The organism is Streptomyces sp. H51, from assembly GCF_035656535.1.
Lineage (GTDB): Bacteria > Actinomycetota > Actinomycetes > Streptomycetales > Streptomycetaceae > Streptomyces.
This window is the reverse complement of record NZ_JAYMHD010000015.1, coordinates 1-114,530: the sequence shown is the minus strand read 5'-3', so window position 1 is coordinate 114,530 and position 114,530 is coordinate 1. Positions and strand designations below refer to the sequence as shown.

The 114,530-nt window shown below is 72.1% G+C and carries 101 protein-coding genes, 1 tRNA gene and 2 pseudogenes (1 of these 104 running past the window's edge); 62 read left to right on the top strand and 42 right to left on the bottom strand.

Translation table 11 applies throughout. The features are described from left to right. Positions 1-74, bottom strand: the start of a protein-coding gene (locus VKA29_RS03690; protein ID WP_324783688.1) for a TIGR03085 family metal-binding protein. The gene continues 562 nt to the left of window position 1, outside the view; the window shows 74 of its 636 coding nt (coding positions 1-74); it begins with the start codon at positions 72-74; its stop codon lies beyond the left edge, outside the window. Between the two features lie 120 nt (positions 75-194). Here VKA29_RS03690 and hisI point away from each other — a divergent pair, with 120 nt between their 5' ends. From hisI to lgt, 11 genes are all read left to right on the top strand, one after another. Continuing rightward, positions 195-638: a phosphoribosyl-AMP cyclohydrolase gene (gene hisI, locus VKA29_RS03685; protein WP_420718430.1), complete on the top strand. Its 444-nt coding sequence runs from the start codon at positions 195-197 to the stop codon at positions 636-638. A gap of 11 nt (positions 639-649) precedes the next feature. Further along, a complete protein-coding gene (locus VKA29_RS03680; RefSeq protein WP_324783687.1) occupies positions 650-2,146 on the top strand; it encodes an anthranilate synthase component I in 1,497 nt (498 codons plus the stop codon). A 63-nt stretch (positions 2,147-2,209) separates the two neighbouring features. Next, positions 2,210-2,851 (top strand): TIGR02234 family membrane protein, encoded by a 642-nt coding sequence (locus VKA29_RS03675; protein WP_324783686.1) that lies wholly within the window; start codon positions 2,210-2,212, stop codon positions 2,849-2,851. 193 nt (positions 2,852-3,044) lie between these two features. Then, positions 3,045-3,302 carry an HGxxPAAW family protein gene (locus VKA29_RS03670; RefSeq protein ID WP_324783685.1) on the top strand — a complete coding sequence of 86 codons (258 nt, stop codon included), beginning with the start codon at positions 3,045-3,047 and terminating at the stop codon, positions 3,300-3,302. A 269-nt stretch (positions 3,303-3,571) separates the two neighbouring features. Next, a complete protein-coding gene (locus tag VKA29_RS03665; RefSeq protein ID WP_324783684.1) occupies positions 3,572-4,018 on the top strand; it encodes a DUF2752 domain-containing protein in 447 nt (148 codons plus the stop codon). 145 nt (positions 4,019-4,163) lie between these two features. Beyond that, positions 4,164-4,973, top strand: a complete 810-nt coding sequence (trpC, locus tag VKA29_RS03660; RefSeq protein WP_324783683.1) for an indole-3-glycerol phosphate synthase TrpC — start codon at positions 4,164-4,166, stop codon at positions 4,971-4,973. A gap of 22 nt (positions 4,974-4,995) precedes the next feature. Then, positions 4,996-5,214 (top strand): tryptophan biosynthesis modulator TrpM, encoded by a 219-nt coding sequence (gene trpM, locus VKA29_RS36900; protein WP_420718429.1) that lies wholly within the window; start codon positions 4,996-4,998, stop codon positions 5,212-5,214. A 58-nt stretch (positions 5,215-5,272) separates the two neighbouring features. Further along, the gene (gene trpB / locus VKA29_RS03655; RefSeq protein ID WP_324783682.1) at positions 5,273-6,556 is read left to right on the top strand and encodes a tryptophan synthase subunit beta; all 1,284 of its coding nucleotides are present in this window, start codon (positions 5,273-5,275) and stop codon (positions 6,554-6,556) included. Next, complete coding sequence (trpA, locus tag VKA29_RS03650; protein WP_324783681.1) at positions 6,553-7,371, top strand: tryptophan synthase subunit alpha; 819 nt, start codon at positions 6,553-6,555, stop codon at positions 7,369-7,371. The genes trpB and trpA overlap by 4 nt, the downstream gene beginning before the upstream one ends. Before the next feature lie 97 nt (positions 7,372-7,468). Beyond that, positions 7,469-8,248: a DsbA family protein gene (locus tag VKA29_RS03645; protein WP_324783680.1), complete on the top strand. Its 780-nt coding sequence runs from the start codon at positions 7,469-7,471 to the stop codon at positions 8,246-8,248. A gap of 82 nt (positions 8,249-8,330) precedes the next feature. Continuing rightward, complete coding sequence (gene lgt, locus VKA29_RS03640; protein ID WP_324783679.1) at positions 8,331-9,386, top strand: prolipoprotein diacylglyceryl transferase; 1,056 nt, start codon at positions 8,331-8,333, stop codon at positions 9,384-9,386. A gap of 6 nt (positions 9,387-9,392) precedes the next feature. Here lgt and VKA29_RS03635 read toward each other — a convergent pair whose 3' ends face one another. Genes VKA29_RS03635 through VKA29_RS03610 form a run of 6 tightly spaced genes read right to left on the bottom strand, consistent with a single transcriptional unit; the run spans position 9,393 to position 16,401 of the window. Continuing rightward, positions 9,393-10,202 carry an HpcH/HpaI aldolase/citrate lyase family protein gene (locus tag VKA29_RS03635; RefSeq protein ID WP_324783678.1) on the bottom strand — a complete coding sequence of 270 codons (810 nt, stop codon included), beginning with the start codon at positions 10,200-10,202 and terminating at the stop codon, positions 9,393-9,395. Next, positions 10,199-11,422 (bottom strand): CoA transferase, encoded by a 1,224-nt coding sequence (locus VKA29_RS03630; RefSeq protein ID WP_324783677.1) that lies wholly within the window; start codon positions 11,420-11,422, stop codon positions 10,199-10,201. The genes VKA29_RS03635 and VKA29_RS03630 overlap by 4 nt, the downstream gene beginning before the upstream one ends. Continuing rightward, positions 11,419-12,810 (bottom strand): ADP-ribosylglycohydrolase family protein, encoded by a 1,392-nt coding sequence (locus VKA29_RS03625; RefSeq protein ID WP_324783676.1) that lies wholly within the window; start codon positions 12,808-12,810, stop codon positions 11,419-11,421. The genes VKA29_RS03630 and VKA29_RS03625 overlap by 4 nt, the downstream gene beginning before the upstream one ends. Further along, positions 12,798-13,988 carry an ADP-ribosylglycohydrolase family protein gene (locus VKA29_RS03620; protein WP_324783675.1) on the bottom strand — a complete coding sequence of 397 codons (1,191 nt, stop codon included), beginning with the start codon at positions 13,986-13,988 and terminating at the stop codon, positions 12,798-12,800. Before VKA29_RS03620 ends, VKA29_RS03625 begins: the two co-directional genes overlap by 13 nt. Positions 13,989-14,044: 56 nt before the next feature. Further along, positions 14,045-15,385, bottom strand: a complete 1,341-nt coding sequence (locus VKA29_RS03615) for an ADP-ribosylglycohydrolase family protein (protein ID WP_324783674.1) — start codon at positions 15,383-15,385, stop codon at positions 14,045-14,047. Next, positions 15,382-16,401, bottom strand: a complete 1,020-nt coding sequence (locus tag VKA29_RS03610) for an ADP-ribosylglycohydrolase family protein (RefSeq protein WP_324783673.1) — start codon at positions 16,399-16,401, stop codon at positions 15,382-15,384. Before VKA29_RS03610 ends, VKA29_RS03615 begins: the two co-directional genes overlap by 4 nt. A 294-nt stretch (positions 16,402-16,695) precedes the next feature. Here VKA29_RS03610 and VKA29_RS03605 point away from each other — a divergent pair, with 294 nt between their 5' ends. The 3 genes from VKA29_RS03605 (at position 16,696) to VKA29_RS03595 (ending at position 23,843) form a co-directional block, all read left to right on the top strand. Next, positions 16,696-17,427, top strand: a complete 732-nt coding sequence (locus VKA29_RS03605; RefSeq protein ID WP_324783672.1) for a VIT1/CCC1 transporter family protein — start codon at positions 16,696-16,698, stop codon at positions 17,425-17,427. A gap of 448 nt (positions 17,428-17,875) precedes the next feature. Then, complete coding sequence (gene gltB / locus VKA29_RS03600; protein WP_324783671.1) at positions 17,876-22,387, top strand: glutamate synthase large subunit; 4,512 nt, start codon at positions 17,876-17,878, stop codon at positions 22,385-22,387. Further along, complete coding sequence (locus VKA29_RS03595; RefSeq protein WP_324783670.1) at positions 22,380-23,843, top strand: glutamate synthase subunit beta; 1,464 nt, start codon at positions 22,380-22,382, stop codon at positions 23,841-23,843. Before gltB ends, VKA29_RS03595 begins: the two co-directional genes overlap by 8 nt. Positions 23,844-23,944: 101 nt before the next feature. Here VKA29_RS03595 and VKA29_RS03590 read toward each other — a convergent pair whose 3' ends face one another. Then, entirely contained in the window at positions 23,945-24,850 is a 906-nt protein-coding gene (locus VKA29_RS03590; RefSeq protein ID WP_324783669.1) for a chitosanase, read from the bottom strand. 272 nt (positions 24,851-25,122) lie between these two features. Between VKA29_RS03590 and VKA29_RS03585 the strand changes: the two genes are divergently transcribed. Further along, entirely contained in the window at positions 25,123-25,734 is a 612-nt protein-coding gene (locus tag VKA29_RS03585) for a TetR/AcrR family transcriptional regulator (protein WP_324783668.1), read from the top strand. Positions 25,735-25,989: 255 nt separating this feature from the next. Then, the gene (locus tag VKA29_RS03580; RefSeq protein WP_324783667.1) at positions 25,990-26,766 is read left to right on the top strand and encodes an SDR family oxidoreductase; all 777 of its coding nucleotides are present in this window, start codon (positions 25,990-25,992) and stop codon (positions 26,764-26,766) included. Between the two features lie 245 nt (positions 26,767-27,011). Here VKA29_RS03580 and VKA29_RS03575 read toward each other — a convergent pair whose 3' ends face one another. After that, on the bottom strand, positions 27,012-27,893 hold the full coding sequence (locus VKA29_RS03575; RefSeq protein ID WP_324783666.1) for a hypothetical protein: 882 nt from the start codon (positions 27,891-27,893) through the stop codon (positions 27,012-27,014). Positions 27,894-28,027: 134 nt separating this feature from the next. Between VKA29_RS03575 and VKA29_RS03570 the strand changes: the two genes are divergently transcribed. Beyond that, on the top strand, positions 28,028-28,381 hold the full coding sequence (locus VKA29_RS03570) for a chorismate mutase (RefSeq protein WP_324783665.1): 354 nt from the start codon (positions 28,028-28,030) through the stop codon (positions 28,379-28,381). Positions 28,382-28,658: 277 nt separating this feature from the next. Further along, positions 28,659-31,154 carry an aminopeptidase N gene (gene pepN, locus VKA29_RS03565; RefSeq protein WP_324783664.1) on the top strand — a complete coding sequence of 832 codons (2,496 nt, stop codon included), beginning with the start codon at positions 28,659-28,661 and terminating at the stop codon, positions 31,152-31,154. A gap of 67 nt (positions 31,155-31,221) precedes the next feature. On the opposite strand, the gene VKA29_RS03560 is transcribed toward pepN, so the two are convergent. Further along, positions 31,222-33,027 carry a bifunctional metallophosphatase/5'-nucleotidase gene (locus VKA29_RS03560; protein ID WP_324783663.1) on the bottom strand — a complete coding sequence of 602 codons (1,806 nt, stop codon included), beginning with the start codon at positions 33,025-33,027 and terminating at the stop codon, positions 31,222-31,224. A gap of 151 nt (positions 33,028-33,178) precedes the next feature. On the opposite strand from VKA29_RS03560, the gene VKA29_RS03555 reads away from it, so the two are divergent. Both VKA29_RS03555 and pyk read left to right on the top strand, forming a co-directional pair. After that, positions 33,179-33,892 carry an SIMPL domain-containing protein gene (locus tag VKA29_RS03555; RefSeq protein WP_324783662.1) on the top strand — a complete coding sequence of 238 codons (714 nt, stop codon included), beginning with the start codon at positions 33,179-33,181 and terminating at the stop codon, positions 33,890-33,892. A gap of 121 nt (positions 33,893-34,013) precedes the next feature. Next, positions 34,014-35,450, top strand: a complete 1,437-nt coding sequence (pyk, locus tag VKA29_RS03550) for a pyruvate kinase (protein WP_324783661.1) — start codon at positions 34,014-34,016, stop codon at positions 35,448-35,450. Positions 35,451-35,459: 9 nt separating this feature from the next. Here the strand turns inward: pyk and VKA29_RS03545 are convergent, their stop codons facing one another. Together VKA29_RS03545 and VKA29_RS03540 are read right to left on the bottom strand one after the other, a co-directional pair. Next, positions 35,460-36,218, bottom strand: a complete 759-nt coding sequence (locus VKA29_RS03545; RefSeq protein ID WP_324783660.1) for a transcriptional regulator — start codon at positions 36,216-36,218, stop codon at positions 35,460-35,462. Between the two features lie 105 nt (positions 36,219-36,323). After that, positions 36,324-36,396 (bottom strand) — tRNA-Leu (locus VKA29_RS03540). Positions 36,397-36,497: 101 nt separating this feature from the next. Between VKA29_RS03540 and VKA29_RS03535 the strand changes: the two genes are divergently transcribed. Then, positions 36,498-37,154 (top strand): ANTAR domain-containing response regulator, encoded by a 657-nt coding sequence (locus tag VKA29_RS03535; protein WP_324783659.1) that lies wholly within the window; start codon positions 36,498-36,500, stop codon positions 37,152-37,154. A 97-nt stretch (positions 37,155-37,251) separates the two neighbouring features. Here the strand turns inward: VKA29_RS03535 and VKA29_RS03530 are convergent, their stop codons facing one another. The 7 genes from VKA29_RS03530 to VKA29_RS03500 all read right to left on the bottom strand — a co-directional run bounded on the left by VKA29_RS03530 (position 37,252) and on the right by VKA29_RS03500 (position 46,312). Then, positions 37,252-37,968, bottom strand: a complete 717-nt coding sequence (locus tag VKA29_RS03530; protein ID WP_324783658.1) for an ABC transporter ATP-binding protein — start codon at positions 37,966-37,968, stop codon at positions 37,252-37,254. Continuing rightward, on the bottom strand, positions 37,965-38,804 hold the full coding sequence (locus VKA29_RS03525; RefSeq protein ID WP_420718428.1) for an ABC transporter ATP-binding protein: 840 nt from the start codon (positions 38,802-38,804) through the stop codon (positions 37,965-37,967). The genes VKA29_RS03530 and VKA29_RS03525 overlap by 4 nt, the downstream gene beginning before the upstream one ends. 5 nt (positions 38,805-38,809) lie before the next feature. Then, a complete protein-coding gene (locus VKA29_RS03520; RefSeq protein ID WP_324783657.1) occupies positions 38,810-40,621 on the bottom strand; it encodes a branched-chain amino acid ABC transporter permease in 1,812 nt (603 codons plus the stop codon). Positions 40,622-40,625: 4 nt separating this feature from the next. Continuing rightward, positions 40,626-41,555, bottom strand: a complete 930-nt coding sequence (locus VKA29_RS03515) for a branched-chain amino acid ABC transporter permease (RefSeq protein ID WP_324783656.1) — start codon at positions 41,553-41,555, stop codon at positions 40,626-40,628. Between the two features lie 151 nt (positions 41,556-41,706). Further along, complete coding sequence (locus tag VKA29_RS03510; RefSeq protein ID WP_324783873.1) at positions 41,707-42,933, bottom strand: branched-chain amino acid ABC transporter substrate-binding protein; 1,227 nt, start codon at positions 42,931-42,933, stop codon at positions 41,707-41,709. A 590-nt stretch (positions 42,934-43,523) separates the two neighbouring features. Further along, complete coding sequence (locus VKA29_RS03505) at positions 43,524-43,982, bottom strand: hotdog fold thioesterase (RefSeq protein ID WP_324783655.1); 459 nt, start codon at positions 43,980-43,982, stop codon at positions 43,524-43,526. A gap of 50 nt (positions 43,983-44,032) precedes the next feature. Then, entirely contained in the window at positions 44,033-46,312 is a 2,280-nt protein-coding gene (locus VKA29_RS03500) for an FdhF/YdeP family oxidoreductase (protein WP_324783654.1), read from the bottom strand. Positions 46,313-46,454: 142 nt separating this feature from the next. Here VKA29_RS03500 and polA point away from each other — a divergent pair, with 142 nt between their 5' ends. Together polA and VKA29_RS03490 are read left to right on the top strand one after the other, a co-directional pair. After that, a complete protein-coding gene (gene polA / locus VKA29_RS03495; RefSeq protein ID WP_324783653.1) occupies positions 46,455-49,181 on the top strand; it encodes a DNA polymerase I in 2,727 nt (908 codons plus the stop codon). Between the two features lie 188 nt (positions 49,182-49,369). Next, positions 49,370-49,720 (top strand): hypothetical protein, encoded by a 351-nt coding sequence (locus tag VKA29_RS03490; protein ID WP_324783652.1) that lies wholly within the window; start codon positions 49,370-49,372, stop codon positions 49,718-49,720. Here VKA29_RS03490 and VKA29_RS03485 read toward each other — a convergent pair. Further along, positions 49,686-50,555 (bottom strand): DUF4184 family protein, encoded by an 870-nt coding sequence (locus tag VKA29_RS03485; protein ID WP_324783651.1) that lies wholly within the window; start codon positions 50,553-50,555, stop codon positions 49,686-49,688. The two genes, VKA29_RS03490 and VKA29_RS03485, sit on opposite strands and share 35 nt — an antisense overlap. 336 nt (positions 50,556-50,891) lie before the next feature. Here VKA29_RS03485 and VKA29_RS03480 point away from each other — a divergent pair, with 336 nt between their 5' ends. The 3 genes from VKA29_RS03480 to VKA29_RS03470 all read left to right on the top strand — a co-directional run bounded on the left by VKA29_RS03480 (position 50,892) and on the right by VKA29_RS03470 (position 53,946). Continuing rightward, entirely contained in the window at positions 50,892-52,622 is a 1,731-nt protein-coding gene (locus tag VKA29_RS03480; RefSeq protein WP_324783650.1) for a lytic transglycosylase domain-containing protein, read from the top strand. A 175-nt stretch (positions 52,623-52,797) separates the two neighbouring features. Then, a complete protein-coding gene (locus VKA29_RS03475) occupies positions 52,798-52,932 on the top strand; it encodes an SPW_0924 family protein (RefSeq protein ID WP_107472664.1) in 135 nt (44 codons plus the stop codon). A 21-nt stretch (positions 52,933-52,953) separates the two neighbouring features. Further along, positions 52,954-53,946, top strand: coding sequence for a DUF3068 domain-containing protein (locus VKA29_RS03470; RefSeq protein ID WP_324783649.1), 993 nt, complete (start codon positions 52,954-52,956; stop codon positions 53,944-53,946). Positions 53,947-54,348: 402 nt separating this feature from the next. Here VKA29_RS03470 and hrpB read toward each other — a convergent pair whose 3' ends face one another. Then, positions 54,349-56,847 (bottom strand): ATP-dependent helicase HrpB, encoded by a 2,499-nt coding sequence (gene hrpB / locus VKA29_RS03465; protein ID WP_324783648.1) that lies wholly within the window; start codon positions 56,845-56,847, stop codon positions 54,349-54,351. Between the two features lie 12 nt (positions 56,848-56,859). Then, positions 56,860-57,711, bottom strand: coding sequence for a class I SAM-dependent methyltransferase (locus VKA29_RS03460; protein WP_324783647.1), 852 nt, complete (start codon positions 57,709-57,711; stop codon positions 56,860-56,862). A 394-nt stretch (positions 57,712-58,105) separates the two neighbouring features. On the opposite strand from VKA29_RS03460, the gene rpsA reads away from it, so the two are divergent. The 4 genes from rpsA to VKA29_RS03440 all read left to right on the top strand — a co-directional run bounded on the left by rpsA (position 58,106) and on the right by VKA29_RS03440 (position 61,825). Next, entirely contained in the window at positions 58,106-59,599 is a 1,494-nt protein-coding gene (gene rpsA / locus VKA29_RS03455) for a 30S ribosomal protein S1 (RefSeq protein ID WP_324783646.1), read from the top strand. Between the two features lie 190 nt (positions 59,600-59,789). Then, positions 59,790-60,728: a PAC2 family protein gene (locus tag VKA29_RS03450; RefSeq protein WP_324783645.1), complete on the top strand. Its 939-nt coding sequence runs from the start codon at positions 59,790-59,792 to the stop codon at positions 60,726-60,728. Positions 60,729-60,774: 46 nt separating this feature from the next. Then, positions 60,775-61,392 carry a dephospho-CoA kinase gene (gene coaE / locus VKA29_RS03445; RefSeq protein WP_324783644.1) on the top strand — a complete coding sequence of 206 codons (618 nt, stop codon included), beginning with the start codon at positions 60,775-60,777 and terminating at the stop codon, positions 61,390-61,392. 49 nt (positions 61,393-61,441) lie between these two features. After that, positions 61,442-61,825 carry a tetratricopeptide repeat protein gene (locus VKA29_RS03440; protein ID WP_324783643.1) on the top strand — a complete coding sequence of 128 codons (384 nt, stop codon included), beginning with the start codon at positions 61,442-61,444 and terminating at the stop codon, positions 61,823-61,825. 22 nt (positions 61,826-61,847) lie between these two features. Here VKA29_RS03440 and VKA29_RS03435 read toward each other — a convergent pair whose 3' ends face one another. After that, positions 61,848-62,114, bottom strand: a complete 267-nt coding sequence (locus tag VKA29_RS03435; RefSeq protein WP_324783642.1) for a DUF6343 family protein — start codon at positions 62,112-62,114, stop codon at positions 61,848-61,850. 217 nt (positions 62,115-62,331) lie between these two features. Between VKA29_RS03435 and VKA29_RS03430 the strand changes: the two genes are divergently transcribed. After that, on the top strand, positions 62,332-62,793 hold the full coding sequence (locus VKA29_RS03430; protein ID WP_324783641.1) for a DoxX family protein: 462 nt from the start codon (positions 62,332-62,334) through the stop codon (positions 62,791-62,793). Positions 62,794-62,813: 20 nt separating this feature from the next. On the opposite strand, the gene VKA29_RS03425 is transcribed toward VKA29_RS03430, so the two are convergent. Beyond that, a complete protein-coding gene (locus VKA29_RS03425) occupies positions 62,814-63,404 on the bottom strand; it encodes an RNA-binding S4 domain-containing protein (protein ID WP_324783872.1) in 591 nt (196 codons plus the stop codon). A 79-nt stretch (positions 63,405-63,483) separates the two neighbouring features. Further along, entirely contained in the window at positions 63,484-64,941 is a 1,458-nt protein-coding gene (locus tag VKA29_RS03420) for an MFS transporter (protein ID WP_324783640.1), read from the bottom strand. 186 nt (positions 64,942-65,127) lie between these two features. Here VKA29_RS03420 and VKA29_RS03415 point away from each other — a divergent pair, with 186 nt between their 5' ends. From VKA29_RS03415 to VKA29_RS03405, 3 genes are all read left to right on the top strand, one after another. Beyond that, a complete protein-coding gene (locus VKA29_RS03415; RefSeq protein WP_324783639.1) occupies positions 65,128-66,012 on the top strand; it encodes a helix-turn-helix transcriptional regulator in 885 nt (294 codons plus the stop codon). Continuing rightward, positions 65,990-66,685, top strand: a complete 696-nt coding sequence (locus VKA29_RS03410; protein WP_324783638.1) for a uracil-DNA glycosylase — start codon at positions 65,990-65,992, stop codon at positions 66,683-66,685. The genes VKA29_RS03415 and VKA29_RS03410 overlap by 23 nt, the downstream gene beginning before the upstream one ends. Positions 66,686-66,767: 82 nt before the next feature. Then, positions 66,768-67,802, top strand: coding sequence for an MBL fold metallo-hydrolase (locus VKA29_RS03405; RefSeq protein WP_324783637.1), 1,035 nt, complete (start codon positions 66,768-66,770; stop codon positions 67,800-67,802). 21 nt (positions 67,803-67,823) lie between these two features. Here the strand turns inward: VKA29_RS03405 and VKA29_RS03400 are convergent, their stop codons facing one another. Together VKA29_RS03400 and VKA29_RS03395 are read right to left on the bottom strand one after the other, a co-directional pair. Beyond that, positions 67,824-68,288 carry a GNAT family N-acetyltransferase gene (locus VKA29_RS03400; RefSeq protein ID WP_324783636.1) on the bottom strand — a complete coding sequence of 155 codons (465 nt, stop codon included), beginning with the start codon at positions 68,286-68,288 and terminating at the stop codon, positions 67,824-67,826. Between the two features lie 71 nt (positions 68,289-68,359). Then, on the bottom strand, positions 68,360-68,959 hold the full coding sequence (locus tag VKA29_RS03395; RefSeq protein ID WP_324783635.1) for a gamma carbonic anhydrase family protein: 600 nt from the start codon (positions 68,957-68,959) through the stop codon (positions 68,360-68,362). A gap of 234 nt (positions 68,960-69,193) precedes the next feature. Here VKA29_RS03395 and VKA29_RS03390 point away from each other — a divergent pair, with 234 nt between their 5' ends. The 3 genes from VKA29_RS03390 to VKA29_RS03380 all read left to right on the top strand — a co-directional run bounded on the left by VKA29_RS03390 (position 69,194) and on the right by VKA29_RS03380 (position 72,553). After that, positions 69,194-69,985, top strand: a complete 792-nt coding sequence (locus VKA29_RS03390; protein WP_324783634.1) for a nucleotidyltransferase domain-containing protein — start codon at positions 69,194-69,196, stop codon at positions 69,983-69,985. A 288-nt stretch (positions 69,986-70,273) separates the two neighbouring features. Next, entirely contained in the window at positions 70,274-72,148 is a 1,875-nt protein-coding gene (locus VKA29_RS03385) for an FUSC family protein (protein ID WP_324783633.1), read from the top strand. A 219-nt stretch (positions 72,149-72,367) separates the two neighbouring features. Continuing rightward, positions 72,368-72,553: a hypothetical protein gene (locus VKA29_RS03380; RefSeq protein ID WP_324783632.1), complete on the top strand. Its 186-nt coding sequence runs from the start codon at positions 72,368-72,370 to the stop codon at positions 72,551-72,553. 124 nt (positions 72,554-72,677) lie between these two features. Here the strand turns inward: VKA29_RS03380 and VKA29_RS36895 are convergent. The 3 genes and pseudogenes from VKA29_RS36895 to VKA29_RS03365 form a co-directional block, all read right to left on the bottom strand. Next, a pseudogene (locus VKA29_RS36895) lies at positions 72,678-72,824 on the bottom strand (VOC family protein); the annotation flags it as partial. Between the two features lie 55 nt (positions 72,825-72,879). Further along, a complete protein-coding gene (locus VKA29_RS03370; protein ID WP_324783630.1) occupies positions 72,880-73,320 on the bottom strand; it encodes a hypothetical protein in 441 nt (146 codons plus the stop codon). Then, positions 73,311-73,934: an ATP-binding protein gene (locus tag VKA29_RS03365; protein ID WP_324783629.1), complete on the bottom strand. Its 624-nt coding sequence runs from the start codon at positions 73,932-73,934 to the stop codon at positions 73,311-73,313. The genes VKA29_RS03370 and VKA29_RS03365 overlap by 10 nt, the downstream gene beginning before the upstream one ends. Before the next feature lie 201 nt (positions 73,935-74,135). Here VKA29_RS03365 and VKA29_RS03360 point away from each other — a divergent pair, with 201 nt between their 5' ends. The 3 genes from VKA29_RS03360 to VKA29_RS03350 all read left to right on the top strand — a co-directional run bounded on the left by VKA29_RS03360 (position 74,136) and on the right by VKA29_RS03350 (position 76,160). Beyond that, complete coding sequence (locus tag VKA29_RS03360; RefSeq protein WP_324783628.1) at positions 74,136-74,996, top strand: helix-turn-helix transcriptional regulator; 861 nt, start codon at positions 74,136-74,138, stop codon at positions 74,994-74,996. After that, on the top strand, positions 74,997-75,251 hold the full coding sequence (locus VKA29_RS03355; RefSeq protein WP_324783627.1) for a DUF397 domain-containing protein: 255 nt from the start codon (positions 74,997-74,999) through the stop codon (positions 75,249-75,251). It begins immediately after the preceding gene. 99 nt (positions 75,252-75,350) lie between these two features. Further along, positions 75,351-76,160: an SAM-dependent methyltransferase gene (locus tag VKA29_RS03350; protein ID WP_324783626.1), complete on the top strand. Its 810-nt coding sequence runs from the start codon at positions 75,351-75,353 to the stop codon at positions 76,158-76,160. Between the two features lie 262 nt (positions 76,161-76,422). On the opposite strand, the gene VKA29_RS03345 is transcribed toward VKA29_RS03350, so the two are convergent. After that, a complete protein-coding gene (locus VKA29_RS03345) occupies positions 76,423-77,910 on the bottom strand; it encodes a glutamate synthase subunit beta (protein ID WP_324783625.1) in 1,488 nt (495 codons plus the stop codon). A 163-nt stretch (positions 77,911-78,073) separates the two neighbouring features. After that, positions 78,074-78,553: a DUF1772 domain-containing protein gene (locus VKA29_RS03340; protein ID WP_324783624.1), complete on the bottom strand. Its 480-nt coding sequence runs from the start codon at positions 78,551-78,553 to the stop codon at positions 78,074-78,076. 199 nt (positions 78,554-78,752) lie between these two features. Between VKA29_RS03340 and VKA29_RS03335 the strand changes: the two genes are divergently transcribed. Further along, a complete protein-coding gene (locus tag VKA29_RS03335) occupies positions 78,753-79,394 on the top strand; it encodes a uridine kinase (protein ID WP_324783623.1) in 642 nt (213 codons plus the stop codon). Between the two features lie 124 nt (positions 79,395-79,518). Then, on the top strand, positions 79,519-79,947 hold the full coding sequence (locus VKA29_RS03330; RefSeq protein WP_324783622.1) for a CBS domain-containing protein: 429 nt from the start codon (positions 79,519-79,521) through the stop codon (positions 79,945-79,947). A gap of 10 nt (positions 79,948-79,957) precedes the next feature. On the opposite strand, the gene VKA29_RS03325 is transcribed toward VKA29_RS03330, so the two are convergent. Then, positions 79,958-81,085 (bottom strand): magnesium and cobalt transport protein CorA, encoded by a 1,128-nt coding sequence (locus VKA29_RS03325; RefSeq protein ID WP_324783621.1) that lies wholly within the window; start codon positions 81,083-81,085, stop codon positions 79,958-79,960. A gap of 436 nt (positions 81,086-81,521) precedes the next feature. Here VKA29_RS03325 and VKA29_RS03320 point away from each other — a divergent pair, with 436 nt between their 5' ends. Continuing rightward, positions 81,522-82,316, top strand: a complete 795-nt coding sequence (locus VKA29_RS03320; RefSeq protein WP_324783620.1) for a methyltransferase domain-containing protein — start codon at positions 81,522-81,524, stop codon at positions 82,314-82,316. A 76-nt stretch (positions 82,317-82,392) separates the two neighbouring features. Here VKA29_RS03320 and VKA29_RS03315 read toward each other — a convergent pair whose 3' ends face one another. Together VKA29_RS03315 and VKA29_RS03310 are read right to left on the bottom strand one after the other, a co-directional pair. Further along, positions 82,393-83,349, bottom strand: coding sequence for a sugar kinase (locus VKA29_RS03315; RefSeq protein WP_324783619.1), 957 nt, complete (start codon positions 83,347-83,349; stop codon positions 82,393-82,395). Continuing rightward, the gene (locus tag VKA29_RS03310) at positions 83,346-84,251 is read right to left on the bottom strand and encodes a pseudouridine-5'-phosphate glycosidase (protein WP_324783871.1); all 906 of its coding nucleotides are present in this window, start codon (positions 84,249-84,251) and stop codon (positions 83,346-83,348) included. Before VKA29_RS03310 ends, VKA29_RS03315 begins: the two co-directional genes overlap by 4 nt. Positions 84,252-84,353: 102 nt before the next feature. Between VKA29_RS03310 and VKA29_RS03305 the strand changes: the two genes are divergently transcribed. Then, positions 84,354-84,782 carry a VOC family protein gene (locus VKA29_RS03305; protein ID WP_324783618.1) on the top strand — a complete coding sequence of 143 codons (429 nt, stop codon included), beginning with the start codon at positions 84,354-84,356 and terminating at the stop codon, positions 84,780-84,782. Between the two features lie 19 nt (positions 84,783-84,801). Here the strand turns inward: VKA29_RS03305 and VKA29_RS03300 are convergent, their stop codons facing one another. Then, positions 84,802-85,359, bottom strand: coding sequence for a methylated-DNA--[protein]-cysteine S-methyltransferase (locus VKA29_RS03300; RefSeq protein ID WP_324783617.1), 558 nt, complete (start codon positions 85,357-85,359; stop codon positions 84,802-84,804). A 70-nt stretch (positions 85,360-85,429) separates the two neighbouring features. Further along, entirely contained in the window at positions 85,430-86,305 is an 876-nt protein-coding gene (locus tag VKA29_RS03295) for a glycerophosphodiester phosphodiesterase (protein ID WP_324783616.1), read from the bottom strand. A 288-nt stretch (positions 86,306-86,593) separates the two neighbouring features. On the opposite strand from VKA29_RS03295, the gene VKA29_RS03290 reads away from it, so the two are divergent. From VKA29_RS03290 to aroQ, 6 genes are all read left to right on the top strand, one after another. Next, entirely contained in the window at positions 86,594-87,463 is an 870-nt protein-coding gene (locus tag VKA29_RS03290) for an MHYT domain-containing protein (RefSeq protein WP_324783615.1), read from the top strand. 40 nt (positions 87,464-87,503) lie between these two features. Beyond that, entirely contained in the window at positions 87,504-89,651 is a 2,148-nt protein-coding gene (gene uvrB, locus VKA29_RS03285) for an excinuclease ABC subunit UvrB (protein ID WP_324783614.1), read from the top strand. Between the two features lie 164 nt (positions 89,652-89,815). Next, positions 89,816-90,394 (top strand): TerD family protein, encoded by a 579-nt coding sequence (locus VKA29_RS03280; protein WP_324783613.1) that lies wholly within the window; start codon positions 89,816-89,818, stop codon positions 90,392-90,394. A 57-nt stretch (positions 90,395-90,451) separates the two neighbouring features. Next, positions 90,452-92,458, top strand: a complete 2,007-nt coding sequence (locus VKA29_RS03275) for a TerD family protein (protein ID WP_324783612.1) — start codon at positions 90,452-90,454, stop codon at positions 92,456-92,458. A gap of 261 nt (positions 92,459-92,719) precedes the next feature. Next, the gene (locus VKA29_RS03270; RefSeq protein ID WP_324783611.1) at positions 92,720-93,721 is read left to right on the top strand and encodes a TerC family protein; all 1,002 of its coding nucleotides are present in this window, start codon (positions 92,720-92,722) and stop codon (positions 93,719-93,721) included. Positions 93,722-93,837: 116 nt separating this feature from the next. Next, the gene (aroQ, locus tag VKA29_RS03265) at positions 93,838-94,311 is read left to right on the top strand and encodes a type II 3-dehydroquinate dehydratase (protein ID WP_324783610.1); all 474 of its coding nucleotides are present in this window, start codon (positions 93,838-93,840) and stop codon (positions 94,309-94,311) included. 472 nt (positions 94,312-94,783) lie between these two features. Here the strand turns inward: aroQ and VKA29_RS03260 are convergent, their stop codons facing one another. Beyond that, positions 94,784-95,440 carry an MBL fold metallo-hydrolase gene (locus VKA29_RS03260; RefSeq protein WP_324783609.1) on the bottom strand — a complete coding sequence of 219 codons (657 nt, stop codon included), beginning with the start codon at positions 95,438-95,440 and terminating at the stop codon, positions 94,784-94,786. Positions 95,441-95,510: 70 nt separating this feature from the next. Continuing rightward, complete coding sequence (locus VKA29_RS03255) at positions 95,511-96,197, bottom strand: maleylpyruvate isomerase family mycothiol-dependent enzyme (protein ID WP_324783608.1); 687 nt, start codon at positions 96,195-96,197, stop codon at positions 95,511-95,513. Between the two features lie 224 nt (positions 96,198-96,421). Between VKA29_RS03255 and uvrA the strand changes: the two genes are divergently transcribed. Then, positions 96,422-99,388, top strand: coding sequence for an excinuclease ABC subunit UvrA (gene uvrA, locus VKA29_RS03250; RefSeq protein ID WP_324783607.1), 2,967 nt, complete (start codon positions 96,422-96,424; stop codon positions 99,386-99,388). 217 nt (positions 99,389-99,605) lie between these two features. On the opposite strand, the gene VKA29_RS03245 is transcribed toward uvrA, so the two are convergent. Continuing rightward, positions 99,606-100,517, bottom strand: a complete 912-nt coding sequence (locus VKA29_RS03245; protein WP_324783606.1) for a carbohydrate kinase — start codon at positions 100,515-100,517, stop codon at positions 99,606-99,608. A 197-nt stretch (positions 100,518-100,714) separates the two neighbouring features. On the opposite strand from VKA29_RS03245, the gene VKA29_RS03240 reads away from it, so the two are divergent. Then, positions 100,715-101,140 carry a Rieske (2Fe-2S) protein gene (locus VKA29_RS03240; RefSeq protein WP_324783605.1) on the top strand — a complete coding sequence of 142 codons (426 nt, stop codon included), beginning with the start codon at positions 100,715-100,717 and terminating at the stop codon, positions 101,138-101,140. Positions 101,141-101,173: 33 nt separating this feature from the next. Here VKA29_RS03240 and VKA29_RS03235 read toward each other — a convergent pair whose 3' ends face one another. Continuing rightward, a complete protein-coding gene (locus VKA29_RS03235) occupies positions 101,174-102,127 on the bottom strand; it encodes a hypothetical protein (protein ID WP_324783604.1) in 954 nt (317 codons plus the stop codon). 389 nt (positions 102,128-102,516) lie between these two features. Here VKA29_RS03235 and uvrC point away from each other — a divergent pair, with 389 nt between their 5' ends. The 4 genes from uvrC to whiA are packed head-to-tail and all read left to right on the top strand — an operon-like array spanning position 102,517 to position 107,580. Continuing rightward, the gene (gene uvrC, locus VKA29_RS03230; RefSeq protein ID WP_324783603.1) at positions 102,517-104,583 is read left to right on the top strand and encodes an excinuclease ABC subunit UvrC; all 2,067 of its coding nucleotides are present in this window, start codon (positions 102,517-102,519) and stop codon (positions 104,581-104,583) included. Then, positions 104,580-105,536 carry an RNase adapter RapZ gene (gene rapZ / locus VKA29_RS03225; protein ID WP_324783602.1) on the top strand — a complete coding sequence of 319 codons (957 nt, stop codon included), beginning with the start codon at positions 104,580-104,582 and terminating at the stop codon, positions 105,534-105,536. Before uvrC ends, rapZ begins: the two co-directional genes overlap by 4 nt. After that, the gene (locus VKA29_RS03220; protein ID WP_324783601.1) at positions 105,533-106,600 is read left to right on the top strand and encodes a uridine diphosphate-N-acetylglucosamine-binding protein YvcK; all 1,068 of its coding nucleotides are present in this window, start codon (positions 105,533-105,535) and stop codon (positions 106,598-106,600) included. Before rapZ ends, VKA29_RS03220 begins: the two co-directional genes overlap by 4 nt. Beyond that, positions 106,591-107,580 carry a DNA-binding protein WhiA gene (gene whiA / locus VKA29_RS03215; protein ID WP_324783600.1) on the top strand — a complete coding sequence of 330 codons (990 nt, stop codon included), beginning with the start codon at positions 106,591-106,593 and terminating at the stop codon, positions 107,578-107,580. The genes VKA29_RS03220 and whiA overlap by 10 nt, the downstream gene beginning before the upstream one ends. 159 nt (positions 107,581-107,739) lie before the next feature. Here whiA and VKA29_RS03210 read toward each other — a convergent pair whose 3' ends face one another. Next, positions 107,740-109,080 carry an MFS transporter gene (locus VKA29_RS03210; protein ID WP_324783599.1) on the bottom strand — a complete coding sequence of 447 codons (1,341 nt, stop codon included), beginning with the start codon at positions 109,078-109,080 and terminating at the stop codon, positions 107,740-107,742. Positions 109,081-109,537: 457 nt separating this feature from the next. Between VKA29_RS03210 and gap the strand changes: the two genes are divergently transcribed. From gap to VKA29_RS03180, 6 genes and pseudogenes are all read left to right on the top strand, one after another. Next, a complete protein-coding gene (gene gap / locus VKA29_RS03205) occupies positions 109,538-110,545 on the top strand; it encodes a type I glyceraldehyde-3-phosphate dehydrogenase (RefSeq protein WP_324783598.1) in 1,008 nt (335 codons plus the stop codon). Between the two features lie 188 nt (positions 110,546-110,733). Continuing rightward, positions 110,734-111,945, top strand: a complete 1,212-nt coding sequence (locus VKA29_RS03200; RefSeq protein ID WP_324783597.1) for a phosphoglycerate kinase — start codon at positions 110,734-110,736, stop codon at positions 111,943-111,945. Between the two features lie 6 nt (positions 111,946-111,951). Further along, positions 111,952-112,728 (top strand): triose-phosphate isomerase, encoded by a 777-nt coding sequence (gene tpiA, locus VKA29_RS03195; RefSeq protein ID WP_324783596.1) that lies wholly within the window; start codon positions 111,952-111,954, stop codon positions 112,726-112,728. Positions 112,729-112,842: 114 nt separating this feature from the next. Further along, positions 112,843-113,073, top strand: coding sequence for a preprotein translocase subunit SecG (gene secG, locus VKA29_RS03190; protein WP_324783870.1), 231 nt, complete (start codon positions 112,843-112,845; stop codon positions 113,071-113,073). A 229-nt stretch (positions 113,074-113,302) separates the two neighbouring features. Next, positions 113,303-113,638 (top strand): RNA polymerase-binding protein RbpA, encoded by a 336-nt coding sequence (locus tag VKA29_RS03185; RefSeq protein ID WP_079060169.1) that lies wholly within the window; start codon positions 113,303-113,305, stop codon positions 113,636-113,638. A gap of 314 nt (positions 113,639-113,952) precedes the next feature. Continuing rightward, positions 113,953-114,530, top strand: a pseudogene (locus VKA29_RS03180) (glucose-6-phosphate isomerase); the annotation flags it as partial.

Sequence of the window (114,530 nt, the reverse complement as noted above, 5' to 3'; positions counted from 1 at the left end):
GTCGGAGCCTCCGGGCCCGCGGTTTCCAAGAGGTCGGCGAGCAGGAGCCGTTCACGCTTGGCAAAGGTCGACATGCAGTCAGCCTACGACCGAGTGCCCGACCACGACCCATCGGGAGCGCCCGTTCGCGTCGCGCTGCCCATCACGTGGACGAGGTCCCGGCGTTGTCCGTCCCGCGCGGCACAATGGGCCGCATGACCAGCAAGCCCGCCCGCCGCCCGGCCACCACCCCTGATCGAGGCGCTTCGCGCCACAGTGCTCCATCCGGCAACCTCGACCCGGAGATCGCCGCGCGCCTCCGGCGCAGCGCCGACGGCCTCCTGCCCGCCATCGCCCAGCAGTACGACACCGGAGAGGTGCTGATGCTCGGCTGGATGGACGACGAGGCGCTCCACCGCACCCTGACCACCGGCCGCTGCACGTACTGGTCGCGCAGCCGCCAGGAGTACTGGGTCAAGGGCGACACCTCCGGCCACGTCCAGTGGGTGAAGTCGGTCGCGCTGGACTGCGACGCGGACACCGTGCTGGTCCGGGTCGACCAGGTCGGCGCCGCCTGCCACACCGGCGACCGCACCTGCTTCGACGCCGACGTGCTGCTGAAGGACGCCGCTCCCGGCGTACCGGGCGCGGATCAGTAGGGTCGGCCGTCATGGACCTCGAGACGTTCCGCAAGCTGGCCACCGACCGCCGTGTCATCCCGGTCACCCGCAAGCTCCTCGCCGACGGCGACACCCCGGTCGCGCTCTACCGCAAGCTCGCCGCCGAACGCCCCGGCACCTTCCTGCTGGAGTCCGCCGAGAACGGCCGTTCCTGGTCCCGGTACTCCTTCGTGGGCGTCCGCTCGGCCGCCACCCTCACCGAGCGGGACGGGCGGGCCCACTGGCTCGGCACCCCGCCCGTCGGCGTCCCGGCCGACGGCGACCCGCTGGCCGCCCTGCGCGCCACGATCGAGGCCCTGCACACTCCCCGCCAGGACGGACTCCCGCCCTTCACCGGCGGCATGGTCGGCTACCTCGGCTACGACATCGTGCGCCGCCTGGAGAAGATCGGCCCCGGCGAGCGGGACGACCTGAGACTGCCCGAGCTGACCATGCTGCTCACCAGCGACCTCGCGGTCATGGACCACTGGGAGGGCTCGGTCCTGCTGATCGCCAACGCGATCAACCACAACGACCTCGACACCGGCGTCGACGAGGCGTACGCGGACGCGGTCGCCCGCCTGGACGCCATGGAGGCCGACCTCTCCCGCCCGGTCGCCCAGCCCCCGGCCGTCCTGCCGCCCTCCGAGCTCCCCGAGTACACCGCGCTGTGGGGCGGACCCGACTTCCGGGAGGCGGTCGAGGACATCAAGGAGCGCATCCGCGCGGGCGAGGCCTTCCAGGTCGTCCCCTCGCAGCGGTTCGAGACGCCGTGCACGGCGAGCGCGCTGGACGTGTACCGGGTGCTGCGGGCGACCAACCCCTCGCCGTACATGTACCTGTTCCGCTTCGAGGGCTTCGACGTCGTCGGCTCCTCCCCGGAGGCGCTGGTCAAGGTCGAGGGCGGGCAGGCGATGGTGCACCCCATCGCCGGCACCCGGCCGCGGGGAGCCACCCCGCAGGAGGACCAGGCCCTCGCCGAGGAACTGCTCGCCGACCCCAAGGAGCGCGCCGAGCACCTGATGCTCGTCGACCTCGGACGCAACGACCTGGGCCGGGTCTGCGAGCCGGGCTCGGTCGAGGTCGTCGACTTCATGTCCGTCGAGCGGTACTCGCACGTGATGCACATCGTGTCCACCGTCACCGGCCGGGTCGCGGCCGGCCGCACCGCCTTCGACGTGCTGACGGCCTGCTTCCCGGCGGGCACCCTGTCCGGCGCGCCCAAGCCGCGCGCCATGCAGATCATCGACGAACTCGAACCGTCCCGGCGCGGGCTGTACGGCGGCTGCGTCGGCTACCTCGACTTCGCGGGCGACTCGGACACCGCCATCGCCATCCGCACCGCCCTGCTGCGCGGCGGCACGGCGTACGTCCAGGCCGGAGCCGGCATCGTCGCCGACTCCGACCCGGTCGCGGAGGACGACGAGTGCCGCAACAAGGCGGCCGCCGTCCTGCGCGCGGTGCACACCGCGGGCCGGCTCGGCCGGCCGGGCACGGTCACCGCCTGACGGTCACCGCCTGTCCGGCGCCCGACGGCCCCGGTTGACGCGCCGGGCGCCGGACAGGCGATAGTGGAGTACGTGACTGCCGTACCTCACCCCCGTTCCGAAGCCGCAGGACCCGCCAGGGCCGGCCGCCTGAGTCTCGCGCTGGCCCTGCTGTGCGGCGCCCTCGGCGCCGCCGTGTCCCTGCTGTCCACCCGACAGCGCTGGTCGGAGGGGACCGCGACGGTGGCCGGCGGCTCGTTCCCGCTGACCGCCAGGGGCAGCGACGTCACCGGCGTCCCCGCGGCCCTCGCCATAGTGGGCCTGGCCGCGCTCGTCGCCGTCTTCGCCGTCCGCAGGTCCGGGCGCCTGCTGGTCGCCGCCCTGCTCGCGCTCTCCGGAGCCGGCACGATCGCCGCGGCCCTGCTCGGCGCGTCCGACGGCTCCGCGCTGGACGACAAGGCGGCGCAGGCCGCGGGAGACACCTCGGCCACCGTGGCCGGCCTCAGCCACACCGCCTGGCCGTACGTCGCGGCCGTCGGCGGCGCGCTGATCCTGCTGGCCGGGCTGCTCGCGCTGCGCTACGGCCGACTGTGGCCGGCGATGTCCGGCCGCTACGAGCGAGGCGGCGCCCCCGGGTCCAGCCGCACGGCCCCGGCCGTCGACCCCGACCGGCCCGAGGACCTGTGGAATGCCCTCGACCGCGGCGAGGACCCGACCGGCGCCTAGCCGTACTGACCCGTGGGGACGCGCCCGGCGCCCAGCGGATCCGGCCCGAGCCCGGGATCCGTGGCCGGGTGCGGCGGGTCCCACCGGGCGCCGACGCACCAGGGGCCACCCCCGGCTCCCGCGTGTGCCCGGGTACGGGACAATGTCATCGAGCGTCCGGCTCAGACACATTCACAGCAACGAGGAGCAAGTCATGGCGGGCAGCAGCCACGGTCACACCCCGGCCGCCTGGACCGGTGTCATCATCTCCTTCATCGGTTTCTGCGTAGCGGGCACCTTCATGGTGGCGGCCCAGCCCGTGGGCTTCTGGGCCGGCATGGCCCTCGTGCTCGGCGGCGGCGTGGTGGGCGGCATCATGAAGATGATGGGCATGGGACAGCCCAAGGACGCGCACGAGGCGTTCCAGGCGCGGCTGGAGGCGGGGCGCAGGCCGGCCGACGTCCAGGGCTGAGCCCGGCCGCGGAGCCAACGGCTGCGCGCGGCACCACGCGTGAGGGGCGGCGACGGTACTGCGCGTACCGCGACCGCCCCTCACGCGTGGTGCGGTCCGTCCCCGCGTGGTGCGGTCCCCCGCGCCCGGCGCGGCCTGCTCAGGCGTGGCGCGGCCCACCCGGCCACCGCACGCGACGGTGACCACGCGCGCGTGTCGTCGCGACGGTCACCACGCGCGCGTGTCGTGCGGACACGGCTCACGCGCGCGTGCGGCCCGCAGGGGGCACAATGCACGGTGTGAACGCCGAACGTCCCGGGGCGACGCACCCGCCCGCCCGGACCGCGGCGGCGCGGCTGGCCGTGCCCGCCGGGATCCTCGCGGCCGTCGCCGCGGCCTTCGCCTACGTGGGCGCGGTGGACCCGAACGAACCCGGCCACTACCCCGCCTGCCCGCTGCTGGCCTACACCGGCGTCTACTGCCCGGGCTGCGGGGGCCTGCGCAGCGCGCACGCGCTCGTCCACGGCGACTTCGCGGCGGCGCTGAGGGACAACGCGCCGGCCGTGGTCGGCTGTCTGGGCTTCGCCGTGCTGTGGACCGTATGGGTGGTCCGGGCCGCGCGCGGACGGCCGCTGCGGATCGAGCCCGGGCCGGTGCCCCTGTGGACCGCGGGCGCGTTGCTGCTGGTGTTCACCGTTGTCCGTAACCTGCCGTTCGGTGGCTGGCTGCACCCTTGATCAACTGGGGGGCGTCCAGGTATTGGGACCGGGGTCGGCCGGATGCGGAGGCTGCGCCCCGCTCCGGATACCATCGCAGTGGCCATCGGTTTCCCCCGCAGGTCAACCGCTTGAACAGTCAACCGTCTGGAAGGGGGCCGCTCGCGTGAGTGTGCTCGACGAGATCATCGACGGAGTCCGTGCCGACCTCGCGGAGCGGCAGGCGCGCGTCAGCCTCGACGAGCTCAAGGAGCGCGCGGCGAAGGCGCCCTCGGCCAAGGACGGCGTCGCCGCGCTCAAGGGCGACGGCGTCAAGGTGATCTGCGAGGTCAAGCGCTCCAGCCCGTCCAAGGGCGCGCTGGCCGCGATCGCCGACCCGGCCGGACTCGCCGCCGACTACGAGGCGGGCGGCGCGGCCGTCATCTCCGTCCTCACCGAGCAGCGCCGGTTCGGCGGCTCGCTGGCCGACCTCGAGGCGGTCCGCGCGCGCGTGGACATCCCCGTGCTGCGCAAGGACTTCATCGTCACCTCGTACCAGCTGTGGGAGGCCCGCGCCTACGGGGCCGACCTCGCGCTGCTGATCGTGGCCGCTCTGGACCAGCCGGCGCTGGAGTCGCTGATCGAGCGCGCCGTGTCCATCGGCCTGACCCCGCTGGTCGAGGTGCACGACGAGGACGAGGTCGACCGTGCGGTGGACGCGGGCGCACGGGTGATCGGCGTCAACGCGCGCAACCTGAAGACCCTGGAGGTCGACCGCGGGACGTTCGAGCGCGTCGCGCCCGAGATCCCCGACGGCATCGTCAAGATCGCCGAGTCCGGGGTGCGCGGACCGCACGACCTCATCGCGTACGCCAACGCCGGGGCCGACGCCGTCCTGGTCGGCGAGTCCCTCGTCACCGGCCGCGACCCCAGGGCGGCGGTCTCCGACCTGGTGGCGGCCGGCACGCACCCCGCGCTGCGGCACGGCCGGGGCTGACCTCCCGGTAGGCTGGGCCCCGATGACCCCCGCGATCACCCCGGCCGGCACGGACCGGCACGCCCGCCTCGCGCGCGGCTGCCGCCCGCGCGGCTGCCGCGCGCCCGCGCGCAGGGTGCACGGCCGCAGGGTCAGGTACGTCATCGGGGACGAGCCCGGCCAGGTGAACGGGCGTCGATGGCGGCGGGCCCAGGGGCGCGGGGACCGCGCGACGGCCCATGACCGGCCCGTAGCCGGCTGACGATCCCCGCCCCCACGGCGACCAGTGTCTTTTCACGCACTCACCGTGAGGTTTCCGCATGCCCAGCGAGTTCTTCGTTCCCGACCCCGAGGGGCGGGTCCCCAGCGCCGACGGCTACTTCGGCGCGTTCGGCGGCAAGTTCATCCCGGAGGCGCTCGTCGCCGCCGTGGACGAGGTCGCCGTCGAGTACGACAAGGCCAAGTCCGACCCCGAGTTCGCGCGCGAGCTCGACGACCTCCTCGTCAACTACACCGGCCGTCCCAGCGCCCTGACCGAGGTGCCCCGGTTCGCCGAGCACGCCGGCGGAGCCCGGGTCTTCCTGAAGCGGGAAGACCTCAACCACACCGGCTCCCACAAGATCAACAACGTGCTCGGGCAGGCCCTGCTCACCAAGCGCATGGGCAAGACCCGCGTCATCGCCGAGACCGGCGCCGGGCAGCACGGCGTCGCCACCGCCACCGCCTGCGCCCTGTTCGGCCTCGAGTGCACGATCTACATGGGCGAGATCGACACCCGGCGCCAGGCCCTCAACGTGGCCCGCATGCGCATGCTCGGCGCCGAGGTCGTCGCCGTGAAGTCCGGCAGCCGCACCCTGAAGGACGCCATCAACGAGGCGTTCCGCGACTGGGTCGCCAACGTCGACCGCACCCACTACCTCTTCGGCACCGTCGCCGGCCCGCACCCCTTCCCGGCCATGGTCCGCGACTTCCACCGCGTCATCGGCGTCGAGGCCCGCCGCCAGCTGCTCGAGCGCGCCGGGCGCCTGCCGGACGCCGCCGTCGCCTGCGTCGGCGGCGGCTCCAACGCCATCGGCCTCTTCCACGCCTTCATCCCGGACGCGGGTGTCCGCCTCGTCGGCTGCGAACCCGCGGGACACGGCGTCGACACCGGCGAGCACGCGGCCACCCTCACCGCGGGCGAGCCCGGCATCCTGCACGGCTCCCGGTCCTACGTCCTGCAGGACGAGGAGGGCCAGATCACCGAGCCGTACTCGATCTCGGCCGGCCTGGACTACCCCGGCATCGGACCCGAGCACGCCTACCTCAAGGAAACCGGCCGCGGCGAGTACCGCGCGGTCACCGACGACGCGGCCATGCAGGCGCTGCGGCTGCTGTCGCGCACCGAGGGCATCATCCCCGCCATCGAGAGCGCCCACGCGCTGGCCGGCGCCCTGGAGGTCGGCAGGGAGCTCGGCAAGGACGGGCTGATCGTCGTCAACCTGTCCGGCCGCGGCGACAAGGACATGGACACGGCCGCCAGGTACTTCGGCCTGTACGACACCGACGCGGAGGTCGCCGCCGACGAGGCCGACACCGCGGAGATCGAGGGGGACGCCAAGTGAGCGGGAAGATCCAGCTGCTGACCGACACCCTCGCCGCCGCGAAGGCGGAGGGGCGCGCGGCGCTCATCGCCTACCTCCCGGCCGGGTTCCCGAGCGTGGACGGCGGCATCGAGGCGATCAAGGCCGTCCTGGACGGCGGCGCCGACGTCGTCGAGGTCGGTCTGCCGCACAGCGACCCCGTCCTGGACGGCCCCGTCATCCAGACCGCCGACGACGTCGCCCTGCGCGGCGGCGTCAAGATCGCGCACGTGATGCGCACGGTCAGGGAGGCCCACCGGGCGACCGGCAAGCCGGTGCTCGTGATGACGTACTGGAACCCCGTCGACCGCTACGGCGTCGAGCGCTTCACCGCCGAGCTGGCGGAGGCCGGCGGCGCGGGCTGCATCCTGCCCGACCTGCCGGTGCAGGAGTCCGCCCTGTGGCGGGAGCACGCCGAGAAGCACGGGCTCGCGACGGTCTTCGTGGTGGCGCCCAGCAGCAAGGACGAACGGCTCGCGCGGATCACCGCGGCGGGCAGCGGGTTCCTCTACGCCGCCTCGCTGATGGGCGTCACCGGCACCCGCGAGTCGGTCGGCGCGCAGGCCCAGGAGCTGGTGGAGCGGACCCGGGCCACCGGCACCGGCCTGCCCGTCTGCGTCGGGCTCGGGGTGTCCGACGCCCGTCAGGCCGCGCAGGTCGCCGGCTTCGCCGACGGCGTGATCGTCGGCTCGGCGTTCGTGAAGCTGCTGCTGGACGCGCCGGACGAGGCGGCCGGCCTCGCGGCCGTGCGCGCGCTCGCCGGCGAACTGGCGAAGGGCGTGCGCCGGCAGGCGTGACAGGGGGGACATTCCCGTACGTCCGGCGCTAGTCACTCGAACGGGTGGAGCTGGGACCGGGGAGGCGCTTCGCGCCTCCCCGGTTCGTTCTGGGGGTGTGAGCGAGAAGAACCGAGAGGGAAAGCGCACCGCCCGCGAGCGGCTGGCGGTCGAGCGCGAGAAGCAGAAGGCCGCGGACAAGCGCAGGCGGGCGTTGATCGTGGGTGCGGGCGTCGTCTGCGTCCTGGGCCTCGCGGCGGTGATCGGCGTGATCGCCGCGAACGCCGGCAAGGACCAGGGCAGCGACTCCGCGGGCCCCGTCGTGGCCCCCTCGGGAGCGCAGGGCAAGAACGGCCTCGCGATCCCGGTCGGCAAGGAGAGCGCCCCGTCGACGCTCACGGTCTGGGAGGACTTCCGCTGCCCGGCCTGCAAGGCCTTCGAGTCGGCCTACCGCCCGACGCTGCACGAACTGACCGCCGCCGGCAAGCTCAAGATCGAATACCGCCTGGTCACGCTCATCGACGGCAACCTCGGCGGCACCGGCTCGCGCACCGCGGCCAACGCGGCGGCCTGCGCCCAGGACGCCGGGAAGTTCCCCGCGTACCACGACGTGCTCTACGACAACCAGCCGACCGAGACCGACGACGCCTACGCCAAGGACGCCAAGCTGATCGCGCTGGCGGGCAAGGTCGGCGGCCTCGACACGGCGGCGTTCCGCACCTGCGTGCAGGACGGCACGCACAACAGCTGGGTCGCCCGGTCCCAGCAGGCCTTCCGCTCCGGCGGCTTCAGCGGCACGCCGACCGTCCTGCTCAACGGCAAGAACATCTACCAGGACCGCACCATGACCCCCGCGAAGCTGAAGCAACTGGTGCAGGAGGCAGCCGCCAAGGGGTGAGCGATTCACACCCCCCTGTTATGGAGCCGTAGCCGGGCCGCACACCGCGTGCCCGGCCGGGCACGGTAGCGTCGACCCTGCCATGGAACTTGCCTACATTCCCAGCCCGTCGCGCGGGGTGCTGCACCTCGGCCCCATTCCGCTGCGCGGCTACGCGTTCTGCATCATCATCGGCGTCTTCGTTGCCGTCTGGCTCGGCAACAAGCGCTGGATCGCCCGCGGCGGGCGGGCCGGCACGGTGGCCGACATCGCGGTCTGGGCCGTGCCGTTCGGCCTCGTCGGCGGCCGCCTCTACCACGTGATCACGGACTACGAGCTGTACTTCAGCGACGGCCGTGACTGGGTGGACGCCTTCAAGGTCTGGGAGGGCGGCCTCGGCATCTGGGGCGCGATCGCGCTCGGCGCGCTCGGCGCGTGGATCGGCGCCCGGCGCCGGGGCGTGCCGATGCCCGCGTACGCCGACGCCGTCGCCCCCGGCATCGCGCTCGCCCAGGCGATCGGCCGCTGGGGCAACTGGTTCAACCAGGAGCTCTACGGCAAGGCGACCGACGTTCCGTGGGCGCTGCACATCACGTCGTCCGCGGACGGCCGGGTGCCCGGGTACTACCACCCGACGTTCCTCTACGAGTCCCTGTGGTGCGTCGGCGTGGCCCTGCTGGTCATCTGGGCCGACCGCCGCTTCACGCTGGGACACGGTCGGGCCTTCGCCCTGTACGTCGCCGCGTACTGCGTGGGCCGGGCGTGGATCGAGTACATGCGGGTCGACGACGCCCACCACATCCTGGGCCTGCGGCTGAACGACTGGACCGCGCTGGTGGTGTTCCTGCTGGCGGTGACGTACATCGTCGTGTCGGCGAAGAAGCGGCCCGGCCGGGAAGCGGTCGTGGAACCGGGGGCGGCCGAGGAGGCCGCGGCGGACGGCGCGAACGGCGACGCCGATGCCGACGGCGTCCCGGGCGCGGCCGATGCGGCGGAGACGCCGGACAAGGCGGGAACCCGGTCCGAGTCCAAGCCCGAGTCCAAGCCCGAGCCCGATTCCGGTGCCGGGGACGAGGCGCGGACCGCGGCGGAGGAAGAGACGACGGACGAGACCGGGACCGGGACGAAAGACGCGGCGGAGTCGGCGAAGCAGGGCTGACGGCCGTCAGAACCGGCGGGCCAGTGCCAGCGTCCGCCGGGCCGCCGCCACCACCGCCGCGTCGACGAACCGGCCGTCCGGCAGCGCCTGGGCGCCTTGTTCCGCCTCCGCCGCCTTCACCACCGCTTCCGCCTCCTCCACCTCCCTGCGGGTGGGCAGGTAGGCCCGTTCGATGACCGGCAGCTGCCGGGGATGGACGGCCGCCCGGCCCAGGAAGCCGAGGGCGCGGCCGCGCGCGCAGGACGCGGCCAGGCCCTCCAGGTCGCGGATGTCCTGGTGCACCGACTGCGGCGGTGGCGGCAGCCCCGCCGCCCGGGCGGCCACCACGATCCGGGAGCGGGGCCAGTCGAGACCCGCGTCGTCGCGGACGCCCAGGTCGGCACGGAGATCCGCCTCACCGAGCGAGATGCCGCGCAGCGCGGGGTGGGCCGCGGCGATGGCGTGGGCGCGTTCCACGGCCAGGGCGGTCTCCAGGAGGGCGTACAGGGCCGGAGCCGTCGTCCGCGCCACGCGGACCACCTGTTCGGGCCCCGTCACCTTCGGCAGCCGCAGTCCGGACACCCCGGGCAGCGCCGCCAGAGCCGCCAGGTCCCGGGCCGCCGACGGGCCGTCCAGGGCGTTCACACGGACGTGCACCGGGACCGGCTGCGGCGCGCGCAGCAGGTCGGCGGTGGCGGCACGGGCGTACTCCTTGCGGTCGGGGGCTACCGCGTCCTCCAGGTCGATCACCACCACGTCGGCGCCGGACACCAGGGCCTTGGCGACCACGTGCGGCCGGTCGCCGGGGGCGTACAGCCAGGTCAGCGGGACCGTCATACGGCGCCTTCCGCCCGCAGGGCCGCGACCTCGGCCGGGGTCAGGCCGAGTTCCGCGAGGACCGCCTCGGTGTCCGCGCCGTGCGGCCGGCCCGCCCAGCGGACCGCGCCGGGCGTGGCGGAGAGCCGGAAGAGCACGTTCTGCATGCGCAGCGGCCCCAGTTCGGGATCGTCGACGGTGGTGATCGTGTCGAGGGCCGCGTACTGCGGGTCGGTCATCACCTCCCGCACGTCCTGCACCGGGGCTGCCGCCGCCTCCGCCTTCTCGAAGGCGGCCAGCACGTCGTCACGGGTCTGCCCGGCGATCCAGCCGCCGACCGCCCGGTCCAGGACGTCCGCGTGCCGGGCCCGGCCGTCGCCCGTCGCGAACCACGGCTCGTCGATCAGCTCCGGCCGTCCCACCAGGTGCATGACGCGCTCGGCGACGGACTGGGCGGAGGTGGACACGGCCACCCAGGAGCCGTCGGCGGTGCGGTAGGTGCCGCGCGGGGCGTTGTTCTGGGAGCGGTTGCCGGTGCGGGGCTGGACGTGGCCGAGCTGGTCGTACCAGAGGGGCTGGGGGCCCAGGACGGTCAGGATCGGCTCGATGATCGCCATGTCGACGACCTGGCCCTCGCCGGTGCGCTCCCGCGCGGCCAGCGCCGTCATCACCGCGTACGCCGTCGCCAGGCCGGTGATCGAGTCGGCGAGGCCGAACGGCGGGAGCGTCGGCGGCCGGTCCGGCTCGCCGGTGATCGCGGCGAAGCCGCTCATCGCCTCGGCGAGGGTGCCGAAGCCGGGCCGGTGGGCGTAGGGGCCGAACTGGCCGAAGGCGGTGACCCGGGCGAGCACCAGCCGGGGGTTGACGGCGGACAGCTCCGGCCAGCCGAGGTCCCACTTCTCCAGCGTGCCGGGGCGGAAGTTCTCGACGATCACGTCCGCCCCGGCGGCCAGCCGCAGCAGGGTGGCGCGGCCGCCGGGGCGGGACAGGTCCAGGGTGACGGTGCGCTTGTTGCGGCCCAGCAGCTTCCACCACAGCCCCACGCCGTTCTTCGACGGGCCGTGGCCGCGGGAGGGGTCCGGTCTGTCGGGGTGCTCGACCTTGACGACCTCCGCGCCGAAGTCGCCGAGCATCGTGGCGGCGAGCGGACCGGCGAAGAGGGTGGCGAGGTCGAGGACGCGCAGGCCGGTCAGCGGGGCGTCGGCCCGGGCGTCCCGGGCGGGGGCGACGGGGGCGGTCATGGGCGGGACGCCTCCAGATGCGTGAGGTGGGCGAGGGTGTCGAAGCCGATGCCGTCGAAGCCGGCGACGGTGGTGGCCAGCCGGTTCTTCAGCGGTGCCGTCCAGCGGTCCGGGAGGGCGGCGGGGGCGCCGGCCAGGAGGGCGCTGACCCCGCCCGCCGTGGCGCCGTTCGAGTCGGTGTCCCAACCGCCGGAGACCACGCGGCAGATGGACCCGGTGAAGTCGCCGTCGGCGTGGGTGAGGGCGGCGGCGACGAGCGCCGTGTTGGGCACCGCGTGCACCCAGTGATGGGCGGGGGAGTGGATGGCGTGCAGTTCGTCGACGACCCGGTCGAAGTCCGCGTGCCGCCGCGCCAGCCGGACGGCGTGGCGGACGGCCCGGGCCAGCCGGGAGTCAGGGGGGACCACGGCCAGGCCGGTGCGCAGGCAGGCGTGCACGTCGTCGGCGCCGGTGGCGGCCCGCGCGATCACGGCGGCCGTGAACATCGCCGCGTAGACGCCGTTGGCGGTGTGCGTGAGCGTGGCGTCCCGGTGGGCCTGGGCGGCCGCGGCCGCGGGGTCGCCGGGGTTGGTCCAGCCGTGCACGTCGGCGCGGATCAGGGCCCCGATCCACTCGCGGAAGGGGTTGCGGTGGCGGGCCGTGCGCGGGGGTTCGACGCCGCTGAGGAGATTGCGGTAGGCGACGCGCTCGGCGGTGAAGGCGCGGCCCGCCGGGAGTTCGTCCAGCCAGAGGGACGCCACGTCCGCGGTGCTGAAGCCCCGGCCGTGGCGTTGCAGCAACAGCAGGTTCAGCAGCGGGTAGTCGAGGTCGTCGTCCTCCGGCATGCCGTCGATGTTCTCGGCGAGGGAGGTCGGGGCCGAGCGGCGGTTGAAGGGGAACCGGGCGGCGAGCTCGGCGGGCACTCCCCGGCCGGTGAAGTAGGTGTGCAGCGGCCGGTTGCCGGTGGCTTCGGCCAGTTGCCGGATGCCGTCGAGGGGGAGCTTCTCGACGGGCTTGCCGAGGAGGCAGCCGACGGCCCGCCCGAGCCAGGCCGCCTCGAGCCGGGCGGGGCCGACAGGGGCGGGGCCGAGGCGGGCCGGGGCGACGCGTACGGCGGGGCCGGCGGCGGGCCAGTCCGGGCACAGCGCCTTGATCTGCTCCAGGTCGGTGGGCTCACGGTCCGCCAGGGCGCTGGGCAGTTCGGCCAGTTCGTCGAGCAGGTCCTCGGCGAGCAGGCGGAGGTGACGCGAGGCCGGTTCGGGCGACGCGCCCGCCCGCGGCGGCGCCGGCCGGCCGCCCGCCGCTCTCCAGCGCGCCGCGATCGCGGAGGGCTCGCGGCCGTCCAGCGCCGCCTGACGCAGTTCGTGGCCGATCAGGTCCTCCGGCTGGACCCATGTCAGCCGCAGCATGCCGGGCCCCCGATCCCGGCGAACGCCGCCTCGTGCGCCCGGCGCCTGCCCACGTCCCGCGCGAAGACCTCCCGGGCCACACCGGTGAGCGTCCGCGCCGGTTCCCACAGGTCCAGGCGGCTGGCCTCGGCGACCGCCGCCGCCCAGTCCCGCGGGACCGGGGAGCCCAGCGCCCCGGCCAGCGCGCCCGCCATCGTCGCGATGGAGTCGCAGTCGCGCCCGTAGTTCACCGCGCCCAGGGCCGCCTGCCGGAAGTCGCCGCCGGCGACCACCAGCATGCCGAGCGCGACGGGCAGTTCCTCGATCGCGTGCAGGCGGGAGGGGCGGCGGGCGCCGAGGGAGGGCTGCCGGTAGTCCGGGCCCACGGTGTCGTAGGGGGCCACCGCCTCCCGCAGCGGGGTCAGTGCCGACTCGAAGTCCGAGTGCCGGGCGGCCGCTTCGCAGACCCGCTCGATCGCCGCCCGCGTGCCGTCCTTCGCCAGCGACAGGCAGGCGGCGACGACCGAGTCCGGGCCCGCCCCGGGCGCGCACGCCGCCGCCACCGCCGCGGCGAAGACGCCGGCCGCCTCCCTGCCGTACGACGACTGGTGGGCGCCCGCGACGTCCAGCGCCTCGGCGTAGGCGCCCGCCGGGTTGGCCGCGTTGACCAGGCCGACCGGGGCCATGTACATCGCGGCACCGCAGTTGACGATGTTGCCGACGCCGGCCTCGCGGGGGTCGGCGTGCCCGTAGTGCAGTCGGGCCACCAGCCACTTCTCGGCGAGGAAGATCCGCTGCAACGGCAGCGCCTCCGCCTCCAGCTCCGGGATCCAGCGCGGGTTGGTCATCAGGTCGGGCACCAGGTGGTCCGCGACGGCGTAGGCGTCGAGGTGGTCGCGGACGGTCGCGTAGACCCGTACCAGGGCGTGCGTCATCAACGTGTCGTCGGTGACGTGGCCGTCGCCCTTGTGGTACGGGGCGAGGGGGCGGGCGGTGCGCCAGGCGTCACCGTGCCAGGGGCCGACGATCCCGGCGACGCGGCCGCCGTGGCGCCGGCGGATCTGGTCGGGGGAGTAGCCCTCGACCGGGCCGCCGAGGGCGTCGCCGACCGCCGCGCCGACCAGGGCGCCGGTGATCCTGCCCTCCAGCGATTCCGCCCCTTCGGCCGCGACCGGTGTCACGGGTGGGGTGGGTGACATGTGCGGTGTGGGCGGTGTGGGTGATGGTGTGCATGATGCGGGTGTCATGTCCGGAATCATCTCCCTGGTGGGGCCGGTTGCACGGCTTCCAGGAGCTCGGCGAGTTCCACCAGGTCCGTACCGGTGAGGCGGGGCAGGGCGCAGCCGGACAGGGTGCGGCAGGCGTCCCGCCAGGCGGTGGGGACCGCGGCGCGGCCGCCGAGGGCCCCGGTCAGCGCGCCCGCGAGGGCCGGGGCGGAGTCGGCGACGCGGGACAGGCAGGCGGCGGCCGGTACCGCCTCCGCGATCCGGCCCCGCGCGGCGGTGGCGAGCGCCAGGGCGACCGGGACCGTCTCGGCGGCGGCGATGCCGTAGCTGTAGACGTGGTCGACGATGCGGTGTTCCAGCAGCGGGACCAGGGCGAAGGCGGAGTCGGCGGCGCGGGCGAGGTGGAGCGCGTGGCGGGCGTTGCGGCCGATCTCGGTGCTCTCGGGCAACTGCGCCAGGGCGGCCGTCACGCACGCGTCCACGTCCGCCGCGGCGAGGGCGAGCGCGAGGGCCGCCGCCATCGCCCGCGCGCCGTGCACGCCGTCGCCGTCCTGGGTGTAGCGGGCGTCGAACTCGGCCAGGTCGGCGGCGCGCCGGGGGTCGCCGGGGTGGGCGACGGCGAGGACGCAGGCCCGTACGCAGGCCGCGTCGTCGAAGTGGTGCGGGTTGTCGTGCCCGGTGGCGGGCGGGCGCAGGCCGGCGGCGAGGTTGCCGAGGCCGGCGCGGACGGAGATGCGGGCGCGCAGGGGGAGCACGGCCGACTCGACCTCCGGGGCGCGGTCGGCGGCCGCGGCGACCTCGCTCGCGAGCGCGTTCCAGGTGAGGTCGATCGCGGCCCGGGTACGGCGCTGCCGGCTCAGGTCTCCCAGCGCGTCGTCGTCGCCGGCCCGCAGCAGCGCCTCCGCCGCGAACGCCGCCCACTCGGCGTCGTCGGAGGGGCCGAGCAGGAGGGGCTCCGGGGGCTGGTTCAGGGCGATGGGGACGGGGAGGGTGGTCGTCGCGTTCTGCTCGGCGAAGGTGTCCAGCTCGCGGGTGAGGCGGCGGGTCCACTCCGGCATGCGGGCGGCACGGTGGCGGGCGGCGGGCCAGCCGGCGGCGTCGCCCGCGGCGAGGCCGAGGAGCAGGCCGGCGATGCGGTGTGCCCGCGGCCGCCCGGTGGTGTCCACGGCCTCGGCTGCGCCTTCGGCCGGGTGGGGGTTCCCATCCGCACCACCCGTGCGGCTTTCGTGGTCGGGTGCGGGTGGCCGCGGTGGGGGCTTCTCGCCGTCGGCGGGCGGCGGGTTCTCGGCTTCGGCGGTCGGCGGGGCCGGTGGGGGGTCAAGGGCGGTCGTGGCCGTCGTCGGTTCGGTCCAGGGGGTCGGTGGGGTCATCGGGGCCGCTCCGGTCCGGTGGGTGGGCTGGTCAGGAGGTCGGCGATGTCCAGGACGTGGTGACCCGCCATCGCCGGCAGGCAGCGGCCCCGGGCCGGGCCGATCGCCGCCGCCCACTCGGCGGGGATCGCCGACACGCCGGACGTCGCTCCCGCCAGCGCGCCCGCCACGGCGGCCGTCGTGTCCGCGTCGCGGCCCATGTTGACGGCCGTCAGGACGGCCTGGACGAAGTCGCCGTCGGCCGCCGCGTAGGCGCCGAAGGCGAGGGCGACCGCCTCGGGCGCCAGGTCGGTCCACGGGTAGCCGCCGACCACCACGGCCGAGCGCAGGGCGCGTTCGCCGCGGTGCGCGACGGCCGCCGCCCGGCGCAGGCAACGCGCCGTCCAGGAGTCGTCCGGCACCACGGCCAGCGCGGAGGCGACGACCACGACCGGGGACGCCCCGGCCATCGCGGCCGCCACCCCGGCCGCGACCGCCCGGCCGCCGTGGATGCCCTCGCCCTCGTGGCTGACCGAGCCGTCGACCGCCGCCAGCCGGGCGGCCTCGGCGGGGTGGCCCGCGGCGAACACGCCGAACGGCGCCGCGCGCATCGCGAGCCCGTCGCTCCAGGCGTGACGGTGCTGGGCCGAGACGGGGGCGGCCAGACCGCGGCGGAGGTTCTCCAGCGTGCCGCGCTCGCTGAAGCCGGCGCCCCGGAACGGGCCCTCCTCGCGGTCCGCGATCCACTCGTGCCAGGCCGCCTCCACGTGGGCCGGCGTGAGCGCGGATCCGTGACGGGCCAGCAGGAGACCGGAGAAGATCGTGTACTCGGTGTCGTCCGTCCCGCACGGCGTCTCGGCGACGAAGCCCGTGATGCGGCCCCAGCGGGCACGGATCTCGGAGGGCTTGAGGTTCTCCGCGGGCGCCCCGAGGGCGTCGCCGACGGCGAGCCCGAGCAGCGCGCCGCGTGCCCGTGCGCGGAGACCGGCGGCGTCGTCGGGCGCCGGTACCGGGGGACTGCAGACGGTCGATGCCATACGCGGCCTCTTCTCCGGGGGCTCCTCCGGGCTCGGCGCCGGCCCTGCCCGGCGCGCCGCGCCCTTTGCGGATGTGTGCCACGCGAGCGGGTGCGCGGAGCCGGGCGGACCGCAGCGTCACCCGGTCGACAGGTGAGCGCCGCCCGCCACGGATGAGTATGGAAACGGTAAAACCGCTGGTTAGTGCAGCCTTTCCTTGCTGGCGCGAGCGGAGAGAACCACGTAGCTTCTGAATGTCGAAAAGTAGAACTCGTCCAAAGTTAGCTTTGGCTAAGCTTCCCTGGGGGAAAATTCGTGGCCATCATCGACAACGAGGCCGCGCTGCATGTGGCGCACCGGGACAACCACACCCACCGCGACGTCAACGGCGGCTGGCTGCGCCCCGCCGTCTTCGGCGCGATGGACGGACTGGTCTCCAACCTGGCCCTGATCACCGGCGTGGCCGGCGGCTCCGTGGGCCCGCGCACCATCGTCCTGACCGGCCTCGCCGGCCTCGCCGCCGGCGCCTTCTCGATGGCCGCCGGCGAGTACACCTCCGTCGCCTCGCAGCGCGAGCTGGTCGAGGCCGAGCTGGAGGTGGAGCGCAGGGAGCTGCGCAAGCACCCGCAGGCCGAGGAACTCGAACTCGCGGCGCTCTACGAGGCCCGGGGTGTGCAGCCGGAACTGGCCCGGGAGGTCGCCCGGCAGCTCTCCCACGACCCCGAGCAGGCGCTGGAGATACACGCCCGCGAGGAGCTCGGCGTCGATCCGGGCGACCTGCCGTCGCCGCTGGTCGCGGCTGTGTCGTCGTTCGGGGCGTTCGCGATCGGCGCGCTGCTGCCCGTCCTGCCGTACCTGCTGGGGGCGACCGCGCTGTGGCCGGCCCTGCTGCTCGCGCTCGTCGGACTGTTCGCGTGCGGTGCCGTGGTGGCCAGGGTCACCGCGCGCAGCTGGTGGTACAGCGGTCTGCGGCAGTTCGCCCTGGGTGGCGCGGCGGCCGGTGTGACGTACGCCCTGGGCACTTTGTTCGGAACCGCCGTAGGATAGAGGGACTGCTACTTATGCGTTGGGCCGCATAAGTAGCCGTTACTCGCTGGTTTCGACTGTGCGACCACCGGGCATGAGCCGTACGCGCTGCGGGCAACGACGCCTGTCGCGCACCCGCGGCGTGGGCGACACGCTCTCTCCGCCATCGAGCCGGCGGACACCGATCTGTCCGCCGGGTCCCCCTAGTTTCCGCCGCCAGGCGCGGTACCCCGCCGCGACCACGCTGCGTCCGCATGGTGGAACGGAGTATCCGGTTCCCGATAACCGCTTCATCATGTAACCTGCACGAAATTTTGCACAAGCAGAGGGCCAACGTCGTCCCTCGGCAATCTGCATGCCACTTGAGACGACGACGGGAGAGCCGATGCGTACGCCGCGCCAGCCGTCCCAGCATTCCGCGAATGGCCAGAACTGGTCGTTCATGGATGCTCGCCCTGCTGCGCAGGGTATGTACGACCCCCGCAACGAACACGACGCCTGTGGCGTCGGTTTCGTCGCCACCCTCACCGGCGAGGCGTCGCACACGCTGGTCGAACAGGGCCTGACCGTCCTGCGCAACCTGGAGCACCGCGGTGCCACCGGCTCCGAGCCCGACTCCGGCGACGGTGCCGGAATCCTCGCGCAGGTACCCGACGCCTTCTTCCGCGAGGTGGCCGGATTCGAGCTGCCCGAGGCCGGTGCCTTCGCGGTCGGTATCGCCTTCCTGCCGCAGGACGGCACCGAGGACGCCGTCTCACGTATCGAGACGATCGCCGCCGAGGAGGGCCTGACGGTCCTCGGCTGGCGCGAGGTCCCCGTCGCCCCCGAGCTGCTCGGCGCCACCGCCCGCTCGACGATGCCCGTCTTCCGCCAGATCTTCGTGGCCGACGGACGGTCCGAGGGCATCGCACTCGACCGCAAGGCCTTCGTGCTGCGCAAGCGCGCCGAGCGCGAGGCCGGCGTCTACTTCCCGTCGCTGTCCGCGCGCACGATCGTGTACAAGGGCATGCTGACCACCGGCCAGCTGGAGCCCTTCTTCCCGGACCTGTCCGACCGCCGCTTCGCCTCCGCGATCGCGCTCGTGCACTCCCGGTTCTCCACCAACACCTTCCCGAGCTGGCCGCTCGCCCACCCCTACCGCTTCGTCGCGCACAACGGTGAGATCAACACCGTCAAGGGCAACCGCAACTGGATGCGCGCCCGCGAGTCGCAGCTGGCCTCCGACCTGTTCGGCCCGCAGGACAAGCTGGCGCAGACCTTCCCGGTCTGCACGCCCGACGCCTCCGACTCCGCGTCCTTCGACGAGGTCCTCGAACTGCTGCACCTCGGCGGCCGTTCGCTTCCGCACGCGGTGCTGATGATGATCCCGGAGGCGTGGGAGAACCACGACTCCATGGACCCCGCCCGGCGCGCCTTCTACCAGTTCCACTCCACGCTGATGGAGCCCTGGGACGGCCCCGCCACCGTCACCTTCACCGACGGCACCCAGGTCGGCGCCGTGCTCGACCGCAACGGCCTGCGCCCCGGCCGCTACTGGGTCACCGACGACGGCCTCGTCGTCCTCGCCTCCGAGGTCGGCGTCCTCGACATCGACCCCGCGAAGGTCGTCCGCAAGGGCCGCCTGCAGCCCGGCCGCATGTTCCTGGTGGACACCGCCGAGCACCGCATCATCGAGGACGACGAGATCAAGGCTGCCCTCGCCGCCGAGCAGCCCTACCAGGAGTGGCTGGAGGCCGGCGAGATCGAGCTGGGCGACCTGCCCGAGCGCGAGCACATCGTGCACACGCACGCCTCCGTCACCCGCCGCCAGCAGACCTTCGGCTACACCGAGGAGGAACTGCGGGTCATCCTGGCGCCGATGGCCAAGACCGGCGCCGAGCCGATCGGCTCGATGGGCACCGACAGCCCGATCGCGGCCCTCTCCGAGCGCCCGCGGCTGCTGTTCGACTACTTCACCCAGCTGTTCGCGCAGGTCACCAACCCGCCGCTGGACGCGATCCGCGAGGAGCTCGTCACCTCCCTGCGCTCCTCGCTCGGCCCGGAGGGCAACCTGCTGGAGCCCACGGCCGCCTCCTGCCGCACGGTCACCCTGCCCTTCCCGGTGATCGACAACGACGAGCTGGCCAAGCTCATCCACATCAACGCCGACGGCGACATGCCCGGCTTCAAGGCCGCGACCCTCTCCGGCCTGTACCGGGTCTCCGGCGGCGGCGACGCCCTCGCCGCGCGCATCGACGAGATCTGCGCCGAGGCCGACACCGCCATCGGCAACGGCGCCCGCCTGATCGTCCTGTCGGACCGCCACTCGGACGCCGAGCACGCGCCGATCCCGTCGCTGCTGCTGACCGCGGCCGTCCACCACCACCTCATCCGCACCAAGCAGCGCACCCAGGTCGGCCTGCTGGTCGAGGCCGGCGACGTCCGCGAGGTCCACCACGTCGCCCTGCTCATCGGCTACGGCGCCGCCGCCGTCAACCCGTACCTGGCGATGGAGTCCGTCGAGGACCTGGTCCGCGCGGGCACCTTCCTGCCCGGCATCGAGTCCGAGAAGGCCATCCGCAACCTCATCTACGCCCTCGGCAAGGGCGTGCTGAAGGTCATGTCCAAGATGGGCATCTCGACCGTCGCCTCCTACCGCGGCGCCCAGGTCTTCGAGGCCGTCGGTCTCGACGAGGCCTTCGTCGAGAAGTACTTCAACGGCACCGCCACCAAGATCGGCGGCGTCGGCATCGACGTCGTCGCCAAGGAGGTCGCCGCCCGCCACGCCAAGGCGTACCCGGCCTCCGGCATCGCCCCGGCGCACCGCGCGCTGGAGATCGGCGGCGAGTACCAGTGGCGCCGCGAGGGCGAGCCGCACCTGTTCGACCCGGAGACGGTCTTCCGCCTCCAGCACTCCACCCGCTCCGGCCGCTACGACGTCTTCAAGAAGTACACGGCCCGGGTGAACGAGCAGTCCGAGCGCCTGATGACGCTGCGCGGCCTGTTCGGCTTCAAGTCCGACCGGCAGCCGGTCCCGATCGACGAGGTCGAGCCGGTCTCCGAGATCGTCAAGCGCTTCTCCACCGGCGCCATGTCGTACGGCTCCATCTCCCAGGAGGCGCACGAGACCCTCGCCATCGCCATGAACCAGCTGGGCGGCAAGTCCAACACCGGTGAGGGCGGCGAGGACCCGGAGCGCCTGTACGACCCGGCGCGCCGCTCGTCCATCAAGCAGGTCGCCTCCGGCCGCTTCGGCGTGACCAGCGAGTACCTGGTCAACGCGGACGACATCCAGATCAAGATGGCGCAGGGCGCCAAGCCCGGCGAGGGCGGCCAGCTGCCCGGCCACAAGGTCTACCCGTGGGTCGCCAGGACGCGTCACTCGACGCCGGGCGTCGGCCTGATCTCCCCGCCGCCGCACCACGACATCTACTCCATCGAGGACCTGGCCCAGCTGATCCACGACCTGAAGAACGCGAACCCGCGGGCGCGGATCCACGTCAAGCTGGTCTCCGAGGTCGGCGTCGGCACGGTCGCGGCCGGTGTGTCCAAGGCGCACGCGGACGTGGTCCTCATCTCCGGCCACGACGGCGGCACCGGCGCCTCGCCGCTGACGTCGCTGAAGCACGCCGGCGGCCCCTGGGAGCTCGGCCTCGCCGAGACCCAGCAGACCCTGCTGCTCAACGGCCTGCGCGACCGCATCGTCGTGCAGACCGACGGCCAGCTCAAGACCGGCCGCGACGTCGTCATCGCCGCGCTGCTCGGCGCCGAGGAGTTCGGTTTCGCGACCGCGCCGCTCGTCGTCTCCGGCTGCGTCATGATGCGCGTCTGCCACCTGGACACCTGCCCGGTCGGCATCGCCACGCAGAACCCGGTCCTGCGCGACCGCTTCTCCGGCAAGGCCGAGTACGTGGTGAACTTCTTCCAGTTCATCGCCGAGGAGGTCCGCGAACTGCTGGCCGAGCTGGGCTTCCGCTCCATCGAGGAGGCCGTCGGCCACGCCGAGACGCTCGACGTGACCCGCGCGGTCGACCACTGGAAGGCCCAGGGCCTGAACCTGGAGCCGCTGTTCCACGTGCCCGCGCTGGCCGACGGCGCCGCCCGCCACCAGGTGACCGCCCAGGACCACGGCCTGGAGAAGGCGCTCGACAACGAGCTGATCAAGCTCGCCGCCGACGCCCTGGCCGCCGACTCGGCGACCGAGGCCCACCCGGTGCGCGCCCAGGTCGCGATCCGCAACATCAACCGCACGGTCGGCACGATGCTCGGCCACGAGGTGACGAAGAAGTTCGGCGGCGCGGGACTGCCCGACGACACCGTCGACATCACCTTCACCGGCTCGGCCGGCCAGTCCTTCGGCGCCTTCCTGCCGCGCGGCGTCACGCTGCGCCTGGAGGGCGACGCCAACGACTACGTCGGCAAGGGCCTGTCCGGCGGCCGCGTCGTCGTCCGCCCGGACCGGGGCGCCGACCACCTGGCCGAGTACTCCACCATCGCGGGCAACACCATCGCCTACGGCGCGACCGGCGGCGAGCTGTTCCTGCGCGGCCGCACCGGCGAGCGGTTCTGCGTCCGCAACTCCGGCGCGACGGTCGTCTCCGAGGGCGTGGGCGACCACGGCTGCGAGTACATGACCGGCGGTCACGCGGTGGTCCTCGGCCCGACCGGCCGCAACTTCGCGGCCGGCATGTCCGGCGGCGTCGCCTACGTGATCGACCTCAACCGCGACGACGTCAACGCCGGCAACCTCGACGCGATCGAGGCGCTGGACGACGCCGACAAGCAGTGGCTGCACGAAGCGGTGCGCCGGCACCAGCAGGAGACCGGGTCCACGGTCGCCGAGAAGCTGCTCGCCGACTGGGACTCGGCCGCAGACCGCTTCAGCAAGATCATCCCCCGCACGTACAAGGCAGTGCTCGCCGCCAAGGACGCCGCCGAGCGAGCCGGTCTGTCCGAGACCGAGGTCACCGAGAAGATGATGGAGGCGGCGATCAATGGCTGACCCGAAGGGCTTTCTGAACCACGGCCGTGAGGTCGCCAGGACCCGCCCCGTCGGCGAGCGCGTCAAGGACTGGAACGAGGTCTACGTCCCCGGCTCCCTGCTGCCGATCATCAGCAAGCAGGCCAGCCGGTGCATGGACTGCGGCATCCCGTTCTGCCACAACGGCTGCCCGCTGGGGAACCTGATCCCCGAGTGGAACGACTACGCCTACCGCGAGGACTGGTCGGCCGCGCAGGAGCGCCTGCACGCGACGAACAACTTCCCGGAGTTCACCGGCCGCCTGTGCCCGGCTCCGTGCGAGTCGGCGTGCGTGCTCGGCATCAACCAGGCGCCGGTCACCATCAAGAACGTCGAGGTCTCGATCATCGACAAGGCGTGGGAGACCGGGGACGTCGCCCCGCAGATCCCGGAGCGCCTGTCCGGCAAGACCGTCGCGGTCGTCGGCTCGGGCCCGGCGGGTCTGGCCGCCGCCCAGCAGCTGACCCGGGCCGGCCACACCGTCGCCGTCTACGAGCGCGCGGACCGCGTCGGAGGCCTCCTCCGCTACGGCATCCCCGAGTTCAAGATGGAGAAGCGGCACATCAACCGCCGTATCGAGCAGATGCGCGCGGAGGGCACCCGCTTCCGCACCGGCATCGAGATCGGCCGCGACCTGAAGGCGACCGACCTGAAGAAGCGGTACGACGCCGTGGTCCTGGCCGTCGGCGCCACCACCGCCCGTGACCTGCCCGTCCCCGGCCGCGAGCTGAAGGGCGTCTACCAGGCCATGGAGTACCTGCCGCTGGCCAACAAGGTCCAGGAGGGCGACTACGTCACCTCCCCGATCTCGGCCGAGGGCAAGCACGTCGTCGTCATCGGCGGCGGCGACACCGGCGCGGACTGCGTGGGCACCGCGCACCGTCAGGGCGCGGCCTCGGTGACGCAGCTGGAGATCATGCCCCGCCCGAACGACGAGCGGAACCCGGTCTCCCAGCCGTGGCCGACCTTCCCCATGCTCTACAAGGTCACCTCGGCGCACGAGGAGGGCGGCGAGCGGGTCTACTCCGTCTCCACCACCCACTTCGAGGGCGACGAGGATGGCAACGTCCAGTGGCTGCACCTCACCGAGGTGGAGTTCGTCGACGGCAAGCTGACCCAGAAGCCGGGCACGGAACGCAAGATCCCCGCCCAGCTGGTCACCCTCGCCATGGGCTTCACCGGCACCGACCGGGACAACGGTCTGGTGGAGCAGTTCGGCCTGGGACTCGACGAGCGCGGCAACATCGCCCGCGACGCCGACTTCCAGACCAACGTGCCCGGCGTGTTCGTCGCCGGTGACGCCGGCCGCGGCCAGTCGCTCATCGTGTGGGCGATCGCGGAGGGCCGCTCGGCCGCCCGCGGCGTCGACCGCTTCCTGACCGGCGCCAGTGACCTGCCGGCCCCGATCCGCCCGACGGACCGCGCCCTGATGGTCTGACGGCACCTCCAGGCGTCCCGTACAACGGCGTACGGCACACCGACGGCGCCCGCGCCTCGTCCCCGACCGGACCGAGGGCGGGCGCCGTCGCACGTCGAGGGTCAGGGCACCCGGTACGTCTCGCCGTACACCTGCCAGGTCAGCGGCGTCTTCAGGGACAGGTTGCCGTCGTACAGGAACTGCCGCTGGGCGCTGTCGATGCGGCTGGTGTCGATGGTGGCCTTCTTCGCCTTCATGGCCTTGCGGCGGATGTCGAGGAAGACGTCCAGGTACGACTTCTCCGAGCCGCCCTCCGAGGGGGTGTCCGCCTCCCGCAGCGCACGCTCGCGCAGCCCGTAGAAACTGTTCGGGCCGGTGCCGGGGCCGTGGAAGACCATCGCGTCGTAGTAGACGAACTGGCCCAGGGTGCCCAGGCCGTCCAGCTTGGCGAGGCGGACCGCCGGATCGAAGTACACGCGGTCGCGTTCCTCGTCCTGCGCCGCACGGAAGGCGGGGCGCCGCGCCTCCGCCTTCCAGGCCGCGGTGAAGCCGGGGTCCAGGCCCTCGTGGGAGTCGGTGCCGTCGATCTTCCGCAGGGCGGGCAGATAGCCGGCCAGGCCGTTGCCCGGGTGGGCCTCGGTGTAGCGGGCGACGAGGGTGAGCATGTCGTGCGTGCCGGAGCAGAACCCGACGATGCCGGCCGTGTAGCCCTGGCCGTCGCCGATGTCCTCGATGTAGCCGTAGGCGCTGCGCCAGTCCAGCGTGGAGTTCTCGGCGCTCGCCACCAGCTTCTGGGCCAGCTCCTTCTTCTCGGGCGCGGCCAGGCCCGGCGGCAGGTCGGCGATGACCTCGTCGTCCTCGGCCCGTTCCCGCTCGGCGCGGTCCTTGGCGTCCTGCCGGGCCTGCTGCGCGGCGGAGACGGGGGCCTTCTCCGTGCCGCCGTCGGACTGGGCGGGCGCGAGGAAGTAGAACGCCGCCGTGGCGACCACGGGGACGGCCGCGAAGAGGAGGCAACCAGCACGTTTCACAGACGGGCACCTTGAGTGAGATTTTCGGACATCGGCCACAGGGTACGGCCAGCCGGTTCCCCGCAGGCGCCCGCTGTCGGTTCCGTGACCTTCCTGAGGACCTTCCCGAGGACCTTCACCGGGACCTACGGCAACGACCCGGGCAAGAACCCGCCCGAGGACCCGCCCGAGGACCGGCACGAGGGCGTCCGGGCACTCCTCCGGTCCGACCGGCGAGGCCCTCACCACCGGCAGTCGGCACCGCTGACCGCCGGGCAGACCACAATGGACCCGTGCCGACCAAGAAGAAGCCCCAAGTGACCGCAGCACCGGCGCGCCGCCGCGAACTCCTGCACACCGCCGCCGAGGTGTTCGCCGAGCAGGGCTACAACGCCACCACCGTACGCAAGATCGCCGACCACGCGGGCATGCTCGCGGGCAGCCTCTACTACCACTTCGACTCCAAGGAGTCGATGCTCGAGGAGATCCTGCGGACCTTCCTCGACGAGCTGTGGGAGGGCTACGACAGCGTCCTGGCGGCCCGGCTGGGACCGCGCGAGACCCTCGAAGCACTCGTCACCGAGTCGTTCCGGGAGATCGACCGGCACCGCGCCGCCGTCGCGATCTACCAGAAGGAGTCCCGGCAACTCGTCGCGCAGGAGCGGTTCGCCTTCCTCGCCGAGTCGCAGCGCAGGTTCGAGAAGGCGTGGCTGTCCACGCTGGAACGCGGGGTCGCCGACCGGGTCTTCCGCGCCGATCTCGACATCCGCCTCACCTACCGGTTCGTCCGCGACACCGTGTGGGTGGCCGCCTCCTGGTACCGGCCCGGCGGACAGCACAGCCCCGAGGAGATCGCCCGGCAGTACCTGTCGATGGTCCTGGACGGAATCGCCGTACGCGGCTGATCCACGGGGAGACGCCATGCCCGAGGTCCGCATCGCCGAAGCGGTCCGCACACCCGTCGGGCGGCACGGGGGAGACCTCCGGCGGCGCGTCACCGGCGGGAAAGCGACGGTGGCGACGGAAATCCGCTTTTCCGGGGACGGGACCGAGACACCCGTGCGCGCGTCGGCTACCGTCGCACCCGACACCGTTCTCCACCAAACGTTTGTTGGGTTCACTCGGTGGTCAGCGGCCGGCGGATCGTCACGGGAGGCCCTGTGCAGAACTCGGACAACCGGACCGTGGTGGTCACCGGCGGCACCAGGGGCGTCGGCGCCGGCATCGCCCTGGCGTTCGCCGGAACCGGGGCCCGGGTCGTCGCCTGCGCCCGCAGGCCACCCGAGGAACCGGTCCCCGGCGTCGAGTTCGCCCCGCTCGACCTGCGGGACCCGGCCGCCGTCCGCGCCTTCTTCGCCGCGCTGCCCCGCCTCGACGTGCTGGTCAACAACGCGGGCGGCGCCCCCTACCGCCGGCTGGCCGACGCGGACGCCGAGCGGCACGCCCGGGTGATCGAGCTGAACCTGATCACCCCGCTGACCGCCTCCCTCGCCGCGTACGAGCACCTGCGGCGGGCCCACGGCTCCGTCGTGATGATCGGCAGCGTCAGCGGCGGCCGCCCCTCGCCCGGCACCGCCGCCTACGGCGCTGCCAAGGCGGGGCTGGAGAACCTGGCCGGGTCCATGGCCGTGGAATGGGCGCCGGAGGTACGGGTCAACACGCTCGTCGTCGGCATGGTCCGCACCGAACTGGCCCACCGCCACTACGGCGGCGACGACGGCGTCACCGCGGTCGCCCGCACCGTCCCCCTCGGCCGGCTGGCCGCCCCCGCCGACGTGGGCGCCGCCGCCGTCTTCCTCGCCTCCGACGCCGCCGCGTACATCACCGGCGCGAGCCTGCTGGTGCACGGCGGCGGGGAGCGGCCCGCGTTCCTGGACGCGGCGACCGTGAACAGGGACACCGCCGTGAACAGCGATGCCACCGTGAACCGACCGTGAGCCGGCCGTGAACAAGGGGGGCTGACACGGGCGTGAGCGGAATCCGCGCCGGCCGCGTCGTCGACGACCCGGGCGTCGGACTCGACGCCGACGCCGGATCCCCGCGCGACCGCGCGCCGGTCAGTCCCCGACTCGAAAACGCGCTCTCCTGGCCGAAACCGGTACCGCCCCGCCACCCGCCCTCACGTGCCGCCGTCACATGGCGCCCTCATGTCGCCCTCACGCGCCGCCCTCACGCGCCACCCTCACGTGTCGCACTCCAGCACCGTCCGGCACAGCGAACACCGCGCCCGCACCCGCCCCCGCACCGGCACCCGGATCCGCTGCTGACAGGTCGGGCACGGAAAGGACACCCGCAGCCGCCCGCCGCCGTCGGGGGAGAAGGCATAACCCACCCCGGGCCGCGGGCCCGGCGCGTGCCGCCGGTCGCGGGCGTAGCGGCGGCGCCCCGCCCAGCCCGCCCCGGCCAACGGCGGCTGCTGCTCGTCCCGCCGGGCCTCGGCCATACCCCTGACGTACGCCGTGTAGGCCTGCGGACTGGTGAACCACACCGAGGGATCCTCATCGAACACCAGCGCCCGCTTCGCCAGCACGTAGCCGAACTCCTCCGGAGTGAGATAGCCCAGCTTCTGCGACGACACCGAGTCCTCCCGGTAGGCGTCCAGCAGCAGCCAGCCGGCACCCAGATAGGTCGCCGCCGTGTCCGTGAGGATCTCGTTCTGCGCTGTACCGGAGAAGGACAGGTCCAACCGGTGCAGATAGACGTGCGTCACCTCATGGGCCAGCGCCGCACCGATGTCCCGCCGGTGAGTACGGAAACGGCCGTTCAGCTCGACGAAGTACTCAGGACCCGCCGCCAGTTCCACGTTCGCCGCATGGGTCATCTCACGGAAGCTCACCACCAGGCGGGCGTCCGGCAACCGGAAGTGCCGCACCATCTCACCGGCCACCCGCTGCGCCCCCAGGTACAGATCGTCGGTGTCGCAGAAGGCCACGTCGGCCGGGGCGACGCTGCCCGCGAACGTCCGGACGGTGTCGCACGACAGACGCCGGTACAACGCCGTGATCGACGCCCGCACCGTCTCCAGATGCGGGAAGCCGTGCTCGACCGGTCCGTCGTTCGCCACGCCCGACCCCCAAGACGCCCTGAACCCGATTCCACTCTACGAGCTCCCCCAGGATCCGCGCCGGTCGTCCCCCGCACGACCCCGCACCGGCACCCGCACAGCCGGTCCACCGAGGTCACGTAGGCTGAGCGCCCATGACCACCAGCAACAACGGCGCCGCCGACGTCGACCCCGCCGTCCGTGAGGAGCTCGCCCGGCTGCGCGACAGCATCGACAACATCGACGCCGCCGTCGTCCACATGCTCGCCGAGCGCTTCAAGTGCACCCAGCAGGTCGGCCACCTCAAGGCCGCGCACCAGCTGCCGCCCGCCGACCCGGCCCGCGAGGCCCGCCAGATCGAGCGCCTGCGCTCCCTCGCCGAGACCGCCAAACTCGACCCGGCGTTCGCCGAGAAGTTCCTGAACTTCATCATCGCCGAGGTCATCCGCCACCACGAGCGCATCGCCGACGACACCGTCAACGGCACCACCGCCCGCCGGACCGACTGACCCCGCCGGGCGCCGAGCGGGGACACCACAGCACGGGCGCCCGGCCCGGCCCGCCCGGACGCCCGCACACCCCTCCGACACGACGCCCCGCCCCGCCCGGCGCCCCCTGCTGAGCCCCGCCACACCGCGCCCCCGCCACACCGCGCCGCCGCCACGCGGCGACGCCCCGCCACGCCCCGCACCGCGCCCCGCGAAACGGCACGGCGCAGGACCGGACATAGGGCGCGTACCGATCCGCCCCTGTGCCGTGCCCTCGCGATCAGGCAGCATGTCCTGCATGTCCGTACTGACGCGCGACGAAGCGCAGACCCGTGCCACACTTCTCGACGTCCACCGCTACACGATCGACCTCGATCTGACCACCGGCGACGAGACCTTCGACTCCCGCACCACCATCCGTTTCACGGTGCGCGACGGCCAGGACCCCACGGACACCTTCGTCGAGCTCAAGCCGGCCCACCTGCGCACCGTCACCCTCGACGGGCAGCCCCTCGACCCGGAAACCCTCGACGACAACCGGCTGCCCCTGAACAACCTCACCCCCGGCGAGCACGAACTGCACGTCGACGCCGCCATGCGCTACTCCCGCACCGGCGAAGGCATGCACCGCTTCACCGACCCCACCGACGGCGAGACCTACCTCTACACCCAACTGTTCCTGGACGACGTCCAGCGCGTCTTCGCCGCCTTCGACCAACCCGACCTCAAAGCCGTCTTCGAACTGACCGTCACCGCCCCCGAAGACTGGACCGTCCTCGCCAACGGCATCACCGAACACCTCGGCCAGGGCCGCTGGCACGCCGCCCCCACACCCCTGATCTCCACCTACCTCGTCGCCGTCGCCGCCGGCCCCTGGCACTCCGTACGCACCGAGCACCGCGGCCTGCCCTTCGGCCTGCACTGCCGCCGCTCCCTCGCCCCCCACCTCGACGCCGACGCCGACGAACTCATCGAGATCACCCGGCAGTGCTTCGACCGCTACCACGAGAAATTCGAGGAGCCCTACCCCTTCGACTCCTACGACCAGGCGTTCGTCCCCGAGTTCAACGCCGGCGCCATGGAAAACCCCGGCCTGGTCACCTTCCGCGACGAATTCGTCTACCGCTCCGCCGTCACCGACACCGAGCGGCAGGTCCGCGCCATGGTCATCGCCCACGAGATGGCCCACATGTGGTTCGGCGACCTCGTCACCCTCCGCTGGTGGGACGACATCTGGCTGAACGAGTCCTTCGCCGAGTACATGGGCTACCAGACCCTCACCGAGGCCACCCGCTTCACCGACACCTGGACCGACTTCGGCGTCAACCGCAAATCCTGGGGCTACGACGCCGACCAGCGCCCCTCCACCCACCCCGTCGCCCCCGAACACGTCGACGACACCGCCTCCGCCCTCCTCAACTTCGACGGCATCTCCTACGCCAAGGGCGCCTCAGCACTGCGCCAACTGGTCGCCTGGCTCGGCGAGAAGGACTTCCTCACCGGAATCAACACCCACTTCGCCCGCCACAAGTTCGCCAACGCCACCCTCGCCGACTTCATCGACTCCCTCGCCTCCGCCACCGAACGCGACGTCCACGCCTGGGCCGACGCCTGGCTGCGCACCACCGGCGTCGACACCCTCGCCCCCGTCGTCACCCCCGCGTCCGACGGCACCTGCACCCTCACCGTCCGGCACACCGGCAGCCGCCCCCACCGCATCGCCGCCGGCCTGTACGACATGGACGTCGCCGACGAAGGCCGCCACCTCATCCTGCGCGCCCGCCTCGACCTCGACCTCCCGCACACCGACCCCCAGCCCCTCGGCAAGCGCCCCGCCCTGCTCGTCCTCAACGACAGCGACCTGACCTACGCCAAGATCCGCTTCGACCCCGCATCCTTCGACACCCTGCGCACCTGCCTGTCCGGCCTGCCCGAGCCGCTCACCCGCGCCGTCGTCTGGAACGCCCTGCGCGACGCCGTCCGCGACGGCGAACTCCCCGCCCGCGCCTACCTCGACACCGCCCGCACCCACCTCCCGCACGAGACGGACCTCGCCCTCGCCGAAGGCGTCCTCGCCTTCGCCTCGGCCCAGATCGCCGACCGCTACGTCACCCCCGAACAGCGGCCCGCCGCCCTCGCCACCCTCACCGCCCTGTGCCGCGACCTCATCCGCCGCACGGAGGACGGCGACAACCCCGGCCTGCGCCTGATCGCCGTACGCCACTACATCGACGTCGCCGCCCAGCCCGACACCATCGCCGCCTGGCTCACCGAGGGCACCGTGCCCGGCGGCCCCGAACTCGACCCCGACCTGCGCTGGCGCGTCCTGAGCCGGCTCGCCGTCCTCGGCGCCGCCGACGAGGCCGCCATCGCCGCCGAACTGAAACGCGACCCCTCCGCCACCGGCCAGGAGGGCGCCGCCCGCTGCCGCGCCGCCCTGCCCGACCCCGACGCCAAACAGCGCGCCTGGGACTCGATGTTCGCCGGCGACGACCTGTCCAACTACCTGTTCACCGCCACCGCCCAGGGCTTCTGGCAGCCCGAACAGGCCGACCTGGTACGCCCCTACGTGCCGCGCTACTACGACGACGCGGTCGCCGTGGCCGCCCGCCGCGGCCCCGCCATCGCCGCCGCCGCCGGCCGCTTCGCCTTCCCGGCCCACGCCGTCGACGCCGACAACCTCCGCCTCGGCGAGGAATGCCTGCGCGAAGCCGACCCCGTGCCCGCCCTCCGCCGCAGACTGACCGACGAACTGGACGACCTGGCAAGGGCACTGCGGGTCAGGCAGGCGTAACCCACCACCGGCCGCCACAGGGGCTGCGGCGACGAAGGACCCGCCGCAGCCCCGCGACAACCCGCCCCTAGAAGACCGGCGTGCCGTCCCGCGTCAGCTTCCAGTCCACCGACGCGAAGTCCTTCGGGTCCAGCACACCCTTCGCGGTCACCCACTCCGCGATCCGCGTACGGATCTCCGTCGACTCCGACCACAGCTCCTTCGCCGAAGCCACGAACGGGAACGCGCCACCGCCGTTCGCACGGTAGTTGTTCACCGCCAGCACGAACTGCTGCGCGTCGTCCAGCGCCGCACCGTTGTACGACAGGTTCTTGATCCGCGAACCCGCCGCCTGAGCGATGTCGATGTCGTACCGCAGCCCCGACACGTAGTCGTAGTTGTAGTCCGGGCGGCCGTTGGCGTTCGTCAACTTCTCCACGTCCACCGCCGCACCCACCGCCGTCTGCACGAAATACTCCGCCGAGTACTCCAGGTACGCCCGGATCTGCGCACCCGTCATCAGCTTCGCCACCAGCGTGTTGTCGTACACGTACAGACCCGACAGGTCCCGGATCGTCACATCGCCCGCCGGGATCTGAGACGTCCGCGAGAACGGCGACGCCTGCGCGATCACCGGCACCGAGGCGTACTCGGTCCCCGCCAGCGCCGCCCTGACCACGTCCTCCTGCACCTTGGTGATCAGATCGATGATCGGCGCGTCCTTGTAACGGGCCTCCACCGTCGTCAGCGTCTCGGTCGCCCGGCCGACCACCTGGTTGACGTACGCGACGACCTTCGCGTGCTCGTCCGTCAGCAGCTCGGTGATCTCCGGGTCGTCGGCGACCGTGTTCGAGTTCCGCAGCGAGGCCGCCACCGACTCGACCTCCCACCTGCCCCTGTTGAACACCAGCTCGACATCGAACAGGGCCAGCCGCTCCGCGTAGCACAGCGGCTCCGACAGCACGACCGTCCGACCCGTCTTCTCGTTGACGACCTTCAGCTCCGGGATCTCCACGTGCGCGTGCCCCACCAGGATCGCGTCGATGCCCGGCACCTGCCTCGCCACGTTCGCGGCCGCGTTCTCCACGTACGGCACCTGGTCACCGTACGACGACGTCCCCGACGTGCCCGAGTGCGCCGACACCACCACCACGTCCGCGCCCATCGACCTCAGCTTCGGCACCCACTTCGCGGCCTGCTCCTCCAGACCCGGGAACTCCAGCTTCCCCTGTACGTACGCCTTGTCCCAGATCGCGATCCCCGGGTTCGTCAGCCCCAGCACGGCCACCCGCACCGGCGGCAGACCCGGCACCCGGAACGTCTTCATGAAGTACGGCGGAAACGCCGGCCGCAGCGTCTTCGCGTCCACCGCGTTCGCGCCCAGCAGCGGGAAACGGCACTGCTGCTCGAACTTCCGCAGCGTCTCGATGCCGTAGTTGAACTCGTGGTTGCCCAGCGCCACCGCGTCGTACCCGATCGCGTTCATCGCCTGCGCCATCGGATGCACCGGACCGCCCTCGGCGGTGATCGGGTCGACCTTCGCGTAGTAGTACGTCAGCGGCGTGCCCTGGATGGTGTCGCCCGCGTCCAGCAGCAGCGTGTTGCGGCGGCCCTTCTCCTCGCGCACCTGGTTCACCAGGGTCGAGATACGGGCCAGGCCCATCGCGTTGCCCTTGGCGTCCGCGTACTGCGCGTCCTTGAAGTAGTCCCAGTTGAAGACGTGCCCGTGCAGGTCCGTGGTCCCCATGACGGTCAGGGAGTACCGCTTCGCGGGCCTCGGTGTCTTCGTCGCCTCCGCCGCCTGGGCCGCGGGCGCCGCCGCGGTCCCCGCGAGCGCCACCCCCGCCCCGGTCACGGCCGACTTCTTCAGGAACTTCCGACGGTTCAAAGGCATGTCCGGGTCTCCTCGGGGAACGGATCAACGACGCGCGTAGATTCTGACCCGGCCATGACCGACGGCAACAGGGTCCGCAGGTTTCTTTCTGATGACCGAACATGCGCCAACCACCGCACACAACCGGCCAACACCTGACACAGTGGGGCGTATGAGCGCCCCCACCCCCGACGGCCCCGGCCCCGCCGTCCCCTACGGCACCCCCGACGCACCCCGCCTCGCCGTCCGCGGCGAAGCCCACCTCGAAGTCGACCCCGAGACCGCCCGCATCACCGTCACCGTCGCCTCCCGCGGCAAAGACCGCACCGCCGCCCTCCACGACCTCACCGGCCGCAACACCACCGCCCTCGACCTCATCAAGAGCTACGGCGACGCCGTCGAACACCTGGAGACCGGCGCCTTCACCATCAGCCCCGAACTGAAGGACAAAGGCCGCGGCGAACGCGTCCACGCCTACCACGGACGCGTCCACATCACCGCCGAACTCACCGACTTCACCGCCCTCGGCGAACTCACCACCCGCCTCGCCGACCTCGACCTCACCCGCGTCGACGGCCCCTGGTGGTCCCTCCGCCCCGACTCACCGGCCCACCGCCGAGCCCGGCAGCAAGCCGTCCACGAAGCCGTCCGACGCGCCCGCGAATACGCCGAAGCACTCGGCACCACCCTCACCGCCCTCGTCGAACTCGCCGACATCGGCGCCGAGAACACCCCGCCCCAGCCCCAGGCACCCGGCCGCATGCGCTCCATGGCCTACGCCGCGGCCGCCGAGGACACCACCCCCGCCCTCGACCTCGAGCCCCAGCGGCAACACGTCCGCGCCGCCGTCAACGCCCGCTTCACCATGGCCCCGCCCCGCCTCTGAACCGCTCGTCCGAGCACCCCACCGCACACATAAACTCCCGTCAACAACCCTTCACCCAAAGGTCGTTGGGCCGACACGCCGGGCCGAATCGCTACCCACGGGTAAGCCCTAGGGTCGAACCATGCGCCGAGCGAAAATCGTCTGCACCCTGGGCCCCGCCACCGACTCGTACGACCGGATCAAGGCACTCGTCGAAGCCGGCATGGACGTCGCCCGCTTCAACCTCAGCCACGGCGACCACGCCGAACACGAGGAGCGCTACCGGCACGTCCGCAAGGCCGCCGACGAAACCGGCCGCAGCGTCGGAATCCTCGCCGACCTCCAGGGCCCCAAGATCCGCCTCGGCCGCTTCACCGAAGGCCCCGTCCTCCTCGAACGCGGCGACGCCTTCACCATCACCGTCGAAGAAGGCGCCGAAGGCGACCGCCAGACCTGCGGCACCACCCACACCGGCCTCGCCGCCGACGTCACCCCCGGCGAACGCATCCTCGTCGACGACGGCAAGGTCTGCCTCCAGGTCACCTCCGTCGACGGCCCCCGCGTCCACACCCTCGTCGTCGAAGGAGGCATGGTCTCCGACCACAAGGGCCTCAACCTCCCCGGAGTCGCCGTCTCCGTCCCCGCCCTCTCCGACAAGGACGAAACAGACCTGCGCTGGGCCCTGCGCACCGGCTTCGACGTCATCGCCCTCTCCTTCGTCCGCAGCGGCCGCGACATCGAGGACGTCCACCGCATCATGGACGAGGAAGGCCGCCGCCTCCCCGTCATCGCCAAGATCGAAAAGCCCCAGGCCGTCGACGCCATCGACGACATCGTCGCCGCCTTCGACGGCATCATGGTCGCCCGCGGCGACCTCGGCGTCGAAATGCCCCTCGAAGACGTCCCCGTCGTCCAGAAACGCGCCGTCAAAGTCGCCCAGCGCAACGCCAAACCCGTCATCGTCGCCACCCAGATGCTCGACTCGATGATCGACAACTCCCGCCCCACCAGGGCCGAGGCCAGCGACGTCGCCAACGCCGTCATCGACGGCACCGACGCCGTGATGCTCTCCGGTGAGACCAGCGTCGGCAAATACGCCGTCGAAACCGTCCGCACCATGGCGAAGATCGTCGAAGCGGCCGAGGAGGACATCCTCGCGGGGGGCCTGTCACCGCTGACCGAACACAACAAGCCCCGCACCCAGGGCGGCGCGGTGGCCCGCGCGGCGGCCGAGACCGGCGACTTCCTCGGCGCGAAGTTCCTGGTCGCCTTCACCCAGTCCGGCGACACCGCCCGCCGCCTCTCCCGCTACCGCTCCCCGATCCCCCTCCTCGCCTTCACCCCCGAGCCGGCCACCCGCTCCCAACTCAGCCTCACCTGGGGCGTGGAGACCTTCCTCGGCCCGCACGCCGACTCCACCGACGCGATGGTCGACCAGGTCGACGAACTCCTCCTGAAGTACGGCCGCTGCGAACCCGGCGACATCGTCGTCATCACCGCCGGCTCACCCCCCGGCGTCTCCGGCTCCACCAACATGCTCCGCGTCCGCCGCATCGGCGAGGACGACACCGCGGGGTAGCCGGCGGCATCAGTACTTGGGGCCGACGTGGGCGTCCATGAGCGCGACGGAGGCTTTCCGGGCGACGGAGATGCTGAACGGGACGCCGTTGCGGGTGCAGTACGTCCACCGCACGCCGAGTCTGTCGAGGGTGTCGGTGCACAGCCGGCGGATGTCGGCGGAGACGTTGGTGAAGAAGTACCGCGGGTATTCGTAGCGCTTGCGCTCACCGGCGACCATGCGGGTGGTCCAGTTCGTGATACGGCACCCGTCGGAGTGAATCAGGCCCCGGACGAACTCCCACGGGTGAGCGTCGACGATCGCCTGCTGCCAGGGCTCGAGCACGATGGGCCGCTCGTGCTTCTTGCCGGGGCCGTGCTGCGGGAAGAGGACGGGCCAGTGCCTGTAGTAGCTCGTCACCGCGATGCAGCCCTGCCTCTGCAGAAGGTAGACGTGGGCGGCGGGGCGCACGCGGAGGATGGCGTCCCGGCACTGTTCGATGAGCCCCGGCCACGCGTCGGCGCACGCGATCCTGAGGTAGTGGCCGGTGCGCAGGTGGGAGCTGATGCAGCCGTCACCGAGGTAGAGCCCCAGGAGGTAGGCGTAGGCCTGTTCGTCGGCGGGCGGCTCGGGGGCGGCGGTGGCCATCATGCGGGGCAGGGGTTCCAGGCGGACTCGCCACGAACGGATGGCGGCCCGGGAGATGCCCGTCTCCCGGCTCACGGAGTTGAGGCTGCGGCCCTGCTCGACCAGCGCGAGTGCCCGCTTGCGTGTGCTGACGTCGTACATGTGAGCAGCTTGGGCGGGTGATCGCGGCGACACGCAGCAAAAAGCGCACGTTCACGAGAACGTGCGCGTCCAGTTCCAGAGGCTGCCTTCGAATTGAAGGAAAAGTGCCCCGGGTGGGATTCGAACCCACGCTGTCGGTGGTTTGAGCACCGTGTCTCTCCCGCTGGACTACCGGGGCTTCCTCTGAAACGAAGGTTGACGGTCACCCGCCGTGCCCTACCTTACCGTAGCTAGGTAGGCTCTTGTCAGCAGTACCCCTGGCCTGAACGAGGAGCCCCCGTGACCGCCCCCGAGTCGCCCCAGCCCCTGGACGCACCCGACGACGACAAGTCGCACGTGCCTCCGCTGACGACCCGTGTCGTCATCGCCGAGGACGAGGCACTGATCCGGCTCGACCTCAAGGAGATGCTGGAGGAGGAGGGCTACAGCGTCGTCGGTGAGGCGGGTGACGGCGAGCGGGCGATCGAGCTCGCCCGTGAGCACCGGCCGGACCTGGTGATCCTCGATGTGAAGATGCCGAAGATGGACGGCATCTCGGCGGCCGAGAAGATCGCCGAGGAGCGTATCGCCCCGGTGCTGATGCTCACCGCCTTCTCGCAGCGCGACCTGGTCGAGCGGGCCCGGGACGCGGGTGCGATGGCGTATCTGGTGAAGCCGTTCAGCAAGAGCGACGTGGTGCCGGCGATCGAGATGGCCGTCTCCCGTTTCACCGAGCTGAAGGAGCTGGAGAAGGAGGTCGCCGACCTCACCCAGCGGCTGGAGACGCGGAAGCTGGTGGACCGGGCGAAGTCGGTCCTGCAGACGGAGTACGGGCTGACGGAGCCGGCCGCGTTCCGGTGGATCCAGAAGACGTCGATGGACCGCCGGATGTCGATGCAGCAGGTGGCCGAGGCGGTCATCCAGGACGCCGAGGAGAAGAAGGCCGCCAAGGGCTGAGCCCGGGCAGGCCGGTGTGCCGGTGGGACGACGCGAGGCCCGCGTCCCTGGGGATCAGGGGCGCGGGCCTCGTCGTGCGGTGCGGCCGTCGTAGGGGTCAGTCCTCGCCGAGGTAGGCCTTGCGGACGGATTCGTCGTGCAGGAGGTCCTGTCCGGTGCCGGACAGGACGATGTTGCCGACCTCCATGACGTGGCCCTGGTCGGCGAGCGACAGGGCGGCCTGGGCGTTCTGCTCGACGAGCAGGATGGTGGTGCCCTGGGCCTTCAGTTCGACGATGGTCGACATGATCTTCTGCATCATGATCGGTGAGAGGCCCATGGAGGGTTCGTCGAGCATGAGCAGTTTCGGCTGGGACATCAGGGCCCTGCCCATGGCGAGCATCTGCTGTTCGCCGCCGGAGAGGGTGCCCGCGGCCTGCTTGCGGCGTTCCCCGAGGATGGGGAAGAGGTCGTAGGCGCGCTGGATGTCCTTGTCGATGCCTTCCTTGTCCTTGCGGAGGAAGGCGCCGAGCTGGAGGTTCTCCTCGATGGACAGGCGGGGGAAGATGTGCCGGCCTTCGGGGGAGTGGGCGAGTCCGAGGGCGACGATCTTGTGGGCGGGTACGCCGTTCAGGGGTTGGCCGTCGAAGAGGATCTTTCCGGAGCTGGGCTTGAGGAGTCCGGAGAGGGTGCGCAGGGTGGTGGTCTTGCCGGCGCCGTTGGTGCCGATGAGGGTGACCACCTGGCCGGCTTCGACGGTGAAGGAGATGCCCTTGACGGCTTCGATCTTGCCGTAGGCGACCCGGAGGTCCTCGACCTCGAGCAGTGCGGTCACTGGGCTTCTCCCTTGGTGGTGCCGGCGGTGCTGTCCTCTGCCGGTTCGCCTTCGAAGGGTTCGCCGAGGTAGGCGGCGACGACGCGTTCGTCGGCCTGGACGACCTCGGAGGTGCCCTCGACGAGCTTCTCGCCCTGGACGAGGACGGCGACGCGGTCGCAGAGGTTGAAGATGAAGCGCATGTCGTGCTCGATGACGAGGACGGCGATGCCCATGTCGCGGATGGCGAAGACGAGTTCTTCGGTGGCCCGGGTCTCCTGGGGGTTCATGCCGGCTGTCGGCTCGTCCAGGAGGAGCAGTCCGGGTTCGCTCGCCAGGGCTCGTGCGATCTCCAGCTTGCGCTGCTCGCCGTAGGGGAGGTTGCGGGCGAGGTGGTCGCGTTTGTGGGCGAGGCCGATGAACTCCAGGAGTTCCATGGCGCGTTCTTCGCTCGCCTTTTCGGCCCTCTTGAAGCCGGGGCCGCGCAGCAGGGCGGACCAGAGGCCTTCCTTGGTGCGGGTGTGGCGGCCGACGAGGACGTTCTCGAGGACCGTCATGTTGGCGAACAGGCGGATGTTCTGGAAGGTGCGGGCGATGCCGGCCTTGGTCACCAGGTGGGGCTTGGGGGGCAGGACGGTGCCCTTGTAGGAGACGGTGCCCTCGGTGGGGACGTACAGGCCGGTGAGGCAGTTGAAGAACGTTGTCTTGCCGGCGCCGTTGGGGCCGATGAGGCCGACGATCTCGCCGCTGTTGACCGTGAAGTCGACGGAGCGGACGGCGGTGAGGCCGCCGAAGCGCATGGTGACGTCGCGGGCTTCGAGTACGACGTCGCGGGCTTCGAGTACGGGTGTCGTCATGGTTCTTACGCCCCTGCCTTGGTGACGGCCGGTTCGTCGGTCAGCGTCTCGGTCTCTGGTACGTCGAGTTGGCCGGTCTCGTGGAATTCGAGTTGGCGGCGTCGGTTGGCGATGATTCCTTCGGGGCGGAAGCGCATCAGGAGGATGAGCGCGATGCCGAAGGCGAGGAGCGACTTGTCCTGGAGGAAGTCGAGTTTTTCGGGGAGCAGGTAGAGCAGGGCGGCGCCGAGGAGCGGGCCGGCGACGGTGCCCATGCCGCCGAGGACGACGGCGGCGAGGAGGAATGCCGAGTTGGGCGGGGTGGAGCCGGCGAACTGGTAGGGGTTGGGGACCACGCTGTAGGTGACGTGGGCGCTGACGGTGCCGGCGAGGCCGGCGAGGGAGGCGCCGAGGGCGAAGGCGATGAGTTTGACGCGGAAGCCGTTGATGCCCATGGCGGTGGCGGCGGTCTCGTCCTCGCGGATGGCGATCCAGGAGCGGCCGATGCGGGAGTCGGCGGCGCGGGTGTAGACGAGGACCACGATGGCCATGATCAGGACCATGAGGAGGTAGTAGTTGGCGAAGCGGCCGAGGGTGATGCCGCCGATGTCGTGGGCTTCTCCGAACTTGAAGCCGAGGAGGTTCAGGTCGGGGATGGCGGGGATGCCGTTGGGGCCGTTGGTGAGGTCGGGGCCGGAGTCGCCGTCCATGTTGTTGACGGCGATGCGGAAGATCTCTCCGAAGCCGAGGGTGACGATGGCGAGGTAGTCGCCGCGCAGTCGCAGGGTGGGGGCGCCGATGAGGACGCCGAAGACGAGGGATGCGGCGGCGCCGGTGAGGGCGGCGGCCCAGAAGGGGAACTGGACGCCGGAGAACTTGGAGAACTCGGAGCCGGAGACGAGGGCGGCGGTGTAGGCGCCGACGCCGAGGAAGGCGACGTATCCGAGGTCGAGGAGGCCGGCGAGGCCGACGACGATGTTCAGGCCGAGGGCGACGGTGCCGAAGATGAGGATGTTGACGCCGATGTTGGCGTAGTGGTCGTCGCTCTGGGTGAAGGGGAAGGCGATGGCCGCGAGGAAGCCCATGGCGAGAGTGAAGCTGCGGTTGGCGGCGACCATGTGGGAGAACCGGTCGAGGAGGCCGGCGGTGTGCAGTGCCCAGACGGTGAAGACGACGACGATGAGGTAGCCGATGAACAGTTCGCCGTATTCGGTGTCGATGCCGTAGGTGAAGACGCCGAGGCCGATGGCGGTGACGGCGGTGATGACGGCGCGCTGTATCCAGCCGTTGACGGGCTGGGGGGCGTGGATCCTGTCGGGTTTGGCGGTGTAGGCCTTGAAGGTCTCCTTGCCGCTGTCGTGCTTGTGCTCGGGCAGGGCGAGGGCGCCGAGGAGGGGCAGCAGGGAGGCCGCGGCGGCGATCCAGCCGCCGGGTTCGAGGTTGGCGAGGCCGCCGAGTTCGGTGCTGATGGAGATGATCGTGTACCAGGTGACGCCGAAGGCGCCGGCGGCGAGGAGCACGAGGGGGGCGTTGTTGCGGGCGGGGACGAGCCAGCGCAGGCCGCGGACACCGTAGACGGCGAGGGAGAAGAGGGCGACGAGGGCGCCGGCGGTGAGGGTGAGCCACTGCAGGCCGCCGGGGTAGCCGGTGACGGTGAGGTCGCCCGGGAAGTCGGAGGTCCAGGTCCAGGCCAGGAAGGTGGACGCGGCGGTGGCGATGCCGCCGGTGAGCAGCAGTGCGCGGGCGGCTGCGAGGGGCAGTGGGAGGAGTCCGCGGGGTTCGGGTGCGGGTATCGCGTCCGCGGGCGGGGTGGCGGGGGTTTTGGTCGTCTCGGTCATGTGATCACGCCCTGTCCGCGACGCGCTCGCCGAGCAGGCCCTGTGGCCTGAAGAGGAGCACGAGGATGAGGAGAACGAAGGCCCAGACGTTGGCCCAGCTCTGGCCGCCGAGCTGCTGCATGCCGGGGATGTCGTTGATGTAGGCGGAGGCGAGGGTTTCGGCGATGCCGAGGACGACGCCGCCGAGCATGGCGCCGTAGATGTTGCCGATGCCGCCGAGGACGGCGGCGGTGAAGGCCTTCAGGCCCATGAGGAAGCCCATGCGGTAGTCGATGCTGCCGTATTTGAGGCCGAAGGAGAGGGCGGCGACGGCGGCGAAGAATCCGCCGATGGCGAAGGCGATCACGATGATGCGGTTGGTGTCGATGCCCATGAGCTGTGCGGTGTCGGGGTCCTGGGCGGTGGCCTGCATGGCGCGGCCGGTGCGGCTCTTGCGGACGAACCAGGCGAGGGCGGACATGCAGATGACGGCGGCGGCGATGAGGAAGATGTCGGCGTCCTTGATGGTGATGGAGCCGATGTCGTGGGTGGCGTCGAGGCCGGGGAAGGAGCGGGCCTTGTCGGCGTCGGGGTAGAAGTTGCGGACGACCTCCTGCAGGGCGAGGGAGAGGCCGATGGCGGTGATGAGGGGTGCCAGGCGTGGTGCTCCGCGCAGTGGCCGGTAGGCGAACCGTTCCGCTCCGACCGCGATGAGGACGGCGACGATGGCTCCGCCGATCAGCATCAGGGGGATGGCGGCGGCCATGGGGGTGCCGTCGGGCAGGATGTAGAGGTAGACCGTGAGGGCGCCGAAGGCCCCGGTCATGAAGATCTCGCCGTGCGCGAAGTTGATGAGCTGGACGATGCCGTACACCATCGTGTAGCCGATGGCGATCAGCCCGTACATCGAGCCGAGGAGCAGCCCGTTGGCCAGCTGCTGCGGCAGGGTGTTCACCGCGTGGCCTCCATGTCGCTGGTGGTCTTGTGCACAGATTCAGTTGCTCTGTGTGCACTGGTCGTGTGCCGGGGTGGGGGTGTGGAAACGGGCCGCGCGGTCGGGGTCCTCCTTCCGCGCGGCCCGTGGTGCGGTCTTGCCGGGAGTGGGGTCAGCCGAGGTTCGCGGTGCCCGAGTGCACTGCCTTCCACTCGCCGTTCTCGACCTGGTAGACCGTGAGCTGCTTGTTGCCGGTGTCGCCGTACTGGTCGAAGGAGACCTTGCCGGTGATGCCCTGGAAGTCCGACTTCTGGACCTCTTCGACGACCTTGGAGCGCAGGTCGTTGATGTCGCTGGGCAGCTTGCCGCCGTTGGCGTCCTTGACGGCCTTCACGGCCTTGATGATGGCGGTGGCGGCGTCGTAGGAGTAGCCGCCGTAGGCGCCGTAGTCGCCCTTGTAGCCCTTGGCCTTGTAGGTCTCGACGAACTGCTTGGCGGCGGGCAGGGTGTCGACGGGGACGCCGACGGAGGTGACGAGGTCGCCCGCGGCTGCCTTGCCGGCGACGTCGATGTAGGTGGTGGCGAACATGCCGTCGCCGCCGAACAGCGGGATCTTGACGCCGGCGTCCTTGAGCTGCTTGGTGATCAGCGCGGACTCGTCGTACTGGCCGCCGTAGTAGAGCAGGTCGGCGCCGGAGTTCTTGATCTTGGTGACGAGGGAGCCGAAGTCCTTGTCGCCGGTGTTGACGTGGTCGGTCTGGACGACCTTGCCGCCGAGCTTCTTGAACTGCTCGCCGAAGATCTTGGCCAGGCCGGCGCCGTAGGTCTGCTTGTCGTCGACGACGAACGCCTTCTTCTTCTTGAGGTTGTTGGCGGCGTAGTCGGCGGCGAAGCTGCCCTGCAGCTCGTCGGTGGTGGCGGTGCGGAAGTACGTCTTGTAGGGCCGCTTCTTGTCCGTCTGCCAGTTCTTGCCCTGGGTCAGCTCGGGGTTGGTGTTCGAGGGGGAGATCTCGACCATGTCGGCGGAGGCGAACACCTGCTGCATCGACTGGGCGACGCCGGAGTTCAGGGGGCCGACGGTGCCGACGACGGTCTTGTCGCCGACGAGCTTGGTGGCGTTCTGCTGGCCGTTGGCGGGCTGGGCCTTGTCGTCCAGTGCCTCGACCTTGAACTTCACGCCGGGGACCCAGTTGTTCTTGTTGGCGTCGTCGACGGCGACCTGCACGCCGTACTGGATGCCCAGGCCGGTGGTGGAGTTCTCGCCGGAGAGGGGGGCGTCGACGCCGATCGTGAAGGTGGTGGAGGAACCGCTGTTCTTCTTGTCACCGCTGTCGTCTCGGGAGCCGCAGGCGGTGAGTGTCAGAGCTCCGGTCGCAAGAACGGAGGTAAGTATCACCAAGGAACGCTGTCGCACAATCAGTCCTTTCCGCAGGCGGGCCCGCCCCGGTGGGGGCGGTGGTGCCGCGCTGGTACCGAACTCCCGATGGAGCGGTGACTGGCCGTGACTCTAAGCCCGGTCTGTGGGCAGGGGCATCGCCGTGCGCTGGCTTGTGACTTTCTTGTTATGCCGGGGTGCGGGGCGGGCCGGGAGGAAATGCCGTCTCGGCCGTTTTGGCGGATTTTCCCTTCGGTCCGCATTGTGAGAACCCGCACTTCCGGTTGGCCGTGGGCGGGGTCGTGCGGTTGTCGTGTCCCGGCTGGGGTGAAGGGGCTCGGAATGACCGCGGGAGTATGCGCCGTCGAAGATGAATGCGTGCTGTTGTATTGCGCGCGTGTTACGGAGCGTTACGTCGGGAAAGGGAAGATCCGCATTCTGGCGGGGGGTGTCGGTTCCGCCGGGGGTGTGTGCGGTGCGGTCCGCGGCGGGCTGTGCGGCTTCGTGGGGGCGGGCGTGCGGGGCCTGTGTGCGGGTTCGGGGGTGCGCCTGGCGCCCACGGCGGGGGACGTGCCCACGGCGGGGGACGGGGTCCGCCGTGGGCGGGTGCGGGGTCAGCCTTCCGTGTCGCGCAGCAGGCAGGTCAGGCGGGCGGTGCACACGCGGCGGTCTGCCTCGTCGCTGATGACGATCTCGTACGTCGCCGTGGAGCGGCCCCGGTGTACGGGGGTGGCGACGCCGGTGACCAGGCCGGAGCGGACTCCCCGGTGGTGGGTGCAGTTGAGGTCGACGCCGACGGCGATCTTGGTGCTGCCGCCGTGGAGCATCGATCCGACGGAGCCCAGGGTCTCGGCCAGGACCGCGGACGCGCCGCCGTGCAGCAGGCCGTAGGGCTGGGTGTTGCCTTCCACGGGCATGGTGCCGACGACGCGGTCCGCGGAGGCTTCCAGGATCTGGACGCCCATCCGGTTGCCGAGGTGGCCCGCGGAGAACAGTGCCTGCAGGTCGACACCGAGGGCGGCGTACTCGTCGACGACCTCTTGCGGGAATTTCACGTGCTGCTGCTCGCCCATGGCGCCGGGCTCCGTTCGTCTTGATCGGCTGTCTGCGGCTGAGCAAACGCTCAGTCGGCCGCCGATTGTTCCAGACGCACGATGACGGACTTGCTGGCCGGGGTGTTGCTGACGTCGGCGGTGGCGTCGAGGGGGACCAGGACGTTGGTCTCCGGGTAGTAGGCGGCGGCGCAGCCGCGGGCGGTGGGGTAGTGCACGACCTGGAAGCCGGGGGCCCGTCGTTCGACGCCGTCCTGCCATTCGCCGACCAGGTCGACGTGGTCGCCGTCGGCGAGGTTCAGGCGGCGGGCGTCGTCGGGGTTGACGAGGACGACGCGGCGGCCACCCCTGATGCCGCGGTAGCGGTCGTCGAGGCCGTAGATCGTGGTGTTGTACTGGTCGTGCGAGCGGAGGGTCTGCAGCAGCAGGCGGCCTTCGGGGATGCGGGGGTATTCGACGGGGGCCGCGGTGAAGTTGGCCTTGCCGGTGGCCGTGGGGAAGCGGCGTTCGTCGCGCGGGGCGTGCGGGAGCGCGAAGCCGCCGGGGCGGGCCACGCGCGCGTTGAAGTCCTCGAAGCCGGGGATCACGCGCGCGATGCGGTCGCGGACGGCGGCGTAGTCCTTCTCGAAGTCCTCCCAGGGGACGACGGTGCTGTCGCCGAGCACGCGGCGGGCCAGGCGGCAGACGATGGCGGGTTCCGACAGCAGGTGCTCGCTCGCGGGCTCCAGGCGGCCGCGGGAGGCGTGCACCATGCCCATGGAGTCCTCGACGGTGACGAACTGTTCGCCGGCGGCCTGCACGTCGCGCTCGGTGCGGCCGAGGGTGGGCAGGATGAGGGCGCGGGCGCCCGTGACGGCGTGCGAGCGGTTGAGCTTGGTGGAGACGTGCACGGTGAGGCGGGCGCGGCGCATCGCCGCCTCGGTGACCTCGGTGTCGGGGGAGGCGGCCACGAAGTTGCCGCCCATGGCGAAGAAGACCTTCGCCTCGCCGTCGCGCAGGGCGCGGATGGCGCGGACGACGTCGTAGCCGTGCTCGCGCGGGGGCGTGAAGCCGAACTCGCGTTCCAGGGCGTCCAGGAAGGCGGGGGCGGGGCGTTCGAAGATGCCCATGGTGCGGTCGCCCTGCACGTTGGAGTGGCCGCGGACCGGGCACACGCCCGCGCCGGGGCGGCCGATGTCGCCGCGCAGCAGGAGGAAGTTGACGATCTCGCGGATGGTCGGCACGGAGTGCTTGTGCTGGGTGAGGCCCATGGCCCAGCAGACGATGGTGCGCCGGGAGGCCAGCACCATGCCGAGGGCCCGGTCGATCTCCTCGCGGGTCAGGCCGGTGGCGGTGAGCGTCTCGTCCCAGTCGGCGGCGCGGGCCGCCTCGGCGAACTCCTCGTAGCCGTGGGTGTGTTCGCGGACGAAGGCCTCGTCCACGGCGCCGTCGGTGTCGAGGATCAGCTTGTTCAGGAGGCGGAAGAGGGCCTGGTCGCCGCCGATGCGGATCTGCAGGAACAGGTCGGTGAGGGCGGCGCCCTTGAGGATGCCCTGCGGGGTCTGCGGGTTCTTGAAGCGCTCCAGGCCGGCCTCGGGCAGCGGATTGACGCTGATGATCTTCGCGCCGGCCGCCTTGGCCTTCTCCAGCGCGGAGAGCATGCGGGGGTGGTTGGTGCCCGGGTTCTGGCCGGCGACGATGATCAGGTCGGCCTGGTGGAGGTCCTCCAGCAGGACGCTGCCCTTGCCGACGCCGATGGTCTCCGACAGTGCCGAGCCGGAGGACTCGTGGCACATGTTGGAGCAGTCGGGCAGGTTGTTGGTGCCCAGTTCGCGGGCGAACAGCTGGTAGAGGAAGGCCGCCTCGTTGCTGGTGCGGCCGGAGGTGTAGAAGACGGCCTGGTCGGGGGAGGAGAGGGCGGCGATCTCCTCGGCGACGATGCCGAAGGCGCGCTCCCAGGTGACCGGCTCGTAGTGGTCGCCGCCCTCGGGCAGGTACATGGGGTGGGTCAGGCGTCCCTGCTGGCCCAGCCAGTAGCCGCTGCGGCCGGCGAGGTCGGCGACGGAGTGCGCGGCGAAGAACTCGGGGGTGACACGGCGCAGGGTGGCCTCCTCGGCCACCGCCTTGGCGCCGTTCTCGCAGAACTCCGCCGTGTGCCGGTGGTCCCCCTCGGGCCAGGCGCAGCCCGGGCAGTCGAAGCCGTTCTTCTGGTTGACCCGCAGCAGCGTCAGCGCGGTCCGTCGCACGCCCATCTGCCGCTGGGCGACGCGCAGGGTGTGGCCGACGGCCGCGAGTCCCGCCGCCGCGTGCTGCGGTTCGCCGACCTGCGGCGCGTCCTGGACCGGATCACCCTCGGGCGGCTTGGTGGCCATCGCACGCTCTCCTTCGCGGTGTGGGATACGCCGTCGATGGTCCCACGCCAAGCCGGCCGGGAGCGGTGCCGGGCGGCGGGAGCGATTGCGCCGGATCACGGGTGGCGGCCGACTGTCAGTGCGGCGTGGCAGGATCGGGGGCGTGGCAGAGACAGCTTCGAAGAAGACCGAGAAGACCCCCGGCGGCAAGCGGCCCCGCCTGATGCTCATGGACGGGCACTCGCTGGCCTACCGCGCGTTCTTCGCGCTGCCCGCGGAGAACTTCACGACCGCGACGGGCCAGCCGACGAACGCGATCTACGGCTTCGCGTCGATGCTGGCCAACACCCTGCGTGACGAGGAGCCCACGCACTTCGCGGTGGCCTTCGACGTCTCCCGCAAGACCTGGCGCTCCGAGGAGTTCACGGAGTACAAGGCGAACCGCTCCAAGACGCCGGACGAGTTCAAGGGCCAGGTCGAGCTGATCGGCGAGCTGCTGGACGCGATGCAGGTCTCCCGCTTCGCCGTCGAGGGGTTCGAGGCGGACGACGTCATCGCCACCCTGGCCACGCAGGCCGAGGCGGAGGGGTTCGAGGTGCTGATCGTCACCGGCGACCGCGACTCCTTCCAGCTGGTCTCCGACCACACGACGGTGCTGTACCCGACGAAGGGCGTCTCGGAGCTGACCCGGTTCACCCCTGAGAAGGTCCTGGAGAAGTACGGGCTGACGCCCGCGCAGTACCCGGACTTCGCGGCGCTGCGCGGCGACCCGTCGGACAACCTGCCGGGCATTCCCGGGGTCGGCGAGAAGACGGCCGCGAAGTGGATCAACCAGTTCGGGTCGTTCGCGCAGCTGGTGGAGCGCGTCGACGAGGTCAAGGGCAAGGCCGGGCAGAACCTGCGCGACCACCTGGAGGCGGTCAAGCTGAACCGCCGGCTGACCGAGCTGGAGCGGGGGGTGGAGCTGCCGAAGGCGGTCGCCGAGCTGGAGCGGGCCGCTTACGACCGCAAGGCCGTCGCGATGGTCCTGGACACCCTGGAGATCCGTAACCCGTCGTTGCGGGAGCGGCTGTTCGCGGTGGATCCGGGCGCCGAGGAGGCGGAGACCACGCCGGTCGCGGCGGCCGGCGTGGAGCTGGACGGCACGGTCCTCGGCACCGGCGAGCTCGCCGGCTGGCTCGCCGGGCACGGCACGGACGCCCTGGGTGTCGCGACCGTGGACACCTGGGCGCTGGGCACCGGCTCGGTCGCCGAGGTGGCGCTCGCCGCGGCCGGGGGAGCGGCCGCCTGGTTCGACCCGGCCGAGCTGGACGAGGCCGACGAGCGGGCCTTCGCGGCGTGGCTGGCGGACGCGGACCGGCCCAAGGTCCTGCACAACGCCAAGGGCGCGATGCGGGTCTTCGCCGAGCACGGCTGGAGCGTCGACGGTGTCACCATGGACACCGCGCTCGCCGCCTACCTGGTCAAGCCGGGCCGCCGCTCCTTCGACCTGGACGCGCTGTCCCTGGAGTACCTGGGACGCGAGCTGGCCCCGGCCGCCGCGGCCGACGGCCAGCTGGCCTTCGGCGCGGACGACGACGCCGAGCGCGAGGCGCTGATGGTCCAGGCCCGCGCGGTCCTCGACCTGGGCACGGCGTTCGAGGAGAAGCTGCGGGAGGTCGGCGCGGCCGACCTGCTGCGCGACATGGAGCTGCCCACTTCCGCCCTGCTCGCCCGCATGGAGCGGCACGGCATCGCGGCCGACCGGGCCCACCTGGAGGCCATGGAGCAGATGTTCGCGGGCGCCGTGCAGCAGGCGGTGAAGGAGGCCCACGCGGCCGCCGGGCACGAGTTCAACCTGGGTTCGCCCAAGCAGTTGCAGGAGGTCCTCTTCGGCGAGCTGGGCCTGCCGAAGACGAAGAAGACGAAGACCGGCTACACCACGGACGCCGACGCCCTGGCCTGGCTCGCCGGTCAGACGGAGAACGAGCTGCCGGTGATCATGCTCCGGCACCGCGAGCAGGCGAAGCTGCGCGTCACCGTCGAGGGCCTGATCAAGACGATCGCGACGGACGGCCGTATCCACACCACGTTCAACCAGACCGTCGCGGCGACCGGGCGGCTGTCCTCCACGGACCCGAATCTGCAGAACATCCCCGTCCGCACGGACGAGGGCCGGGCCATCCGCCGCGGCTTCGTCGTCGGCGAGGGCTTCGAGTCCCTGATGACCGCCGACTACAGCCAGATCGAACTGCGCGTGATGGCCCACCTCTCCGAGGACGAGGGCCTGACCGAGGCGTTCACCTCGGGGGAGGACCTGCACACCACCGCGGCCGCGCGGGTCTTCGCGGTCGAACCCGCAGCGGTCGACGCGGAGATGCGCCGCAAGATCAAGGCGATGTCCTACGGCCTGGCGTACGGCCTGTCGGCCTTCGGCCTCTCCCAGCAGCTGAACATCGAGGCGGCGGAGGCGCGCGCCCTGATGGACGCGTATTTCGAGCGTTTCGGTGGTGTACGGGACTATCTGCACCGGGTCGTCGACGAGGCCAGGGCGACGGGATACACGGCAACGCTCTTCGGCCGCCGCCGCTACCTGCCCGACCTCAACAGCGACAACCGCCAGCGCCGCGAGGCCGCCGAGCGCATGGCCCTCAACGCGCCGATCCAGGGCACGGCGGCCGACATCGTCAAGATCGCCATGCTGAACGTGGACCGTGCGCTGCGTGAGGCCGGCCTGCGGTCCCGCATGCTCCTCCAGGTGCACGACGAAGTCGTACTGGAGATCGCCCCCGGCGAGCGCACGGCCACGGAGGAGATCGTCCGCCGCGAGATGGCGGACGCCGTCCACCTCAGGGTCCCCCTGGGGGTCTCGGTCGGCGTGGGCCCGGACTGGGAGTCGGCGGCGCACTGAGCGCTCCGCCGCGCCGCTGGAGGTGCCGGGCCATGCCGTCGGCCGCCTGCCGCACCGCCGTGGCCGGCCGCGCGGTTCCCCGCGCCCCTTCGGGGCGCTGCCGGCAGGGTGCCGGGGCGGGGTGGGAGCGTCACTCACCTGGACCCCGTCGGCACGCCCCCGTTCCCGCCTCCCGCCAGGATGCGGGCATGGGTATACGCATGCTCAAGCGTCGGCCCGGGCCGACGCGGGCGGGCGCCGGAGCGGTGCCCGCCCGGCCCGCCGCGGCGGTGCCGGTCTTCGCGGCCGGCGCCAGCACCGCCCGTGTCCCGGCCGGCCCGGCCCTCGTCCTGCGGCGCGGGAGGACCGGCCTGGCGCGGGCCCTGCGCGGACTCACCCGCCCCGAGGAGCCGCCCGCCTGGCGCCTGTGGGCGGGGCTGGGCCGCAGCTGCCTCACCGGGCTGCTGACCCGCCGTTCCCGCGGCGCCCACACCGTCACCGTGTTCGTCGTTCCGGCGGGCGGGCTCACCGGGCGGCCGGGCGACCCCCCTGCGCGGTGACCCGCTGCGGCTCCGCGCCGGCCGGTGCCGGGGGCGGGGCCGGGCGCCAGATCCGTACGCCCACCGCGTACAGCAGCAGGCCCGGCACCAGTCCGGCGCCCGCGCCGAAGCACACCGTCGGGATCAGCTCCCACGGCTTGGCGGTCGCTCCCCAGTACTCCCACCACCTTGCCGCCCGCTGCACCGCCCCCGCCGCGGCGCACCCGCCGATCACGGCCCCCGCCCACCACCGGTCGGGGACCGACAGCACCGCCACCCCGGCCGGCCGGGGCGGCGCGGGCGCCCGGCGCAGCGCCCGCGCCAGGAACACGACGACCACCACCGCGGCGGCCGCCGAACTGCCGTACTGCAGGTACCAGTAGCCGGGCGCGCCGGCCAGGTCCCGGCCGAGCACCGGCAGCAGCCGCACGCCCCACCGGTCGTGGTGCGTGAACGCGTCCCACACCACGTGCGTCAGCGCGCCGAGCGTGGCGGAGACGTACCACCGGGCCATCTGGCGCGGGCTCACGCGCGCGCGTGGCGCCCCGCACCGCAGCAGCGCCGCCGGCCGCGGCTGCCGGGCCCGCGGCCCCAGCGCCACCAGCGGCTCGCGCACCAGCAGCCACAGCGCGACCAGCGCCCAGGAGACGAGCAGGTCGACCGAGAAGACGCCGGGGAGGGAATGCGTGACCTGTCCGAACTCCATCGCCCCGGACACCGCGCTCGCCGCGTAGTACGGCATGTCGGGTGCGAAGGAACCCGCCACGAGCAGGGCCGGAACGAGCCGTCCCCGGCCGGTTCCGTCGGTGCGCACGGCGGGCAGCACGGCCGCCGCGTGGCTGAGGGTGAACGGCAACGGAACTCCTTGCGACAGTGCACGGTCCGAGCGGTCGGCCGGGTGACCGCTCGTGTCAAGTATGGGCGGACGGCCGCCGGACAACGGAACATGGCCAACTGGTGAAAGGCGGGTGCGAACGGGTGCCGGTGCAAAGCAAGTTGTCGTAGGGTCGCCTGGGCCCCCGGGCCGGGCGAGCGTCGAACCGGAACACCGGACGGCACGAGGAGGGCAACCTCCACGGCGGCTCGATCGTCACAGCAGACGAACACAGCATCACAGGGCAGCATCACAGGGCAGTCGGACGCACGGCAGACGGAGACGGGCGCTCGGGCGTCCACAGGAGGGGTTCACTCTATGGCGGCGCAATTCGGCAGGAGGCTGTACAAGGGAGCGGCGACCACCGCCGCGGCCGCGCTCGCGGTCGCGGCCCTGTCCGCGTCCCAGGCTCCAGGGGTCACGGTCGACGGCCACGGCAGAACGACCGCGGCCGACGCCCAGCCCTCGCCGGAGGCGACGACTTCCGGCGACGGCGGTGCGACCGGCAACTCGCCGTACTACACGGACCTTCCGCCGCTGAACAGCCCGAGCCCCGCGCCCACCGCCGGAACGCCGGTGGCGCAGGGCAGCGCCGAGGCCGGCATTCCCGCGACCGTCCTCGACGCCTACAAGAAGGCCGAGGCGTCCCTGCGGGCGGCCAAGCCCGGCTGCAACCTGCCCTGGCAACTCCTCGCCGCCATCGGCAAGGTCGAGTCGGGCCAGGCCCGCGGCGGCCGCGTCGACGCGAACGGCACCACGCTGAGCCCGATCCTCGGCCCGCAGCTCGACGGCAACGGCTTCGCGCTGATCCAGGACACCGACAACGGCCTGTACGACGGCAACAGCTCCTACGACCAGGCCGTCGGCCCCATGCAGTTCATCCCCTCCACCTGGGCGTGGGCGGGCCGCGACGGCAACGGTGACGGGGTGAAGGACCCCAACAACGTCTACGACGCCGCCCTGGCCGCCGGCCACTACCTGTGCCGCAACGGCTGGGACCTGTCGCTCCAGTCCGATCTGCACAGCGCGATCCTCAGCTACAACCACTCGCAGGACTACCTGAACATGGTCCTGTCGTGGCTGGAGTACTACCGCAAGGGCACCCACGAGATCCCGGACGGCACCGGCACCGTTCCCTCCGGTCGCAGCGACGGCCACGCCGGCCCCTCGACGACGCCGCCCTCGACGCCGCCGGGCACCGGCTCCCCGAGCCCCACGCCGCCGAAGTCGGACGAGCCGAGCACGCCGCCCTCCCAGTCCCCCACTCCCACCGACACGGTGGACCACCTGGCGGACGCGGGCACCGCCAAGCTCACCGCGATGGCCGGCGACACGTTCGCCAAGAAGATCAGCACCAAGGCCGAGACCAAGGCCGGCAAGGCCGTCGGCAAGGTGCGCGTCCGCTTCACGATCACGGGCGACACCGACGCCACCTTCACCGGCGGCGAGCGCGTCGCCACGGTGTCCACCGACAAGACGGGCGTGGCCGTCGCCCCCGCGCTGCACGCGGGCGAGCAGACGGGCGGCTTCACCGTCCGCGCGACCGTCGTCGGCCGCTCGGTCCCCGGCCTCGACTACACGGCCACCGTCACCGAGCGCGCCGCGGACACCCTCGCCCGCACCAGCGACACCGCGCTGACCTGCACGCCGGGCGGCGAGTTCGCCGACCAGGTCGAGGTGAAGGCCACCTGGAAGGGCGCCGTCGCGGACCGGGTCGCGGCCACCGCCATCCTGATCAAGTCGGCGGACGACGCGACCGTGAACGACAAGGGCCCCTACTTCAAGGACGCCGCGGGCAAGACCGTACGCACCCTGACGGGTCTGCGGACGGACGCGAACGGCCTGCTGAAGCTGCCGAAGCTGTACGCGGACGACACCACCGGCACCTTCCTGCTGCGCGTCACCACCGAGGGCGGCGCGACCCTGACCGTCGAACTGACGGTCGCGGCGGCGACGTCTCCCTCGCCCAGCACGTCTCCCTCGCCCAGCACGTCCCCCTCGCCCAGCACGTCGGCCGACCCGACCGCTTCGGCGAGCCCCAGCGCCTAGTCACTCGGCGACGGCGGCGTCCCTCTCGCGCAGGGGGGCGCCGCCGTCGTGCGTGCGCCCCTCTCGTGCGGGGGGAACGCCGCCGTCGTGCGTGCGACGTGTTCTCATCTCGCCCGAGCGTTGCTACGGTGCCGGACCTGACGATGTGTCAGTCCGCGTCCGCCGGGAGGCCCGCATGCGCGCCCTGATCGCCGCCGCGACCGGTCTCGCCGTCGCGCTCGCCCTGGTCCTCACGCTCACCGCCCTGGGCACCCCGACGGGAAAGACCTCCCCGAAGCCGCTGCTGACGACGGTGCCCGCACACCCGTAACCGCCCGCGAGGGAGGCCGAGATGCGCCGCAAGGCCAGTCTGATCCTGCTCGCCTTCGCCGTGTTCTTCGCGGCGCTGTCCCCGCTGCTGCGCTGGTACGCCTTCCCGCGCCTGGCCGAGGTCCCGGCGAACACGTACCAGGACATGGTCCTGGAGGCGAAGGACGCCACCCTCCTCGACTACGGCACCATGAAGGCCCGCAAGGTCTCCAAGGTGACCATCGTGCAGACCCTCAAGGGCGACGTGCAGGCGGCCGGGAGGATCGGGCGGACGGCGGGCCGGGACGTCGTCGTCTGGGACGGCCTGTCCTACGTGCAGGGACCCGACGGCAAGATGGTCTCCAAGGTCCCCGAGCGCTACATCTTCGACGCCCACACCCAGGAACCCGTCCACGCCACCGGCGAGTCGGTCGACGGCGACCCGGTGAGACGGCAGGGCATCGAGTTCAAGTGGCCGTTCCTGACCCAGAAGCGGGACTACCGGTACTTCGACGCGCAGGCCCGCGTCACCGCGCCCATCCACTACGAGGGCACGCGGGACTTCCGCGGCGTGCGGGTGTACTACTTCGAGCAGACCGTCCCCTGGACGCAGGTCCCGTTCCCCAGGACCATGCCCGTCGCGGGCATCACCCCCGAGTCGGTCGCGAGGACCGGCACCACCCGCTGGTACACCACCGTGCGCAGATTCTGGGTCGAGCCCGTCACCGGCGCCCCCGTCTACGGCGAGGAGATCCACCGGGAGGAACTGCGCGGCGGCACCCTGCTCGGCGGCCGCGAGAAGGTCACCGCGTTCGCCGGCCACGTGAAGATGCGCGAGGACTACATCGAGCACACCGTCGCCATGGTCAAGTCCAACCGCACCCTCGTCCTGCTCATGACGTCCTACCTGCCGTGGGGCTTCCTGGCCCTCGGCACGCTGCTGCTGGCGCTGTCCCTGTCGCTGGAGGCGCGCGGCCGCCGCCCGGCAGGCCCGGAACCGGCCGGCTCCTCGACGCCGCAGCCGGTCACCGCCTGAGCCGCCCCGGTCACCGCCTGAGCCGCCCCGGTCCCGTCTGAGCCGCGCGCCGGTCGCGCCTGAGCCCGCGCCGGTCACCGTCTGAGCCGCCCCGGTCACCGCTGGAGCCGCGCCCCGGTCCCGTCTGAGCCCGCGCCGGTCACCGTCTGAGCCGCGCCCCGGTCGCGCCTGAGCCCGCGCCGGTCACCGTCTGAGCCGCGCCCTGGTCGCGCCTGAGCCCGCGCCGGTCACCGTCTGAGCCGCGCCCCGGTCGCGCCTGAGCCCGCGCCGGTCACCGCTTGAGCCGCCCCGGTCACCGCTGGAGCCGCGCCCCGGTCGCGCCTGAGCCCGCGCCGGTCACCGTCTGAGCCGCGCCCCGGTCCCGTCTGAGCCGCGCCCCGGTCGCGCCTGAGCCCGCGCCTGTCACCGTCTGAGCCGCGCGCCGGCGTGCCGGGTCGGTTCGGCGGTGGCCGGGTCCTCGGGCCAGGGGTGCTTGGGGTAGCGGCCGCGCAACTCGGCCCGCACGGCCCGGTAACCGTCCTTCCAGAAGGAGGCGAGGTCGGCGGTGACGGCCGCCGGCCGGCCGGCCGGGGAGAGCAGGTGCACCAGCAGCGGCACGCCGGCGACGGCGGGCGACTCGTGCAGCCCGAACATCTCCTGCAGTTTCACGGCGAGCACGGGCCGCTCCGGATCCCCGTAGTCGATCCGGATCCTGGACCCGCTCGGCACGGTGATCCGCTCCGGGGCCAGCTCGTCGAGGCGTGCGGCCTGCCCGGACGCCCACGGCAGCAGCCGGCTGAGTGCCCCGCCCGCGTCGATCCGGGCGAGGTCGGCCCGCCGCCGGGCCCGGCTCAGCTCGGGCTCCAGCCACTCGTCCACCCGCGCGTGCAGCGCGTCGTCGCCGACGTCGGGCCACGGCTCACCGAGGTGCAGGCGCAGGAAGGCCAGCCGCTGCCGCCGGACGGCCGCCTCGGGCGTCCACCGCAGCAGCCCGAACCCCTCCCGCCGCACCCCGTCCAGCAGCGCCTCGCGCACCAGGGCGGGGCCGGGGTCGCGCAGCGGCCGTACGGCGAGTTCGACGGCGCCCAGCCGTTCCACCCGCCGCGCGACGACGTCCCCGTCCGCCCAGTGGACCTCGTCGCGTTCCCGGAGCAGAGCTCCGGCCGCGAGCCGGGCCGCCTCCTCGTCCACGACCGCCCCGAGCCGTACCCGCGCGTGCCTGCTGCCGACCGGCCGGTCGGCGACGGCGACCGCGATCCAGGGGGCACCGCGCAGCCCGCTGCCCTCGCCGGTCTCGGCCCGGGTGCCGGAGACCATCAGGTACGAGCCGCCGTCGGCCTTGGCCAGCCGCTCCGGGAAGGCGAGCGCTGCGACCCGGCCGGCGAGCGCGTCGTCGCTGCCGACCGCGGAGCCGTCGGCCGGCGGGCCGGTGAACTCCGCCGCCGCGGCCCGCAGCCGCCGCACCTCCGCCCGCCACCGGCCCGCGTAGGCGTCGCCGCCGCGCCGGGCGGCCCGCAGCGCCGCCGCCAGGTCGTCGCCGTACTCGCGCGGCGGCTCCTCCGACAGCAGCGCCACCACCTCGGCGCCCGCCCCGCCGGTGTCCAGCAGCGCCCTCCCCAGCCGGGGATGCACCCCCAGCCGGGCCAGCCGCACGCCCCGCCGCGTGGCCCGTCCGGCGGAGTCGACCGCGCCCACGGCCGTCAGCACGGCCCGCGCCGCCGCCATCGCCCCGCCCGGCGGCGGATCCAGCAGCGCCAGTCCGGACGCGTCCGGATCCCCCCAGCATGCCGCCTGCAGCGCGAACGCCGTCAGGTCGGCCACCTTGATCTCCGGCGCCGGGAAACGCGGCAGCCGCGCGTCCTCCGCCTCGGCCCAGCACCGGTACACCACGCCCGGCGCCTCCCGCCCGGCACGTCCCGCCCGCTGCCGACCGGCCGCCTGCGACGCCCGCACCGTGGTCAGCGCGCTCAGCCCGCGCGCGTGGTCCACCCGCGGCTCCCGCGCCAGACCCGAGTCGACGACCACCCGCACGCCGGGCACCGTCAGCGACGACTCCGCCACCGAGGTGGCCAGCACCACCCGCCGCCGCTGCCCCGGGCTCAGCACGGCGTCCTGCACCGCCGCCGGCGCCCGCCCGTGCACCTGCAGCACCTCGACGCCGCCGAGGTCCCCGAGCTGCCCCGCGACCCGCGCGATCTCCCCGACGCCGGGCAGGAAGCACAGCACGTCCCCGTCCCGTTCGGCCAGCGCACGCCGCACCACAGACGCCACGTGCGTCAGCAGCGCCGGGTCGACGCGCATGCCGTGCGGGGGGCGTACCGGCCGGGCCGGCGGCGCCCACACCACCTCCACCGGATGCGAGACGCCCTCCGCCGCGACCACCGGCGCCCCGCCCAGCAGCGCCGCCCAGCCCTCGGCGTCGGTCGTCGCCGAGGCGGCCACCAGCCGCAGCTCCGGCCGCAGCGTCTCCCGCACGTCCCACAGGAACGCCGCCACGGTGTCCGCGTCCAGGTGCCGCTCGTGGCACTCGTCCAGCACCACCACGTCCACGCCGGCCAGTTCCTGGTCGCGCTGGAGGCGTTGCAGCAGCACGCCGGTGGTGACGACCTCCACGCGCGTGCGGCGCCCGACGACCCGCTCGCCGCGCACGGTGTACCCGACGCTCTCGCCGGCGGACTCGCCCAGCAGCCACGCCATCCGGCGGGCGGCGGCGCGGGCCGCGATCCGCCGCGGCTCGGCGACGACGACCCGCCGCGCCGCTGCCTCGCCGAGCAGGCCCGCCAGCGCCAGCGGCACCAGCGTGGTCTTGCCGGTGCCGGGCGGCGCGACGAGCACGGCGGTGCCGTGCCCGTCCAGCGCGCCGGTCAGGGCGGGCAGGGCGCAGCGCACCGGCAGGGCGCCCAGGGCGTCGTGTCGGATCACCTGCTCAGTCCCTCAGTCCCGCACGCACACGAAGATCGCGGTGCCCGGGATCAGGCCGCCGCGCAACGGCGACCAGCCGCCCCATTCCGAGGTGTTCCAGGCCGGCCACTCCGGCTCGACCAGGTCGACCAGCCGGAAGCCGCCGGCCACCACGTCGCGCACCCGGTCGCCGATCGTGCGGTGGTGCTCGACGTAGACCGCGCGGCCCTCGTCGTCCTGCTCGACGTACGGGGTGCGGTCGAAGTAGGAGGCGGCCACCGTCAGCCCCTCCGGTCCGGGCTCGTCCGGGAAGGCCCAGCGGACGGGATGGGTGACGGAGAAGACGAACCGGCCGCCCGGGCGCAGCACCCGCCGCACCTCCTTCAGCACCAGCACCGGGTCCGCCACGAACGGCAGCGCGCCGTACGCCGAGCACGCCAGGTCGAAGGAGCCGTCCGCGAAGGGCAGCGCACCGGCGTCCGCGCACACCAGCGGGAACGATCCGCCGATCCGCAGCGCGTGCTGGAGCTGGCGGTGGGAGATGTCCAGGGCGACCGGGCGGGCGCCCTGGGCGGCCAGCCAGCGCGAGCACTGGGCCGCGCCGGCGCCGATCTCCAGCACGTCCCGGCCCTTCAGCTCATCCGGCGGTCCGAGCAGTTCCGCCTCCACCTCGTCCAGGCCCTCGGGGCCCCACACGAAGCGGTCGTCGCCGAGGAACGTGCCGTGCTCGACCTGGTACTCGTCGGCGTTGCGGTCCCACCAGCCCCGGTTGGCCCGGGAGCTCTCCGTGACGCCGGCCGCGCGCCGGGTGGCCTCCGGCTCGGACCCGGACTCGGACGCGGGCTCGGACCCGGACCCGGACGCGGAGTCGGGCCCGGGCGTCACGGGCTCGGGGGATACGGGCTCTTGGATGATCGGCTCCCTCGTCGTACTCTTCCGTCCAACCCCGTCCCGGTGGCGACACGGAAGGGACGCCGGCGGCCTGTGTGGCCCCAGGAGACAGGTTTCGTGCCGGGTATGCGGCGATCCGCCCCGGGTGTGCGCGTTCGCGCATTGACCCTGCCCGGCTGCCCCCGTATGCTACAAGTTGCGCTGCGGGCCTGCGCACCTCAGACGTAGCAGGCTGCGCTCGCATCTGTTGTATGTCCCCTCGGTTGTCGAGGCGCCACCAGTGGTTTCGTGTGGCGCTTCCTTGGCTGTCCGGCTTCTGCAGAGCGAAACGGGCTCCCGGCGTAAGCAGTACCTACGACTCAATGTCCGTACCGGAGCCCTTTCCCACATGACGAGCAGCACCGAGACCACCGCCACCACCCCGCAGGTAGCGGTCAACGACATCGGTAACGAGGAAGCCTTCCTCGCAGCGATCGACGAGACGATCAAGTACTTCAACGACGGCGACATCGTCGACGGCGTCATCGTGAAGGTCGACCGGGACGAGGTCCTGCTCGACATCGGTTACAAGACCGAAGGCGTTATCCCGAGCCGCGAGCTCTCGATCAAGCACGACGTCGACCCCAACGAGGTCGTCGCCGTCGGTGACGAGATCGAAGCCCTTGTTCTCCAGAAGGAGGACAAGGAAGGCCGCCTGATCCTCTCGAAGAAGCGCGCCCAGTACGAGCGTGCCTGGGGCACCATCGAGAAGATCAAGGAAGAGGACGGGATCGTCACCGGTACCGTCATCGAGGTCGTCAAGGGTGGTCTCATCCTCGACATCGGCCTCCGTGGCTTCCTCCCGGCCTCCCTGGTCGAGATGCGCCGCGTCCGCGACCTCCAGCCCTACGTGGGCAAGGAGCTCGAGGCCAAGATCATCGAGCTGGACAAGAACCGCAACAACGTGGTCCTGTCCCGCCGTGCCTGGCTGGAGCAGACCCAGTCCGAGGTCCGCCAGACGTTCCTCACGACCCTGCAGAAGGGTCAGGTCCGCTCCGGCGTGGTCTCCTCGATCGTCAACTTCGGTGCCTTCGTGGACCTGGGTGGCGTCGACGGTCTGGTGCACGTCTCCGAGCTGTCCTGGAAGCACATCGACCACCCCTCCGAGGTCGTCGAGGTCGGCCAGGAGGTCACCGTCGAGGTCCTCGACGTCGACATGGACCGCGAGCGTGTCTCCCTGTCGCTGAAGGCGACCCAGGAAGACCCGTGGCAGCAGTTCGCCCGCACCCACCAGATCGGCCAGGTCGTGCCCGGCAAGGTCACGAAGCTGGTTCCGTTCGGTGCGTTCGTCCGCGTGGACGAGGGCATCGAGGGTCTGGTCCACATCTCCGAGCTGGCCGAGCGCCACGTGGAGATCCCGGAGCAGGTCGTCCAGGTCAACGACGAGATCTTCGTCAAGGTCATCGACATCGACCTCGAGCGCCGTCGCATCAGCCTCTCGCTGAAGCAGGCCAACGAGTCCTTCGGTGCCGACCCGGCCTCGGTCGAGTTCGACCCGACCCTGTACGGCATGGCCGCGTCCTACGACGACCAGGGCAACTACATCTACCCCGAGGGCTTCGACCCGGAGACCAACGACTGGCTGCCGGGCTACGAGAAGCAGCGCGAGGAGTGGGAGCGCCAGTACGCCGAGGCGCAGCAGCGCTTCGAGCAGCACCAGGCGCAGGTCATCAAGTCCCGCGAGGCGGACGCCCAGGCCGCTGCCGAGGGTGGCGAGGCCGCCGCTCCGGCCGCGTCCGGCGGCGGTTCGTACTCCTCCGAGGGCGGCGACAGCTCCGGCGCGCTGGCCTCGGACGAGGCGCTGGCGGCGCTCCGCGAGAAGCTGGCCGGCGGCCAGAGCTGACCGCTCGCTGAGCTGTAGGTCCTTCGGCCGAGGGCCCGCATCCTTCCGGGTGCGGGCCCTCGGCGTTGCCCGGCCACGCCCCGAAATCGCGCATCCCCGGCCGATGGTGATGCCTGATCAGGGGCGCGGGTGGGAATGCCCGTGTTCCGGGGGTGGTTGTGCAGTACGAACACGAGGAGGAGCGGTCACTGTGCTTGATCCGCAGGGTTTGTACGCATGGGAGCCGAAGGGCCTGGACGTCGTCGACATGGCGCTCGCCCAGGAGTCGGCCGGCCTTGTCATGCTCTACCACTTCGACGGATACATCGACGCGGGCGAGACCGGCGACCAGATCGTCGACCGGATCCTCGACTCGCTGCCCCACCAGGTCGTCGCCCGTTTCGACCACGACCGGCTCGTGGACTACCGCGCCCGCCGTCCGCTGCTGACGTTCCGGCGCGACCGCTGGACCGACTACGACGTGCCCGCCCTCGAGGTGCGGCTCGTCCAGGACGCCACCGGGGCGCCCTTCCTGCTGCTGTCCGGCCCCGAGCCGGACGTCGAGTGGGAGCGCTTCGCCGCGGCCGTCCGGCAGATCGTCGAGCGGCTCGGCGTGCGCCTGTCGGTCAACTTCCACGGCATCCCGATGGGCGTCCCGCACACCCGCCCCGTCGGCGTCACACCGCACGGCAACCGCACCGACCTCGTCCCCGGCCACCGCAGCCCCTTCGACGAGGCCCAGGTCCCCGGCAGCGCCGAGGCGCTGGTCGAGTACCGCCTGATGGAGGCCGGGCACGACGTCCTCGGCGTCGCCGCGCACGTGCCGCACTACATCGCCCGCTCCGCGTACCCGGACGCCGCACTGACCGTCCTGGAGGCGATCACCGCCGCCACCGGACTGGTGCTGCCCGGCGTCGCGCACGCCCTGCGCACGGAGGCGCTCCGCACCCAGACGGAGATCGACCGGCAGATCCAGGAGGGCGACGAGGAACTCACCGCCCTGGTGTCGGGCCTGGAGAACCAGTACGACGCCGTCGCGGGCGCCGAGAGCAGGGGAAACATGCTCGCCGAACCCGCCGACATCCCGTCGGCCGACGAGATCGGGCGCGAGTTCGAACGGTTCCTCGCGGAACGGGAGGGCGACAACTGACGGCCCCCGACGCCCCGGCCCGCGCCGGGGTCTCTAAGCTCGGCTCATGCTGAAGGTGGGTCTGACCGGTGGAATCGGCGCCGGCAAGAGCGAAGTGTCACGGCTCCTCGTCGCACACGGAGCCGTCCTGATCGACGCGGACCGCATCGCGCGCGAGGTCGTCGCGCCGGGCACGCCCGGCCTCGCCGCGGTCGTGGACGCCTTCGGCGAGGAGGTGCTCGCCGCCGACGGCAGCCTCGACCGGCCCCGGCTCGGCTCGATCGTCTTCGCCGACCCGGAGCGGCTCGCCGTCCTCAACGCGATCGTGCACCCCCTGGTCGGCGCCCGCTCCCGGGAACTGGAGGCGGCCGCCGCCGGGGACGCGGTCGTCGTCCACGACGTGCCCCTCCTCGCGGAGAACGGCCTCGCCCCGCTGTACGACCTGGTGATCGTCGTCGACGTGAGCCCCGAGACCCAGCTCGACCGGCTGGTCCGGCTGCGCGGCATGACCGAGGAGGACGCCCGCGCCCGGATGGCCGCTCAGGCGACGCGCGAGAAGCGCCGGGAGATCGCCGACATCGTCATCGACAACGACGTACCGCTCGATGACCTGCGGCGACGCGTGCGGGAAGTCTGGGAGGAGCTGCGGCGCAGGGCCCACGCGGCAGGGACAGAACAGGAATAGCGGGCCACCGCCGGGCGTTGAACCCTTCCAGCGAGGGAAGGAATCCGACGTGCCCGACACCAGCGGTTCGACCGGACGTACCCCGGAGACGCACGTCATCGACTTCCGCGCGGCCGAGCAGCTGCTCAACGCACGGGACCCGCGGGGCGCGGTGAAACTGCTCGACTCCGTCATCGCCGCCCACCCGGAGAACACAGCTGCCCGGCTGCTGCGCGCGCGTGCCTTCTTCGCCGCCGCCCAGCTGCGGCCGGCCGAGCTGGAGTTCACCGTCGTACTGGAGCGCGAGCCGGACAACGCCTTCGCCCACTTCGCGCTCGCCCGCACCTACGAGCGGCAGGGCCGGCCCGACCGGGCCAGGCGGCACTTCCGGCTGGCCGCCGCGCTGGACCCCAACCCGCAGTACCTGCGGCGCGCCCGCTTCGAGTCGTCCTGACCGGCCCGTCGGTGCGACCGGTCTACCGCCTCGGTTCGTCCGGTGGCAGGTAGGGCGGGACGTCCCGCCCCGGCTGGTAGTGGGGGCCCTGGCGGATGTGCCGGAGGATCATGGTCATGTCGGCCATGACCAGCAGGAACAGCACTCCGCACGCGACCGCCCACCACACCCGCCCCAGGAGGGCGAAGGCGACCGTGCCGAAGACCGACCACGCCAGCCCCCACAGGCTCAGCCAGAAGCGCATCCGCAGGGGACTGCGGGCGGTCGTGGGTTCACTGCCCGTACGCATCGGATCATCACTCCTTCCTGGCACGCACCGCTTCGGAGCGGAAGCCCGCCCGAAGCGTCCGGACGACGGGGCCGCAATCTCCCGCTCGATCCCGCGGTACCCCCGCAGGCCGTCGGTGAACTGACGGGATTCGACGCGTGCGCCACCGATGAGTTCCGGCCGGAGCGCCGGTCCAACCCTGTGACAGCATCACCGACCGCTTCCGCAGGAGATCCCCGTGTCCGAGACCACCGCTCCCGTCACCGCCGCTTCCGTCACCGCGCGTTCCGCCGTCGCCGGGTCCGCGTTCCCGCGCGGCCGCCGTGCCCGGATCGCCCTGCGCACGGTGCAGGTCCTGCTCGCCCTCTTCTACGCCGTCGCGAGCGCCCTGCCGAAGCTGATCGCCCATCCCGCGGCCGTCGAGTCGTTCGACAGGATCGGCTGGGGCAGCGCGGGCATGTACATCATCGGCGCCCTGGAACTCGCCGGTGCCCTCGCCCTGCTGGTGCCGGTGCTCCAGTCGGTCGCGGCGGTCGCCCTGAGCGCGCTCATGGTGGGCGCGTTCATCGTCCAGATGACCGTCTTCGACGGGCAGAACGCGGCGACGCCCCTGATCCTCATGGTGCCGCTGGCGCTGATCGCCTGGGCCCGGCGGAACTCCAGCGCGGACCTGCTGCGGCTGGTGCGCGGGCGGAGCTGAGCGTCCCGCCCCGCCGTGCGTCACCGTGCGCCCGGCCGTCCCGCGCCACCGCCCAGCAGACCGCGCAGCCGTTCCAGCTCCCGCCGGTCCCGCTTGGTGGGACGGCCCGCGCCGCGGTCGCGGATGCCGGCGGGCGCGATCGCCTCGCGCGGCGGCGGGGGCGGCGAGTTGTCGACGTAGCACTGGACCGCCACGGGGGCGCCGACGCGCTTGCGGATCAGGCGCTTGACGACGACGACCCGCTCCCGGCCGTCGTGCCGCAGCCGCACCTCGTCGCCGACCCGCACGGAGTGCGAGGGCTTCACGTTCTGTCCGTTCACACGCACGTGACCGCCCTTGCAGGCGGTGGCGCCCATCGAGCGGGTCTTGATCAGGCGCACGGCCCAGATCCAGCTGTCGATGCGCACGCTCTCGCCGGGCGCCGGCCCGGCCGCCTCGGCCGCGGCGATCGCGGCGGCGACCTTGGGGTCGACGGCCTGCGCGCCGCCGCCGGCGGCCTGAGCGTCGCCCGCCGGGCGCGCGCCGCCGGTGGCCCGAGCTTCGCCGCCCGCGGCCCGCGCGTCGTCGACCGCGGCCTGCGCGTCGTCGCCCGCGGGCCGGGTGTCGCCCAGGGCCTGCGCGTCGCCCGTGCCGGGGCCCGCGGCCTGCGGGCCCCTCTCCTCGTCACCTTCCAGAGCCATGTTCCCGACCTTAGTCCTCCGCGCCGGAAGTCCCCGCGGGATTTCCGGTCCTGCCGTGCCGCGGCCCGGCCAGGAACACGGCACCGGTGAGGACGCCGAGGAGCACGACGGCGGCGTTCAGGGCGACCGCCGCCTTCAGGCCGCCGAGCACCGCCGCGGCGCCCGAGCCGGTCATCGCGGCCGTGGCGACGGCACTCATGACCGGCGTGCCCATGGTGATGCCGATCTGCTGGGTCATCGTCGCCAGCCCGGTCGCCAATCCCTGCTCGCGGTCGGCGAGCCCGGAGGTGGCGGTCACCATGAAGCCGACGATGACCAGCATGTTGCCGACCCCGCCGGCGAACGTACCCGCCAGCAGCAGCCACAGCCACGACCGGTCGGCGCCGAGCCCGAGCAGCGCTGCCGTGGCGACGGCCTGCAGCAGACCGCCCGCGATCAGCGTCCGCCCGCTGCCGGTCCGTCCGATGACCCTCGGGGCCACCGAGCCGCCGATGACCGTGCCCAGGCCGAGCACACCGAAGCACAGCCCCGCGGACATGGCCGAGAAGCCGAGCACCTCCTGGAGGTAGAGGGTCATCAGGAAGACGAGCGAGGTCTCCGTCAGGAACGCGATCAGGCCGGCGACGTTGCCCCAGGCCACGGAGCGCCGCCCGAGCACGCTCAACGGCACCAGCGGCGCGGCGACCCGGCGCTCGACGGCGAGGAACACCAGCAGCAGCACCGCCCCCGCCGCCAGGGACAGCAGCGCGCCGGGCGAGCCCCAGCCCTCCTCGCCGGCCCGGCTCAGACCGAACACCACCGCCAGCAGGCCGAGCGTGACGCTGACGGCGCCGGGCAGGTCCAGCTTCGGGCGCTCGGCCGGCCGGGAGTCCCGCACCACCGCGGGCGCCACGACCAGCACGGCCAGGGCGACCGGCACGTTGACGAAGAACGACCACCGCCAGGACAGCAGGTCCGTCAGCACCCCGCCGAGGATCGCTCCCGTGGTGAACCCGGCGGACATCAGCGCCCCGTTGAGTCCGAGCGCCTTCTCCCGCAGCGGGCCCTCCGGGAACGACGTCGTCAGCAGCGACAGGCCCGCGGGGGTCACCGCGGCCGTCGCCAGGCCCTGCAGGACCCTCGCCGTGATCAGCGTCTCCGGGCTGTGCGCCAGACCGCCCAGCAGCGAGGCGGCGGCGAGGAGAGCCAGCCCGCCGAGGAACAGGCGGCGCCGCCCGAACAGGTCCGCCACCCGCCCGAACAGCAGCGTGAAGCCTGCCGCGCACAGGGCGAACGCGGTACCGATCCACTGCAGGTGCGCCAGCGGGAAGCCCAGGCCCGCACCGATCACCGGCAGGGCCACGTTCAGGATGGAGAAGTCCACGGCCAGCATGAACTGGGCCGCGAGCAGCAGCACCAGCACCAGCCGCAGGCGGGGGGTCAGGGCGGCCGGGGCGCGCCCGGCCGTCTCCCGGTCGATGACGGGCATGACGTCGTGTCCTTCCTCTCACGCGGTCGTGGAGGCAACGCTCGTCGGCGCCCGCCCGCCCAGCCAGAACCCTGTCCCGGGCAGTCGGCGCGAGGGTGGTCATGACGTGACCACCCTCGCCCGTCCCGCTCGCCCGGCCGGGCGGGCATGATGGCGGAGGTGTCCCCGAGCCGAGCGGAGGATGTGATGGACGCCTGGTCCGAGCTGGGTGACTTCCTCAAGTCCCGCCGGGCCGCGCTGCGCCCCGAGGACGTCGGCATCACCCCGCACCCCACCCGCCGTCGCGTCCCCGGCCTGCGCCGCGAGGAGCTGGCCATGCTCGCGGGCGTCAGCATCACCCACTACACGCGCCTGGAACAGGGCCGCGGGACGGGCGTCTCCGAGTCCGTGCTGGACGCCCTCGCGCGGACGCTGCGCCTCAGCGAGGACGAGACCGCGCACCTGAAGGACCTCGCCCGCCCCGGCACGGCGTCCCGGCCGGCCCCGCCCCGCGCGGAACACGTCAGCGCGTCGGCGCGGCAACTGATCGCGGCCATGACCGGGATACCGGCCCTCGTCCTGGACCGTCGCGGCGACGTCCTCGCCTGGAACCGGCTGGGGCACGCGCTGCTGGCCGGGTATCTGCCGCCGGACGCCCCCGCCGCGTCGGCGGCCCGCCCCAACCTGGTGCGGATGCTCTTCCTCGACGAGCGCTACCGGGACCTGTACCCGGACCGCGACGAGGAGGCCCGCCTCGCCGTCGCCTCGCTGCGACTGGCGGCCGGCCGCCGGCCGGGCGACCGCGGCCTGGCCGAGCTGATCGGTGAACTGTCCATGAGGTCGGCCGAGTTCGCGTCCCTGTGGGCCCGCCACCCGGTGCGCACCTGCACCTCGGGCGTCAAGCACCTGCGCCACCCGCTGGTCGGCGCCATGAGCCTCGCCTTCGAGAACCTGTGCGTCCCCGGCACCGCGGGGCAGCGGCTCATCGCCTACACCGCCGAGCCCGGTTCCCCGTCGGAGGCGGCACTGCGGCTGCTCGGCGGCGGCGTCACCGACGTACCGTTGGCGTATGGACAGCCTGGCCGAGCTTGACGCCCGTGTCGCCGGGTGCGCCGCGTGTCCCCGGCTCGTGGAGTGGCGTCAGGAGGCCGGGCGGACCCGGCGTGCGGCGTTCCGCGACTGGACGTACTGGGCCCGGCCCGTGCCCGGTTTCGGACCCGCCGACGCCTCCCTGCTGATCATCGGCCTCGCGCCGGCCGCCCACGGCGGCAACCGCACCGGCCGCATGTTCACCGGCGACCGCTCCGGTGACGTGCTCTACCAGGCGCTGTACGACGTGGGGCTCGCCTCGCAGCCGACCGCCGTGTCCGCCGACGACGGGCTGACGCTGCACGGCGTCCGCGTCACGGCGCCCGTGCACTGCGCCCCGCCCGGGAACAAGCCCACCCCGGCCGAGCGGGACACCTGCCGCCCCTGGCTGGTACGGGAACTGGGGCTGCTGCGGCCGACCTTGCGTGCGGTCGTCGTACTCGGCGCCTTCGGCTGGCAGGCGGCGCTGCCCGCGTTCGCCGAGGCGGGCTGGGCGGTGCCCCGGCCGCGGCCGGCCTTCGCCCACGGCGCCCGCGTCCCGCTCGACGGCCTCGACCTCTTCGGCTGTTTCCACGTCAGCCAGCGCAACACCTTCACCGGCAGGCTCACCCCCGCGATGCTGCGGGAGGTGCTGCGCACGGCGGCGCGGACGGCGGGACTGCCGGCGACCGGCTGAGCCGACGGCCGTGCGGACAACGTGCCTGTTTGTCCCGGGAGTTGCCGTGCCGGGCGGGCGTACGTTCACCACAATGACCGGCATGAACCTTCCTGACGGACTCATCCCCCTGGCCGACGGGCTCCACCTGTGGGCCCCCGGGCACACCGGCACCTGGGGCTTCGCGAACTGCCTGCTCATCACCTCCGGCCGGCAGGCCGCCCTGGTCGACACCCCCTACGACCGGCCGATGACCGAGGCGTTGATCGCGGCGGCCGGGCGGGTGCTGCCCGACGGCGCGGCCGTGGAGACGATCGTCAACACGCACGTCAACGGCGACCACACCTTCGGCAACGGCTGCTTCCCCGGCGCCGAGATCATCGCCACCCGGGCCGCCGCCGAACACGTCTGCCGTGAACCGTCACCGGCGCAGATGCACTTCCTCACCCACGGCACACCGGCCGACGAACCCCTCGGCTGGTACGCCCGCGAGCACTTCGGCCGCTACCGGTACGACGACGTCCGGGCGGTCCCGCCCACCCGCACCTTCAGCGGCCGGCACGAGCTGCGGGTGGGCGGCGTCGAGGCCGAGCTGATCGAGGTCGGCCCGGCGCACTCGGCCGGCGACCTCGTCGTCCACCTGCCGGCGCAGCGCACCGTCTGCGCCGGGGACGTCCTCTTCCAGGGCGACCACCCCGTCCACTGGAACGGCCCCCTCGCCGGGATCGCCGCCGCCTGCGAGACGATCCTCGGCCTGGACCCCGAGACCGTGGTCCCCGGACACGGCCCGGTCATGAGCCCGCAGGACGTACGCGGCCAACTCGCCTACCTGCGCGGGCTCGAGGAACTCGTCCACGCCCGTCACGCGGCCGGCCTCACCGTGGCCGAGGCCGCCGCCGACATCATCGCCACCGGCTACCACGACCACCTCGGCCTGCCGGAGCGGATCGTGATCCTGACCGCCGTCGAGTACCGCCACCTCGACGGCGACACCGGCGAACCGGACCTCGTCCACCTCGCCGCGCGGGCCGCCGACTGGGCCTACCGCCACCGAGGCCCGGGAGGCCAGGGAGCGCCCGGCCCCTCCGTGCCGACCCCGGCGACCCCGGCGGAGGGGACGGCGGCGACCGCGGACTGACGTGTCCGGCCGGCGGTGCGCTCAGGGACGCCAGACGTAGCGCACGTCCGGCTCGCGTTCCTCGTTGCCGCTGCCGTCCGTGTACTCGACGGCGACGAAGCCGTGGCGTTCGTAGAACCGGTGGGCGGGCTTGTTCACCTGGAAGGTCCACAGTTCGAGCCCGCCGGGACTGCGTTCCTTGGCGAGTGCGACGAACCGGTCGCCGAGACCCCGCCCGCGCCAGTCGGGGCGGAGGTAGAGCTGCGACAACTCGTCGCCGGCGAGCACCATCACGCCGACGATCCCGGCTCCGGCGTCCGCCGCCACCCACGTCTCCCGCAGTGGCACGACCACCTCCCGGAAGTAGTCGCGCACCTCGTCGTCGGACCGCGGGCGGACGACCGTCGGCAGCGCGGCGCGGAAGGAGCGCAGCCAGACGTCCGCGGCGGCCGAGGCATCGGCGGCCACGGCCCGGCGCAGAGTGACGGCGGACGATACGGAGGTCAAGAGCGGATCCTTTCGACGGATGCCAGTTGCCAGTTGCCAGGGGCCACTTGCCAGTTGCCAGTGGAAGGTGGTCAGTGGTCGAGGGGACGATCGTCGGAGTGGGCGCCGTAGAACTCGCTCTGGCGCGCCATCAGGTCCCGCATGGAGGTGCCGCGCGGCACGCCGTACACCGTGCCGGGGAAGTCCAGCTCCTTCTGCACGGCCCACAGTTCGTCGTGCTGTCCGGGAGCGAAGAGCCGGGCCGTCGGCGCCCCGGCCGCGATCCATCCGATGGGTACCACGGTGCCGGGCGGCAGCACCGAGTTGACCTGCAGCACGCTGTTGATCCGCAACTCGCAGCCGGCGCCGGCCACCGCCCCCGGGAAGACCGAGGCACCGGTGGCCACGAAGACCTCGTCCTCGATGGTCGCTCCGTTGACGTGTGCGTGCGGACCGACGAGCACGGCGTCGCCGATGACGGCGGGGTGCCCGGCCCGCCCGCGCACCAGGGCGTTCTCCATGACCACGACGTCCGAGCCGATGCGGACCTCCCCGTCCTCGGCGCTGAGCACGGCGCCGTGGAGCACTCTCGCCCGCTCGCCGAGGACGACGGCGCCGCACAGGACGGCCGTCGGGGCGACGTAGGCGGAGTCGGGGACGACAGGGCGCTGCCCACGGTGCTCGATCAACATACGGCTCTCCTGCTGCTCACGAGGGTTCGGACGGCGGACGTCCTGCCGATCGTCCGCTGTGGACGCCGGGCGCGCATCCGAATACCCGAAGGTGTGCCGACGCGGCCCGCGGGCCGGCGACGACTGCCGACGGAAATCCATTCGACGCCCCGCACCCGCGGACGCTACCAATCCGACAGATCCGCGCAGCCGGGCACCGCCCGTGCCGCCCCCGCCCCTTGAGGAGCCGCACCCATGCCGTCCTCGCCTTTCTCCCTCGCCGACTCCGCCTTCCTCGAATCGACCGCCGACCGCCTCGCCGCGCTCCCCGCGGTCCGTTCCGTCGCCCTCGGCGGCTCGCGGGCCCAGGGCACGCACCGCCCCGACAGCGACTGGGACCTGGCCGTCTACTACCGCGGCTCCTTCGACCCCGACCACCTCCGCGCCGTCGGCTGGGAGGGCGAGGTCTGCGACATCGGCGCCTGGGGCGGCGGAGTCTTCAACGGCGGTGCCTGGCTCACGGTCGACGGGCGGCGCGTCGACGTGCACTACCGCGATCTCGACGTGGTGGAAGACGAACTGACGCGGGCGCGGGAAGGACGTTTCCGGGTGGAGCCGCTGCTGTTCCACCTCGCCGGCATCCCGACGTACCTCGTCGTCGCCGAACTGGCCGTCAACCGTGTGCTGCGCGGGGAACTGCCGCGCCCCGCCGCGTACCCGCCGGCCCTGCGCCGGACCGCCCCCGAGCACTGGTACGGCATGGCCCGTGCGGGGCTGGACCATGCGAAGGCCGCTCACGTCCCCAGGGGAGCCGTCACCCAGGTCGCGGGCGCTGTCGCCCTGGCCGCGGTCCAGACGGCGCACGCGGTCCTCGCCGCGCGGGGGGAGTGGGTCACCAACGAGAAGGGTCTGCTGGAACGGGCGGGCCTGGGCGAGGTCGACGCGCTCGTGACGCACCTGACGCCGCGACAGGACGCACTCCTGCGGTCGGTCACCGAGGCCGAGGCGGTCCTGGACCGGGCTGTGACCGAATCCCGCAGGCCGTAGGGCGGTAGAGCCGTAGGGCGGTAGAGCGGTAGAGCCGTAGGGCAATAGGGCCGTAGGGCTATAGGGCCGGTTCGCAGAGCCGCCTGTGGAACCGCTGCTGTTGCGGGGCTTTGCGGGGCTTTGCGGGGCTTTACGGGGCTGCCGCGGGCCCGCGGGAAAACGTCACACCGCCGAAATGCCCGCGTTCCGTGTACCCCGCGTACCCGATCTATCGTGGGCACCACACCTCTTCCGCCCGGCCACCGTCGCCCGAAGGCACACCCCCGCCCTCGTCCGGACAGGAGCCCCGTGTCGCGCCCCGTCGCCGTTCCGCCCTGGCTCGCCCACGCCCTCCGTGCCCAGCGCGGCCCCGTCCCCTGGAACGCGGTCACCCGGGGCGCCCTGTCCGCCGGGCCCCTCCTCGCCGGCGCCGTGCTGCTCGGCCGTACCTCGCTCGGTGTCGTCGCCGCGATCGCCGCCATGCTCGCCGGGATCAACGACCGGCCGGGCAGCCGCCGGGCGGCCGTGCACAGGATCGGAGGGCCGGCGCTCGCCGGGGCGGGCGGGCTGCTCGTCGGGACGTATGCCGGGGACCACGTCGGCGCCGCGGCGCTGACCTTCCTGCTCGCCGGTCTCGGGCTGTCGGCCGGCGGGATGAGCGCCGTGGGTCCCGTCGCCTCCGGAGCCGGTACCCAACTGCTCGTCGCCTCCGCCGTCGGAGCCGGGATGCCGCTGCCCGACAGCGGACCGGCCAGGGCGCTGGCCTTCCTCGCCGGCGCCGGGTGGCTGCTCGGCCTGCGGCTGCTCCTGCCCACGCCCGGCTCGCTCGCGGGCGACTTCCGGTTCGACGGCGAGCGGGCCGCCGTGGCCGCCGTGTACGACGCCGTCGCCGATCTGGTCGACGCCGTCGGCGGTGACGACGCCCTCGTCCGGCGCGCCGCGCTCACCGCCGCCCTCGATCACGCGCAGGACGCGCTCGCCGGGCCCCGGCTGCGCCGGTACGCGTCCTCCTCCGCCGAGCGGCGGCTGCACGCGCAGTACGCCGCGGCGCTGCCGCTCGCCGAGGCGGCGACCGCGCTCACGTGGGCCGGGGACGCCGTCGCCGGGCGGGCGTCCGAAGGACCCCGGAGGCTGGCCGCCGCCGTACGCGGCAGCACCCCCACCGGGCCGCTGCCCGCGCCCCACCGGTCCGCGCCCGCCCTGCGCGCCCTCGACGACGCCCTGCTGCACGCCGCCGACGCCTTCGACCGGGGCCGGCCGAGCGACCTGCACACCCGGCGGCGCACCGCCGGGGAACTCCTGCGCGTGGCCCACGGCGCCGGCGGCCGGGAGTACGGCCTGCGTGTCGCCCTGTGCTTCGGGGCCGCCGCCGCCGTCGCCCAGGCGCTGCACCACGCCCGCTGGCACGGGCAGCACCAGCACTGGTACTGGCTGCCCGCCACCGCCGTCTTCCTCGTCAAGCCCGACCTCGGACCGCTCGTGTCGAGAGTGCTGTGCCGGGCGGCCGGGACCGTGCTGGGTGCCGTCGTCTTCGCCGGGTTCGCCGCCGTGCTGCCACGGCCGGAAGGGCTCATCGCGCTGGTCGCCGTCAGCGGGGCGCTCATTCCCGTCGCCACGCGTCACTTCGCCGCGCAGACCGCCGTCGTCACCGTCCTCGTCCTGGCCCTGGTGATGGTCGCCGGCGAGCCGCAGGCCGCCGTCAGCCGGATCGGGGAGACCCTGCTGGCGTGCGCGATCGTGCTCGTCGTCGGGCACCTGCCGATGCCGGGGCAGCGGGGCGGAGCGGTACGGGCCCGCCTGGCTGCGGCGAGCGCGGCCGCGCAGGCCTACCTCACCCAGGTGCTCGGCGAGTCCGCCGACCGCGCGGAGCGCTGGACGCTCCGCCGCGAGGCCTACCGCACGCTCGCCGAGGCCCGTGCCGCCATCGCCCTCGCCGCGGCGGAACTGCCCCCTCTCGCCCGGCACTCGGCGGGCGCGGACCGGACCGTCGCCACCCTGGAACGGCTCGTGGACACGACCACCGCCTGCGCCGTCCACCTCGACGACTCGGGCCGTCTCTCGCCCCGTCACGCGCGGCAGCTCGCCGAACTGGTCGACGAGTGCGGGCAGGGGCACGGACCGGCGGGCCTGTCACTGCCCGAGCTGCCCGTCGCCGGCCTCCCAGCGGGCACAGGGCGGTCCTAGCCACACCTTCGCAGGCGCCGTGCGTCACGGAACCACGAAGGATCACCCTGAGTGGGGGATCAGAACAGAAAGTGATATTGATCGTCGTAGAGTGATCAAGCCCTCACGTTCCGCGCGGAACAAGTGTCAAGTACGTCTCAGTCCGGCAACCGGGCGGGGCTTTCCGGCTGTCCAGGGCGTTAACTCATGCAAGCTACGACGCTTTACTGGAGGTGCAGGGTGGTGAACGGGCGAACAGTGCTCGAACGCTTTCCCGCGGGCGGGCCGCGAGGATCGTGGCCCGCGGAGGAGTTCGCGCACGCGCGGCGTCAGGAAGGTCTGCCCGCCGAGGTTGTCATGGACCTCGCGACCGACACGTTCCTGGTGATCGTCCGCACCGGCGAGGCCGCCGACGCGACGGCCTGAGGGGTCGGCCCGCCTCCGGGCGGGCACCCGGCCGCGAACCGCTCCTGCCGGTCGCGGACTCGGTCCGCGAGTACCGGAATCGCAGGGTCCCCCAGCGGTACCGACCCAGGATCAGCCACTCCGACATGGCTGCGCGCTCGGCCGCGCTGCGCGGAACGCAGAATTCATTGCCCTCCGGATGCAGCGGACGGCCGAGTGCCTCGCTCCAGAACCGAGCCGGCGCATAGGCATCCGCACAGTCGACCGCCACGTTCTGCACCACCGGACCCATGCACGAGATCCCGTCCGGAGCTCCGCTCGGTCAGCAACCTGCCGGGACGGCACACCTAGGCGGTCACCGAACGGGACCATGTCGGGGTCGTGCCCGTCACCCGGCACAGCGCCAGGTACAGCGGGATCGGCGGGGTGTACGGCAGCGTGCCGTCCGGCTTGTGGATGAGGCCGGGGACCGCCGGGGCGTCCGGAACGACCGCCCCGGCGGCGTACTGGGCCGGCGCGGGCCACTCCAGCGCGTAGTCCGAGTCGGAGGGCACGATCCACCACCAGTGCGTCTCGTCGGCGTAGACGCACCCCACCCGGGGCAGCCGGGGCAGTACCAGGGGGCCGAGGCGGGCGGGCACCGACACCGCGTCGCAGCCCAGCGGAGCCGTCATGCCCTCCGGCACGGGCAGCCGCCGGGGCGTGCCCGGCGAGTGCAGCCCGCGCTGCAGGCGGACCAGCGTGTCCAGGCTCAGCACCTGGCCGCCGGACGCAGCCCTCACGCCCATGCGCCCCCCGTCTCGTACCGCGATTCCGCTTCGTCCTCGCCGTCCGGCCCGTCGGCCGGACCGGGCTTGGGCCGGGCTCCCCAGCCCAGGTCGTTGCACGGCCCGCAGTCGTGCCGGGGTCCGTCGGCCTTGCGCGGCAGTTCCGCCCAGACCAGCAACCCCGGGCCGTGCTCCTGGGCACCCCAGGCGCGACAGAGCGAGTCGATGAGGAGCAGTCCCCTCCCGTGCTCCTCCTCGGGCCGCGCCCGTGCCGGATGGGGTTCATGGGGCGTGCACCCCTGGTCGCGCACGGCTATGCGCACCAGGTCGTCGCCGTCGAGCAGCTCGCAGACTATGTGCCTGCTCGCGGTGTGCACGACGGCGTTGGTGACCAGCTCGGAGATCACCAGGGCCGCCGTGTCGCAGACGTCCTCGCACACCGACCAGCCGTTCAGCCAGGCCCTGGCCAGGCGTCTGGCCTGCGCGGGAGAGCCCGGATGTGCGGCCAGCTCGAAGCGGAACCGGCGCTCGGCGGCGGCCCGCTCAGGGGTCACCCCCGTGGTGGCGCCGAAACCGCCCGGGCGGTCTGCGGCAGCGTCTGTTCCTAAGGGCGCGGACGGAATCACGCTTGCCACTATCTCCCCGGCGTGGACACTTGGCAAGAGTCACTATGAAAAATGCAGAGTGCGGTGTGACGTTGTGGACGGTCATGGCACACTGCTCGGAACAGCACCTCGAACGGCGCCAGTTGGGATCAACGGGGATCCGCACAGATCTTCGAACGGGTCTTCGAATGGCGCCGTCGGGCTGTCAGGACGCATTGGTGGAGGTGGAGCGTGAGCGAGCCGCGGTCCGCGCCGACGGTCGGTCAGGTCGTCCTCGGTCGCCGTCTGCTGGACCTGCGGGAACGTGCCGGGCTCAAGCGTGAGGAGGCCGCCCGTGTCCTGCGTGTCGCGCCGGCCACCGTCCGCCGCATGGAGATGGCCGAGGTCGGTCTCAAGATCCCGTACCTCCAGCTGCTGCTGAAGTCCTACGGCGTCTCCGACGAGGAGGCCGAGGCCTTCGTCCAGCTCGCCGAGGAGGCCAACAAGCCCGGCTGGTGGCAACGTTTCCACGACATCCTGCCCGGCTGGTTCTCGATGTACGTCAGCCTGGAGGGCGCGGCGAGCCTCATCCGCTCCTACGACCCGCACTTCGTCCCCGGCCTGCTGCAGACCGAGGACTACGCCCGCGCCGTCATGCTCTCGGGTGCCGTCGGGCAGACCCAGCCCGAGGACATCGAACGCCACGTCGCGCTGCGCATACAGCGACAGGAACTGCTCACCCGTCAGGACGCGCCCCACTTCTGGGCCGTGTTCGATGAGACCGCACTGCGCCGCCCCGCCGGCGGCCCGGAGGTGATGCGTGCTCAGATCGACAGACTGCTCGAGGCCACGAAGCTGCCCAACGTGACACTGCAGGTCGCGCCGTTTGCGAACGGGCCGCATCCCGGCACGTTCGGGCCCTTCGTGCTGTTCCGATTTGCCATGTCAGAACTGCCGGACATGGTCTACAGCGAGTACCTGACCGGCGCCGTCTACCTCGACGCGCGCGCCGAGGTGGCGACCCACCTCGAGGTCATGGACCGCATGGCGGCGCAGGCCGCTACGGCACATCGCACGAAGGAGATCCTCCGGGAGATCCGCAAGGAGCTGTGAATGGAACGCATCAAGCCACGCAAACACGTCTACAACGGCATGCCCGCACGGGAGCTGGGCAGCGAGGGCTGGCACAAGCCGTGGAGCGGCGGCAACGGCGGCAACTGCCTGGAGGCGATGAAGCTCGCCGACGGCCGGATCGCCGTCCGCCAGTCGACCGACCCGGACGGGCCCGCGCTGATCTACACCACCGACGAGATGACCGCTTTCATCGAGGGCGCCAAGGCGGGTGAGGCCGACTTCCTGCTGTCCTGAGCCATGTTTTCAGCCGATTGTGTTCATCGACCCCCCTCCCACCGGCACTGAGTTGATCATTAATCACGTCAATTGCGGCATAACTCAACGGAGTTCCTCATGACCGGGCAGCAGCAGCCTTTCGTCCGGATCGACACGAGCAGACCCCATCCCGCGCGGATGTACGACTGGTATCTCGGCGGAAAGGACAACTACCCCGTCGACGAGGCCATGGGCCGCCAGATGCTCGCCCTCGACCCGCGCGTGCCGGTGATGGCGCGGGTCAACCGGGCGTTCATGCACCGGGCCACGCGCTGGCTCGCCCGGAGCGGGGTACGGCAGTTCCTGGACATCGGCACCGGCATCCCGACCGAGCCGAACCTCCACCAGATCGCCCAGGAGACCGCCCCCGACGCGCGCGTCGTCTACTGCGACAACGACCCGATCGTCCTCGCCCACGCCGCAGCCCTGCTGCGCGGCACGGACGAGGGCGTGACGGAGTACCTCCAGGCCGACGCACGCGACCCGGACGCCATCCTGGACGGCGCGCGGAAGATCCTCGACCTCACCCGGCCGGTCGCCCTCTCGCTCATCGCGCTGCTGCACTTCGTCCCCGACGAGGACGGCGCCTACGAACTGGTCGGCCGACTGCTGTCCGAACTCCCCTCCGGCAGCTACCTGGTCGTCAGTCACGCCACGGCCGACTTCACCCCCGAGGAGTCCAAGGCGGCCACCGAGAAGCTGAAGGCGGCCGGCGTCACCCTGGCGCTGCGCTCCCGCGAGGAGTTCACCCGCTTCTTCGACGGCCTGGAACTCGTCGAGCCCGGCGTCGAGGTGCCCCAGAACTGGCACCCCGAACTGGGCGACCCGGTCCCCGGCCAGGACGACGGGGTGATCCCCGGGTACGGGGCGGTGGCCCGCAAGCCTTAGCCGCGGTTGTCGGCGGCCGGCCTCGGCCGCGGTTCTCGGCAGCGGGCTCCGGCCCGGCCGCCGCTCTCGGCAGCGGGCCTTGCCTGGCCGGAGGGCTCCCGGGCCCGCGCCGCGAACGCGGGCCCAGGACCCGACACGCGGCGCGGGGGACCCGACGCGCGGCGCGGGGGACCCGACACGCGGCGCGGCGGAGCCGACGCGGGCGCGGGGCGCCTCACCAGCGGGCGGGAGCACGCCCGTCCGTGCGGCCGTCGCGCGGGCGTCACACGGTCATCGGCCGGTCGTACGGGGAGATCGGCGCCGGCAGCCGCGAACCGCCCGTGAGATACCGGTCGACGGCCGCCGCCACCGCCCGTCCCTCCGCGATCGCCCAGACGATCAGCGACTGCCCGCGCGCCGCGTCCCCGGCCGCGAACACCCCCGGCCGGTTCGTCGCGAACCCGGCGTCCCGCGCGATCGTCCCGCGCGGCTCCGTCGCGAGCCCCAACTGGTCGATGAGCCCGTCACCCCGGTCGGGCCCGGAGAAACCGAGGGCCAGCAGCACGAGATCGGCGGGAAGGGAACGCCCGGTGCCCGGCAGCGGGCGTCGCGTCGCGTCCACCTCGACCAGGTGCAGCGACCGGACGTGCCCGCCCGCGTCCCCGGTGAACCGCAGCGTGGACGCCGCGAACAGCCGCGCGTCCGCGTCCGCCGCGGGCGCCGTGCGAAGATCACGGGCCTCCTCGTGCGCGGGCGACAGCCGGTACACCTTCGGGTACGTCGGCCACGGCTCGGTGTCCTCGTCGCGCTCGGTCCCCGGCTGGACGTAGATGTCCAACTGAGTGACCGACGCGGCGCCCTCGCGTACCGCCGTCCCCAGACAGTCCGCCCCCGTGTCGCCGCCGCCGACGATGACGACGTGCTTCCCGGCGGCCGACATCGGGGAGACCTCCAGATCCCCCTCGCACACCCGGTTGGCCAAGGGCAGGTACTGCATCGCCTGGTGGACGCCGGCCAGCTCCCGTCCCGGCACGGGGAGTTCACGCCACGCCGTCGCCCCGGTGGCGATCACGACCGCGTCGTACCGAGCGCGCAGTTCCGCGGCCGCCACGTCCCGCCCGACCGCCGTGGACGTGCGGAATCCGGTCCCCTCGGCCCGCATCTGCTCGATGCGCCGGTCCACACGGTGCTTCTCCATCTTGAAGGCCGGTATGCCGTACCGCATCAGCCCGCCGAGCCGGTCGTCCTTCTCGTACACCGCGACCGTGTGCCCCGCACGGGTCAGCTGCTGCGCCGCGGCCAGCCCGGTGGGCCCCGATCCGATCACCGCCACCGTCCGCCCCGACAGCCGCTCCGGCGGGCTCGGCGGAGCGAGTCCGTCCGCCCAGGCCCGGTCGGCGATGGCGCACTCGACGTTCTTGATGGTGACCGCGGGCTGGTTGATCGCGAGCACGCATCCCGCCTCGCACGGTGCGGGACACAACCGGCCGGTGAACTCGGGGAAGTTGTTGGTGGCGTGCAGCCGTTCCGTGGCCGCGCGCCAGTCGTCGCGGCTGACCAGGTCGTTCCACTCGGGGATCAGGTTGCCGAGCGGGCAGGCGTCGTGGCAGAACGGCACCCCGCAGTCCATGCAGCGGTCCGCCTGCCGGTTGATGATGGGCAGCAGAGCACCGGGGACGTAGACCTCGTTCCAGTCCCGGACCCGCTCCGCGACGGGCCGGCGGGGCCAGTCCCGGCGAGGCGTGGTGAGGAAACCCTTGGGGTCGGCCATGGCCGTCTTCCTTGCGTCCGCGTACGACAGGGCGTGCGTCATCGGGCGGCGCTCTCTGCGGCCACGATACGACCCCTCGGCCGGGCGCGCAGAGGGCGTGACGGTACTCTCCGAGACGCTCCTGCCGGGGTCCGGCGGGGACCGGCGGCGGCCGGACAAGGATTCAGGTGAGCGCCAGCACGTAGGCCACCGCCGTGCCGGCCGAGGCGATCATCCGCACGTGGTTCCACCTCGTCCACTCGCGTACGTACGACGGCCAGTACGCGGCGGCCTCCGGCGTCTCCGGGTCCAGCCCGAGCAGTGTGTCGTTGCGGGGCACGTTCGCGACCATGGTCACCCCGAACGAGCCGAGCAGAAACAGCGCGCTGCCCACCAGCAGCTCCACCGTCCCGTCGTCCGGCCACAGCACGAACGTCACCACGGCGATCACCGAGCACAGCACCGCCGATCCGACGAACACGACCATGAACGCCGGTGTCACCGCCGTCACGTTGATCGCGTTCATCGCGGCGACGCCCTGCGCCGGCGGCAGCGCGGCGAGACCACGCATCACGAAGGTCGAGAAGGCGCAGAAGACCCCGGCCACCAGAGCGCTCCCGAGCACCCCCAACACCGTCAGCAGGTAATACGGACCATCGATCATCAGCGTCAACTCCCCTGTCCTGCCGGGACTTCTCCCGACGCGTCGCCTCACCACATGTGCATTCCCACACGGCACCCGTGACCATGGAAGGACCGGAGAAGACGGCCCGCGGTGTGACGTGGCGGCCGCATGCGGCCGTTCCCCGCGCGGCCGGGCAGTCTGCGGCCCGCAACCCGTTCCGCTCCGCGTGTGGCGCATCATGGCCGGTGTGCGACTCGAAGCGATCACCTGGGACCGGCTCGGCGACCTCCTGGCCGAGCGCCTGCTCGATCTGGAACCGGCCGACGGCAGCCCCTGGCCGCGCATCGCCTTCGACGGCGCTCCCGCGGCCCGCCCCGGTGACCTCGCCGAGCGCGTCGCCGAGGCACTGCGCACGCTCGGCCGCCCCTCGCTGGTCGTCGGCACGGAGGGCTTCCTGCGTCCGGCCTCGCTCCGCCTCGAACACGGCCGGCGGGACGTGGACGCCTACTTCGACGGCTGGTTCGACACCGGCGCCCTGTGGCGTGAGGTGTTCGGCCCCCTGGAACCCGGCGGCGACGGGCGCGTCCTGCCCGATCTGCGGGACCCGGCCACCGATCGTGCCACCCGCAGCCCGTACGTCCGACTCCGGCCCGGCTCTTGCCTGCTGCTGCACGGTCCGCTCCTGCTGCGCCACTGGTTCCCCTTCGACCTGACCGTGCACCTCCGCCTCTCGCCCGGCGCCCTGCGCCGCCGCACCCCCGAGACCGACCACTGGACGCTTCCCGCCTACGAGCGCTACGAGGCCGAGACCGACCCGGCTGGCGCCGCCGACGTGCTGGTACGCGCCGACGACCCGCGCCACCCGGCCTGGAGCGGGTGACGCACGGCCCCGGTCCCCGCCCGGCTCCGGATGCGCCCGTTCCGTTGCGCGGCGAGAATGAATGTCGCCGGGACAAGCGGTGCGTCCCGTGCCGCGCCGGCCGTCCGGTACCAGGAGGTACTCCATGACCACCGCCGGAGACATCATGCACCGGGGAGCCCAGTGGATCCCCGCCCACGAGACGCTGGACCGGGCCGCCCAGCTCATGCGCGAGCTGAACGTCGGCGCCCTGCCCATCAGCGACGAGAACGAACGGCTCTGCGGCATCCTCACCGACCGTGACATCGTCGTCGGCTGCGTGGCCATGGGGCACGACCCGGCCAGGACCACCGCCGGCGAGATGGCCCACGGCACCCCCCGCTGGATCGAGGCGAGGGCCGACATCTCCGACGTCCTGCGCGAGATGAAGGACCACCAGATCCGCAGGCTCCCCGTCATCGAGAACAAGCGGCTGGTCGGCATGATCAGCGAGGCGGACCTCGCCAGGCACCTGCCGGAGGACCAGATCGCCGACTGGGCCGAGAGCGTCTACGCCCGGAGCGGGCCGCGCTGACCCCGCCGGATCACAGCCAGCCGTTGCGCCGGAAGCCGCGGTACAGCACCACGCACGCAACGGATATCACGGCTATGACCAGCGGATATCCGAATCTCCAGTGCAACTCCGGCATGTGGTCGAAGTTCATGCCGTAGAGGCCGCAGACCATCGTCGGCACGGCGATCACCGCGGCCCACGCCGTGATCTTGCGCATGTCCTCGTTCTGCGCGACCGTGACCTGGGCCAGGTGCGCCTGCAAGATCGAGTTCAGCAGCTCGTCGAAGGAGGCGATCTGTTCCTTGGCCCGTATGAGGTGGTCGAGGACGTCCCGGAAGTAGGCCTGGATCTCCGGGTCCACCACCCGGATCGGCCTGGTCGCGAGGTCCTCGATCGGCCGCCCGAGCGGAACCACGGCCCGCTTCAGCTCCAGCAGTTCCCGCTTCAACTGGTAGATGCGCCCGGGATCGGCCCGCGCGCCGTTCTCGGCGAACACGTCCGTCTCGACCTGGTCGATGTCCTCGTGGACCGCGGCGGTGACGCTCAGGTAGTCGTCGACCACGTGATCGGCGACCGCGTGCAGCACCGCCGCCGGCCCCTTGGCGAGCTTCTCGGGGTCGGCCTCCAGGTCCTCGCGCAGCGGACCCAGCGAGCCGTGGCGTCCGTGCCGCACCGTGATCACGAAGTCCGCGCCGACGAACACCATGATCTCGCCGGTGTCCACCACCTCGCTCGTCGCCGTCAGTTCCTCGTGCTCGACGTAGCAGACCGTCTTCAGCACCGCGAACAGCGTCTCCCCGTAGCGCTCCAGCTTCGGGCGCTGATGGGCCTCGACCGCGTCCTCCACGGCCAGGGGATGCAGGTCGAACAGCTCGGCGATGCCCGCGAACTCCTGGTCCGTCGGCTCGTGCAGGCCCAGCCACACGAAGCCGTGACGGCTTCCGCGTACCCGCTCCACCGCCTCGACGACATCCCCGCCCCCGGAGGTCCGGGAGCCGTCCCGGTACGTCACGCAGTTCACCACCGACGACCCCAGTGGGGACCGGGCCGGGTGGCTCAGGTCGACGCCGGGGCGCCGACGGGCGAGGCGCGCCACCTTGCGGAGGCCGCCGACCTTGCTGAGACGCGTGACCTTCCGCAGGTTCCCCGCCATCGACATCTGGATCTCCTCGCGTGCAACTCCCCGGGCTTGAAGCTCTCTTCGTGCGGTACGCCGTGGGCTGTGCTCCCGTGACGCGTCGCGTTCCTGCCCCGTGGCGCGCCAGTCTGCCAGTTTCCGGCGAACCGTGGGTGAGCCTGTGGGAACTCGGCGTTCCGCTTTGTTCCCTCCTGTGGACGAAGGGGGTCGGGTGGTGCGGACGCCGGTCGCCCGCGCTCGACGCGGTGTCGTACCGTCCGGCGGGACATCGCCTCATCCGGGCGGGACAGCGCCCCCGACGGCGCATCCCCTCGCCCCGGCGGGGCCGGCCCTCACCCGTGCGGGGCCGCGCCTCACCCCGGCGGGGCCGCGCCTCACCCCGGCGGGGTAGTGCCTCACGCCGACGGGGCAGTGCCTCGACCTGCCGGACAAGCGGGACAACTGGGATGATCGCACCATGATGCGATCCGACGGATACCTTCTCGACAACCGGCAGTCCGAGGCGGGCGAGCGCTTCGACGCCTTCGCCTCGCTCTTCGATCCCACGACCTTCCGGCACCTAGCCGAGTGCGGTGTCGGACCCGGATGGCGCTGCTGGGAGGTCGGGGCCGGCGGCACGTCCGTGGTGTCCTGGCTGGCCAAGAAGGTCGGGCCGACCGGCAAGGTCATCGCCACCGACATCGACACCTCGTGCCTTGCCTCCGCCGCCCGGCCGCCGGTGGACGTCCGGGTCCACGACGTCGGCGCCGAGGAGCCGCCGGGGGAGGGGTTCGACCTGGTGCACGCCAGGCTCGTCCTCGTCCATGTTCCGGACCGCGAACGGGCACTGAGCTCGATGGTCAGGGCCCTGCGCCCCGGCGGCCGCCTCCTCGTCGAGGACGCCGACCCCACCCTCCAGCCACTGGTCTGCCCCGACGAGCAGGGCCCCGAACAGCACCTCGCCAACCGGCTGCGGCACGGTTTCCGCCGGCTGCTGGCCGACAGCGGAGCCGATCTCGCCTACGGCCGCAGGCTGCCGCGACTGTTGCGCGAGGCCGGTCTGCGACAGGTCGAGGCCGACGCGTACTTCCCGGTCTCCTCGCCGGCCTGCGCCGCTCTGGAATCGGCCACGATCCGGCAGGTCCGCGACCGTCTCGTCGCCGCGGGCCTGGCCACGGACGAGGACATCGACCGCCACCTGGCGAACGTCGCGTCCGGAGACATGGACCTGGCCACCGCCCCGATGATCTCGGCGTGGGGACGCAAGCCGTAGCGGACCGGGTGTCCCCGGTTCACTTCCCGGGTCCCCGGTCTCCGGGCCTTCCGTCTCGCGGCCCCGTGCCCCGCGCTCACTCCCCGGCCGTCGGCCTCCCGCCCACCCGTTCCACGGCGCGCGCCCCCGCCCGGCAGCCCTCCCGCGCCGCGTGCTCCGGGACGGCGCCCGTGAGCAGGGCGGCGAGGAACGCGCCGGTGAAGGCGTCGCCGGCTCCCGTAGTGTCCCTGGGCGTCGCCGGGACGGCCGGCACCCGGGCGCACAGTTCGCCGGACCGGGCCACCAGCGCGCCGTCCGCGCCCTGCTTGGCGACCACGAGCGGGACGTGCCGACTCAGCTTCGCCGCCGCGTCCGCCGGATCGGGCAACCCGGTGAGCAGGCAGGCCTCGTCCCGGCTCGGCAGCAGGACGTCCACCCCCTCGACGAGCCGCAGGAAACGGTCGACGCCCAACCGGGTGAGAAAGCCGGCCGAAGCCGGGTCCAGGCTCACCGGCACACCACGCGCGCGAGCCGACCGCAGGGCCGCCGCGACCAGGGCCCGGCTCGGTTCGGAGAACAGCAGGTAGCCCGACAGGTGCAGGCGCGCGACACCGTCGAGCAGCGCGTCGGACCAGTCACCGGGATCGAGCCGCAACGAGGCGCCGCTGTCGGTGAGGAAGGTCCGCTCGGCCGCGTCGCCGGTGTCCACCAGGCAGATCACCGTCCCCGTCGGCGCCCGAGGATCCACGACGAGGTGGGGACGTACCCCGCAGGCGACCAGCTCACGCTCGTGCCACGCGGCCGACTCCGCACCCACCCGGCCCAGCAGCCGTACCTCCGGACAGCCCCAATGCGCCGCCCAGCAGGCCACGTTGGCACCCGCGCCACCCGGCACCGTCCGGATCGCCGCGGCCGTGTCCGTTCCCGGCGCGAGCGGCCCCCGATGCCGGGCGACGACGTCCGTGATCACATCACCGACCACCAGCAGCGCACCGGCTCCCCGGCTCTGGAAGCCGCCCGCGCCGCTCTCGGCTCCGCCCGGCTCCGCCGTCACGCCCCGGCCCAGGCCGCCGCGATCCGCGATGCCAGCCGTACGTTGCCGCGCACCGCCGCCAGATTGGCGCTCAGCGAGGCGCCGTCGGTGTGCCGCACCAGGTAGTCCAGCAGGAACGGCGTGACCGCCTGACCGGTCACGCCCTCGGCCGCGCACGCGTGCAGCGCGTCGGCGAGCACGCGCGCGTGCAGCCCCGGGTCCAGCTGCTCCGCCTCCGGCACGGGGTTGGCGACGATCAGCGCCGACTCGGGCCCGCCGAGCGCGTCCTGCGCCCTCATCACGTCGGCGACCTGATCGGGCGACTCCAACGTCCAGTCCACCGGATGGCCCGAGTCGGACAGGTAGAAGCCGGGGAAGCGGTCGGTGCCGTATCCCGCCACGGCGACGCCCAGCGTCTCCAGCCGCTGCAGGGTCGCCGGCACGTCCAGGATCGACTTCACGCCCGCGCACACCACCGTGATCCGGGTGCGCGCCAGCAGTCCCAGGTCGGCCGACTCGTCCTGCGTCACCGTCCACTCCCGGTGCACCCCGCCGAGCCCGCCCGTCGCGAACACCCGCACCCCTGCCAGGGCCGCGAGCAGCGCGGTCGCCGACACCGTGGTCGCCCCGCTCGCACCGGAGGCCACCGCGAGCGGAAGGTCACGGTGGCCCAGCTTGCGGATGCCGTCCTCGTTCGCGACCCGCTCCAGCTGGTCCTTGCCGAGGCCCACATGGGGCCGCCCGTCCAGTACCGCGATCGTCGCCGGTACGGCACCCTCGCTCCGTACGACCTCCTCCAGCTCCCGCGCCACCTGCAGGTTGCGCGGGCGCGGCAGACCGTGCGCGATGATCGTGGATTCCAGGGCCACCACGGGTCGACGCGCGTCGATCGCCTCCCGCACTTCTTCCGACACCACCAGCACCACGTGCCTGCCTCCTGTCAGTCGGTCCTCCCTCATCTCTGGCGGGCGGCACCCCCTGCCAAACCCTTGCGGCCCGTCGCCGAGGAGCCCAGCCTGGGATGCATGACGGACAACACGGCACGTCTGGACCACGTCGTCCTGTGGGTGCGCGACCCGCTCGCCTCGGCCGGTTTCTACGAGAAGGCGGTCGGACTCGAGCCCCTCGGAGTCACCGAGTTCGCCGCCGGTACGACGTCCTTCCCCTCCGTACGGCTCAACGACGAGACCATCTTCGACCTCGCACCGCTCACCATGGCGGGAAAGATGAACATGCTCCCCGGGGCCGCCGAAAGTGCCGGTCACCCGGTCAACCACGTCTGCGTGTCCCTCCCCGGCCCCGACTTCGAGGCGCTCCGCACCCGCCTGGAGGAACACGGCGTCCCCATGTCCGACATCTCGTACGACGCCTACGGCGCCCGCGGGACGGCCCGGCGCAGCTTCTACTTCCGCGACCCGGACGGCAACGTCTTCGAGGCCCGGCACTACGACTAGCGGTACGAGACCGCGCGCGTCAGAACAGCGGCTCGGGGAGCACCCCTTCCAGCGCGAGCAGCTTCCGCTTGGCCTCCAGGCCTCCGCCGAAGCCGCCGATGCCCCCGTCGCTCTCGACGACCCGGTGGCAGGGCACCACGACCGGCAGCGGATTGGACCCCATCGCCGCCCCCACGGCCTGGCTCGCGCCGGGCTGGCCGACCCGCCGGGCCAGATCCCCGTAGCCGACGACCTGACCGAACGGCACGCCGGTCGCCAGTTCACGCAGCACCTGCCGGTTGAAGCCGGAGATCAGCGACCAGTCCAGCGGCAGCTCGAAAGTGCGCCGCTCACCCGCGAAGTACGCCTCGACCTGCCGTATCGCCTCGGTCAGCAACGGCGAGCCGGGAGCCTCGACGGGCTCGCCGCCCAACCGGGACGCGAGCCGGCCCAGTGCCCTGTCCCGCACCGCGTCCGTGGCGTGGAACACGACGTTGACCAGGCCCTCGGGGGTCGCCGCCAGCAGCAGCGGACCGATCCCTGTGTCGACGACGGCCCATACGATCCGCTGCTCGTCCTGCTGCCCATGGCTGTCCATGCGTCCCACCGTACGGCCCGCCACTGACAACGCCGTGCGAGCAGCTTCCCGGAGGCTTCCCGCGGAGGCCTCAGGGGGCTTGCAGCGCGGCCCGAACCAGGTCGGGCTTGTTCGTGATGACGCCGTCGACGCCGTATCCGGCGGCCCGGCGGGCGGTGTCCACGTCGTCGACGGTCCAGGTGAACACGGACAGCGGGCTGCCGTGCGGTCCGGTGAGCGCGTGGACGGCGGAGACGTAGCCCGCCGAGATCGAGGCGTACGAGGGATTGATCCCGTCGGTGAAGGCCGCGTAGGCGGGCAGGTCGGACACGGCAGGCTTCCCGAGGAGGGCTGTCCGGACGCCCGGCTTCAGGTCGTGGACGATCCGCAGACTGCCGGCGCTGAAGCTCTGCACCACCAGCCGGCCGGCCAGGTGCCGGTCGTCGAGCCAGCCCTCGTTGCCGAGGACCTTCAGCGTCTGGCGCTCGATGCCGGGGTACAGCTCGGGGCTCTTGATCTCCAGAAGCAGGTTCTGCCGGTGCAGTCCGACACGGCGGAGGTACTGCTCCAGCGTCGGCACGCGCGTGCCCGCGTACGCGGGACCGAACCAGCTCCCCGCGTCCAGCCGAGCGATCTCGGCCGCGGTGAAGTCCTTCACCTTCCAGGGCGCCCGACCGGGAAAGACCTCCTCGGCGTCGGTCGTGCGCCGCAGGCTGTCGTCGTGGATCACGACGAGTTCCCCGTCCTTGGTGCGCTGGACGTCGTTCTCGACCCAGGAAACGCCCAGCACGGCCGCCGCGTCGACGGCGGGCAGCGTGTTCTCGGGCGCCTGGGCGGAGGCGCCCCGGTGGGCGACGACCAGGGGCGCCGCGCCGACGTCGCCGGCCCGGGCGGCGGACGTGGGAAACAGGAGGGCGACGGCCCCCAGGAGCGCGGTGGTCAGGGCGGCTACGGCGCGCACGTGCATGCGTACTCCTCGCGTCGAGCGGTCGGCGGATCACGGACAGCTCAACTGTGACAGCATCGTGTAACCGGCGGCGGGGCGCAGAACGGCCACACGGCGGAGAGAATCGCCCGACTCCGCTCACCGGTGGCGCACAACTGGGTCAGACGCGTGTTTCTTTGCCGGAAAATCGTTCGACCATTCAGGTGGGGGTCATACTCTCTGCCTCAGCCCTGCACCGCTCGGGCGGTACTGGGAGGGGGGCGCTTTCCACGGATTCCGGACGCAAGAACGGCGGAAGGGCAGCCGCGCATGCAGGGCACGGTCGACGGATTCAGCTACGGACTCGTCACACCACTGGTGGGCTATCTCATGGCCTGTCTGGGCGGTGCGCTCGGCCTGCGCTGCACGACCCGGTCCATGCTCGTGGCGCGTTCCTGGCGCGCCGGCTGGCTCGCCCTCGGTTCCGCCGCGATCGGCTCCGGCATCTGGACGATGCACTTCGTCGCGATGATGGGGTTCACGGTGCGAGGGGCGCCCATCCACTACGACAGACCGCTGACCTACGCCAGTCTGGGCGTCGCCGTCCTCATGGTGGGTATCGGGATCTTCATCGTCGGCTACCGGGGCGCGAAGGGCGCGGCCCTGTTCACCGGGGGCACCGTCACCGGCCTCGGCATCGCCTCGATGCACTACCTGGGCATGGCCGGCATGCAACTGAACGGCAAGTTCGAGTACAACACCCTCACGGTCGCCGTCTCCGTCGTCATAGCGATGGCCGCCGCCACCGCCGCCCTGTGGGCCGCCGCACAGGTCAGGGGGTTCCTGTGGAGCGTCGGCGCGAGTCTCGTCATGGGAATGGCCGTCAGCGGCATGCACTACACCGGCATGGCGGCCCTCAGCGTGCACCTGCACGGCCCCGCCGACTCCTCCACGGGGGACTCGCCGGCCGGACTGCTCGCTCCCATGCTGATCGGCCCGCTCGTCTTCCTGCTGCTCGCCGCCGTGATCGTGGTGTTCGACCCGCTGATGGTCATGGGCAAGCCGGCCCGGTCCCCGGCCGAGCACAAGCCCGGGGTCCCGGCCCGTCCGGCCGCGCAGCACCCGGCCCACCGTCCGCCGCACCGCCCCGGCCGGCAGCAGTCGGGCCGCCGCGGCTCCCGGACTCCGCAGAGCCGCTGATCCCGCCGCATTGTCAGTGGCGGGTCGTACGGTGGACAGCATGCGGCCCGTTTCCCACATCGAACGCACGGTGGCGCCCTTCGAGGTCGTCAGCCCCTACCAGCCGAGCGGCGACCAGCCGCAGGCCATCGCCGAGCTCGCCCGGCGCATCGAAGCGGGCGAGAAGAACGTCGTCCTGCTCGGCGCGACCGGCACCGGCAAGTCCGCGACCACCGCGTGGATGATAGAGAAGCTCCAGCGCCCCACCCTGGTGATGGCGCCGAACAAGACGCTGGCCGCCCAGCTGGCGAACGAGTTCCGCGAGCTCCTGCCCAACAACGCCGTCGAGTACTTCGTCTCGTACTACGACTACTACCAGCCCGAGGCATACGTCCCGCAGTCGGACACCTACATCGAGAAGGACTCCTCGATCAACGAGGAGGTCGAGCGACTGCGCCACTCCGCGACCAACTCGCTGCTCACCCGCCGCGACGTCGTCGTGGTCGCCTCGGTCTCCTGCATCTACGGCCTCGGCACGCCGCAGGAGTACGTCGACCGCATGGTCCCGCTCAGGGTCGGCGACGAGCTCGACCGTGACGAACTGCTGCGCCGCTTCGTGGACATCCAGTACACGCGCAACGACATGGCGTTCACCCGTGGCACCTTCCGGGTGCGCGGCGACACCATCGAGATCTTCCCGGTCTACGAGGAGCTCGCCGTCCGCATCGAGATGTTCGGCGACGAGATCGAGGCGCTCTCCACCCTCCACCCGGTCACCGGCGAGATCATCAGCGACGACCGGCAGCTGTACGTCTTCCCGGCCTCCCACTACGTCGCGGGCCCCGAGCGCATGGAGCGGGCCGTCAACGACATCGAGAAGGAGCTGGGGGAGCGGCTGGCCGACCTGGAGAAGCAGGGCAAGCTCCTGGAGGCCCAGCGTCTGAGGATGCGGACGACCTACGACCTCGAGATGCTCCGCCAGATCGGCACCTGCTCCGGCGTGGAGAACTACTCGATGCACTTCGACGGCCGCTCGCCCGGGTCCCCGCCCAACACCCTGCTGGACTACTTCCCGGACGACTTCCTGCTGGTCATCGACGAGTCGCACAACACGGTCCCGCAGATCGGCGCCATGTACGAAGGCGACGCCTCCCGCAAGCGCACCCTCGTCGACCACGGCTTCCGCCTGCCGTCCGCCCTCGACAACCGGCCGCTGAAGTGGGAGGAGTTCCAGGAGCGGGTCGGGCAGACCGTCTACCTGTCGGCCACGCCCGGCAACTACGAGCTCTCCCGCGCGGACGGCATCGTCGAGCAGATCATCCGTCCCACCGGCCTCGTCGACCCGGAAGTCGTCGTCAAGCCCACCGAGGGCCAGATCGACGACCTGGTGCACGAGATCCGCACGCGGACCGAGAAGGACGAGCGCGTCCTGGTCACCACGCTCACCAAGAAGATGGCCGAGGACCTCACGGACTACTTCCTCGAGCTCGGCATCCAGGTGCGCTACCTGCACAGCGACGTCGACACCCTGCGCCGCGTGGAGCTGCTGCGCGAGCTGCGCTCCGGCGAGTTCGACGTCCTGGTCGGCATCAACCTCCTGCGCGAGGGCCTCGACCTGCCCGAGGTCTCCCTGGTGGCGATCCTCGACGCCGACAAGGAGGGGTTCCTGCGTTCCGGTACCTCCCTCATCCAGACCATCGGCCGCGCCGCGCGCAATGTCTCCGGCCAGGTCCACATGTACGCCGACAGGATCACACCGGCGATGGAGCGGGCCATCGAGGAGACCAACCGCCGACGCGAGAAGCAGATCGCGTACAACAAGGAGCGGGGCATCGACCCCCAGCCCCTCCGCAAGAAGATCAACGACATCGTGGCGCAGATCGCCCGCGAGGACGTCGACACCGAGCAACTGCTCGGCTCGGGATACCGCAAGACCAAGGACGGCAAGGGCGCCAAGGCTCCCGTGCCCTCCCTCGGGAAGGCGGCCGGCACCGGCGCGGCCGGCGCCAAGGCGGCCAAGGGCAAGGCCAGGCAGACGGTGCCCACCGACCGTCCCGCGGCCGATCTCGCCGAGCAGATCGAGGAACTGACGGAGCGTATGCGCGCCGCCGCCGCGGACCTTCAGTTCGAGATCGCCGCCCGGCTGCGCGACGAAGTCTCCGAGATGAAGAAGGAACTGCGTCAGATGAAGGAGGCGGGCCTGGCCTGACCGGCCGTCGGCACGCGTCCTCCCGGCCCCGTCCGTACGCGCTGTGTTTCAAGACCGACACAAAGTAGGGGCTGGGGTACGGCATTGTCAGTGGCCCTGCGTAGGGTGCTCATCAACCGCGGATTCCGCGGCAACAGGGGAAAGCACGAGAGGGGAATCAGCGCGTGACCGTCAACATGACCAAGGGTCAGGCCATCAGTCTGCAGAAGAACGACGGAGGCAGCCTGTCCGCGGTCCGTATGGGTCTCGGCTGGCAGGCGGCTCCCCGGCGCGGCCTGTTCGGTTCGCGCACCCGGGAGATCGACCTGGACGCCTCCGCCGTGCTGTTCGCGGACAAGCAGCCGGTCGACGTCGTCTTCTTCCGCCACCTGGTCAGCGACGACGGCTCCGTCCGCCACACCGGCGACAACCTCGTCGGCGGCGCCGGCCAGGGCGGCGACGACGAGTCCATCCTCGTCGACCTGCAGCGCGTCCCGGTCCACATCGACCAGATCGTCTTCACCGTGAACTCCTTCACGGGGCAGACCTTCGCGGAGGTGCAGAACGCGTTCTGCCGCCTGGTCGACGAGACCAACGGCCAGGAGCTGGCCCGCTACACGCTCGCGGGCGGCGGCGCCTACACCGCCCAGGTCATGGCGAAGGTGCACCGCTCGGGTGCGGGCTGGAGCATGACGGCCCTCGGCACCGCGGCCAACGGCCGCACGTTCCAGGACCTGATGCCGGCGATCCTGCCGCTTCTCTAGCGGGACCGGCGAGCGGCACACGACACGACACACCAGCTACACAGGGGGACGAAGGCGATGACGGCCGAGCTGGTGCGGGGGCAGAACCACCCGCTTACCCAGGCCCGTCTCGAGGTCCGGGTCTCGGCCGGCAAGCCGATCGTGGCCGCGGCCACGCTCAGCGACGAGAACGGCAAGATCCGCGGCGTCGAATGGGTGGCCCATCCGGGCGCACCCACCCTGCCCGGTCTGGAGGTCTCCCGGCAGGCGGCCGCCGACCACCGTCTCGCGGTGGACCTGGACGCCATGCCGGAGGCCGTGCATCGCGTCAGTGTGCTGCTCGCCCTGCCCGTGGGAGTCGGCGGCCCGGCCCGGTTCGGCGCCGTCGCCGCCCCCTTCCTGGCGGTCACCGGCCTCGACGGCACCGAGGTCGCCAGCTATACGATCACCGGCCTCGAGGCCGAGTCGGCGGTCGTCGCCCTGGAGCTCTACCGCAGGCAGGGCGCCTGGAAGGTGCGCGCCGTCGGCCAGGGGTACGCCGGCGGCCTCGCCGAGCTCTTCACCGACCAGGATCTGGCCGAGGCCCAGCAACTGGCGACCGGCATCAACGAGGCGGTGGCCCAGGGCGTGGCCCGCTCGGTGCAGGCGCCGCAGGCGCGTACCGCGGACGGCGACCGCAGCCGACAGGCGACCGCACCGGCGCACGGTCCCGACCACACCGGCTCCGTGCCCCGGACAGCCTCGGGTCACGCGGCCCCCGACGCCGCGTCCGCGTACCCGGCGCAGGGCGCGCAGTCCGGCCCTTCGGCGGGTCCCGCGGATCCCTCCGCCGGCCCCCAGCCGTCCGCGCCCACCGCGGGCGGTTCGATCGACTACAGCCACCCGGGCCGGCACACCGCCGCCCCGCCTCCGCCCCCGCCGACCGCACCCCCGGCCCAGCCGGGCCGGCCCGCGCAGCCCGTGGCGGGCGACGCGACCGGCTGGTCCATGGACGAGCGGCTCTACAACCAGGTCTGGGGCATGTTCGAGGACCTGGCCCGTTCCACGGCGGCCTACCGCAGCGCGGTCGACTTCGCCGACTCCCGCATGGAGAAGGAACTCGACCAGGTCCTGTCCGACCCCCGCAGCAGGATCGGCGGGCAGGGCGACGCCGCGCGGGAGGCGGCCCGCGCGAAGCACACCCAGCTCGTCGACCAGGCCCGGCAGGCACTCGACCGGGACCTCGCCCAACTCGGCGCCGAGGCCGATGTGGTGGAGCCGGCGCTGCCGCCGGCGTACGCGCGCTGGGACAACCCCGTCTGGCACGCCTACCGGGTGCCGATGGAGATTCCGATGGCCGTGCGCCTGGGCGACCTCTACCTGCCCGAGAGCGACCCGCTGCGCATCCCGATGCTGGTCCGCCTGCCGCTCGAACGCGGGCTGTGGATCGACAGCGGGCGGGTCGGAATGCTCGACGAAACCTTCGCCGACGCCCACGACCTGCGGCGCCTCGGGATGGAGACCGCGGTGGCGCTCGCCGCGCGGCTGCTCGCCGTCTACCCGGCGGGCGAGTTCACCGTGCACGTCATCGACCCGGCGGGATCGGCCGCGCAGCAGCTCGTGCCGCTGGTGCAGAACGGCGTGCTCGCGGGCCCGCCCGCCCTGGGCGCCGCGGGGGTCTCGGACGTCCTGGCGCGGCTGACACAGCGCGTCGACCTGGTGCAGATGGCCATGCGCGGCGGCGCGGCCGACTCGCTGCCGCACGACCTGGACACGGCCGAGCAACTGCTGATCGTCAACGACTTCCCGCACGGCTTCGACGACCGGGCCGTGAACCAGCTGCGCTACCTGGCGGACGAAGGGCCGGCCGTCGGCGTCCATCTGATGATGATCGCCGACCGTGAGGAGGCCGCCGGATACGGCCCCTTGCTCGACCCGCTGTGGCGTTCGCTGCTGCGACTCACCCCGGTGCCCGACGACCACCTCGCCGACCCGTGGGTGGGCCACGCCTGGACCTATGAGCCGGCCCTCGTACCGCCCCACAGTCAGGTGCTGAACCAGGTTCTCGCGCAGGTCGCGCAGGCTCGCCGCGAGTGGAAACGCTGACCGTCACAGCGAGCGTCAAGCACGAGTAAAGCGCTCTGAACTGCATCTTTGGAGTTTCCTTTACCGATCTCTTTACCTTTCCTTGGTGATGGGGGTACTGTCTTCCGTACGGAGGGGAGTACTCCCTGCCTGCTGCGGCGTTCCCGTCAATACGGATCCGGCCAGATCCCGGGGCGTCGGCCCAGAGTCGAGTCACTGGGTGGAAGAGACCTCCGGCAGCGACGACGCTGACATCTGCCGTTACGTACTGCCGGAGGCGCAGTGGATGTTTCGACGACCCTGTGGGTCCTGACCATCGTGGGCCTAGCCGCCCTGATCGCGGTCGACTTCTTCATCGGCCGCAAACCGCACGACGTGTCCGTCAAGGAAGCCGGGATCTGGACGGCCGTCTGGATCACTCTCGCCGTGCTCTTCGGCCTCGGCCTGCTCGTCTTCGGCGGCGGCCGGCCCGCCGGCGAGTTCTTCGCGGGCTTCGTCACCGAGAAGTCGCTGAGCGTCGACAACCTCTTCGTCTTCGTACTGATCATGGCCAAGTTCGCCGTGCCCTCGCAGTACCAGCAGCGGGTGCTGTTCATCGGCGTGCTCATAGCCCTGGCCCTGCGGGCGGTCTTCATCGCCGCGGGAGCCGCGATCGTCGCCAGCTTCTCGTGGGTGTTCTACCTCTTCGGCGCCTTCCTGATCTGGACCGCCTGGAAGCTGGTCCAGGAGGCCCGGGCCGAGGAGGAGAACGAGGAGTACGAGGAGAGCAAGCTGCTCAAGGCGGTCGAGCGCCGATTCGGCGTGGCCGACCGCTACCACGGCACCAAGCTGTGGATCCGGCAGAACGGCAGGCGGGTCATGACCCCGATGCTGGTCGTGATGCTGGCGATCGGCACCACCGACATCCTGTTCGCGCTCGACTCCATCCCCGCGATCTTCGGCTTGACCCAGGACCCGTACATCGTGTTCACCGCCAACGCCTTCGCGCTGATGGGTCTGCGGCAGCTGTACTTCCTCATCGGCGGCCTGCTGAAGAAGCTGGTCCACCTCAGCTACGGCCTGTCGGTCATCCTCGGCTTCATCGGCGTCAAGCTGGTCCTGCACGCTCTGCACGAGTCCGGCGTGCACGTCCCTGAGATCTCCATACCGGTCTCCCTCGGCGTGATCTGCTCGGTCCTCCTGATCACCACGCTCACCAGCCTCAGGGCGTCCAGGAAGCAGGCGGAGGCCGAGGCGGCGCCGTCCGGGACCGAAGACGCCGCGAAGGACAGCATCCAGGCCTGACCACGGCGGACGACGGACGACGACCGTCGGGAGCCCATGACGGGTGCGGAGCACACAGCGCCGGACGCACCGTGATAGACCGGGGCCGATCAGCCCGCCCCCGGACCGGAGGAACCGTGCACCGCACCCTGGCCAACGCCCCGATCATGATTCTCAACGGCCCCAACCTGAACCTTCTCGGCCGACGGCAGCCGGAGATCTACGGCAAGGACACACTGGCCGACGTCGAGGCACTGTGCGTCAGGGCGGCGGCCGCGCACGGCGGCACCGTGGATTTCCGGCAGTCCAATCACGAGGGCGAACTGGTGGACTGGATCCATGAGGCGCGGCTCGGCCACTGCGGCATCGTGATCAACCCCGGCGCCTACTCGCACACGTCGGTCGCGATCCTGGACGCGCTCAACACCTGTGACGGGCTGCCGGTGCTGGAGGTGCACATCTCCAACATCCACCAGCGGGAGTCCTTCCGGCACCACTCCTACGTCTCGCTGCGGGCCGACGGGGTCATCGCGGGATGCGGAGTGCAGGGGTACGTCTTCGGCGTGGAGCGCGTCGCGGCGCTGGCGGGGGCGGAGCAGGCCCAGGTGTGAGCGGCGCCGCCCCCCTCAAGGGGCGTGGGCCGCTCACAGACTCAGTGAACAGCGTCGGGGAATGCCCGGGCCGCCGGCCGAGGGCGGGATAGGGAAGGCCGGCGGCCCATGTCGCGCAGGAGCCGTCATCCTGTGCGGGGCGGCTTCCAGTTGACCGCGCGACAGGGTGCACCGCGAGCGCGCGTACGGTGCCGGTGTGAGCGAAGGGTTCACACGGGGCGCGTACGGGTCGGGCGCTGGGCGTGCGGCGAGGGTGTGCGCGGGGCGATGTCTCGTACCGTGCGCCCCCGCGGTGTGACGCATCCGCCGCTCCGCACGCTGTAGGGCATGACTCCCCGTGGGTCACCGGCCCGTCCTCACCGAGGCGGCAAGCGGGCCGATGCGGCAGGGGCGGCAGGTCACAGGACCCGACCGCCCTGTGCCGTCCGGGTGGGATGCCGGGACCGCCGTGCGGCGCCGGCATCCCGGCCGGTCACCACCCGCGCGCGTGCCACTCCGGCAGATGCGGACGCTCGTCGCCCAGCGTCGTGTCGTTGCCGTGCCCCGGGTAGACCCAGGTCTCGTCCGGCAGCACGTCGAAGATCTTGGTCTGCACGTCGTGGATCAGAGTGGCGAACGCCTTCGGGTCCTTGCGCGTGTTGCCCACGCCACCGGGGAAGAGGCAGTCGCCCGTGAACACGTGCGGGTGCCCGTGCGGGTCGTCGTAGACCAGGGCGATCGAGCCCGGCGTGTGGCCGACCAGGTGGCGTGCGGTGAGTTCCACCTGCCCCACCCGGATGACGTCGCCGTCGTCGACCAGGACGTCGGTCGGCACGGGGATGCCGTCCGCGTCGTCCCGGCCCGCGTACGTACGGGCCCCGGTGGCCGCGACGACCTCGGCCAGCGCCTGCCAGTGATCGCCGTGCTGGTGGGTGGTGACGACGGAGGCGATGCCGTCGTCACCGATCATGCCGAGCAGTGTGCCGGCGTCGTTGGCCGCGTCGATCAGCAACTGCTCGTCGGTGGCCCGGCAGCGCAGCAGATAGGCGTTGTTGTCCATCGGGCCGACCGCGATCTTGGTGATCATCAGGTCCTTCAGCTCGTGCACGTCCGCCGGGCCGCCGACCGTCACCTGTCCGCTGTACGTCATGCCGGTCAGCCTATAGCGGGGGACCGGTGAAGGGCCCCCGCCATGGGCCGGTGGCCCGGGGCGTCGGCCGTCAGAGCGGAGGCAGTGCCGGCAGCGGACCGCCTTCCACGGTGAGCGTGGAGCCGTCGCGGCGCCCGGAGAGCCAGCCGAGCAGGTCGGGCGCCGGGCCGGTGACGGTGATCTCCGGCTGCTCCGCCTCCCGGCCCGTGCTCCACGCGCGCGTGCCGTCGGTCAGGCGCGTGCCGGGCACGTCCGCACGGCCCGCGAACCGCTCGGCGAGGAAGGCGATCTCGCGCTCCAGGAACTCCGTCGGCAGGTCCTCCAGCTCGTAGCCGATCCCGAGGTCCACGTGGTGCAGTTCCACCTCGACCCACCGCCGGAACGGCACCCGGGCCGCCGAGTCGGTGACGCCGTTGCGCAGTTCCACCGTCCGCGACCAGTCAGCCGGCACGGCGCTCGCCGCCCGGAGGCGGGCCGCGCTCTCGCGCACGTCGGAGAGGTGCACCTCCAGCGGGCGCGGCGCGTCCCGCTCGATGTCGGCGTCCCGGGCATCGCCGGAGGCGTACATGGGGCGGCCCTCCAGGACGTTCACGAGGGCGTCCGCGTTGCGGGCGAGGTGGGCCAGGACGTGGCCGAGGGTCCAGCCGGGCAGCCGTGACGGCCGGGCCACCGCGGCGTCGTCCAGCTCGGCGGCTGCGCTGAGCAGCCGTTCGGTCGCATCGTGCAGGGACACCAGGTCATGACCGTGATCAATCATGGTGCTGACCCTAGCTCCGCCACACCTTCGGGTGAAGCTGGTGAAGCAATGCCGGAAATCGAATGCACGTGCTATAGGGTCGGGTGTGGCGTCGGGCATCCTGGAGATGCGGGGATCGTTATGCATCCCGAGAAACCGACCCGGCGTTGTCAGTGGCTCCCCCTAGTCTGAAAAGGACGGGGGCCCCGCCCCTGTCACTTCTCTCAAGAAAGGTGCGGACCGGCGTGGCCGACCGTCTCATCGTCCGTGGCGCGCGCGAGCACAACCTGAAGAACGTGTCGCTCGACCTGCCCCGGGACTCGCTCATCGTCTTCACGGGCCTGTCCGGGTCGGGCAAGTCCTCCCTCGCCTTCGACACCATCTTCGCCGAGGGCCAGCGGCGCTACGTGGAGTCGCTCTCCTCGTACGCCCGCCAGTTCCTCGGCCAGATGGACAAGCCGGACGTCGACTTCATCGAGGGCCTGTCCCCGGCGGTCTCCATCGACCAGAAGTCGACCTCGCGCAACCCGCGCTCGACGGTCGGCACGATCACCGAGGTCTACGACTACCTGCGCCTGCTCTTCGCACGCATCGGCAAGCCGCACTGTCCCGAGTGCGGCCGCCCGATCTCGCGCCAGTCGCCGCAGGCCATCGTCGACAAGGTGCTGGAGCTGCCGGAGGGCAGCCGCTTCCAGGTGCTCTCGCCGCTGGTGCGCGAGCGCAAGGGCGAGTTCGTCGACCTCTTCGCCGACCTCCAGACCAAGGGCTACAGCCGCGCGCGCGTGGACGGCGAGACCGTCCAGCTGTCCAGCCCGCCCACGCTGAAGAAGCAGGAGAAGCACACCATCGAGGTGGTCATCGACCGCCTCACGGTGAAGGCGAGCGCCAAGCGCCGCCTCACCGACTCCGTGGAGACCGCGCTCGGCCTGTCCGGCGGCATGGTCGTGCTGGACTTCGTCGACCTTCCCGAGGACGACCCCGAGCGCGAGCGCATGTACTCGGAGCACCTGTACTGCGCCTACGACGACCTGTCCTTCGAGGAGCTGGAGCCGCGGTCCTTCTCCTTCAACTCGCCCTTCGGCGCCTGCCCCGAGTGCACCGGCATCGGCACGCGCATGGAGGTCGACCCCGAGCTGATCGTCCCGGACGAGGACAAGTCCCTCGACGAGGGAGCCATCCACCCCTGGTCGCACGGGCACACCAAGGACTACTTCGACCGGCTGATCGGAGCCCTCGCGGACGCGCTCGGCTTCCGGACCGACATCCCCTTCGCGGGGCTGCCGCAGCGCGCGAGGAAGGCGCTGCTGTACGGCCACAAGACGCAGATCGAGGTCCGCTACCGCAACCGGTACGGGCGCGAGCGCGTGTACACGACGCCCTTCGAGGGCGCGGTCCCGTTCGTCAAGCGCCGGCACAGCGAGGCCGAGAGCGACGCCAGCCGGGAGCGCTTCGAGGGCTACATGCGCGAGGTGCCCTGCCCCACCTGTGAGGGCACGCGCCTGAAGCCGGTCGTCCTCGCGGTCACGATCATGGGCAAGTCGATCGCGGAGGTCTCCGCGATGTCGATCAGCGACTGCGCGGACTTCCTGGGCGAACTGAAGCTCAACGCGCGCGACAAGAAGATCGCCGAGCGCGTCCTGAAGGAGGTCAACGAACGGCTGCGGTTCCTGGTCGACGTCGGCCTGGACTACCTCTCCCTCAACCGCGCGGCCGGCACGCTCTCCGGCGGCGAGGCCCAGCGCATCCGCCTGGCCACCCAGATCGGCTCCGGCCTCGTCGGCGTGCTGTACGTCCTCGACGAGCCGTCCATCGGCCTGCACCAGCGCGACAACCACCGGCTCATCGAGACCCTGGTCCGGCTGCGCGACATGGGCAACACCCTCATCGTCGTCGAGCACGACGAGGACACCATCAAGGTCGCCGACTGGATCGTCGACATCGGCCCCGGCGCGGGCGAGCACGGCGGCAAGGTCGTGCACAGTGGCTCCCTGAAGGAATTGCTGGCCAACGACGAGTCGCAGACCGGCCAGTACCTGGCGGGCCGGAAGTCCATCCCGCTGCCGGACGTCCGCCGCCCGCACGACCCGTCCCGTCGCCTCACGGTGCACGGCGCCCGCGAGAACAACCTCCAGGACATCGACGTGTCCTTCCCGCTCGGCGTGTTCACCGCGGTCACCGGCGTCTCCGGATCCGGCAAGTCGACGCTGGTCAACGACATCCTGTACACCCACCTGGCGCGTGAGCTGAACGGTGCCCGGAGCGTCCCCGGACGGCACACGCGCGTGGACGGAGACGACCTCGTCGACAAGGTCGTGCACGTCGACCAGTCGCCCATCGGCCGCACCCCGCGGTCCAACCCGGCGACGTACACCGGCGTCTTCGACCACATCCGCAGGCTGTTCGCGGAGACCACCGAGGCCAAGGTCCGCGGGTACCAGCCCGGCCGTTTCTCGTTCAATGTCAAGGGCGGCCGCTGCGAGAACTGCGCGGGCGACGGCACGATCAAGATCGAGATGAACTTCCTCCCGGACGTGTACGTCCCGTGCGAGGTCTGCCACGGCGCCCGCTACAACCGGGAGACCCTGGAGGTCCACTACAAGGGCAAGTCCATCGCCGAGGTCCTGAACATGCCGATCGAAGAGGCGATGCACTTCTTCGAGGCCGTCCCGGCGATCAACCGCCACCTCAAGACGCTCAACGACGTCGGTCTCGGCTACGTCCGGCTCGGGCAGGCCGCGACCACCCTGTCCGGCGGTGAGGCGCAGCGCGTGAAGCTCGCCAGCGAGTTGCAGAAGCGCTCCACCGGGCGCACCGTCTACGTCCTGGACGAGCCGACCACCGGTCTGCACTTCGAGGACATCAGCAAGCTGCTGAAGGTGCTTTCCGGTCTGGTCGACAAGGGCAACACGGTCATCGTCATCGAGCACAACCTCGACGTGATCAAGACCGCCGACTGGGTCGTCGACATGGGCCCCGAGGGCGGCGCCGGCGGCGGACTCGTCGTCGCCGAGGGCACGCCCGAGGAGGTTGCCGGGGTCCCGGCCAGCCACACCGGCAAGTTCCTCCGGGAGATCCTCGGCGCCGACCGGATCAGCGACGCGGCCTCGGTGAAGGCACCCCGCAAGGCGACGGCGAAGAAGGCGGTCGCGGCCAGGACGGCGGCGAAGAAGGCGGCGCCCGCCAAGAAGACCACGCGGGCCCGGAAGGCGTGAGGCCGTCCGCCGTCAGGACCGGCTGACGCCACGACCGAACAGCACGGCGCCCCGCGGACAGAGGCAACACGACAGAGGCAACACGTCCGCGGGGTGCCGCGCGTCCCCGGTCGCCCCGGCTCCCGCACGTCGCCCCGGCCCTGCACGTCCCCCGCGCTCTGCGCCTCCTCATGCCCCGCGCATCGCCCGCCTCATGCCCCGCGCATCGCCCGCGCTCCTACGCCTCGCTCACTTCCCCCGCGTACGGCGGCTCGGCGCCCGCTCGGGAGCAGGTGACCGCCGCCGCGCGCGCCGCGAACCGCAGCAGCCGCTTCCAGCCGTCAGCCCCCAGACCCGCAAGAGCCGGGACGGACAGGGCGTCCCGGGCGGACAGTCCGTGCAGCAGCGCCGCGTTCACCGTGTCGCCGGCGCCGATCGTGTCCACGACGTCGGCCTTCTCACCCGGCACCGCGTACTCGCCGCCGTCCCGGACGAAGGCGGTCAGGCCGTCGCCGCCATGGGTCATCACGACCGCCGCGGGACCCGCGTCCAGCCACTCGCGCGGGGAACCGCCGAGCCACCGGGCGTCCTCCTCGGACAGCTTGAGCAGCGACACCGAGGGCAGCCAGCTCATGAAACGGGCGCGGTAGGCGTCCGCGTCCGCGATCAACCCCGCCCGGATGTTGGGGTCGAGCGCGATGAACACCCCCTGGGCGGCCGCACTCCGCATCAACTCCTCGTAGGCGCTCGCGCCCGGCTCCAGGACCAGCGAACAGGTGCCGAAGGACACGGCCCGCGTCCCGGCGGGGAGCGCCGGGGGCGTCGCGAACAGCCGGTCCGCGGTGCCCTCGACATAGAAGGAGTAGGCGGCGGAGCCGTCCTCGTCGATCGTGGCGACCGCGAGGGTGGTGGGTTCCGTGCCGCGCTGCACACCGGAGACGTCCACGCCGGCCGCTCGCAGCCCGTTCAGCAGCGCCTCCCCGAAGGCGTCGCGGGAGGTGCGGGAGCAGAAGGCGGTGGGGGAGCCCAGCCGGCCGAGGGCCACGGCGGTGTTGTACGGGCCGCCGCCGAGCGCCGGCCTCAAGGCGGCGAGGGCACCGGTGCCCTGCGGGACCAGATCGATCAGAGCCTCACCGGCGACGACGATCACGAGACGGTTCCTTCCTCGGACTGAGGGGACTGAGGGGACTGGGGGACTGCGGGGACTGCGGGGACTGCGGGGATCGGGCGGACTGCGAGGACTGCGCGGAGCGGACCATTGGACCGCGTGGCCGGTCCCGCGTCCGGGCCCGGCACATCGCCCCGGTATCGTGCGGTCTGTACAGCCCCTCACCAGTGGAGATCCTCATGCCCGGCCGTCCCTCCCCGAGCCGTCGTACCGTCCTGCGTGGAGCCGCCGTCGCTCCGGTCGCGGGGCTCGGCCTGACCGCGTGCTCCCTGGCCGGTGGCACCACCACCTCCGCCGTGCCGACCGCGCCCGTCGACCTCGGCGCCGAGAGCGACATCGCCGAGGGGGGCGCCAAGCTGTACCAGGACCACAACGTCGTGGTCAGCCGGGCCGCGGACGGCTCGCTGAAGGCGTACAGCACGATCTGCACGCACGCGCGGTGCGCGATCAGCACGCTGCGGGGGACGAAGCTGATCTGTCCGTGCCACGGCAGCGAGTTCGACGCCACCACCGGCAAGGTGCTGCGCTCCCCGGCCGGCGCGCCGCTCGACGAACTGCCGGTGCGGGCCGAGAAGGGCAGGATCGTCGCCGGTCCGCAGGCCTGAGCCGCGGCGGGCATCACCGGGCCCGGGGGCGGCTCACTCCCACTCCCAGCCGATCCCCACGAGTCCCGTCCGCACCCGCGCCTCCACGAGGTGGACCGAGTGGTGGCGCCCGCTGAGGGCGAGTTCCTGTCGGCCGCTGCGGGGGGCCGCCGCCGAGTGCTGCGCGAAGCGGTGACAGCGCACCGGCAGTGCCCGCTCGTCGAAACACACCTGGAGCGCGTACTGCCCGCCGGCCGGCCCGAAGGCGCGGACGTACTCGCTCGACACGCCCGCGGTGCCGTCCTCGACGCCGTACCGGAAGAGGAACGTGTCCCCGGCCCGCAGCCGCGTGTCGAAGAGCAGCTCCGCCACGAGCACGCCGGTCTCCGCGTGCGTGCGCACCCGCCCGGTGCGGCAGTTCTCCAGCGCCCGCACGCCCATGCGCTCCGGCACGCACCCGGGATCGCCGTGGTGCACGGCCACGAACCGGTCCACGCCGTCCCGGTGGGCGCGCACGATGTGGTGCGACTCGCGTCCCGCCAGTTCACGGCGCGCTCCGATCCGTATCCGCTCGTGGTGGCCGAGGGCGTGCAGACCGCCGTCGGACGGCAGGCCCAGCTCGGCCAGCAGCCGGTCCAGGATGCCCGACGCCTCCACCAGGGAGCGGTAGGAGCGGCCGCCGGGCCGCTGCCCGGAAGGCCCGTCCCCCTCGGAGAGCAGCCTGATCAGGGACTCCTCGGGCAGTTGCAGGATCTCCTCCAGCGCCCGTACCGCGCGCAGGGACTCCGGCCGCTGCGGGCGCCGGGCGCCCTGCTGCCAGTAACTCAGGCTCGTCACGCCGACCTTGACCCCGTACCGCGACAGATGGTGCTGCACTCGTTGCAGCGGCAGTCCACGGGCGGCGATCGCGGCGCGCAGCGCGACATGGAACGGGCCGCCCCGCAGGGCCGTGGCCAGCTCCGCGGTGGCGACGGCGGCGACGTCCGCGTGCTGTGTGGCGTGCGGCATGCAGGGGCCTTTCTGTGAAAGCTCGCTTCGGCTGGTCAGACCGGTTCGCGTCGCCGTGGGGCATCCGTCGGCGTCCGGGCGTCTTCACATCCGTAGGCCCTGGTTCACGGCCCCGGATGCCTCCGCATTGAAGCGTGTCGGCCAAGTCCCGACAACACCTGGAGCCCGGGAGCGTCGTACCGCCGGCCGGGACGCGATCGGACGCCGGGGGACCGGGGCCTGTCCTGGCCCCGGGACCTCAGGGAACGGGTCCGTTCCCGGGCCGGCAGGAGAAGGAACGACCGGAAGACGGCCGTCCCGCCACGGCGCCGCGAGCCTGTGGACGACGGTCCCCCGGCGTTGTCCACAGGCTCGCCGCGCTGTCACCCCTCGCCAGTAGGGTGTGAGACATGGCCGACCCCTCCAGCTACCGCCCCCGTCCGGGACAGATCCCGGACTCTCCCGGGGTGTACAGGTTCCGCGACGAGCACCGCCGGGTGATCTACGTCGGAAAGGCGAAGAGCCTGCGCCAGCGCCTGGCGAACTACTTCCAGGACCTGGCGAACCTGCACCCGCGCACCCGGTCGATGGTCACCACGGCCGCGTCGGTGGAGTGGACGGTGGTGTCCACCGAGGTCGAGGCGCTGCAGCTGGAGTACTCCTGGATCAAGGAGTTCGACCCCCGGTTCAACGTCAAGTACCGCGACGACAAGAGCTACCCCTACCTCGCGGTGACGATGAACGAGGAGTACCCGCGCGTGCAGGTGATGCGCGGTCACAAGAAGAAGGGCGTGCGCTACTTCGGCCCGTACGCGCACGCGTGGGCGATCCGCGACACCGTCGACCTGCTGCTGCGCGTCTTCCCGGTCCGCACCTGCTCGGCCGGCGTCTTCAAGAACGCCGCCCGCACCGGCCGGCCCTGCCTGCTCGGCTACATCGGCAAGTGCTCCGCGCCCTGCGTGGGCCGTGTCTCCGCCGAGGAGCACCGCGAACTGGCCGAGGAGTTCAGCGACTTCATGGCCGGCCGCACCGGCACGTACCTGCGCCGGCTGGAGCAGCGGATGCGGGAGGCGGCCGAGGAGATGGAGTACGAGCGGGCGGCGCGCCTGCGCGACGACATCGAGGCCCTGAAGAAGGCCATGGAGAAGAACGCCGTCGTGCTCGCCGACGCGACCGACGCCGACCTGATCGCCGTCGCGGAGGACGAGCTGGAGGCGGCCGTGCAGATCTTCCACGTGCGCGGCGGACGCGTGCGCGGCCAGCGCGGCTGGGTGACCGACAAGGTCGAGGAGATCACCACCGGTGCCCTCGTCGAGCACGCCCTGCAGCAGCTCTACGGCGAGGAGAGCGGCGACGCGGTCCCCAAGGAGGTGCTGGTCCCCGCCCTGCCCGACCCGGTGGAACCCGTCCAGGAGTGGCTCGCCGGGCGGCGCGGCTCGGGCGTCTCGCTGCGCATCCCGCAGCGCGGCGACAAGCGGGCCCTGATGGAGACCGTGGAGCGCAACGCCCAGCAGGCCCTCGTGCTGCACAAGACCAGGCGCGCCTCCGACCTCACCACCCGCTCGCGTGCCCTGGAGGAGATCGCCGAAGCCCTCGACCTGGACAGCGCGCCCCTGAGGATCGAGTGCTACGACATCTCGCACCTCCAGGGCGACGACGTGGTGGCCTCCATGGTCGTCTTCGAGGACGGCCTGCAGCGCAAGAGCGAGTACCGCCGCTTCCAGATCAAGGGCTTCGAGGGGCAGGACGACGTCCGCTCCATGCACGAGGTGATCAGCCGCCGCTTCCGGCGCTACCTCGCCGAGAAGGAGCGGACGGGGGAGTGGGCGGACGGCGAGAACCCGGACGCGGACGGCTCGGGCGACAGCACCGGCAACGGCCTCACCGAGGACGACGGCCGCCCCAGGAAGTTCGCCTACCCGCCCCAGCTGGTCGTGGTCGACGGCGGTCAGCCGCAGGTCGCCGCGGCCAAGAAGGCCCTCGACGAACTCGGCATCGACGACATCGCCGTGTGCGGGCTCGCCAAGCGCCTGGAGGAGGTCTGGCTGCCGGACCAGGACGACCCGGTGGTCCTTCCCCGCACCAGCGAGGGCCTCTACCTGCTGCAGCGCGTCCGAGACGAGGCCCACCGGTTCGCCATCACCTACCAGCGCACCAAGCGTGCCAAGCGATTCCGCGCGAGCCCCCTGGACGACGTGCCGGGCCTCGGAGACACCCGCAAGCAGGCGCTGCTGAAGCACTTCGGCTCGCTGAAGAAGCTGCGCTCGGCCACCATCGACCAGATCTGCGAGGTACCGGGCATAGGCCGCAAGACGGCCGAGACCATCGCCGTGGCCCTCGCCCAGGCCGCGCCGGCCGCACCCGCCGTGAACACGGCGACCGGAGAGATCATGGAGGAGGAACCCGGCACCATGGGTTCCGGCGGGGAACCCGTGACGACGGGGGCACCGGACCAGCGACGGGGGCAGGAGACATGAACGACACCGAACACGGACGACAAGACCGAAGCGGAGACGGAGCACAGGTGAGTACGGGCCCGACCATCGAGGCGGCCGGGGTGCCCGACGCCGCGATCCCCGAACTGGTGATCATCTCCGGCATGTCCGGCGCCGGGCGTTCGACGGCGGCCAAGTGCCTGGAGGACCTCGGCTGGTTCGTCGTGGACAACCTGCCGCCCGCGCTGATCCCCACCATGGTGGAGCTCGGCGCCCGCTCCCAGGGCAACGTGGCACGCATCGCGGTCGTCGTCGACGTGCGCGGCCGGCGCTTCTTCGACAACCTCCGCGAGTCGCTCGCGGACCTGGAGGCCAGACACGTCACCCGGCGGATCGTCTTCCTGGAGTCCTCCGACGAGGCCCTGGTGCGCCGCTTCGAGTCGGTGCGCCGCCCGCACCCCCTCCAGGGCGACGGACGTATCGTCGACGGCATCGCCGCCGAACGCGAACTGCTGCGTGAACTGCGCGGCGACGCCGACCTGGTCATCGACACCTCCAGCCTCAACGTGCACGAGCTGCGCGCCAAGATGGACGCCCAGTTCGCCGGCGAGGAGGAGCCCGAGCTGCGGGCCACCGTGATGTCCTTCGGCTTCAAGTACGGCCTCCCGGTCGACGCCGACCTGGTCGCCGACATGCGCTTCCTGCCCAACCCGCACTGGGTCCCGGAGCTGCGCCCCTTCACCGGCCTCAACGAGGAGGTCGCCGCGTACGTCTTCAACCAGCCCGGCGCGAAGGAGTTCCTCGACCGCTACGCCGAGCTGCTGCGGCTGATCGCCGCCGGATACCGCCGCGAGGGCAAGCGCTACGTGACCATCGCCATCGGCTGCACCGGCGGCAAGCACCGCTCGGTCGCCACGTCGGAGAAGCTCGCCGCGCGTCTCGCGGCCGAGGGTGTGGAGACGGTGGTCGTGCACCGGGACATGGGACGGGAATGAGGCAACGCTCTCTGCGGCTGAGCAGGCTGCGCCGGGCCGTGCCCGACGGGCGCGGCGGACGGCTCGTCGAGACCCGCGGCGCCCGGCCCCGCCGCCGCGGCGCACAACCCAAGGTGGTCGCCCTCGGCGGTGGCATGGGCCTGTCCGCCTCGCTCGCCGCGCTGCGCCGGATCACCGGCGACCTCACCGCCGTCGTCACCGTGGCCGACGACGGCGGCTCCAGCGGGCGCCTGCGCGACGAGCTGGGCGTACTGCCGCCCGGCGACCTGCGCAAGGCACTGGCCGCCCTGTGCGGCGACGACGACTGGGGCCAGACCTGGGCCCGGGTCATCCAGCACCGTTTCCACTCCCAGGGCGACCTGCACGACCACGCGGTCGGCAACCTGCTGATCGTCGCCCTGTGGGAGCAGCTCGGCGACCACGTCCAGGCCCTGGACCTGGTCGGCAGACTGCTGGGCGCGCACGGGCGCGTGCTGCCCATGTCCGCCGTACCGCTGGAGCTGCAGGCGCTGGTCAAGGGCCACGACCCGGACCGGCCGGAGCAGGTCGAGACCGTCCGCGGTCAGGCGACCGTCGCCCTCACCCGCGGCGAGGTGCAGTCCGTGCACCTCGTACCGCACGACCCGCCCGCCGTCCCCGAGGCGCTGGAGGCGGTGCTGGACGCGGACTGGGTGGTGCTCGGCCCCGGTTCCTGGTTCTCGTCCGTCATCCCGCACCTGCTCGTCCCCGAGCTGCTGGACGCGCTCACGCAGACCAAGGCACGCCGGGTACTCTCACTGAACCTGGTGCCGCAGCCCGGAGAAACCGAAGGCTTCTCCCCGCAGCGTCATTTGGAGGTTTTGGGACGACACGCCCCTAAACTCGCCCTGGACGTGGTGCTGGCCGACGAGGCCGCCGTGCCCGACCGCGACGTACTCGTCGAGGCCGCCGAGCGGCTCGGGGCCGCGGTCGAGCTGGCGCCGGTGGCCCGGACGGACGGGACTCCAAGACATGATCCGGAGCTCCTCGCCGCCGCGTACGACCGTATTTTTCGGATGCATGGAAGGATCGGCCCATGGCGATGACGGCAGCGGTGAAGGATGAGATCTCCCGGCTCCCCGTCACCCGGACCTGCTGCAGGAAGGCGGAGGTCTCGGCCGTCCTGCGGTTCGCCGGCGGCCTCCACCTGGTGAGCGGGCGCATCGTGATCGAAGCGGAGCTGGACACCGCGATGGCGGCCCGCCGCCTCAAGCGGGACATCCTGGAGATCTTCGGCCACAGCTCCGAGCTGATCGTGATGGCGCCGGGTGGACTGCGCCGCGGTTCGCGCTACGTCGTCCGGGTCGTCGCCGGCGGCGACCAGCTGGCCCGGCAGACCGGCCTGGTGGACGGTCGCGGCCGCCCGATCCGCGGCCTGCCCCCGCAGGTGGTGTCCGGCGCCACCTGCGACGCCGAGGCCGCCTGGCGCGGAGCCTTCCTGGCACACGGCTCGCTCACCGAGCCCGGCCGCTCCTCCTCCCTGGAGGTGACCTGCCCGGGCCCCGAGGCCGCGCTCGCCCTGGTGGGCGCCGCCCGCCGCCTGTCGATCGCCGCGAAGGCCCGCGAGGTGCGGGGCGTCGACCGGGTCGTCGTCCGTGACGGTGATGCCATCGGCGCGCTGTTGACCCGGCTCGGCGCACACGAGTCGGTGCTGGCCTGGGAAGAGCGCCGGATGCGCCGCGAGGTGCGCGCCACCGCCAACCGGCTCGCCAACTTCGACGACGCCAACCTGCGCCGCTCCGCCCGCGCGGCCGTCGCCGCCGGTGCCCGTGTGGCCCGCGCCCTGGAGATCCTCGGCGACGACGTCCCCGAGCACCTCGCCGCCGCCGGCCGGCTGCGCATGGAGCACAAGCAGGCCTCCCTGGAGGAACTGGGCGCCCTCGCCGACCCGCCGCTGACCAAGGACGCGGTCGCCGGTCGCATCCGCCGCCTGCTGGCGATGGCCGACAAGCGCGCCTCCGACCTCGGCATCCCGGGCACGGAGTCGAGCCTCACCGAGGAGATGGCGGAAAACCTCGTGGGCTGACCACGCGCCCGCCCGACCTGCCGGTGCCCGTCGCGTGCGGGTCCGGCACCGCCTCCCCCTTCCCCCGAGCGGTCCCGTTCCCCGGGGAGACACGCCCCCGTCCGTGTCGGACCGCCCGCGCCGGAATGCGCTCCACCGGTTCCCCACCGTCCCGCGGGATCACCGCGCCGCCTTCGGTTCCTGCGCCTTCGGTTCCTGCGCCTTCGGTTCCTGGGTCTGCGGTTCCTGGGTCTGCGGTTCCTGGGTCCGAGGTGCCGCGGAGGAGGCGGCCATGACCCGGTCGACGGCGAGGATCGGCAGCACCGTCGCCACGCTGCCCACGACGCCGACCCACAGCGCGCCGACCACACCGATCGCCGAGCCGAGCCACCCGGCCACCAGCGCCGCCGGCGGCATGCTCCCCCAGACGACGAAGCGGACGGAGGCGTTCATCCGGCCCAGGAGATGCTTCGGGCACAGCGACTGCCGCAGGCTGACCTGGGTCACGTTGAACAGCAGCGCGCCCACCGTCAGACCGAACTCCCCGACCAGCAGGACCGCCCCGGCGAGGACCTTGCCGTGCGGTGAGACGGCCGCGGCCAAGGGGTTGGCGACGGTGAACAGGGCCGCCATGAGCAGGCCGCACGACATCACGGCGCCCGCGCTGAAACGCTTGCGGGCCCTCGGCGCGAGCAGGGCGCCCACCACGCCACCCGCGGCCCCGCAGGTCATGACGAGCCCCAGCACGAACGAGTCGAAGCCGATGGTCCGCATGACCAGGACCGGGACCAGGGTGGACACGAGGGTGGCGAAGAAGTTGGACACCCCCATGGAGACCGCCAGCCGCCGGACGACGGGCTGGTCCCGGACGAACCGCAGGCCCTCCCCGATGTCGGCCGTCAGGTGCCGGCGGCCCCCGCCCTCCTCCGGTGCCGGCCTGCGCTCACCGTCCCTGGTCACGCCGAGGGACAGGAGGCCGACCAGGTGGGCGAGGGCGTCGACGAGCATCACGACCGGTGCGCTGACGACCCGCATGAGCAGCCCGGCCACCGCGGGCCCGCCCAGCGCGGACACCTGCGCCGTGGCCTCGAGCCGGGCGTTGGCGGCCCCTATGTCCTCCTCCGGCACCAGGACCGGAACATACGACTGGGAGGCGACGTCGAGGAAGACGCTCACCACGCCCACGACGACGGCGACGGCGTAGAGCACCTCGATACGCAGGTCCCCGGTGAGCAGGAGAACCGGGATCACCAGGATGGTCAGGCAGCGGGTCAGAGCCGCCCACATCATCGTCCGGCGCTTGGGCATCCGGTCCACCCAGGCGCCCGCGGGCAAGCCGATGACGAGGTAGCAGACGGTGGACGCCGCGGCGAGCACACCCACCTGCCGGGTGTTCGCGTCGAGCGGTCCGACGGCCGTAACGGACAGCCCGAGCGTGCCGATCCGGGTCCCGAACCCGAAGAGCGTCTGCCCGAACCAGAAGCGTCCGAAATTCGCCGACCCCACGGAGTACGTGCTCACGACATCACCATCAGGACCTCCGTCACGAGGACCTCCGGCATGGGGACCTCCGCCGTCAGGACCCCGACGGACTCGTCCCACCTCGCCGTCCCCCTCGGCATTCGAGCCGGACCTCGCGTTCATGCGGCCATCCGTGACAGGGCCCGGTGTGGCACCGATGGAGATCGTCGACGACCGGCCGACCGAAGTCATCAGGGTCCCGGCAGGTTGACCGGAAAACGCCCCGTGGCGGCGCCGCGGAAGACCGCTTCGCGAGCCGTCGCCGGCCGTTCCGGCACCGGTCGGAACGCCCCCGTCGGGCGGTCCGTACCTCTACTGACGGGTACGTCGCGACGTGCCGGGTATGGGGCATCTCGATGTCACCCGGAAGCCCCCGGGGAGGTAGGGTCGGGGGTGGTCGGGGACATCCCATACAGCTCGCCGGCACGTGCCGGCGTACCAACGAGGAGATCGGTTCGTGACGATCCGCGTAGGCATCAACGGCTTTGGCCGCATCGGTCGTAACTACTTCCGCGCGCTGCTGGAGCAGGGTGCAGACATCGAGATCGTGGCTGTCAACGACCTGGGTGACACCGCGACCACCGCACACCTCCTGAAGTACGACACCATCCTGGGCCGCCTCAAGCAGGAGGTCTCCCACACCGCCGACACCATCACCGTGGACGGCAAGACCATCAAGGTGCTCTCCGAGCGCGATCCCGCCGACATCCCGTGGGGCGAACTGGGCGTCGACATCGTCATCGAGTCGACCGGCATCTTCACGAAGAAGGCCGACGCCGACAAGCACATCGCCGGCGGCGCGAAGAAGGTCCTCATCTCGGCTCCGGCCAAGGAGGAGGACATCACCATCGTGATGGGCGTCAACCAGGACAAGTACGATCCGGCGAACCACCACGTCATCTCCAACGCCTCCTGCACCACCAACTGCGTGGCGCCGATGGCGAAGGTCCTCGACGAGAACTTCGGCATCGTCAAGGGCCTGATGACGACGGTGCACGCGTACACCAACGACCAGCGCATCCTGGACTTCCCGCACCGCGACCTGCGCCGCGCCCGCGCCGCCGCGGAGAACATCATCCCCACCACCACCGGTGCCGCCAAGGCCACCGCCCTGGTGCTGCCGCAGCTCAAGGGCAAGCTGGACGGCATGGCCATGCGCGTCCCGGTCCCCACCGGCTCCGTCACCGACCTCGTCATCGAGCTCAGCCGCGAGGTCACCAAGGAAGAGGTCAACGCCGCCTTCCTCAAGGCCTCCGAGGGCGAACTGAAGGGCATCCTCGAGTACACCGAGGACCCGATCGTCTCCTCCGACATCGTCAACGCCCCCGCGTCCTGCACCTTCGACTCCTCCCTGACGATGGTTCAGGAGGGCAAGAACGTGAAGGTCATCGGCTGGTACGACAATGAGTGGGGCTACTCCAACCGCCTCGTCGACCTCACGGTCTTCGTCGGCGACCAGCTCTGATCACCCCAGCAGGCACCTCGATGTGAGAACAGGGCTCGGGCAGCGCACCGCCGCGCTGTCCGAGCCCTGTGTCGCGTGGCTGTGGCCCGGTCGGCCCTCGCGGCCGCGCCGCGCGGACAGCAGCCTCACGGACATGAGCCGCCCTCTCGGGCGTCCGAGCCTCCCGAGTCCCCTTTAGGAGTCCTCATATGAAGACGATCGACGAACTTCTCTCCGAAGGCGTCGGCGGCAAGCGGGTCTTCGTCCGCGCCGACCTCAACGTGCCGCTGGACGGCACCACGATCACCGACGACGGCCGCATCCGCGCCGTCCTGCCCACCGTCAAGGCCCTCGCCGAGGCCGGCGCCCGTGTGGTCGTCGCCTCGCACCTCGGCCGTCCCAAGGGCGCCCCGGACCCGGCCTTCTCGCTCGGTCCGGCCGCCGCCCGCCTCGGCGAACTCCTCGGCACCACGGTCGAGTTCGCGACCGACACGGTCGGCGAGTCCGCCCGCTCGACGGTCGCGGGCCTCGCCGACGGCCAGGTCGCCGTCGTCGAGAACCTCCGCTTCAACGCCGGCGAGACCTCCAAGGACGACGCCGAGCGCGGCGCCTTCGCCGACAGGCTCGCCGAACTCGCCGACCTCTACGTCGGCGACGGCTTCGGCGCGGTGCACCGCAAGCACGCCTCGGTCTTCGACCTCCCGGCCCGCCTGCCGCACGCCGCCGGCTACCTCATCGCGAACGAGGTCGCCGTACTGAAGAAGCTCACCGAGGACGTCCACCGCCCCTACGTGGTGGCGCTCGGCGGCGCCAAGGTCTCCGACAAGCTCGCCGTCATCGACCAGCTGCTCGGCAAGGCCGACCGTCTCCTCATCGGCGGCGGCATGGCCTACACCTTCCTCAAGGCCAAGGGCTACGAGATCGGCAAGTCCCTCCTTCAGGAGGACCAGGTCCCGGCCGTGCGCGAGTACATCGAGCGGGCCGAGAAGACCGGCGTCGAGCTGGTCCTCCCCGTCGACGCGCTGGTCTCCACCGGGTTCCCGGACCTGAAGACCAAGGCCCCCGCCAACCCCACCACCGTCGCCGCGGACGCCATCCCGGCCGACCAGCAGGGCCTGGACGTCGGTCCCGAGACCCGCAAGCTGTACGCCTCGAAGCTCGCCGACGCCGCCACCGTCTTCTGGAACGGTCCCATGGGCGTCTTCGAGCACCCCGACTACGCCGAGGGCACCAAGGCGGTCGCCCAGGCCCTCATCGACTCGAAGGCCTTCACGGTCGTCGGCGGCGGCGACTCCGCCGCGGCCGTGCGCCTGCTGGGCTTCGACGAGGACGCATTCGGCCACATCTCGACCGGCGGCGGCGCCTCCCTCGAATACCTCGAGGGCAAGACGCTCCCCGGCCTCGCCGCACTGGAGGACTGACCCACAATGAGTACGCGCACGCCGCTGATGGCGGGCAACTGGAAGATGAACCTCAACCACCTCGAGGCCATCGCACACGTCCAGAAGCTCGCCTTCGCCCTGGCCGACAAGGACTACGAGGCCGTCGAGGTCGCCGTCCTGCCGCCCTTCACCGACCTGCGCTCCGTGCAGACGCTGGTCGACGGCGACAAGCTCAAGATCAAGTACGGTGCCCAGGACCTCTCGGCGCACGACTCCGGCGCCTACACCGGCGAGATCTCGGGCCCGATGCTGGCCAAGCTGAAGTGCACGTACGTGGCCGTCGGCCACTCCGAGCGCCGCCAGTACCACCACGAGACCGACGAGCTGGTGAACGCCAAGGTCAAGGCGGCGTTCAAGCACGGCCTGACCCCGATCCTGTGCGTCGGCGAGGAACTGGAGGTCCGCGAGGCGGGCGACCACGTCACGCACACGCTCGCGCAGGTCGAGGGCGGCCTGAAGGACGTCCCGGCCGAGCAGGCCGAGACCGTCGTGATCGCCTACGAGCCCGTCTGGGCCATCGGCACCGGCAAGGTCTGCGGCGCCGAGGACGCCCAGGAGGTCTGCGCCGCCATCCGCGGGAAGATCGCCGAGCTGTACACGCAGGAGCTGGCCGACAAGGTCCGCATCCAGTACGGCGGCTCCGTCAAGGCCGGCAACGTCGCCGAGATCATGGCGCAGGCCGACATCGACGGGGCCCTGGTCGGGGGCGCCTCGCTGGACGCCGACGAGTTCGTCAAGATCGTGCGTTTCCGCGACCAGTGACACGAGCTGGGAGTATGCGGTAGCGACGATCCGTCGTACCCTTGCGGGGGCACAGCCATGGCGCTGTGCCCCCGTCGTCCATCCGAATCCGAGGAAGTTGGTCCAGCCGTGGTTTTGGGGTTCTCGATCGCCCTGATCGTCTTCAGCCTGCTGCTGATGCTGCTGGTGCTGATGCACAAGGGAAAGGGCGGCGGCCTCTCCGACATGTTCGGTGGCGGCATGCAGTCGTCCGTCGGCGGCTCCTCGGTCGCCGAGCGCAACCTGGACCGCATCACCCTGGTGGTCGGTCTGCTGTGGTTCGCGTGCATCGTCGTACTGGGCATCCTGATGAAGACCAACAGCTGATCAAGGCAGACGCGGTTCACCACGCAGGCACTACCGCAGCACATTTCGTACGTAAGGCCCCATGTTCGGTACGCGCACCTGAGCGCGGCCTATCATGGGGCTTGCGTCTGGGTGTGGGGCGGTAACTCCAATCACTGGACGCGCGTTGGGCCTTACGTAGACTGAGGCGCTCGCAGCGAAGCGGAACGCCGACTCGCTTCGCGGCACCATCACGCAGGGAGTTACGACCGTGGCAAGTGGCAACGCGATCCGAGGTAGCCGGGTCGGGGCGGGGCCGATGGGCGAGGCCGAGCGTGGCGAGTCCGCGCCGCGGCTGCGCATCTCCTTCTGGTGCTCCAACGGGCACGAGACCCAGCCGAGCTTCGCCAGCGACGCGCAGGTACCCGAAACCTGGGACTGCCCGCGCTGTGGCTTTCCGGCCGGACAGGACCAGGACAACCCGCCGGACCCGCCGCGCACCGAACCCTACAAGACGCACCTCGCCTACGTCCGGGAGCGGCGCAGCGACGCGGACGGCGAGGCGATCCTCGCCGAGGCGCTCGCCAAACTCCGCGGCGAGATCTGACAGTTGTGAGCCGGCCGGGCGCCCAGGGGTGCCTGGCCGCACGTGTCCGCGGTGCCCGTCGGCGCGCGTGCGCACCCGGCCCGCGGAGCCCCGCCGTGCCCCGGTTCCGCCGTGGCCGCACGGGGCCGCGCCCTGCCGCCGCCCGCCGGGCGGCCGTCTTCTTCGCCCTGTTCCGTCATTTCGCCGACACCTGCGCTCAAGCCGTACGTACCTGTTGTCGCGCCGTACGACGACGCGACGACGGCTCACCTCACCGGCTGATCAATTAGGTTGGAACAGCCCGGAGCAGGCAGGAAAGAAGGCTGAAGTCGGACATGAACGCACACGGCCGTACCAGGCTGAACCAGACGCCCGAGTGGACCGCGCTGACCAGGCACCGCCAGGAACTCGGTGAGACGCGGTTGCGCGACCTGTTCGCCGCCGACCCCGGCCGCGGCACCGGCTACACGCTCGAGGTGGGTGACCTGTACGTCGACTACTCCAAGCACCTGGTCACCGACGAGACGCTGCGGCTGCTGCGCGAGCTGGCCGCCGCCACGGATGTGTTCGGCCTGCGCGACGCGATGTTCCGCGGCGAGAAGATCAACGTCACCGAGGACCGGGCGGTGCTGCACACCGCGCTGCGTGCCCCGCGCGATGCGGTGATCGAGGTCGACGGCGAGAACGTGGTGCCCAAGGTCCACGAAGTCCTGGACAGGATGGCCGGCTTCGCCGAGCGCGTCCGCTCGGGCGAGTGGACCGGCCACACCGGCCGGCGCGTCCGCAACGTCGTCAACATCGGCATCGGCGGCTCCGACCTGGGCCCGGCGATGGCGTACGAGGCGCTGCGTGCCTGGACGGCACGGGAGTTGACGTTCCGGTTCGTGTCGAACGTGGACGGCGCCGACCTGCA

Bases quoted from the DNA above. Each gene is read 5' to 3' on its own strand.
- VKA29_RS03520 (WP_324783657.1), bottom strand. From the start codon at position 40,621: ATGACCGAGACGACCAAAACCCCCGCCACCCCGCCCGCGGACGCGATA.
- VKA29_RS03615 (WP_324783674.1), bottom strand. From the start codon at position 15,385: ATGACCCCACCGACCCCCTGGACCGAACCGACGACGGCCACGACCGCC.
- VKA29_RS03340 (WP_324783624.1), bottom strand. From the start codon at position 78,553: ATGATCGATGGTCCGTATTACCTGCTGACGGTGTTGGGGGTGCTCGGG.
- VKA29_RS03200 (WP_324783597.1), top strand. From the start codon at position 110,734: ATGAAGACGATCGACGAACTTCTCTCCGAAGGCGTCGGCGGCAAGCGG.
- VKA29_RS03220 (WP_324783601.1), top strand. From the start codon at position 105,533: ATGAGGCAACGCTCTCTGCGGCTGAGCAGGCTGCGCCGGGCCGTGCCC.
- VKA29_RS03300 (WP_324783617.1), bottom strand. From the start codon at position 85,359: ATGGACAGCCATGGGCAGCAGGACGAGCAGCGGATCGTATGGGCCGTC.
- VKA29_RS03295 (WP_324783616.1), bottom strand. From the start codon at position 86,305: ATGCACGTGCGCGCCGTAGCCGCCCTGACCACCGCGCTCCTGGGGGCC.
- VKA29_RS03665 (WP_324783684.1), top strand. From the start codon at position 3,572: ATGCACGGTGTGAACGCCGAACGTCCCGGGGCGACGCACCCGCCCGCC.
- lgt (WP_324783679.1), top strand. From the start codon at position 8,331: ATGGAACTTGCCTACATTCCCAGCCCGTCGCGCGGGGTGCTGCACCTC.
- VKA29_RS03620 (WP_324783675.1), bottom strand. From the start codon at position 13,988: ATGTCACCCACCCCACCCGTGACACCGGTCGCGGCCGAAGGGGCGGAA.
- VKA29_RS03320 (WP_324783620.1), top strand. From the start codon at position 81,522: ATGATGCGATCCGACGGATACCTTCTCGACAACCGGCAGTCCGAGGCG.
- rpsA (WP_324783646.1), top strand. From the start codon at position 58,106: ATGACGAGCAGCACCGAGACCACCGCCACCACCCCGCAGGTAGCGGTC.
- uvrB (WP_324783614.1), top strand. From the start codon at position 87,504: ATGCGGCCCGTTTCCCACATCGAACGCACGGTGGCGCCCTTCGAGGTC.
- VKA29_RS03255 (WP_324783608.1), bottom strand. From the start codon at position 96,197: ATGATTGATCACGGTCATGACCTGGTGTCCCTGCACGATGCGACCGAA.
- VKA29_RS03570 (WP_324783665.1), top strand. From the start codon at position 28,028: ATGACCACCAGCAACAACGGCGCCGCCGACGTCGACCCCGCCGTCCGT.
- VKA29_RS03260 (WP_324783609.1), bottom strand. From the start codon at position 95,440: ATGACGTACAGCGGACAGGTGACGGTCGGCGGCCCGGCGGACGTGCAC.
- VKA29_RS03560 (WP_324783663.1), bottom strand. From the start codon at position 33,027: ATGCCTTTGAACCGTCGGAAGTTCCTGAAGAAGTCGGCCGTGACCGGG.
- trpM (WP_420718429.1), top strand. From the start codon at position 4,996: ATGACCCCCGCGATCACCCCGGCCGGCACGGACCGGCACGCCCGCCTC.
- VKA29_RS03470 (WP_324783649.1), top strand. From the start codon at position 52,954: ATGCGCCGCAAGGCCAGTCTGATCCTGCTCGCCTTCGCCGTGTTCTTC.
- coaE (WP_324783644.1), top strand. From the start codon at position 60,775: ATGCTGAAGGTGGGTCTGACCGGTGGAATCGGCGCCGGCAAGAGCGAA.
- gltB (WP_324783671.1), top strand. From the start codon at position 17,876: ATGTACGACCCCCGCAACGAACACGACGCCTGTGGCGTCGGTTTCGTC.
- VKA29_RS03405 (WP_324783637.1), top strand. From the start codon at position 66,768: ATGAACCTTCCTGACGGACTCATCCCCCTGGCCGACGGGCTCCACCTG.
- VKA29_RS03330 (WP_324783622.1), top strand. From the start codon at position 79,519: ATGACCACCGCCGGAGACATCATGCACCGGGGAGCCCAGTGGATCCCC.
- VKA29_RS03670 (WP_324783685.1), top strand. From the start codon at position 3,045: ATGGCGGGCAGCAGCCACGGTCACACCCCGGCCGCCTGGACCGGTGTC.
- VKA29_RS03305 (WP_324783618.1), top strand. From the start codon at position 84,354: ATGACGGACAACACGGCACGTCTGGACCACGTCGTCCTGTGGGTGCGC.
- VKA29_RS03420 (WP_324783640.1), bottom strand. From the start codon at position 64,941: ATGCCCGTCATCGACCGGGAGACGGCCGGGCGCGCCCCGGCCGCCCTG.
- VKA29_RS03630 (WP_324783677.1), bottom strand. From the start codon at position 11,422: ATGACCGCCCCCGTCGCCCCCGCCCGGGACGCCCGGGCCGACGCCCCG.
- tpiA (WP_324783596.1), top strand. From the start codon at position 111,952: ATGAGTACGCGCACGCCGCTGATGGCGGGCAACTGGAAGATGAACCTC.
- VKA29_RS03410 (WP_324783638.1), top strand. From the start codon at position 65,990: ATGGACAGCCTGGCCGAGCTTGACGCCCGTGTCGCCGGGTGCGCCGCG.
- VKA29_RS03355 (WP_324783627.1), top strand. From the start codon at position 74,997: ATGGAACGCATCAAGCCACGCAAACACGTCTACAACGGCATGCCCGCA.
- VKA29_RS03595 (WP_324783670.1), top strand. From the start codon at position 22,380: ATGGCTGACCCGAAGGGCTTTCTGAACCACGGCCGTGAGGTCGCCAGG.
- VKA29_RS03635 (WP_324783678.1), bottom strand. From the start codon at position 10,202: ATGACGGTCCCGCTGACCTGGCTGTACGCCCCCGGCGACCGGCCGCAC.
- VKA29_RS03610 (WP_324783673.1), bottom strand. From the start codon at position 16,401: ATGGCATCGACCGTCTGCAGTCCCCCGGTACCGGCGCCCGACGACGCC.
- pepN (WP_324783664.1), top strand. From the start codon at position 28,659: ATGTCCGTACTGACGCGCGACGAAGCGCAGACCCGTGCCACACTTCTC.
- VKA29_RS03545 (WP_324783660.1), bottom strand. From the start codon at position 36,218: ATGTACGACGTCAGCACACGCAAGCGGGCACTCGCGCTGGTCGAGCAG.
- VKA29_RS03480 (WP_324783650.1), top strand. From the start codon at position 50,892: ATGGCGGCGCAATTCGGCAGGAGGCTGTACAAGGGAGCGGCGACCACC.
- pyk (WP_324783661.1), top strand. From the start codon at position 34,014: ATGCGCCGAGCGAAAATCGTCTGCACCCTGGGCCCCGCCACCGACTCG.
- VKA29_RS03325 (WP_324783621.1), bottom strand. From the start codon at position 81,085: ATGTCGATGGCGGGGAACCTGCGGAAGGTCACGCGTCTCAGCAAGGTC.
- VKA29_RS03290 (WP_324783615.1), top strand. From the start codon at position 86,594: ATGCAGGGCACGGTCGACGGATTCAGCTACGGACTCGTCACACCACTG.
- VKA29_RS03350 (WP_324783626.1), top strand. From the start codon at position 75,351: ATGACCGGGCAGCAGCAGCCTTTCGTCCGGATCGACACGAGCAGACCC.
- VKA29_RS03625 (WP_324783676.1), bottom strand. From the start codon at position 12,810: ATGCTGCGGCTGACATGGGTCCAGCCGGAGGACCTGATCGGCCACGAA.
- VKA29_RS03525 (WP_420718428.1), bottom strand. From the start codon at position 38,804: ATGACGACACCCGTACTCGAAGCCCGCGACGTCGTACTCGAAGCCCGC.
- whiA (WP_324783600.1), top strand. From the start codon at position 106,591: ATGGCGATGACGGCAGCGGTGAAGGATGAGATCTCCCGGCTCCCCGTC.
- rapZ (WP_324783602.1), top strand. From the start codon at position 104,580: ATGAACGACACCGAACACGGACGACAAGACCGAAGCGGAGACGGAGCA.
- hisI (WP_420718430.1), top strand. From the start codon at position 195: ATGACCAGCAAGCCCGCCCGCCGCCCGGCCACCACCCCTGATCGAGGC.
- VKA29_RS03345 (WP_324783625.1), bottom strand. From the start codon at position 77,910: ATGGCCGACCCCAAGGGTTTCCTCACCACGCCTCGCCGGGACTGGCCC.
- VKA29_RS03370 (WP_324783630.1), bottom strand. From the start codon at position 73,320: ATGGGCGTGAGGGCTGCGTCCGGCGGCCAGGTGCTGAGCCTGGACACG.
- VKA29_RS03415 (WP_324783639.1), top strand. From the start codon at position 65,128: ATGGACGCCTGGTCCGAGCTGGGTGACTTCCTCAAGTCCCGCCGGGCC.
- VKA29_RS03500 (WP_324783654.1), bottom strand. From the start codon at position 46,312: ATGGCCACCAAGCCGCCCGAGGGTGATCCGGTCCAGGACGCGCCGCAG.
- VKA29_RS03680 (WP_324783687.1), top strand. From the start codon at position 650: ATGGACCTCGAGACGTTCCGCAAGCTGGCCACCGACCGCCGTGTCATC.
- uvrC (WP_324783603.1), top strand. From the start codon at position 102,517: ATGGCCGACCCCTCCAGCTACCGCCCCCGTCCGGGACAGATCCCGGAC.
- VKA29_RS03240 (WP_324783605.1), top strand. From the start codon at position 100,715: ATGCCCGGCCGTCCCTCCCCGAGCCGTCGTACCGTCCTGCGTGGAGCC.
- VKA29_RS03435 (WP_324783642.1), bottom strand. From the start codon at position 62,114: ATGCGTACGGGCAGTGAACCCACGACCGCCCGCAGTCCCCTGCGGATG.
- VKA29_RS03475 (WP_107472664.1), top strand. From the start codon at position 52,798: ATGCGCGCCCTGATCGCCGCCGCGACCGGTCTCGCCGTCGCGCTCGCC.
- VKA29_RS03505 (WP_324783655.1), bottom strand. From the start codon at position 43,982: ATGGGCGAGCAGCAGCACGTGAAATTCCCGCAAGAGGTCGTCGACGAG.
- trpB (WP_324783682.1), top strand. From the start codon at position 5,273: ATGCCCAGCGAGTTCTTCGTTCCCGACCCCGAGGGGCGGGTCCCCAGC.
- VKA29_RS03555 (WP_324783662.1), top strand. From the start codon at position 33,179: ATGAGCGCCCCCACCCCCGACGGCCCCGGCCCCGCCGTCCCCTACGGC.
- VKA29_RS03490 (WP_324783652.1), top strand. From the start codon at position 49,370: ATGGGTATACGCATGCTCAAGCGTCGGCCCGGGCCGACGCGGGCGGGC.
- VKA29_RS03390 (WP_324783634.1), top strand. From the start codon at position 69,194: ATGCCGTCCTCGCCTTTCTCCCTCGCCGACTCCGCCTTCCTCGAATCG.
- VKA29_RS03335 (WP_324783623.1), top strand. From the start codon at position 78,753: ATGGCCGGTGTGCGACTCGAAGCGATCACCTGGGACCGGCTCGGCGAC.
- VKA29_RS03395 (WP_324783635.1), bottom strand. From the start codon at position 68,959: ATGTTGATCGAGCACCGTGGGCAGCGCCCTGTCGTCCCCGACTCCGCC.
- VKA29_RS03275 (WP_324783612.1), top strand. From the start codon at position 90,452: ATGACGGCCGAGCTGGTGCGGGGGCAGAACCACCCGCTTACCCAGGCC.
- VKA29_RS03235 (WP_324783604.1), bottom strand. From the start codon at position 102,127: ATGCCGCACGCCACACAGCACGCGGACGTCGCCGCCGTCGCCACCGCG.